The sequence below is a fragment of the Caproiciproducens faecalis genome, assembly GCF_019448085.1.
In the GTDB taxonomy this organism is placed as follows: Bacteria; Bacillota; Clostridia; order Oscillospirales; family Acutalibacteraceae; genus Caproiciproducens; species Caproiciproducens faecalis.
The window spans coordinates 1-115,343 of sequence record NZ_JAGFNZ010000004.1 but is presented as its reverse complement, the minus strand read 5'-3'; the positions used below and the strand labels follow the sequence as shown (position 1 = coordinate 115,343).

Annotated in this window: 108 protein-coding genes and 6 tRNA genes; 31 read left to right on the top strand and 83 right to left on the bottom strand. The window is 49.6% G+C overall.

Annotated features, from left to right (window positions below):
- Nucleotides 1-148: 148 nt before the first annotated feature.
- The 9 genes from J5W02_RS10970 to J5W02_RS10930 form a co-directional block, all read right to left on the bottom strand.
- Nucleotides 149-700 (bottom strand): glycerol-3-phosphate responsive antiterminator, encoded by a 552-nt coding sequence (locus J5W02_RS10970; RefSeq protein ID WP_330659747.1) that lies wholly within the window; start codon nt 698-700, stop codon nt 149-151.
- 119 nt (nt 701-819) lie between these two features.
- Nucleotides 820-2,394 (bottom strand): ABC transporter permease/substrate-binding protein, encoded by a 1,575-nt coding sequence (locus J5W02_RS10965; protein WP_219965733.1) that lies wholly within the window; start codon nt 2,392-2,394, stop codon nt 820-822.
- On the bottom strand, nt 2,391-3,518 hold the full coding sequence (locus tag J5W02_RS10960) for a betaine/proline/choline family ABC transporter ATP-binding protein (protein ID WP_219965732.1): 1,128 nt from the start codon (nt 3,516-3,518) through the stop codon (nt 2,391-2,393). Before J5W02_RS10960 ends, J5W02_RS10965 begins: the two co-directional genes overlap by 4 nt.
- 74 nt (nt 3,519-3,592) lie before the next feature.
- Nucleotides 3,593-4,570 carry an electron transfer flavoprotein subunit alpha/FixB family protein gene (locus J5W02_RS10955; RefSeq protein ID WP_219965731.1) on the bottom strand — a complete coding sequence of 326 codons (978 nt, stop codon included), beginning with the start codon at nt 4,568-4,570 and terminating at the stop codon, nt 3,593-3,595.
- Between the two features lie 4 nt (nt 4,571-4,574).
- Nucleotides 4,575-5,354, bottom strand: coding sequence for an electron transfer flavoprotein subunit beta/FixA family protein (locus J5W02_RS10950; RefSeq protein WP_219965730.1), 780 nt, complete (start codon nt 5,352-5,354; stop codon nt 4,575-4,577).
- A 36-nt stretch (nt 5,355-5,390) separates the two neighbouring features.
- Nucleotides 5,391-6,806: an FAD-binding oxidoreductase gene (locus tag J5W02_RS10945; protein ID WP_219965729.1), complete on the bottom strand. Its 1,416-nt coding sequence runs from the start codon at nt 6,804-6,806 to the stop codon at nt 5,391-5,393.
- Between the two features lie 54 nt (nt 6,807-6,860).
- Nucleotides 6,861-7,820: an electron transfer flavoprotein subunit alpha/FixB family protein gene (locus J5W02_RS10940; protein WP_219965728.1), complete on the bottom strand. Its 960-nt coding sequence runs from the start codon at nt 7,818-7,820 to the stop codon at nt 6,861-6,863.
- On the bottom strand, nt 7,817-8,638 hold the full coding sequence (locus J5W02_RS10935) for an electron transfer flavoprotein subunit beta/FixA family protein (protein ID WP_255575703.1): 822 nt from the start codon (nt 8,636-8,638) through the stop codon (nt 7,817-7,819). The genes J5W02_RS10940 and J5W02_RS10935 overlap by 4 nt, the downstream gene beginning before the upstream one ends.
- Nucleotides 8,635-10,077, bottom strand: coding sequence for an FAD-binding oxidoreductase (locus J5W02_RS10930; protein WP_255575702.1), 1,443 nt, complete (start codon nt 10,075-10,077; stop codon nt 8,635-8,637). The genes J5W02_RS10935 and J5W02_RS10930 overlap by 4 nt, the downstream gene beginning before the upstream one ends.
- Before the next feature lie 403 nt (nt 10,078-10,480).
- Between J5W02_RS10930 and J5W02_RS10925 the strand changes: the two genes are divergently transcribed.
- The gene (locus tag J5W02_RS10925) at nt 10,481-11,737 is read left to right on the top strand and encodes an MFS transporter (protein WP_219965726.1); all 1,257 of its coding nucleotides are present in this window, start codon (nt 10,481-10,483) and stop codon (nt 11,735-11,737) included.
- Between the two features lie 126 nt (nt 11,738-11,863).
- Here the strand turns inward: J5W02_RS10925 and J5W02_RS10920 are convergent, their stop codons facing one another.
- From J5W02_RS10920 to J5W02_RS10830, 19 genes are all read right to left on the bottom strand, one after another.
- Nucleotides 11,864-12,427 (bottom strand): hypothetical protein, encoded by a 564-nt coding sequence (locus J5W02_RS10920; protein WP_219965725.1) that lies wholly within the window; start codon nt 12,425-12,427, stop codon nt 11,864-11,866.
- Nucleotides 12,428-12,598: 171 nt separating this feature from the next.
- Nucleotides 12,599-12,961 carry a VOC family protein gene (locus J5W02_RS10915; protein WP_219965724.1) on the bottom strand — a complete coding sequence of 121 codons (363 nt, stop codon included), beginning with the start codon at nt 12,959-12,961 and terminating at the stop codon, nt 12,599-12,601.
- Between the two features lie 255 nt (nt 12,962-13,216).
- Nucleotides 13,217-13,301, bottom strand: a tRNA-Leu gene (locus J5W02_RS10910).
- Nucleotides 13,302-13,354: 53 nt separating this feature from the next.
- Nucleotides 13,355-13,951 carry a toprim domain-containing protein gene (locus tag J5W02_RS10905; RefSeq protein WP_219965723.1) on the bottom strand — a complete coding sequence of 199 codons (597 nt, stop codon included), beginning with the start codon at nt 13,949-13,951 and terminating at the stop codon, nt 13,355-13,357.
- Nucleotides 13,948-14,997, bottom strand: a complete 1,050-nt coding sequence (gene holA / locus J5W02_RS10900; RefSeq protein ID WP_219965722.1) for a DNA polymerase III subunit delta — start codon at nt 14,995-14,997, stop codon at nt 13,948-13,950. Before holA ends, J5W02_RS10905 begins: the two co-directional genes overlap by 4 nt.
- Nucleotides 14,998-14,999: 2 nt before the next feature.
- Nucleotides 15,000-17,222, bottom strand: coding sequence for a ComEC/Rec2 family competence protein (locus J5W02_RS10895; protein ID WP_219965721.1), 2,223 nt, complete (start codon nt 17,220-17,222; stop codon nt 15,000-15,002).
- 27 nt (nt 17,223-17,249) lie between these two features.
- Complete coding sequence (locus J5W02_RS10890) at nt 17,250-17,789, bottom strand: phosphoribosyltransferase family protein (protein ID WP_219965720.1); 540 nt, start codon at nt 17,787-17,789, stop codon at nt 17,250-17,252.
- Between the two features lie 39 nt (nt 17,790-17,828).
- The gene (locus tag J5W02_RS10885; RefSeq protein WP_219965719.1) at nt 17,829-18,167 is read right to left on the bottom strand and encodes a histidine triad nucleotide-binding protein; all 339 of its coding nucleotides are present in this window, start codon (nt 18,165-18,167) and stop codon (nt 17,829-17,831) included.
- Between the two features lie 46 nt (nt 18,168-18,213).
- A complete protein-coding gene (gene alaS / locus J5W02_RS10880) occupies nt 18,214-20,844 on the bottom strand; it encodes an alanine--tRNA ligase (RefSeq protein WP_219965718.1) in 2,631 nt (876 codons plus the stop codon).
- A gap of 367 nt (nt 20,845-21,211) precedes the next feature.
- The gene (locus J5W02_RS10875) at nt 21,212-22,813 is read right to left on the bottom strand and encodes a peptidoglycan D,D-transpeptidase FtsI family protein (protein WP_219965717.1); all 1,602 of its coding nucleotides are present in this window, start codon (nt 22,811-22,813) and stop codon (nt 21,212-21,214) included.
- A gap of 81 nt (nt 22,814-22,894) precedes the next feature.
- A complete protein-coding gene (locus tag J5W02_RS10870) occupies nt 22,895-24,109 on the bottom strand; it encodes a peptidase U32 family protein (RefSeq protein WP_219965716.1) in 1,215 nt (404 codons plus the stop codon).
- Between the two features lie 29 nt (nt 24,110-24,138).
- Nucleotides 24,139-25,455 carry an endolytic transglycosylase MltG gene (gene mltG, locus J5W02_RS10865; protein WP_219965715.1) on the bottom strand — a complete coding sequence of 439 codons (1,317 nt, stop codon included), beginning with the start codon at nt 25,453-25,455 and terminating at the stop codon, nt 24,139-24,141.
- Nucleotides 25,456-25,492: 37 nt separating this feature from the next.
- Entirely contained in the window at nt 25,493-26,089 is a 597-nt protein-coding gene (locus J5W02_RS10860; protein ID WP_219965714.1) for a 5-formyltetrahydrofolate cyclo-ligase, read from the bottom strand.
- Nucleotides 26,080-26,619, bottom strand: coding sequence for a DJ-1 family glyoxalase III (locus tag J5W02_RS10855; RefSeq protein WP_219965907.1), 540 nt, complete (start codon nt 26,617-26,619; stop codon nt 26,080-26,082). Before J5W02_RS10855 ends, J5W02_RS10860 begins: the two co-directional genes overlap by 10 nt.
- 18 nt (nt 26,620-26,637) lie before the next feature.
- On the bottom strand, nt 26,638-27,522 hold the full coding sequence (locus tag J5W02_RS10850; RefSeq protein WP_219965713.1) for a GNAT family N-acetyltransferase: 885 nt from the start codon (nt 27,520-27,522) through the stop codon (nt 26,638-26,640).
- 40 nt (nt 27,523-27,562) lie between these two features.
- A complete protein-coding gene (locus J5W02_RS10845) occupies nt 27,563-28,228 on the bottom strand; it encodes a dTMP kinase (protein ID WP_219965712.1) in 666 nt (221 codons plus the stop codon).
- Nucleotides 28,228-28,998 (bottom strand): FAD-dependent thymidylate synthase, encoded by a 771-nt coding sequence (thyX, locus tag J5W02_RS10840; protein ID WP_219965711.1) that lies wholly within the window; start codon nt 28,996-28,998, stop codon nt 28,228-28,230. Before thyX ends, J5W02_RS10845 begins: the two co-directional genes overlap by 1 nt.
- 148 nt (nt 28,999-29,146) lie before the next feature.
- Nucleotides 29,147-29,779: a DUF47 domain-containing protein gene (locus J5W02_RS10835; protein WP_219965710.1), complete on the bottom strand. Its 633-nt coding sequence runs from the start codon at nt 29,777-29,779 to the stop codon at nt 29,147-29,149.
- A gap of 67 nt (nt 29,780-29,846) precedes the next feature.
- Nucleotides 29,847-30,848 (bottom strand): inorganic phosphate transporter, encoded by a 1,002-nt coding sequence (locus J5W02_RS10830; protein ID WP_219965709.1) that lies wholly within the window; start codon nt 30,846-30,848, stop codon nt 29,847-29,849.
- 593 nt (nt 30,849-31,441) lie between these two features.
- Between J5W02_RS10830 and J5W02_RS10825 the strand changes: the two genes are divergently transcribed.
- Nucleotides 31,442-31,618 (top strand): hypothetical protein, encoded by a 177-nt coding sequence (locus tag J5W02_RS10825; protein WP_219965708.1) that lies wholly within the window; start codon nt 31,442-31,444, stop codon nt 31,616-31,618.
- A gap of 48 nt (nt 31,619-31,666) precedes the next feature.
- On the opposite strand, the gene J5W02_RS10820 is transcribed toward J5W02_RS10825, so the two are convergent.
- The 3 genes from J5W02_RS10820 to J5W02_RS10815 are packed head-to-tail and all read right to left on the bottom strand — an operon-like array spanning nt 31,667 to nt 32,147.
- A complete protein-coding gene (locus J5W02_RS10820; protein WP_219965707.1) occupies nt 31,667-31,819 on the bottom strand; it encodes a hypothetical protein in 153 nt (50 codons plus the stop codon).
- Nucleotides 31,816-31,950: a hypothetical protein gene (locus tag J5W02_RS14775; protein ID WP_255575701.1), complete on the bottom strand. Its 135-nt coding sequence runs from the start codon at nt 31,948-31,950 to the stop codon at nt 31,816-31,818. The genes J5W02_RS10820 and J5W02_RS14775 overlap by 4 nt, the downstream gene beginning before the upstream one ends.
- Nucleotides 31,951-31,967: 17 nt before the next feature.
- Nucleotides 31,968-32,147 carry a hypothetical protein gene (locus J5W02_RS10815; protein ID WP_219965706.1) on the bottom strand — a complete coding sequence of 60 codons (180 nt, stop codon included), beginning with the start codon at nt 32,145-32,147 and terminating at the stop codon, nt 31,968-31,970.
- A 159-nt stretch (nt 32,148-32,306) separates the two neighbouring features.
- Between J5W02_RS10815 and J5W02_RS10810 the strand changes: the two genes are divergently transcribed.
- The 4 genes from J5W02_RS10810 (at nt 32,307) to J5W02_RS10795 (ending at nt 35,475) form a co-directional block, all read left to right on the top strand.
- The gene (locus J5W02_RS10810; RefSeq protein ID WP_219965705.1) at nt 32,307-33,794 is read left to right on the top strand and encodes a recombinase family protein; all 1,488 of its coding nucleotides are present in this window, start codon (nt 32,307-32,309) and stop codon (nt 33,792-33,794) included.
- Between the two features lie 59 nt (nt 33,795-33,853).
- Complete coding sequence (locus tag J5W02_RS10805; protein ID WP_407928376.1) at nt 33,854-34,135, top strand: GNAT family N-acetyltransferase; 282 nt, start codon at nt 33,854-33,856, stop codon at nt 34,133-34,135.
- Nucleotides 34,136-34,349: 214 nt separating this feature from the next.
- A complete protein-coding gene (locus tag J5W02_RS10800; RefSeq protein WP_219965703.1) occupies nt 34,350-34,622 on the top strand; it encodes a hypothetical protein in 273 nt (90 codons plus the stop codon).
- Between the two features lie 253 nt (nt 34,623-34,875).
- On the top strand, nt 34,876-35,475 hold the full coding sequence (locus tag J5W02_RS10795) for a hypothetical protein (RefSeq protein WP_255575700.1): 600 nt from the start codon (nt 34,876-34,878) through the stop codon (nt 35,473-35,475).
- A gap of 71 nt (nt 35,476-35,546) precedes the next feature.
- Here J5W02_RS10795 and J5W02_RS10790 read toward each other — a convergent pair whose 3' ends face one another.
- From J5W02_RS10790 to J5W02_RS10780, 3 genes are all read right to left on the bottom strand, one after another.
- On the bottom strand, nt 35,547-37,940 hold the full coding sequence (locus J5W02_RS10790; protein WP_219965702.1) for an ATP-dependent helicase: 2,394 nt from the start codon (nt 37,938-37,940) through the stop codon (nt 35,547-35,549).
- Between the two features lie 184 nt (nt 37,941-38,124).
- On the bottom strand, nt 38,125-39,366 hold the full coding sequence (locus J5W02_RS10785) for a sodium ion-translocating decarboxylase subunit beta (RefSeq protein ID WP_219965701.1): 1,242 nt from the start codon (nt 39,364-39,366) through the stop codon (nt 38,125-38,127).
- 30 nt (nt 39,367-39,396) lie between these two features.
- Complete coding sequence (locus J5W02_RS10780; protein WP_219965700.1) at nt 39,397-39,777, bottom strand: OadG family protein; 381 nt, start codon at nt 39,775-39,777, stop codon at nt 39,397-39,399.
- A gap of 192 nt (nt 39,778-39,969) precedes the next feature.
- Here J5W02_RS10780 and J5W02_RS10775 point away from each other — a divergent pair, with 192 nt between their 5' ends.
- The 4 genes from J5W02_RS10775 to J5W02_RS10760 all read left to right on the top strand — a co-directional run bounded on the left by J5W02_RS10775 (nt 39,970) and on the right by J5W02_RS10760 (nt 44,487).
- The gene (locus J5W02_RS10775; RefSeq protein ID WP_219965905.1) at nt 39,970-40,827 is read left to right on the top strand and encodes an AraC family transcriptional regulator; all 858 of its coding nucleotides are present in this window, start codon (nt 39,970-39,972) and stop codon (nt 40,825-40,827) included.
- Nucleotides 40,824-41,402, top strand: a complete 579-nt coding sequence (locus J5W02_RS10770) for a DUF1836 domain-containing protein (RefSeq protein ID WP_219965699.1) — start codon at nt 40,824-40,826, stop codon at nt 41,400-41,402. Before J5W02_RS10775 ends, J5W02_RS10770 begins: the two co-directional genes overlap by 4 nt.
- Before the next feature lie 144 nt (nt 41,403-41,546).
- Entirely contained in the window at nt 41,547-43,400 is a 1,854-nt protein-coding gene (gene asnB / locus J5W02_RS10765) for an asparagine synthase (glutamine-hydrolyzing) (RefSeq protein WP_219965698.1), read from the top strand.
- Between the two features lie 115 nt (nt 43,401-43,515).
- Nucleotides 43,516-44,487, top strand: a complete 972-nt coding sequence (locus tag J5W02_RS10760) for a D-2-hydroxyacid dehydrogenase (protein WP_219965697.1) — start codon at nt 43,516-43,518, stop codon at nt 44,485-44,487.
- A 400-nt stretch (nt 44,488-44,887) separates the two neighbouring features.
- On the opposite strand, the gene J5W02_RS10755 is transcribed toward J5W02_RS10760, so the two are convergent.
- The 4 genes from J5W02_RS10755 to J5W02_RS10740 all read right to left on the bottom strand — a co-directional run bounded on the left by J5W02_RS10755 (nt 44,888) and on the right by J5W02_RS10740 (nt 47,017).
- Nucleotides 44,888-44,974, bottom strand: a tRNA-Leu gene (locus J5W02_RS10755).
- A 40-nt stretch (nt 44,975-45,014) separates the two neighbouring features.
- Nucleotides 45,015-46,034, bottom strand: coding sequence for a M23 family metallopeptidase (locus tag J5W02_RS10750; protein ID WP_219965696.1), 1,020 nt, complete (start codon nt 46,032-46,034; stop codon nt 45,015-45,017).
- 76 nt (nt 46,035-46,110) lie between these two features.
- Nucleotides 46,111-46,287, bottom strand: a complete 177-nt coding sequence (locus J5W02_RS10745; protein ID WP_219965695.1) for a hypothetical protein — start codon at nt 46,285-46,287, stop codon at nt 46,111-46,113.
- Between the two features lie 52 nt (nt 46,288-46,339).
- On the bottom strand, nt 46,340-47,017 hold the full coding sequence (locus J5W02_RS10740; RefSeq protein ID WP_456237060.1) for a sugar transferase: 678 nt from the start codon (nt 47,015-47,017) through the stop codon (nt 46,340-46,342).
- 221 nt (nt 47,018-47,238) lie between these two features.
- Between J5W02_RS10740 and J5W02_RS10735 the strand changes: the two genes are divergently transcribed.
- Together J5W02_RS10735 and J5W02_RS10730 are read left to right on the top strand one after the other, a co-directional pair.
- Complete coding sequence (locus J5W02_RS10735; protein ID WP_219965694.1) at nt 47,239-48,192, top strand: ROK family protein; 954 nt, start codon at nt 47,239-47,241, stop codon at nt 48,190-48,192.
- A 38-nt stretch (nt 48,193-48,230) separates the two neighbouring features.
- Nucleotides 48,231-49,289: an aldose epimerase family protein gene (locus J5W02_RS10730; RefSeq protein WP_219965693.1), complete on the top strand. Its 1,059-nt coding sequence runs from the start codon at nt 48,231-48,233 to the stop codon at nt 49,287-49,289.
- Nucleotides 49,290-49,331: 42 nt separating this feature from the next.
- Here the strand turns inward: J5W02_RS10730 and J5W02_RS10725 are convergent, their stop codons facing one another.
- Both J5W02_RS10725 and J5W02_RS10720 read right to left on the bottom strand, forming a co-directional pair.
- Complete coding sequence (locus J5W02_RS10725) at nt 49,332-51,080, bottom strand: ABC transporter ATP-binding protein (RefSeq protein ID WP_219965692.1); 1,749 nt, start codon at nt 51,078-51,080, stop codon at nt 49,332-49,334.
- Nucleotides 51,077-52,813, bottom strand: coding sequence for an ABC transporter ATP-binding protein (locus J5W02_RS10720; RefSeq protein ID WP_219965691.1), 1,737 nt, complete (start codon nt 52,811-52,813; stop codon nt 51,077-51,079). The genes J5W02_RS10725 and J5W02_RS10720 overlap by 4 nt, the downstream gene beginning before the upstream one ends.
- 129 nt (nt 52,814-52,942) lie before the next feature.
- On the opposite strand from J5W02_RS10720, the gene J5W02_RS10715 reads away from it, so the two are divergent.
- Nucleotides 52,943-53,815, top strand: a complete 873-nt coding sequence (locus J5W02_RS10715; RefSeq protein WP_219965690.1) for a LysR family transcriptional regulator — start codon at nt 52,943-52,945, stop codon at nt 53,813-53,815.
- Between the two features lie 61 nt (nt 53,816-53,876).
- Here the strand turns inward: J5W02_RS10715 and J5W02_RS10710 are convergent, their stop codons facing one another.
- From J5W02_RS10710 to J5W02_RS10695, 4 genes are all read right to left on the bottom strand, one after another.
- On the bottom strand, nt 53,877-54,533 hold the full coding sequence (locus J5W02_RS10710) for a flavin reductase (RefSeq protein WP_219965689.1): 657 nt from the start codon (nt 54,531-54,533) through the stop codon (nt 53,877-53,879).
- Nucleotides 54,534-54,630: 97 nt separating this feature from the next.
- Nucleotides 54,631-55,902: a replication-associated recombination protein A gene (locus tag J5W02_RS10705; protein ID WP_219965688.1), complete on the bottom strand. Its 1,272-nt coding sequence runs from the start codon at nt 55,900-55,902 to the stop codon at nt 54,631-54,633.
- 30 nt (nt 55,903-55,932) lie between these two features.
- Nucleotides 55,933-57,186: a serine hydroxymethyltransferase gene (locus tag J5W02_RS10700; RefSeq protein WP_219965903.1), complete on the bottom strand. Its 1,254-nt coding sequence runs from the start codon at nt 57,184-57,186 to the stop codon at nt 55,933-55,935.
- Between the two features lie 55 nt (nt 57,187-57,241).
- Complete coding sequence (locus J5W02_RS10695) at nt 57,242-57,895, bottom strand: TraX family protein (RefSeq protein WP_219965687.1); 654 nt, start codon at nt 57,893-57,895, stop codon at nt 57,242-57,244.
- A gap of 143 nt (nt 57,896-58,038) precedes the next feature.
- Between J5W02_RS10695 and nth the strand changes: the two genes are divergently transcribed.
- The 8 genes from nth (at nt 58,039) to J5W02_RS10655 (ending at nt 62,843) form a co-directional block, all read left to right on the top strand.
- Nucleotides 58,039-58,692 (top strand): endonuclease III, encoded by a 654-nt coding sequence (nth, locus tag J5W02_RS10690; RefSeq protein ID WP_219965686.1) that lies wholly within the window; start codon nt 58,039-58,041, stop codon nt 58,690-58,692.
- Between the two features lie 86 nt (nt 58,693-58,778).
- Nucleotides 58,779-59,186, top strand: coding sequence for a bacteriohemerythrin (locus tag J5W02_RS10685; RefSeq protein ID WP_219965685.1), 408 nt, complete (start codon nt 58,779-58,781; stop codon nt 59,184-59,186).
- 106 nt (nt 59,187-59,292) lie between these two features.
- Nucleotides 59,293-59,368, top strand: a tRNA-Ala gene (locus J5W02_RS10680).
- Nucleotides 59,369-59,857: 489 nt separating this feature from the next.
- A complete protein-coding gene (locus J5W02_RS10675) occupies nt 59,858-60,184 on the top strand; it encodes an ArsR/SmtB family transcription factor (RefSeq protein WP_219965684.1) in 327 nt (108 codons plus the stop codon).
- A 73-nt stretch (nt 60,185-60,257) separates the two neighbouring features.
- Nucleotides 60,258-61,271 carry a permease gene (locus tag J5W02_RS10670; RefSeq protein ID WP_219965683.1) on the top strand — a complete coding sequence of 338 codons (1,014 nt, stop codon included), beginning with the start codon at nt 60,258-60,260 and terminating at the stop codon, nt 61,269-61,271.
- Between the two features lie 13 nt (nt 61,272-61,284).
- A complete protein-coding gene (locus J5W02_RS10665; protein ID WP_219965682.1) occupies nt 61,285-62,046 on the top strand; it encodes a DUF2703 domain-containing protein in 762 nt (253 codons plus the stop codon).
- A gap of 34 nt (nt 62,047-62,080) precedes the next feature.
- Nucleotides 62,081-62,425, top strand: a complete 345-nt coding sequence (locus J5W02_RS10660) for a thioredoxin family protein (RefSeq protein ID WP_219965681.1) — start codon at nt 62,081-62,083, stop codon at nt 62,423-62,425.
- Between the two features lie 22 nt (nt 62,426-62,447).
- A complete protein-coding gene (locus J5W02_RS10655) occupies nt 62,448-62,843 on the top strand; it encodes an arsenate reductase ArsC (RefSeq protein ID WP_219965680.1) in 396 nt (131 codons plus the stop codon).
- Nucleotides 62,844-63,043: 200 nt separating this feature from the next.
- On the opposite strand, the gene J5W02_RS10650 is transcribed toward J5W02_RS10655, so the two are convergent.
- Nucleotides 63,044-64,657 (bottom strand): CTP synthase, encoded by a 1,614-nt coding sequence (locus J5W02_RS10650; protein WP_219965679.1) that lies wholly within the window; start codon nt 64,655-64,657, stop codon nt 63,044-63,046.
- 223 nt (nt 64,658-64,880) lie between these two features.
- Nucleotides 64,881-65,762: a peptidylprolyl isomerase gene (locus J5W02_RS10645; protein ID WP_219965678.1), complete on the bottom strand. Its 882-nt coding sequence runs from the start codon at nt 65,760-65,762 to the stop codon at nt 64,881-64,883.
- A 172-nt stretch (nt 65,763-65,934) separates the two neighbouring features.
- Here J5W02_RS10645 and J5W02_RS10640 point away from each other — a divergent pair, with 172 nt between their 5' ends.
- Entirely contained in the window at nt 65,935-66,864 is a 930-nt protein-coding gene (locus J5W02_RS10640; RefSeq protein WP_219965677.1) for a S1 RNA-binding domain-containing protein, read from the top strand.
- Between the two features lie 45 nt (nt 66,865-66,909).
- Here J5W02_RS10640 and J5W02_RS10635 read toward each other — a convergent pair whose 3' ends face one another.
- Nucleotides 66,910-67,275, bottom strand: coding sequence for a helix-turn-helix domain-containing protein (locus J5W02_RS10635; protein ID WP_219965676.1), 366 nt, complete (start codon nt 67,273-67,275; stop codon nt 66,910-66,912).
- 330 nt (nt 67,276-67,605) lie between these two features.
- Between J5W02_RS10635 and J5W02_RS10630 the strand changes: the two genes are divergently transcribed.
- Nucleotides 67,606-69,384 (top strand): methyl-accepting chemotaxis protein, encoded by a 1,779-nt coding sequence (locus tag J5W02_RS10630; protein ID WP_219965675.1) that lies wholly within the window; start codon nt 67,606-67,608, stop codon nt 69,382-69,384.
- 116 nt (nt 69,385-69,500) lie between these two features.
- On the opposite strand, the gene J5W02_RS10625 is transcribed toward J5W02_RS10630, so the two are convergent.
- The 3 genes from J5W02_RS10625 to J5W02_RS10615 all read right to left on the bottom strand — a co-directional run bounded on the left by J5W02_RS10625 (nt 69,501) and on the right by J5W02_RS10615 (nt 71,747).
- Nucleotides 69,501-70,163, bottom strand: coding sequence for a hypothetical protein (locus tag J5W02_RS10625; RefSeq protein WP_219965674.1), 663 nt, complete (start codon nt 70,161-70,163; stop codon nt 69,501-69,503).
- Between the two features lie 74 nt (nt 70,164-70,237).
- Complete coding sequence (locus J5W02_RS10620) at nt 70,238-71,260, bottom strand: ATP--guanido phosphotransferase (protein WP_219965673.1); 1,023 nt, start codon at nt 71,258-71,260, stop codon at nt 70,238-70,240.
- Nucleotides 71,253-71,747 (bottom strand): UvrB/UvrC motif-containing protein, encoded by a 495-nt coding sequence (locus J5W02_RS10615; RefSeq protein ID WP_219965672.1) that lies wholly within the window; start codon nt 71,745-71,747, stop codon nt 71,253-71,255. Before J5W02_RS10615 ends, J5W02_RS10620 begins: the two co-directional genes overlap by 8 nt.
- 171 nt (nt 71,748-71,918) lie before the next feature.
- On the opposite strand from J5W02_RS10615, the gene J5W02_RS14770 reads away from it, so the two are divergent.
- On the top strand, nt 71,919-72,050 hold the full coding sequence (locus J5W02_RS14770; RefSeq protein ID WP_255575698.1) for a hypothetical protein: 132 nt from the start codon (nt 71,919-71,921) through the stop codon (nt 72,048-72,050).
- A gap of 43 nt (nt 72,051-72,093) precedes the next feature.
- Here the strand turns inward: J5W02_RS14770 and J5W02_RS10610 are convergent, their stop codons facing one another.
- The 13 genes from J5W02_RS10610 to J5W02_RS10550 all read right to left on the bottom strand — a co-directional run bounded on the left by J5W02_RS10610 (nt 72,094) and on the right by J5W02_RS10550 (nt 83,825).
- On the bottom strand, nt 72,094-72,351 hold the full coding sequence (locus J5W02_RS10610; RefSeq protein WP_219965902.1) for a TIGR03905 family TSCPD domain-containing protein: 258 nt from the start codon (nt 72,349-72,351) through the stop codon (nt 72,094-72,096).
- A 21-nt stretch (nt 72,352-72,372) separates the two neighbouring features.
- Nucleotides 72,373-73,212 carry a PHP domain-containing protein gene (locus tag J5W02_RS10605; RefSeq protein WP_219965671.1) on the bottom strand — a complete coding sequence of 280 codons (840 nt, stop codon included), beginning with the start codon at nt 73,210-73,212 and terminating at the stop codon, nt 72,373-72,375.
- Between the two features lie 82 nt (nt 73,213-73,294).
- Nucleotides 73,295-74,092: an ABC transporter gene (locus J5W02_RS10600; RefSeq protein ID WP_219965670.1), complete on the bottom strand. Its 798-nt coding sequence runs from the start codon at nt 74,090-74,092 to the stop codon at nt 73,295-73,297.
- Nucleotides 74,089-74,997, bottom strand: a complete 909-nt coding sequence (locus tag J5W02_RS10595; RefSeq protein WP_219965669.1) for an ABC transporter ATP-binding protein — start codon at nt 74,995-74,997, stop codon at nt 74,089-74,091. The genes J5W02_RS10600 and J5W02_RS10595 overlap by 4 nt, the downstream gene beginning before the upstream one ends.
- Before the next feature lie 22 nt (nt 74,998-75,019).
- Nucleotides 75,020-76,471, bottom strand: a complete 1,452-nt coding sequence (locus J5W02_RS10590; RefSeq protein ID WP_219965668.1) for a 4Fe-4S dicluster domain-containing protein — start codon at nt 76,469-76,471, stop codon at nt 75,020-75,022.
- 17 nt (nt 76,472-76,488) lie between these two features.
- Nucleotides 76,489-77,667 carry a SpoIIE family protein phosphatase gene (locus J5W02_RS10585; RefSeq protein WP_219965667.1) on the bottom strand — a complete coding sequence of 393 codons (1,179 nt, stop codon included), beginning with the start codon at nt 77,665-77,667 and terminating at the stop codon, nt 76,489-76,491.
- Nucleotides 77,664-79,376 carry a [Fe-Fe] hydrogenase large subunit C-terminal domain-containing protein gene (locus J5W02_RS10580; RefSeq protein WP_219965666.1) on the bottom strand — a complete coding sequence of 571 codons (1,713 nt, stop codon included), beginning with the start codon at nt 79,374-79,376 and terminating at the stop codon, nt 77,664-77,666. Before J5W02_RS10580 ends, J5W02_RS10585 begins: the two co-directional genes overlap by 4 nt.
- A 1-nt stretch (nt 79,377) precedes the next feature.
- Nucleotides 79,378-79,650, bottom strand: coding sequence for a (2Fe-2S) ferredoxin domain-containing protein (locus J5W02_RS10575; protein ID WP_219965665.1), 273 nt, complete (start codon nt 79,648-79,650; stop codon nt 79,378-79,380).
- Nucleotides 79,651-79,890: 240 nt separating this feature from the next.
- Nucleotides 79,891-80,691 carry a hypothetical protein gene (locus J5W02_RS10570; protein WP_219965664.1) on the bottom strand — a complete coding sequence of 267 codons (801 nt, stop codon included), beginning with the start codon at nt 80,689-80,691 and terminating at the stop codon, nt 79,891-79,893.
- Nucleotides 80,685-81,383: an ABC transporter ATP-binding protein gene (locus J5W02_RS10565; RefSeq protein WP_219965663.1), complete on the bottom strand. Its 699-nt coding sequence runs from the start codon at nt 81,381-81,383 to the stop codon at nt 80,685-80,687. Before J5W02_RS10565 ends, J5W02_RS10570 begins: the two co-directional genes overlap by 7 nt.
- Nucleotides 81,383-81,751, bottom strand: coding sequence for a GntR family transcriptional regulator (locus tag J5W02_RS10560; RefSeq protein ID WP_219965662.1), 369 nt, complete (start codon nt 81,749-81,751; stop codon nt 81,383-81,385). The genes J5W02_RS10565 and J5W02_RS10560 overlap by 1 nt, the downstream gene beginning before the upstream one ends.
- Before the next feature lie 160 nt (nt 81,752-81,911).
- Nucleotides 81,912-82,499, bottom strand: coding sequence for a hydrolase (locus J5W02_RS10555; protein ID WP_219965661.1), 588 nt, complete (start codon nt 82,497-82,499; stop codon nt 81,912-81,914).
- Nucleotides 82,500-82,574: 75 nt separating this feature from the next.
- Nucleotides 82,575-83,825 (bottom strand): [Fe-Fe] hydrogenase large subunit C-terminal domain-containing protein, encoded by a 1,251-nt coding sequence (locus tag J5W02_RS10550; protein WP_219965660.1) that lies wholly within the window; start codon nt 83,823-83,825, stop codon nt 82,575-82,577.
- A gap of 509 nt (nt 83,826-84,334) precedes the next feature.
- On the opposite strand from J5W02_RS10550, the gene J5W02_RS10545 reads away from it, so the two are divergent.
- Both J5W02_RS10545 and J5W02_RS10540 read left to right on the top strand, forming a co-directional pair.
- Entirely contained in the window at nt 84,335-86,089 is a 1,755-nt protein-coding gene (locus J5W02_RS10545; protein WP_255575694.1) for a methyl-accepting chemotaxis protein, read from the top strand.
- Nucleotides 86,090-86,576: 487 nt separating this feature from the next.
- The gene (locus J5W02_RS10540) at nt 86,577-88,340 is read left to right on the top strand and encodes a methyl-accepting chemotaxis protein (RefSeq protein WP_219965659.1); all 1,764 of its coding nucleotides are present in this window, start codon (nt 86,577-86,579) and stop codon (nt 88,338-88,340) included.
- A gap of 89 nt (nt 88,341-88,429) precedes the next feature.
- Here J5W02_RS10540 and J5W02_RS10535 read toward each other — a convergent pair.
- Nucleotides 88,430-88,504: transfer RNA gene (locus tag J5W02_RS10535), tRNA-Thr, on the bottom strand.
- Between the two features lie 272 nt (nt 88,505-88,776).
- Here J5W02_RS10535 and J5W02_RS10530 point away from each other — a divergent pair.
- Both J5W02_RS10530 and J5W02_RS10525 read left to right on the top strand, forming a co-directional pair.
- On the top strand, nt 88,777-89,166 hold the full coding sequence (locus J5W02_RS10530; protein WP_219965900.1) for a helix-turn-helix domain-containing protein: 390 nt from the start codon (nt 88,777-88,779) through the stop codon (nt 89,164-89,166).
- A 122-nt stretch (nt 89,167-89,288) separates the two neighbouring features.
- On the top strand, nt 89,289-89,924 hold the full coding sequence (locus J5W02_RS10525; protein ID WP_255575693.1) for a DUF4364 family protein: 636 nt from the start codon (nt 89,289-89,291) through the stop codon (nt 89,922-89,924).
- A gap of 77 nt (nt 89,925-90,001) precedes the next feature.
- On the opposite strand, the gene J5W02_RS10520 is transcribed toward J5W02_RS10525, so the two are convergent.
- The 13 genes from J5W02_RS10520 to J5W02_RS10460 form a co-directional block, all read right to left on the bottom strand.
- Nucleotides 90,002-90,271, bottom strand: coding sequence for a pro-sigmaK processing inhibitor BofA family protein (locus J5W02_RS10520; RefSeq protein WP_330659743.1), 270 nt, complete (start codon nt 90,269-90,271; stop codon nt 90,002-90,004).
- Nucleotides 90,268-90,540, bottom strand: a complete 273-nt coding sequence (locus J5W02_RS10515) for a DUF2508 family protein (RefSeq protein ID WP_219965657.1) — start codon at nt 90,538-90,540, stop codon at nt 90,268-90,270. Before J5W02_RS10515 ends, J5W02_RS10520 begins: the two co-directional genes overlap by 4 nt.
- Before the next feature lie 121 nt (nt 90,541-90,661).
- On the bottom strand, nt 90,662-92,785 hold the full coding sequence (gene rnr, locus J5W02_RS10510) for a ribonuclease R (RefSeq protein ID WP_219965656.1): 2,124 nt from the start codon (nt 92,783-92,785) through the stop codon (nt 90,662-90,664).
- Between the two features lie 121 nt (nt 92,786-92,906).
- The gene (secG, locus tag J5W02_RS10505) at nt 92,907-93,155 is read right to left on the bottom strand and encodes a preprotein translocase subunit SecG (RefSeq protein ID WP_219965655.1); all 249 of its coding nucleotides are present in this window, start codon (nt 93,153-93,155) and stop codon (nt 92,907-92,909) included.
- Between the two features lie 216 nt (nt 93,156-93,371).
- Nucleotides 93,372-95,600 carry a DNA gyrase/topoisomerase IV subunit A gene (locus J5W02_RS10500; protein ID WP_219965654.1) on the bottom strand — a complete coding sequence of 743 codons (2,229 nt, stop codon included), beginning with the start codon at nt 95,598-95,600 and terminating at the stop codon, nt 93,372-93,374.
- A 57-nt stretch (nt 95,601-95,657) separates the two neighbouring features.
- Complete coding sequence (locus J5W02_RS10495; RefSeq protein ID WP_219965653.1) at nt 95,658-97,637, bottom strand: DNA gyrase/topoisomerase IV subunit B; 1,980 nt, start codon at nt 97,635-97,637, stop codon at nt 95,658-95,660.
- Nucleotides 97,638-97,788: 151 nt separating this feature from the next.
- Nucleotides 97,789-99,681: an ATP-dependent zinc metalloprotease FtsH gene (gene ftsH, locus J5W02_RS10490; protein ID WP_219965652.1), complete on the bottom strand. Its 1,893-nt coding sequence runs from the start codon at nt 99,679-99,681 to the stop codon at nt 97,789-97,791.
- Between the two features lie 7 nt (nt 99,682-99,688).
- Nucleotides 99,689-100,264 (bottom strand): hypoxanthine phosphoribosyltransferase, encoded by a 576-nt coding sequence (gene hpt / locus J5W02_RS10485; RefSeq protein ID WP_219965651.1) that lies wholly within the window; start codon nt 100,262-100,264, stop codon nt 99,689-99,691.
- Nucleotides 100,261-101,643 carry a tRNA lysidine(34) synthetase TilS gene (gene tilS, locus J5W02_RS10480; protein ID WP_219965650.1) on the bottom strand — a complete coding sequence of 461 codons (1,383 nt, stop codon included), beginning with the start codon at nt 101,641-101,643 and terminating at the stop codon, nt 100,261-100,263. The genes hpt and tilS overlap by 4 nt, the downstream gene beginning before the upstream one ends.
- On the bottom strand, nt 101,633-103,000 hold the full coding sequence (gene dnaB, locus J5W02_RS10475; protein ID WP_219965649.1) for a replicative DNA helicase: 1,368 nt from the start codon (nt 102,998-103,000) through the stop codon (nt 101,633-101,635). Before dnaB ends, tilS begins: the two co-directional genes overlap by 11 nt.
- A gap of 33 nt (nt 103,001-103,033) precedes the next feature.
- Nucleotides 103,034-103,483: a 50S ribosomal protein L9 gene (rplI, locus tag J5W02_RS10470; RefSeq protein WP_219965648.1), complete on the bottom strand. Its 450-nt coding sequence runs from the start codon at nt 103,481-103,483 to the stop codon at nt 103,034-103,036.
- A 28-nt stretch (nt 103,484-103,511) separates the two neighbouring features.
- Nucleotides 103,512-105,479, bottom strand: a complete 1,968-nt coding sequence (locus J5W02_RS10465; RefSeq protein WP_219965647.1) for a DHH family phosphoesterase — start codon at nt 105,477-105,479, stop codon at nt 103,512-103,514.
- Between the two features lie 73 nt (nt 105,480-105,552).
- Entirely contained in the window at nt 105,553-107,394 is a 1,842-nt protein-coding gene (locus J5W02_RS10460; RefSeq protein WP_219965898.1) for a ribonuclease J, read from the bottom strand.
- A 619-nt stretch (nt 107,395-108,013) separates the two neighbouring features.
- Here J5W02_RS10460 and rnhA point away from each other — a divergent pair.
- From rnhA to nifU, 3 genes are all read left to right on the top strand, one after another.
- Complete coding sequence (gene rnhA, locus J5W02_RS10455; RefSeq protein ID WP_219965646.1) at nt 108,014-108,451, top strand: ribonuclease HI; 438 nt, start codon at nt 108,014-108,016, stop codon at nt 108,449-108,451.
- Between the two features lie 97 nt (nt 108,452-108,548).
- A complete protein-coding gene (nifS, locus tag J5W02_RS10450) occupies nt 108,549-109,751 on the top strand; it encodes a cysteine desulfurase NifS (protein WP_219965645.1) in 1,203 nt (400 codons plus the stop codon).
- Between the two features lie 36 nt (nt 109,752-109,787).
- Nucleotides 109,788-110,222: a Fe-S cluster assembly scaffold protein NifU gene (gene nifU, locus J5W02_RS10445; protein ID WP_219965644.1), complete on the top strand. Its 435-nt coding sequence runs from the start codon at nt 109,788-109,790 to the stop codon at nt 110,220-110,222.
- A gap of 51 nt (nt 110,223-110,273) precedes the next feature.
- Here the strand turns inward: nifU and J5W02_RS10440 are convergent, their stop codons facing one another.
- From J5W02_RS10440 to J5W02_RS10415, 6 genes are all read right to left on the bottom strand, one after another.
- Nucleotides 110,274-111,086: an alpha/beta fold hydrolase gene (locus J5W02_RS10440; protein WP_219965643.1), complete on the bottom strand. Its 813-nt coding sequence runs from the start codon at nt 111,084-111,086 to the stop codon at nt 110,274-110,276.
- Nucleotides 111,087-111,258: 172 nt separating this feature from the next.
- Nucleotides 111,259-113,613 (bottom strand): endopeptidase La, encoded by a 2,355-nt coding sequence (lon, locus tag J5W02_RS10435; RefSeq protein WP_219965642.1) that lies wholly within the window; start codon nt 113,611-113,613, stop codon nt 111,259-111,261.
- A 74-nt stretch (nt 113,614-113,687) separates the two neighbouring features.
- Nucleotides 113,688-114,257 carry a TetR/AcrR family transcriptional regulator gene (locus tag J5W02_RS10430; RefSeq protein WP_219965641.1) on the bottom strand — a complete coding sequence of 190 codons (570 nt, stop codon included), beginning with the start codon at nt 114,255-114,257 and terminating at the stop codon, nt 113,688-113,690.
- 154 nt (nt 114,258-114,411) lie between these two features.
- Nucleotides 114,412-114,570, bottom strand: coding sequence for a hypothetical protein (locus J5W02_RS10425; RefSeq protein WP_219965640.1), 159 nt, complete (start codon nt 114,568-114,570; stop codon nt 114,412-114,414).
- Between the two features lie 409 nt (nt 114,571-114,979).
- Nucleotides 114,980-115,056, bottom strand: a tRNA-Ile gene (locus tag J5W02_RS10420).
- A 210-nt stretch (nt 115,057-115,266) separates the two neighbouring features.
- Nucleotides 115,267-115,342 (bottom strand) — tRNA-Asn (locus tag J5W02_RS10415).
- Between the last annotated feature and the right edge of the window lies 1 nt (nt 115,343).

Sequence of the window (115,343 nt, the reverse complement as noted above, 5' to 3'; positions counted from 1 at the left end):
CAGCATAACGCTGTGTTGAAGCTACTTTCTCTTCATCTCTTTAGTAACTGTGTTTAGTATAAAGAAAATATATCTGTTTGTCAATGCTATTTTGTGCGAATTTTTTTAAAAAATTTTGTACAAATTGCAGAATTGTATGTTTATTTGCTCAGTCCCGCCAGATTTCCTGATTCGTGGTGGATATCGCAATTGCCCCGGCGCTGAGCGCACCGATTACATCGTCCTTATCCAGAATCAGGCCACCCGCAATCACAGGCCGGTCAATTTCGCTGCACAAATACCGGATAACCTTCGATAAACCTGCCGGAAGCAGCTCGACCACGTTCGGGTCCGTTGCGTGAACATGCTTAACCACATTTGCGTAGGTAATAAAGTCAATCATAAAAAAGCGCTGGATCGTGAACAGTCCCAATTCATTGGCACGCTTAATCAGGAACGGCTTTGTGCTGATAATCCCGTCTGCTTCCGTGTACTTCTGAATAAAATCCACGCAGACTTCCTTGCTTGCAAAACCTGTAATCAGATCAACATGCACAAAAACGGTTTTTCCCATTTCCTTTAGCTTTTTGACAATATCTGAAATGGTACAGATATCCCCGAACAGAACGTTGACCATTTTACAGTCCACTTTTCCGCAATTCTCTACGGCTTCCCATTTATTGATCGCCGCTATGACCGGACAGACTTCTGTGTTTTCCAAGAATTCTTCCGTTGTTAACTTCATATTGCACCTCTGTTTGTCGATTTGGCTATCCATTTGGTACCTTATTCTTCAGTTTGACTTTATTATACCACGCCCTTTTTCTTTATACAAACCTTTTACAGCAGGCCCTTGCTTTTTAAAAAGTTCAGCGCTACATCCTCCGGGGACTGACCTTCCTGATCGACAAGATAGTTGAGATTCCGCATGGATTCATCATCCAGCAGTCCCGTCATCAGGTCGATGACATCCTTGAGCTCCGGGTATTCCAGCAGGACCGATTCGTTGATCATTGGGATGGCATAATAGGAAAGCAGAGCGTTTTTGTCATCCTCAAGAACTTTGAGCTGATAGGTTTTCAGCAGTCCGTCCGTGGAGTATGCTGTCAGGACGTCGCATTTCTTGCTGGCAATGGCCGTATAGCCCAGCCCGCCCTCGATGGGGGAAGTTCCCTTGAATTTCAGATTGTAGGCATCGTACAGAGCGGTAATTCCGTCCTTGCGGTTATTGAATTCTATAGTGGGAGAAAAAATCAGCTGACTGCTTGCTTTTTCCAGGTCCGAAATGTTGTTCAGCCTATATTTGTCCGCTGTATCCTGACGAACCGCCAGCACAAAGGAATTGTTGAAACCAATAGGGTCCAGCACCTCTATCCCCTGCTTGGCCATCAGTTCCTTCACGGTGGAGTAGATGTGTTTTTTATCGGTAGAGGAGCCCTGATTAAGCAGGCTGCCGTACGCCGTACCGGTATATTCCACATACATATCGACATGGCGGCTTTTCAGCGCGTTATAGCAGATATCGGTGCTGCCCAGATTTAAATCGCGCACCACTTTGATATCCGTTTTGTCCTCAATCAGATCAGCATAGATATTTCCCAAAATCAGCTGTTCGGTAAAATTTTTGGAACCGACATGAATCACCTTGCCCTCCGCCTTGTTGATGGGGGCAACAGAGCCGATAATGATCGCGGCCATCACGGCCAGCGCACCGGCGGAAACAATCCAGCGTTTTCTTTTGTGACGGCGGACTTTTTCCTTATTCATATCGATTGTCGGGTTAATCAGGTTGACCGGGGTAACGATCTTTTCTAAAAAACCGACAACAAAGTCAACCACCAGAGCCAGAATGCAGGCCGGAATCGCACCGCTTAAAATCAGATAGGTATTGCTGGTCTGGATACCCGAATACACGAGATACCCAAGTCCGCCCGCGCCGATAAAAGCGGCGATGGTCACGAAGCCCACCGCGTTAACCGCGGCGATTCGGATACCGGCCATGATGACGGGAAGCGCAAGCGGCAGCTGTACCCTTCCCATGACCTGTCCCTGCGTCATGCCGATTCCCTTGGCCGCTTCCAGCGTATCAGGATCTATGTTATTTAAACCGATACAGGTGTTTTTTACAATGGGCAGCAGGGAATAGATTACTACACAGAAGATTGCGGGCGCCGTACCGATTCCAAGGTACGGAATTAAAAATCCGAGCATGGCAAGGCTGGGGATTGCCTGCACAATATTTGTCATTCCCAGAACCGGCTGCGCGAGTCTGGGGGAATGGCTGATGAGAATTCCGACGGGAATCCCGATCAAAACCGCGATTCCCACGGAGAGAATCGTCAAGTGAATATGATCCAGCAGCAGGGAAAGGATCTGTTCACGGATGTTCCAGAAGCTTGCAAAAAATTCCGTCATCGTTCACCCTCCGTATCTACAAATTGCTGGCTTAAAACAGTCATCAGGTTTTTGGATGTAATCAGTCCGATTAGACGGTTTTCTTCGTCCACCACCGGCACAAAATCAAGCTGGCGCTCCCGAATGAAACCGAGAATTTCCAGCAGATTTTTTTCTGGAGCCGTTGTCGGGAATTCTGTCTTCATTATTTCACCGACAAGGCCGGTGCGGTCGGACTGTTTCTGAAGATCAGCACCGTATACAATGCCAATCAAGCGGTTTTCCCCGTCGGTAACCGGGAGGGCGTTGATTTCATTGGCTCCCAGAAGCTCCGCGCACTCTGACAGAGTTGTGTTCCGAGTGCAGCTGACGGGATTAATCAGCATGATGTCCCTGACACGGATCAGCTCGGGGATATTCCAGATTCTCTTTCTTCCTACGAAATCAGAAATATACTCATTGGCCGGATTTTTCAGGATGTTCTCAGGTGTGTCATATTGAACAATGCGTCCACCATCAAGAATACAGATGCGGTCGGCTATTTTGATCGCTTCATCCATGTCGTGCGTTACAAAAACAACGGTCTTTTTGAGCCGGGTCTGCAGCCCAACAAGCTCCGACTGGAGCTGAGCGCGGGTAATCGGATCCAATGCGGAAAACGGCTCGTCCATCAGTACGATTTTCGGGTCGGATGCAAACGCTCTGGCAACGCCGATTCTCTGCAGCTGACCGCCGCTCAGCTGGGAAGGATAGCGGTAAAGATACGCTTCCGGGTCCATCCCCACAATTCTCATCATTTCCGAAGTGATATGCTCTCTTTTTGCCGCGTCAATGCCCTCTATCTGCAAAATGATCTCTATGTTATCCTTTACAGTCATATGAGGAAAAAGTCCGGTTTTCTGGATGACATACCCGATTCTTCTTCTCAGTTTGACAGTATCCAGCTTCGCAATATCCTGATCGTCGATCAGGATTCTGCCGGAAGTCGGGCTTGTCAGTTTATTAATCATTTTCAGTGTTGTGGTTTTGCCGCATCCGCTGGGTCCAACCAAAACAACCATTTCCCCGTCCTGAATTTCAAAACTCAAATTCTTAATTACTTCGTTTTGTTTAAATGCCTTCGTAACATTCTCAAATCGGATCAAAGGGGTTACCTCCTCCACAGATTTTAGGATTCGCAAACGTCTAACGCCGCAGTGTCCACCTTTTCAATTCCGGTTCAGTCAAAAGACTCCTTCTTTTCCAGCCGGTCAATCAGTTTAGGAACAATTTCATACAAATCTCCCAGAATCGGGATGTGTGCAAGATCAAATATTTTTGCTTCGGGATCGCTGTTGATGGCAATAATTGCTTTCGCCCGGCGCACCCCCGCCTGAAACTGCACCGACCCGGAAATCCCGCAGGTAAGCAGCAAATCCGGACTGACTGTCGCCCCGGACAGACCGATCTGCTTTTCGTGCGGCAGAAGACCCTTTTCGACCAGCGCCCGCGAGCAGGCAAGTGCGCCTCCCATCAGTTCAGCCAGATGCTCCAGCATTTCGAGGTCCTCTTTCCTTTTCACACCGCGGCCGGCCGCGACCAGTATTTTTTGCTCGGCAATGCCCGCTTTCAGCTTTAACGGCTGCATATCCAGCAAATCGATACGACCGGAAGTTTCGATATTGAAAACACAAAGTTCCGGTACTTGGTTCCCGCCACGCGCGCAGGACTGCATGACGCCGGGTCGTACCGTGGCCATCTGCGGGCGCGTGTGGTCGGTTACGATTCTGGCCATGATATCGCCCCCGAAGGCGGGTCGGATCTGGATCAGGCCGCCTTCCGGCGTGCGCTCCAGCTCTGTACAATCCGCCGTCAAACCGGTGCGGCAGGCCACGGCGACGCGCGGAGCCATTGCCCGCCCAAAGCAGGTTCCGGCAATCAGCAGTACCGACGGGTCAAGCAGACGAACACACTCCACAACGGCTGCGGCACATTCCTGCGCGTCAAAGGTGCGGCAGGCCGGACAGACATATACCTTTCTGAGCGGAAGGCCGCGCAATTCTTCAGACAGCGTTTCCGTATTGCGGGCGAACGCAACGCCGAAGATGTTTCCCCCGCAGGGCTGGGTCAGCTCCAGCGCTTTCCCGATCAGTTCCAGAGACGAAGGATGCAGTCCGTTCTCATTTACTTCCAGACAGATTAAAATGTCCTGATTCATCTCTTCACCCCATTCCCGTTTCCCGCAAAATCAGTTCCGCGCACTCGTCCGGACTTCCCGAAAAAAGTGGTTTGTGCTGCATACGCGGCGGCGGATAAATTTTTCTGACCCTTGTTGCAGAGCCGTTCAGACCGTAATGGGATGCATCCTGATCGGACAAATCCTTTAACGTGACAACGGTAATCTTCTTCTTCCCCGCCGCCATTTTCAAACGAAGAGACGGCATTCGCGGCAAAAATCCTTCCCGCTCCACGGACAGCAGGCAGGGCAGGGGCAGGAGCAGGCGAACCTTTTCCCGTTCAACCGTCTGTTCCACGGTCACGGCTGATTCCGTAATATTTTCAATTGCCGACACCCAGTTGACGTGCGGCAGATTTCTCCACTGCGCTAGTGCCCCGCTGACCTGAGCCGTATCTCCGTCGGTAGTCTGTCTGCCGCACAGGATTACATCATATTGTCCCGCCGTTTCAATCGCTCTATGCAGCGTATACGAAGTGGCAAGGACGTCGGCACCGGAAAACGCCTTGTCCGATATTAAATATCCGGCGTCCGCTCCCATGGAAAAAGCGGTACGCAGCACTTCCTCCGCTTTGGAAGGTCCCATTGTGAAAACATGTATTTCCGCAGGAACACACTCCCGGATGCGAAGGGCCGCTTCCAGCGCGCTCAGATCATAATTGTTCACCACCGGCTGCAGTCCCGCACGGACAATCACACCGGTCTCCTCGTTCATGGAGCCGCGGGATTCCGCCGGAACCTGCTTCATACAAACCGCAATTTTCATATTTTCCCTCCCTTTATCTTCCACGATCTGGATTTATCAAAACATATTGCCGGGGTTCCAGAAGTTCGTCGGGTCGTAAATTTCTTTTAATTTGCGCATCCGAGAAATCAGCGCGTTATCTGACGGAAGCCAGCGCCGCTTCAGTTTGCCGACCCCGTTCTCTGTAACGACACAGCCGCCGAGCCCCGCGGACTCCTGCAGCATCCAGCTCATCCACGCCTCGCACTGCTGCTGTTCCGAAGAATTTTTGGGAAAAAGATTGCAGTGCAAATGGTTTTCCCCGATATGGCCGAAAATGCAGTGAGCAGGCCGGAGGTCTTTCAGACATTCCTCATACCAGTTCATAATCTGCGTGAATGATTTTCCCTCAAAAGAAATATCAGTGGATAATTTGGTAATTTCAGCATTGCTCCGGTGGTTTTCTTCCACAATAAGATTGGCCGTTTCCGGAACCGCATGGCGGAAAGTACGAAGAGACTCGATTTCCTTTTCCCCGGATACCGCCCACGCACGGTCGGGGTCGCTTCCAAACTGGGTCGCCCGCTCCATCAGAATTTCCGCCGCGGATTCGATGCCGGCTTCCTCCCCCGCAATTTCCAGATAGATCATCGCGTCAAAAGTGGGGTCAATGGGAGGGATGCTGCCAAGTTTGGTCAGCAGTTCCTTTTTGCTTTCCACAAGCCGGATGGAATTCCCGTCGATATATTCTGCCGCCGTCACCTGTGCTTCTTCTGACCTGACCGGGTCGGACTGCAGTTCATCCGCAAAACGCCAAGCGTCCTGTCTGTTTTCAAAGAAAAAAGCAATTCCCCACTGTTCCGCAGGGCAGGGAATCAGCCGCAGAGTCAAAGCGGAGAAAACACCGAGCATTCCTTCGCTGCCAAGGAACGCGTCCAGCTCATCAAGCTGTTCACCGTTTACCTTTAGAAAATGATCCCCGCACCGAATATCCCGCACAGTACCGTCAGCCAGAACGACGCGTGCCGCTTCAAAATACTGCCTTGCGCCTCCGTAAGCATAGGAACAGATTCCGGACGCAGCCGCAGCGGCAACGCCGCCGACCGTCGCGGAAGTTTCCGTCGGCTCGGGCGGCCAGAAAAGGTGGACGGGTCCGCCCAGCTTTGCCATCTCCTGCTTCAGTTCCGTCAAGCGCAAACCGGGTTCCACTGTCAGCAGATATTTTCCATCCGTTTCGGAATATTCCAGTACCCGGCTGCAGTCGGCCACATTCATCAGATGCCCGCCCAGCGGCACCCCGCTGCCGGCGATCCCGGTCTTGCCACCCTGCACGGTTACCGGAATCTGCTGTTCACGCATTTCGCTGATTACCGCGCAGATCTCTTCTTCGCTGCGCGGAAACGAAATGCTCTGTGCACTGCCGGAAAATTGAGACTCATCGTGAATATATTCCTCGTACGATTCGTCCATAGGAAAAATTGGACGGCTGTTCATGCAATGATACCTCACTATCAGATTATAATCATTCTTTGTTCTTTCGGGTTGCTTTTAAAGGCTTTTCGGAAATTGATCGCTGAGATGCTTTAAAACCGTATGCCAGTCATCCACGATTGCAATGTCGGATTTCCGGTGAATCGGCGCTCTGGGATCGGAATTGACAGAAACAATAAAGCCGCTTTTTTCAATACCCGCGTAAAAAGCCGGTGCGCCCGAAACGCCTGCCGCAATACAGATCTCCGGCTTTATCATTGCGCCGGAAACACCGATCAGACAGCTCATTGGCGCCCACGCACTCATGGCTACCGGGCGGCTGACCCCGAATTCGGCACCCATTTTTTCGGCGGCCTGAGCCATAGCTTCTATTCCTTCCTTATTTTTGGCTCCTGATCCTGCCGCAAGAAGAAACGGAGCGGTTTCCAGATTTTTCTCCTCGTTTCCGGGAATCAAAGTATAGTCTTCGGAAAAATCGTTTTCCGTATCTTCCCGTGCGGTCCATTCCTCCAGAATTTCTGCGGTCGGACCCTTTTGCATTACCGGCTCGGCGCTGGATCTGGAAACAGAAAGGCAGTACGGCGCTCTCTTGAGGGCGAATTCCGCCTCCATATGCCCGCTGTATACAGATTTCGTGACGGTAATCCCCTCTTTGGTACACTGAACAGTGTCTACACCGGTCAGAAAGGTTCCTCCGCAGCGTTGGCCCATCCGGACAGCCAGCTCCGACCCGAAGCAGTTACCGGCAAACAGATAAACTCGATCCGTTTGCTCGAATCCCAGTTTTTCAAGCTGATTCAGCATGGTTTCCGTCCGTGCCTTTGTCAGACAGATAAGGATTGCTTCTTTTGCCGGTACAGAAGACAAAAGTTCAGCACGGTCCGCTTCTTGTGTGTGGAATACAACGGCAGTATCCGCTTCGACTCCCTTTGTGCGCTGCTGAAGAAATCCGGCCAGAAATTGGGACTGTATCCGGTAATCATTTGCACAGGCGTTCAGTACCAATATTGCTTTCATAAACGCTCCAACCTGCCTTTCAGATAATCCCGGTATAAAATTTCCGCCTTTTCCTCCGGAGTGTCTGCCTCGATCAAAACGCCCTCCCGTTCCCGGTGAATGGGAGTCAGCGAACACAGCTCCGCATTGGGGCTGGAAAGCAAAACTTCTGCTTCCGGAAAATCCTCCAGCTTCATCACAGTAATGGCTTTTTTCCCATACGTCATTTTATCCTTCAGTGTAGGAACACGCAGATAAGTGCATGGCGCGTCACCGACACTCAGCACGCACGGAGCGGAAATGGTCTGTACAGCTGTCCCGCCGTCAACCGCGCTGGTGACACGGAGCCGATGTTCATCCGCCGGCTCAATTTCAATCACCTGCGTAACACACGGCCACCCCAGCAATTCCGCCGTCAGAAGGGGCGTGCACGCATTGTCGCCAACCTGTTTCTGCCGCCCCATCAAGATAAAATCCGGATGGGCGTATGTCTGCGCAAAGGACGCAATAATCCGGGCGATTACTTCCGGCCGGAACCGCAGATCCGCGTCGCCGGGGTTAACCCGGAACAGCTCGTCGAATTTCAGAGCGGCTAGCGTTTTCAAAAACCGGTCGCAGGGCATTTCTCCGACTGTCAGCGCATACCGATAAAAACAAAAAGAGCCTTCAGCTTGATTGGACAGCTTCAGGCTCATTTCCAGCGCACTTTCATCAAAGCTATTCCAGTCTAGCGGCGTAAACGAAGTATCAACTTTTAAATCGGATGTGAAGACCCAATCCTTTTCGGAAAGGGCCTCCAGATCCGGAGTTATGGAAAATGGAAGTAACAGTTTCATCATTTTCTGAGTGGAATCAGCGTTCCCATATTCATGATGCCGTTCGGGTCAAATGCCTTCTTGAGGGTGTCCAGCATATAGAAGGATGAACCGTATTCCTCATGAACGTAGTGCGCTCTGGCTTTGCCGAGGCCATGGTGGTGTGCGATGGATCCGCCGTATTTAACAACCTGTTCACAGATAATCTGATTGATGAGGTTGTGGTATTTGTTGATTTCCTCTTCCGGCGGGCAGTCGACGATGTTGTAATAGTAAACAAAGTACATATTGGTGCCGTTGATATAGCTGTGGGAGGAATGGCCGCCGATCAGCGTGATGTCCGGCACTTCTTCCATGATGCGCTTGCGGGCGGTGTCATAGATTTCATAAATGCAGTCCCAGCAGCCGGAAACCTCGGTGGTGATGCCGATGTTCTTTGTCGCCCTGATTTCCTCGCGCTCCTGTGCAATCTGCTCTGCGCCCCAGTTCAGGTGGCTGAACCATTTTTCAATATATTTCGGATCGACCGGCTCACACTCCGTAAACCGCGAAACAATTTCCTTGATGCCTGCGGCTGTGGCTTCGGCGATTGCTGCGGGGCCTTCTGCTGTAAAGATCAGTACACTCTTACCGGGAGCTGCAAAATGAGAGAAGCTCATGCCGCCGTCGGCAGGGTCATACAGACGGGCGATGGACGGTTTGTAGCCTTCCACCATCACTTCACGAAGAACCTCAAAACCGGTTTTCATGTTATCCAGCGTGTAACCCATAAAGCAGTTGTTTTCCGGACGGTATTTAAAGATTTTGACGGTTACTTCCGTAATGTAGCAGAGGGCGCCTTCGTTGCCGATAATAATGTTTCTGATGTCCGGACCGACGGAACGGCGCGGAACATTCTTAATGCGGCAGATTTTACCGTTGGGGAAAACCGCTTCCAAACCGACAACCATATCTTCGATTCCGCCGTACAGAGTGGAGAACTGGCCGATACTGCGGGTCGCAACCAGGCCGCCCATTTGTGCCAGCGGTTTGGATTGCGGGGAATGGCCGGTGGTGTAGCCCTGCTCCTGGAGCATATCGTCCAGATCCTGTAAGGGAACGCCGCACTGGCAGGTAACCTGCATATTGTATTTATCTACCTTCAGTACTTTGTTCATCTTAGAACCATCCACGACAACCGAATTTTCCAGAGCGGTTTCCAGTCCGCCTTCAATAGCGGAATGGCCGGTACGCGGCACAATATTAATCTGATATTCATTTGCGAATTTCAGTACTTGAGCAACCTCTTCCGTGCTGTGTACATAAACAACTGCAGCGGGGATCGGCTGAGTATATACTTCGCAGACCTGTTCATATTTTCTGTAACGGTCATTGCTGCTCTCTTTAAGAACCTGCTCATCCGTAATGACGTTTTCACTTCCCAGGATTTCAATCAGGCCTTCAACAATTTGTTCTCGTTTCATTAGTGCCATGCTTTATTACTCCTTTTCTTCTTCTGGTTTTGACCAATAAAAAAAGAGAAAGCAACTTTCAAATGGGTATACGCCCATTAAAAAGTTACTTTCTCTTACTCTCTTTGGTAACTGACTTCAGTATAACGGCTGTCTCTTTATTTGTCAATTGTTTATTTTGTCCAGTTATTCTAAATTTTATTTAGCGTTTTTGTTTAATGACAACTTGGGATATTTGCTGTATACTGTCATCAGTTACTATCAGAGAGATTGAGAGATTGGGTAACTTCAACTGATTCGCCGTTTGCGCGGATGAGTTGAAGTTATTCTTTTTTTTTCCAAATTTACTGTGCACAGGTACTTTTGGAAGATTTCTCATTATCCTGCAGCTAATCAAAACGAGGAGGAAAATTTAATGAACAAGGCATTTATCAAAAAATATGGTACTCTTCTCCTGCTTGCCGCAGGTGCCGGCATCATTTTTCAATTACCGTATATCCGTGAAACTTTCTATGTTCAGATCCAGAACGCGATGCAGCTGACCAACGAACAGATGGGTCTTCTTTCATCCGGCTATGCTTCCATGGCACTGTTATCCTATTTTGTCGGCGGTATGATCGCCGACAAATTCTCCGCAAGGAAACTGCTGACTTTTTCATTCATCGTAACCGGTGTTCTGGGACTCTGGTTCTCCATGTTCCCCGGCTATAATGTCTGCCGCATCATCTTTGTCCTGATGGGTATTTCCACCATCATTACATACTGGTCGGCCTGCATCAAGGCAACCCGTATGCTGGGCTCCAGCGAGGAACAGGGCCGTCTGTTCGGCCTGCAGGAAGGTCTTCGAGGCATCATGAACGCACTGCTGGTATTCGGTATGATGGCGGCTTACAATCATTTTGCAGATAAGGTTCTCGGCGCACAGTGGGCCATCCGTGTCTGCGCGATTGTCGTTATCATTATCGGTATCCTCAACTGGTTCTTTATTGAAGATACAAAAAGTGAAGAAAACACCGAAAGCGTCCTCGACATTGCAAAAGGAATGCTGCACGCCATGAAACTGCCCCGTGTATGGGTAATCTGCGCGATCGTCTTTACCGCATACAGCATCTATGGGATGCTGGGCTACCTGAACACCTACTGTGTAAAGGTATACGGTGCTCCGGAATCCGTAGGTACCACACTTGGTGCCTTCCGTTATGTCATTCAGGCTGTCGGCGGCGTTATCGGCGGATTCCTGGCTGATAAGATCGGTTCCCGTATCAAAGTCATCATCGGCTGCGCGGTGCTGTTTATCGCCTCCTTCCTTGGATTCCTGGTGCTGCCTGAATCCGCGGCAGTACTGAATATTGTCATTGTAAACTTCATCTTCGGTCTGTTCATCATTTATGTTGTCCGTTCCATGTACTTCGCCATCATCGACGACGCACATCTGCCGGTGAACGCCACAGGACGTGTTTCCGGTTTTGTATCCTTCCTGGGCTATTCCCCCGACATCTTCATGTACACCATGATCGGCAGCTGGATGGATGCGAATCCCGGCAAAGCGGGCTATAACATGATGTTCGTCTATGCTCTCGCTATGGCGGCGCTGTGCTTTGTCTTTGCTCTTGTCCTGTTCTTCATTGTTAAAAAGGACAGTAAAAAAGCAATGAGCACCGAAACTGCCTGAGAAATAAAAAACTCCGCTGAACTTTCACATAGTTTCAAATAGCCATTCAACAAACCCCCAATAAAAAAGAAGCTGCCGCAAGACGATCAACGTCTTGCGGCAGCTCCTTTTTAAGCATTGGTCTTGTCAGCCGGGAATTCCCATATAGGGGCGAAGTCCCTCCTCCGCTGATATTTTAATGATTCTCCAAAAATCGCCGTCCTTGGCAATGGTCAGATCCGCACGGTAATCTCCGGCGGGGCCGCTGGAAGTCGCGGTGGAGAAAGACAGCCCAATCACGGACTGACCGCTGTCTGTCTGTGTCTGGCTGGTAATTTTATAGCCTGTAATCCAGGGACTCGACACCCCCGTAACCCAATTGGCATTGTACTGACTCAGCTGTTTCAGATACTCCTTTTTAAGAGATGAACCCATTACGGAATATTGCATGGCTCCGTTTCTCTTTTGCAGTCCTTCCGCCCATACTTTGGCTGCAGCCTCCGGCGTACACACACCCAGCTCGTCGACTGCATCCAGCAGAAGCCGGCTTCGGACTTCATATTTGTCCACCTCCACCATCGCTGCAGCGACACTGATGTACTTACACCCAAGAAAGTACCCCGCCGTATTCAGAACCACCGCCAGCAACAGGCAGACAACGAAAACCATACCCATGAACTTTTTTACCTGCTTTGATAAAAGCAATTTCACACTGACTCCCCCTCTCAGGCATTTCTTTAAAATGTATGAGAGAGAATGCAAAAATAGAGAAAACCCTGAAAATCAAAATGACTTTCAGGGTTTGTTTATCACCTAATCACAGAATTTTCTGAGTAAGCAAGGATGAGAAGAAGTTTTCTCCTTTTAAAACAGTCTCCACAATCAGCGGTGATTCTCCACAAACTGAATGGAAACGCCGTTCGGGTCCTTTACGAAGAAGAAAGTAACTCCCGGTACTTTTGTAGGGCCTCCGAAAGCGGCAATATTTTGGGCTTTAACCAAAGCAAGCGTTTCTTCCAGAGAGTTCACTTCAAAGCCCAGAGAGATGCCTTCCCTCTCCGCACCGACGGATCTGCCGTTCTGCAGCAGCTCAATCTCAAAGCCCTTGCCGTCTTTTAAAAAAACGATCTCCATACCCGGAGCGGGAGAAAAACGCCGTTCTACCGATAACCCGACAACCTCTGTATAGAAGGCCACCGATTCGTTCAATTTTTCCGTGGTAATCGTACACCAGCAGCAATTCATAAAACATCTACCTTTCCTGTCTTATCTACAATGTTATATTGAATAATTTTCAGTATAGCATCCCCGAATTGCGTTGTAAAGCGCAAGAAAACCACTTATGCCTGACAGAATAAAAAAACTGCAGGAACAACAGAATGAACAAAATGTTTCCGAAATGAGAGCACTGCCATCGCTCCAAACTTACGCTAACTTTAGGCCTATACATCCCTGTTAAATAGAGAAAAACCCGGTTCTTACGAACCGGGTTTTATAAGTTGGTGCGCGAGATGGGACTTGAACCCATACGTCATACAACACACGCCCCTCAAACGTGCCTGTCTGCCAGTTCCAGCACTCGCGCGACTCAGCGAGAGTTATTATATCATTATATAAAGCAAATTGTCAACCCTTATTCTAAGAATTTTTAAAAAGTTTGTCAATTAAACTGCAAAATTCGTCGTAACTCATAATGCTGTTCAGAACGCCGACCATGGAATTAACCGCCAGATGCTCCGGAAGAGCAAGCTCTTTTAAAAGCGCCGCCCTTTTCTGAGCGCTGTTTGCCCCACCGGACAGGCCGGCAAGGTACAGATCTGTTTTGGCGATCTTCCTGCCCGCAGGCGCCTCATCGGCGTTGCAGGTAACGCCTGCACGCTGAAGCGCGTCGACAATAGCCTGAACCGGAACGCCTTCCACGCCGAGCTTTCCTTCTTTGGAGGGCTTTTCCTTACGGCTCTCTTTTCCGAAAATATCCGGAATATAGGCGTGTTTGATTTTATCGGCACTGACCGCGCCGGAAAGATAGTTGCGGATCAGGAATCCGGCGGAATCACTGTCCGTCAGAACCAAAATCCCGCGTTTGTCCGCAAGACGGCGGATCATTGCCATCTGCTCCTTATCACGGAATATTCGGAATCCGCGCGTTTCAATAATTAACCCGTCAATGATGGAGGAAAGTTTAATCTTGTCGTATTTTCCTTCCACAATGACTGCTTCCTTTACTTTAATCAAGCCGTTTTCTCCTTTTCCGCAATCAGTAAAAGCTGGGCAATCAGCTTTTCCATAATAATGCGCCGGTCACCGCGTGCGCTTTTCAGCGCGGTGTCCGCCCCCAGAAGCACCTGAAGGCTTTGACGCAGCACGGGCGTAGTGAGTTTTTTGGCGTCTCTTTCCGCGTTGGTAAGCCTGAATTCCTTGCGCGCATAGTCAAAATGTTTCGCCGGTTCCATCGCGCTGAATCCGCTTTGTATGGAAACCCTGACGCGGTACATATCGATATAGGCGGAAGAAAGCACCGCCAGAACGGAAACGGGCTCCTCGTTCTGATAAAACAGCAAATCCAGAATCCCATAGGCTTTGTCGTACTGGCCCGCAATAATCGCCTTGGAGAGATCGTAGACCCGGGTTTCCAGATTCTTAACCACCAGAGCGTCAATCGTCTGTGCGCTGATCGCGCCTTCTTTTTGATATGCACATAACTTTTCCAGCTCGTTAAACAGCGTCTGAAGGTCGTTTCCGCAGTAACCGATAATACGTCCGGCATTCTGCCTGGAAAGCTCACAGCCGCGTTTGGAGGCCGCAGAGCACAGTGCCTTTTCAAGATCCGGCCCGGAACGTCTTTTTAAGTGAACCGTTGCGCCTGTGCGGCTGACGGTATCGATAAATTTTTTCCATTTTTTATCTGCCTTATAATCAATTTCAATGGACGGCAGATAAAAGACCAACACGGTCGTATCCGGCACGCTTTTCAGGAGTTCGTCCAGCTTGGACGCTTCCTGCGCGCGCAGGCTTTCCACATCCAGGTCGGATACCACAACGCATTTGCGTTCCGCCATAAACGGCAGTGCTTCCACCGCAGACGCAATCGCGTCTATGGAGGCCGTATCGTCAAAGCGCTGGAAATTAAAATCGGAAAACGCGGTACCCGCGGCCTTAGCGATCAGTTTTTTCGCGTAAAATCCGACGAGGTATTTCTCTTCCCCGTGCAGCAAATAGAGGTTTGAAAAATCCGCTTTTTCAATTTGTTTTTTCAGTTCCGCTTCGGTAATTTCCGGCACTGCTATTCCCTCCTTAATTCCATTGTTCCGTCCTCCCGGAACTGCAGTACAATATTTCCTTCGCCGCCCGTTATGATGGGATTCAGCTTCTTTAATTGTAAAACATCCTGTCCCAGTTCCTCTTTCTCCGCTGAGAGAATAGTTATCATGGGACGCAGCAGTTCCCCATGCTCCGGTACAGCGGCAGCCACCGCAAAATCAGAGGCAAGCCACTCTTGAGATAATCCGGTAAGTTTTGCCCCGCTGGGACAAACCAGCACCGACACATTGCCGGTCGTGACTCTCACCGTACCCGCCGTACCGTCAAATCTCGCCTGTACATCCGTATTTTTCCACAATTTTGTCTCGGCAAAGGAATCATAGACTTCGACATTTTTTGTTTTGGACGCTTCCCTGCGAATAAATGTATCGATCATCCCATCGTTTTGAATCACAAGTTTTTCCGGCGTAAAGGCCGCCATCAGTTCCGCGGTGTTCTTCGCTTCCTCCGCCGTCAGGGAAAGCGGCTGAAGGACGTCCAGTTTTTTGATTCCCTGACTGCGCAGATATTCGGCAACGGTATCGGAGCGAAAGCCCCCGCAGCCAATGACCGCCGCATGCCCGTTGCGGGTAAGGACGACCGACTCTGCTCCGTCCAGCACAGCCAGACGGGTCACGTTGCGCATGGAAAGCTGGTAAGAGAAAATACCGGTCAGAAGCAAAATCAGTGAAAGCAGCGCGGTGACCCGGAACAGCTTTTTGCTTTTCATCAGCAAAACCGTTACGGCAACCAAAAGAATCGTTCCGGCAAGCCAGATTCGGACAAAGCTGTAGGAGGCCGAAACAGAGGCAAACGGAAGCTGTGCCAGCCAGTGCGCACAGGCAAGCATATATTTCGCCAGCAGTCCCGAAACCAGCGCAAACGGCATGGCAAGAAAGGACTGCGGCGCAACCAGATTCACAACGGCGGCAATGGCCGCAAAATTCATCATCAGCGTGGAGGGTACAAGCTCCAGAAGGTTGGCAATCGGTGCGGCAAGCGAAACGCTGCCAAAAGAAAGAATGACGATGGGCAGCGTAAAGAGCACTGCCCATACGGTGGTCCCCAATATTCCGTTCACCCCACGCACAAAGGGACGGATCTTCTTTATTTTATCATATTTTCGGTTTAAATAGCCAGCCGTCTGTCCGGAAAATAAAATCAATCCCAGCGTTGCCGAAAAAGAGAGCAGCAGCCCTACGTCCGCGGCGGCGTACGGATTGGCTAAACCGATCAGCAACACGGAAATACTCAGGGAATTCAGCGAATCCGGATGGCGGGAAAGAAGCATTCCCGAAAGGTAAATCAGGCACATCACCCCGCTGCGCGTGACGGACGGGACAAAGCAGGTAATTGCCATAAAGCAGACGACGCCGGCACCGGCCATAGCAGCAGCGGGTTTCTTTGGAATCCTGAAAAACAGAAGAAGCATCAGCAAAAGCTCGGCCATCGTCGTCATATGCAGCCCGGAAACGGAAAGGATGTGCGAAATTCCGATTGCGCGGAAATCAGAGGTCACCTGCGGAGAAAGGCTGGTCTGATCGCCGAAAAGAACCCCGTTCACCAAATCAGCCTCGTTGGGCGGCAGCATGGAACGAACGGATTTCAGCAGCGCCGACCGCAGCTTCAGCGCATAATAATACGGCGGCTTATGGGTCGGAGGGCTTACCTGCACATTTTCGTATTCATAAAGGTAGGAAAATAAAGTGATTCCCTTGGAAGCGTAGTAAGAGCGGGAGGAAAAACCTTCTCCCCCCTGTGGAAGAAACAGATGCACCTTCCCTTTAATATGCGAATACGGTTCCACCAGGAGCGCATTCTGCGAAGAAATCCGAATTTTCAGCGGCCTGGGGGCGTCTTTCAGAGAGATGTCATTGACTTCCACAATATAATAAAACCGGTTGTACGCCTGATAAGGAAGCTCACAGACAGTAGCGTCAATCACCGCATCCTGCCCGGCAAGCTGCTCCGCCGGCTTTATCAGTGACTGATGATACGCGTAAAAGCTGCCGAATGCCAGTGAGCCTGCGATCAAAGCGGCAGGAAACACGGCGGCTGCGCGCGCCTTTGGCACCAGCATGGTAATCAGAAAGCCTGCAAGCGAAAGGCAGGCGAAAACAAGCGACAAATACGGGCCAAAATAAACGGCGGCCGCCAGTGTCAGCAGATAAGAAAAACCCACCAACACAAGCGGCCGCTTCATCATAACTCCCCCGAATTTTAAATGTCCGAATTATTTAAAGAACAACGGTAAGGGCTCCAGATAAATGATATCTTCCCTGTCCTTGGCATCGCCCTCGGCGAGCACGCAGGCACGGCCGACAATATTGCCGCCGAACTGCCTGACAAGGTCCTCCATTGCCGCAAGGGACTCTCCCGTGCTAATCACGTCGTCTACAATCAGGACACGCTTTCCGTTCAGGCCTCTATAATCGTCTTCCGCCAGATAAAGCTTCTGCACATGATCCGTAGTGATGGACTTGACCTCTACATGGATGGGGTTGCGCATGTACGCCTTCACACTCTTGCGCGCAACAATGTAACGGCGGCAGCCCTGACGGGCCATTTCGTAGCAGAGAGGGATTCCCTTTGTCTCTGCAGTGACGACGACGTCATGCTCCGGGCATTTTGCAAGAAGCGCAGCCGCTGTCTTTTCAGTGATTTCCACGTCACCCAGCATAACAAAGCCCGCAATGTCAAGCGTATCGCTGATCGGACAAATCGGCAGCTCGCGCTCGCAGCCCGCAATTGTCATCTTGTAATATTCTCCCATAATAAATCGACCTTTCCGATTGAAATAAAACGCTGTTTATCAGCCCGGAGGCCACTTCATGGAACGGCCCCCAAGCAGGTGAAAATGCAGATGCGGCACACTCTGGCCGCCATCTTTCCCAACATTGCTTACTACGCGAAATCCGTTTTCCAGATTGTTTTCTTTGGCCAGTTTTGCCGCCACCTCAAAAATATGGCCGACAATCCCGCTGTTCTCTTCCGTAATATCTTCCACCGACTGAATATGATTTTTCGGAATAATCAGGATATGCACGGGCGCCTGAGGGTCAAGGTCGTAAAACGCCAGCACACGGTCATCCTCATACGCTTTTTTACTGGGAATTTCGCCGTTTGCTATTTTGCAAAACACGCAGTCCACACTGAGACCTCCTTTGTTCTAACAATACAACGTTACTATTATAGTATCATTTAAGCATATTCGCAACAATTTTCTCAACTTCCGCAAGAGCGCCGTCCAGCTTGGATAAATCCTTTGCTCCGGCCATGGCGCTGTCCGCTCTGCCGCCGCCGTTGCCGCCCGCCAGCTGCGCGACCGCGCGTACAATCTGACCCGCGTTGACGCCGTTTGCCATTGCTTCTTTCGCAACACACGCGGCAATGTTTGCCTTTCCGTCCCGGGTTCCGGCAAATACGGCAACCATGTTCGGAGCGTGGTCACGGGCCTTGTCGCAGAGGGCGCGAAGAGCGTCCGGCTCTGTTCCGGGAAACACGGCGGTAATGACCTGAACCCCGCCCACCTGTTTAGCTCCGGCAATCAGGCTGTCAATCTGAATGCCCGCCAGCTTGGAGTTGAGCATTTCTATGGTCTTATCCTTTTCCTTCAGTTCGGCGGAGAGTTGCACCGCTTTCTGCACCAGTTCGGAGGAATTGTTCAGCTTCAGCGCGGCCGCCGCCTCTTCAATTTCACCGATGGTACGGTTCAGCAGATCAAGCACACCGGCGCCGGTAACGCCCTCAATGCGGCGAACACCGGCAGCAACGGAACTTTCCGATACAATTTTAAACAGGCCGATTTTCGCGGTGTTGTCAATATGAGTACCGCCGCAGAATTCACGGCTGAAATCACCAACGGTAACAACACGGACAATATTGCCGTATTTTTCGCCGAACAGCGCCATGGCGCCGAGCTTTTTCGCCTCTTCAATCGGCATTTCACGGCATTCCACGGGAGTTCCGCTCAAAATCACCTGATTGACCAGCTGCTCGACTTTTCCCAGTTCCTCCGCTGTCAGGGCGGAGAAGTGCGTAAAGTCGAAACGGACATGCTTTTCATTGACCAGCTGTCCGGCCTGTTCAACGTGGTCGCCCAGTACTTTGCGGAGCGCGGCCTGCAGCAGATGGGCAGACGTATGGTTGCGCATAATGGCAAGACGTCTTTCCTTATCTATGGAAACTTTCACTTCTTCGTCCACACGGATCTGTCCGGCCGTTACAACGGCGTGGTGCAGATAATTCTTCGCATGGTTCTTTGTGGTATTCTTTACTTCTATCATTGCGTCGGCGGATTCAATAGAGCCGGTGTCTCCAACCTGTCCGCCGCTTTCCGCGTAGAAGGCGGTTTTATCGAGCACCAGCGCAATTTCGTCGCCCGCGGTCGCGGATTGTACGCGCTCGCCGCCACGGATGATGGCAAGAACCTTTGCCGAGGCTTCCATCTGTCCGTAGCCGAGGAATTCCGTTTCCGGGACATTTTCAAGCAGGTCGCTTTCCCCTTCCCAGGCGTCCGCTCCTGCGTTCTTTCTGGCGGCTCTTGCGCGCTCGCGCTGCTCCAGCATCAGACGCTTAAACTCTTCTTCGTCAACGGTCATCCCGCGCTCAGCCAGAATTTCCTTCGTCAGGTCGATCGGGAAACCGTAGGTATCGTTCAGACGGAATGCGTCCGCGCCGGAGAAGACTTTGTTGCCGCTGTTGTCAATATAGCTGCTCAGAAGCTGAAGCCCCTGATCGATCGTCTTGGCAAAGCTTTCTTCCTCCACGCCGATGAGTTTTGTAATCATGGCGCGCTTTTCGTCCAGTTCAGGATATGCGTTTTTATTCTCGTCAATGACGGTCTGCGCAACTTCCGCAAGGAATGTACGGTCAATTCCGAGTAAACGCCCGTGGCGCGCGGCGCGGCGCAGCAGACGGCGCAGAACGTAGCCGCGTCCCTCGTTCGACGGCATGACGCCGTCGCCGATCATGAAAGTAGTGCTGCGGATGTGGTCGGTGATAACACGCAGAGAAATATCCTTTTTCGGGTCGTCACCGTATTTTACGCCGGCGATTCGGCAGATATGTTTCATGATGTTCTGAACGGTGTCGACAAGGAACAGGTTGTCCACACCCTGCATAATGCAGGCAAGACGCTCAAGGCCCATGCCGGTGTCAATATTCGGATGCTCCATCGGCGGGTAGTTGCCCTTGCCGTCGCTGTTGAACTGGGAGAACACAACGTTCCAGAATTCAACATAGCGGTCGCAGTCGCAGCCTACGCCGCAGGTCGGAGAACCGCAGCCGTACTGCTCCCCGCGGTCAAAATAAATTTCGGAGCAGGGGCCGCAGGGGCCGGAGCCATGCTCCCAGAAGTTGTCCTCTTTACCCAGACGGACAATGCGGGACGGGTCAATGCCGACTTCCTTCGTCCAGATTTCAAACGCTTCGTCGTCGTCGGTATAAATCGTGACCCAAAGCTTATCCACAGGCATATCCAGCACTTTGGTGCAGAATTCCCATGCCCAGGCGGTTGCTTCGTGTTTAAAATAGTCACCGAAGGAGAAATTGCCCAGCATCTCAAAATAAGTGCCGTGGCGGGCGGTGATGCCGACGCGCTCAATGTCCGGGGTACGGATGCATTTCTGGCAGGTCGTCACTCTTTTGCGCGGTGGAGTCACCTCTCCGGTAAAATATTTTTTCATCGGCGCCATGCCGGAATTAATCAGCAGAAGGCTGTTGTCATCCTTCGGAATCAGTGAAAAGCTCTGCAGACGCAGATGCCCCTTCGACTCAAAAAACGACAGATATTTTTCACGCAGTTCATTTAACCCTGTCCACTCCATTGTAATAACTCCATTCCGCCTGTCAGGCAAAAATAATTGATTACGTTCGCGGCTTACCGCAAAAAAATAGACTCCACCGTCCACAATGGGACGGAGAAATCCGTGGTACCACCCAAATTGCGCCGAAGCGCCGCTTGAATCCCCTTAACGCGGAGAAGACGCCGCGGCTCGTCGCCGCAGGGCTACGGGTTGGCTTGGGTGACGGCGGCCGCGGAAATCTTTCAGCCATGGATTCCCTCTCTTTTGCAGTGCCCTGCACCTTTGTACCCTTTATCGCCTTTAACGATGTGCCGGGGAACCGGCACAATTCATTTTATTTCATCATGATTATAAACTGAATACTTCGGCTTGTCAATCAAATTGTCGGTTATTGGCCGATTTTAGCAGCCAGCGCGTCGGCAATCTCTTTGAAAACCGGGCCGCAGGTCGCGCCGCCGCCGGTGCCGTCCTCCGCAAACACCGTAATGACGTACTTCGGGTTCTCATACGGATAAAAACCGGCGAACCAGGACTCCACCGACTCCACACTGTTTACATACCGGCCCGTTTGAGCGGTCGCGGTCTTGGCACCTGCTCCGCCCGTGGTTGGCTTGCCTTTTTTGCTGGTTCCCGTTTCAATGGATTCCTTCATAAAATCCCGGAGCAGTACCACGGTGTTCTGGGAAATTACCTGCGTGCTTTTCTGTGCGGGTGCCTTTGCCGTATTATTCAGATTTTCATCCACAATGCCCTCATACAGATAGGGCTGTGTATACTCCCCTCCGCTTGCAATCGCGTTCACCATAGCCGCAATCTGCAGGGGTGTGGCGGTGAGATCCCCCTGCCCAAACGAAAAGTTCGCCAAAGCCCTGGGGATATTGAGGCTTTTCAGCGTAGGAAGATTGCCCGAAGCCGATGTAATGCCCGGGGCGATTTCAAAGGAGCGCCCAAAGCCCATGCTCTGAGCCATCAGCAGAAACTGGGCCTGCGGCACCTGCTTCATGAGATTGACAAAATAAGCGTTACAGGACTGAGCAACCGCCGCTTTCATATTTTCACTGCCATGGCTTTCCCCGTTAAAGCAATGAAAAATGCCGCCGTCCACATCAATAGAGCCGGTACAGGTGTACTGGGTGTCCGGTGAGATACCGTATTCCAGTGCCGCGGAAGCGGAGACCAGCTTAAATACGGAGCCCACGTTATACGCGCAAAGACAGCGGTTGACAAGCGGAGAGTCCTCTGCGTTGAGCGCCGCGGCAATGTTGTTTGGGGAAAAGTCGGGCAGACTGACCATTGCGCGGATTTTACACGACGGCACCTCCGTTACGATTACTGCGCCCTTGGTCAGATATTTCCCGGCTGCTTTTTCGGCGATCTCCTGAATATTTTTATCAATTGTCAATACAACCCCGCTGTTTTGTAAATAGGAGGAATCGCTGATCTTTTTGTCTTCCCCCGCCAGAACGCGGTTGACCGCGTCCACTTTATAGGTAATTGAAATCTGGCCCTGATTCTGTGTCAGCTGCTTGTTAAATGCTTTTTCAATGCCCGCCGCGCCCGCGCCGGAGCCGTCCAGATACCCGAGGATGTGTACGGCAGTCTGTTTGTCGGCGTACCTTTTGTCCAGGGTGAATACATCGATGCCGCCGGCGCTGACACTTTGGGGCAGCTTCAGGGCAAACGGTTTCCCCGCTGTCAGGGACGGATAGAGATCTTCCATCTCCTTTTCGGGCAGCACTTTGCTCAGCGCCGCCGCGCCCTCTACGCTGGGCGCAACAGCGGCGGCGTACTCTTTGCCCGCACCGGTCAAAGCAACTTTATTGCAATCGTAAATGGTTCCCCTTGTTTTTGCCACAACAAGCTTATAACTGCTCTGATTGTTGGCGGTCGCGGCAAGCTGTGCGCCGTCCGAAACGGTATAGAGACTTAAAACGCAAAGAAACATACAAAGCATGAATACGCCGAAAAAAGCGGCTGTTCTTTTTTCCATAAAAATTCCCCCATATTGGTTAGGATTACCAATATGGAGGCGTTTTAATCATTTCTCTTTCTGCCAATGCATGGAATCCTTCTATGCCCGCACCTTTCGAAGGATCGCCCCTTTCACAAGGGGGCGGTCGGTTTTGACCAGCACGGTCATCATAGCGTGGGGTGCGGAATCAATGGGATTCCAGTCCCTGTCGTATAACTCGTCAAGCGGCAAAAGGAATGGACGGTTGCCAGCCTCCAGCACGTCGGCGGTGTCTCCCCTGAAAAAGCGGTTGCGCTGGGAAAGGGTGGCCACGCCGTTTTCGTAATTTTCGCAGACGGCGATGACATCGTACTCCCGTACATAGCCGCCGTTCCCGTACACCTGACCCGGTTCCGTTCCTAAATAAAAACCGGTGCTGTATTCGCGGTGACTGATTTTGTTCAGCTCCTCCACAATCCATGGGGAAACCTTTTGTTCCGGATTCGCATAATATTCGTCTATGGCACTTCGGTAGGCGTTGGTCGTCACGGAAACATAGTACGCGGATTTCGCCCTGCCCTCTATTTTCAGGCTTGTGATACCGGTTTTCAAAATTTCCGGTATATGTTCGATCATACACATATCTCTTGAATTTAAAATATAGGTACCGTGCTTGTCTTCAGAAATCGGCATGTACTGTCCGGGACGCTTTGATTCCATCAGCGCGTATTCCCATCGGCACGGCTGCGCACAGTCACCGCGGTTGGCGTCGCGCCCGGTCAGGTAGCTTGACAAAAGACAGCGGCCGGAAAAGGAAACGCACATGGCACCGTGCACAAACGCCTCCAATTCAAGCTCCTGGGGCGTTTTGGCGCGGATCTCCGCAATCTCCCCAAGGTTTAGCTCACGCGCCAGCACAACGCGGGAAGCGCCCATATCATACAGTTCACAGGCACTGACATAGTTCGCGATTCCGGCCTGTGTGGACATATGGATTTCCACCTTCGGTGCGTATTTCTTCGCCATAGCCATGACCCCAAGGTCCGCGATAATCAGCGCGTCGACCCCGGCATCCTGCGCAAACTGCAGAAATTCCGGCAGACGCGCAAGCTCGTTGTTATGCGGTACGGTGTTGCATGTCAGATAGACGCATACCTTCTTTTCGTGCGCATACTGCACTGCTTTTGCCAGTTCTTCGTTTGTAAAATTGGACGGCGCCGTCCGCATCCCGAACTCCTGCCCGGCCAAATAGACCGCGTCGGCGCCAAAGCTGATTGCCGCGCCGAGCCGCTCCAGATCGCCCACAGGCGATAACAGCTCAACGTGTTGATTCATATCTGTCAATTTTTGTCCTCCAAAGACTTCTATTTCAGTCCTGCCTTTTTCAGGTTGGCCTCATGCTGTGCATTCGTCTTCGCATAATATGCTTTTCCGTTCTTGTCATGGCAGAAATAATAATAATTGGTGCTTGCGGGGTTTAGGGCCGCGTCAATCGCATCCGCGCCCGGGTTGCAGATCGGTCCCGCGGGAAGGCCCTTAATAGTATAAGTATCGTATTTGCTCTTATAAGTTTCGCGTATGTCGGACGGAACCGACGCCTTGGTGCGGTACGGGTAATAGGTAGTCGGGTCCGAACGCAGACGGAGCAGGTCGCCCTCTCCGCCGCTGCTCAGGCGGTTGTGGAAAACGGACGATATTTTATACATATCTTCTTTATCCGCCGCCTCCGCCTGTATCATGGAAGCCAGCGTCATCATCTGGTCAATAGTCATATTCTGGGCCGCCGCCTTGTTGCGGATCTGCTTAGTCAGTTTCTTGTTGCAGTTGCTGAGCAGCTTGGCAATTGCCTGATCGGGATCTTCGTCCTTGTAGAATTCATAGGTATCCGGGAACAAATAGCCCTCCAGCTTGTAGTAACGGTCCTTTTCGTTGGTGATAGCCTGAAGCATTTCGTAATTCTTATCAAAAGCATCCGAATTGACTGCGGCAAGAACTTCCTTGGCGGAGCAAACTCCGTTTTTCTCCATCAGATCGGCAATTTCCAGCATGTTGGCACCCTCTTTGAAGGTGATTTTGACGGTATCCACACGGTTCATATTGGACTGAAGGCTGTTGATGATGGCTTCATAGTCCATATTGGTGTCGATTTTATAGCTGCCGTTGCTGTAATGGCCGTCCGCCTTGGTCAGCTTGGAATAGAGCTGAAAGAAATTTACGTCGCGCACGATGCCGGCGGTGTTAAGTGCCCCGGCAACCTGCCCGGTAGTAGCATTCTTCGGTATTTCAACCGTAACGCTTACCCTCTCCTTGCCGATTGCAAGCATGTCGTTAATCCCAGTAATCATAAACTGTGAAAATAAAATAGAGGCAAACAGGACCATGATGATCCAGATAAACCGGAAAAACGCCTTGTTTTTCCTGCCTTTTTCCCTGTTGCGAAGCTGATGGGCCTTTTCGGCTTTGATTTCCGCTTCGTCCTGCATGGACTTTGCCCTCTGTGCCTCGCGCGGGTCACTGTAACTGCTGATTACGGTGTTGGACGCGTTTGCGTCGTCCGTAGTGCGCAGATCGGAAGAAAGGTCCGTATCCGGCGTGTCGCCCCAATCCTCATCGGGAATATTCAGCTTAAAGCTTTCCACCTTTTTCTGGTGGTACTCGTTAAGGTCCCTGTCGTTGCTCATGGATACGTCCTCCTGTTTTGAACATAGAATGGTAATCTTACTTTTGCTGGTTTGCCATTCTTCTAATATACTTTTCCGTAATCAGAATGTCGACCGGCTTGTCGTAATACCCGTGGGGCAGGTTCCACTGGACACAGCCGGAGTAGCAGATGCCGACGGTGTTCCCGCCGAATTCCGCCAGAAAGCGGTCGTAGTATCCCTTACCGTAGCCCAGCCGGTACCCCTGCGCGTCAAAGCTGAGCCCCGGCACAATGCAGAAGCCCTTGGAAAAATCGGTTACTTTACGGCACTGGGAAACAATCGGTTCCAGCACACCGAAGCTGCCTTTTTCCAGATCATCGAGGGAAGTGATATAAAAGAATTCCATATCATAGGAGTCCGGTACACAGCGCGGCGCGGCAACCAGCTTGTGGTTGGCAAGCGCGGCCTTAATCAGGGCGATTGTATCCACCTCGATCGGCTTGCTGACATAAGTAAATACCGTGTCCGCCGCCGCGTATTCACGCAGCGCAAGCAGTCTGCTCTGAATGGTGGAGTCCAGGCTGATTTTCTGATTTTCCGTCATTTTTTCACGGAACTGGCGGTAGCGTGAGCGCAGATTCATTTTGATTTCGCGGATATTTCTTACATACATTGCATCGACTTCCTAAGCATCATTGATTTTTCGGTGCCAAACAGTACTGCCACGATCTGAAGGGCAAATTCCACGGCAACACCCGCGCCTCTGGCCGTAATCACCTTTCCGCTGACGCAGACAGGCTCGGCGGACAGGGCTTTCGCGTGCAGTTCCTGTTCATAGCCCGGAAAGCAGGTCGCGGTATGGTCTTTCAGAAGATTCATATGACCGAGAATGGAGGGAGCCGCGCAGATGGCACAGATGTATTTATCATTTTCCGCACAGTAGCGGATAGCCGCCTTTACAATCGGGGATTTTTCCAGATTGAGCGTCCCCGGCATACCGCCCGGCAGCACTACCATGTCCAGCCCGTCCGTCACCGCTTCCTTTTCTTCTATATCGGCGGTTACTTCAATTTTATGCGCTCCGGTAATTCTTTTGCCGCCGACACCGACGGTAACAAGGTCGCAGCCGGCACGTCTTAAAACATCCACGGCTGCCAGCGCCTCAATTTCTTCAAATCCATCCGCCAGAAAAAGATAAATCATCATTGACACCTCCCAAAATTAGTCAAGCGGCAGCCCAAGGTACGGCGCGGCCGCGTTCTGCCGCAGCGGGTCCCAAACAGCCCCGCCCAGGGGTTTGAGCATACCGAAATCAGCCGGTTCGCCCTGCTGACCCAAAAGTGTCTCCCATACGGGCAGACGGAAGGTGTAGCGCTCCGCAGGCTCGGCGCTGATAATGTTCGCCGCCAGATCCCGGAGAGTATCGCTGTCCGCCATCATTTCCAGAACCGCGCAGGTATCGGTGTCCGTACGGCGGCAAAGGGCATAGGCAAATTTTCCTCCGGTGCGGGAACAGACCATTTTATCACCGTAGATTTTACCCATCCCGGCGGCAAAAGCGAACGCTTCGTCACTCCAAAGCACGGAACCGGTTTTCCCCTCAAGCTGTTCCCCGCGCAGACTGTTCATCTGGCTGTATGTCAAAAGAGTGCGTGAGGAAACACCGGAATCGGCCAATGAACAGAGATCCTCCAGAGAAAGCGAAACGTTTTTCACCTGAAAGAATTTCGTGTATTCGGCCTTTTCATAAAGGCTGTAAAGCTCCGGCTCGGCAGGGAGCACCGCGGAATACTGATCGCCCCGGTTGGCGCCCACCAGCGCCGCGGCAGCCAGCAGCGCCGCCATATAGCCGTGTCCGCGGAACTGCGGCAAAGTAGCCGCCGCATAGATGTAATGCGCCTGTACGGATACGGACCCGACCAGAATCCGGGCGGGCAGCAAATAAACGACGGATGCGGTTTTGTCCCCCATTTTATAAACCAGACAGTTTTCAGGCTTAAAATAATTATTCAGAAAATATTTTGCCGGACGCACAGGCTCATGAAAGCAGCTTGTCCAGATTTCTGCAAGTTCGCCGCGCATTTCCCAGTTCGCAAAACAAATCATATCATCCGTCCTTCTGTTCCCATGACAAAGTCCGTGAAATTCACAGCACGTCTGCTGCAATCTTCATCACTTCGCCGTGAATTTGTTCAACCGTCTTCAGGCCCCTGTCATCCGCACACTGAACGATCTTCCAGTTCAGCTTCTGCGAGGCGTATTCCGCACTTTTGCGGCATGCACGCAGATACTCCGCGTTGCTTTCGTGAATATCCTTTTTATCCTCATTTCCATGGTACCTGCTGCTCAGAAGTTTCTGGGAAACATCCAGCGGCATATTCAGATAGATGGTCAGGTCAGGCCGGGGCAGCCCCAGTTTATTGTATTCATAATCCTGTACCCACTCCACAAAATCCGCCCAGAGTTCGCGCGGCTGCTTGGAAAGCTGAAATACGATATTGGATGTAGTATACCGGTCGGCGATAATCAAAGAACCGGCGAGGTAATCCTGCTGCCAGTATTTTTTATAGCTCGCATAGCGGTCAACCGCATAAAATGAGGAAGCGGCATAAGCGTTAACATCGTCCGGATTGGTACCAAATTCCCCATTCAGGTACATCTGGGCCAAAATAGAGGAAGGTTCGTTATAGTCTGGAAAAGAGACGCGGCGCAGCTTCACGCCCCGCCCGGTCAGCGTCTGACAGAGCAGTTCGGTCTGCGTTGCCTTTCCGCTGCCGTCCAGTCCCTCCATGGTAATTAATTTTCCGCCCATCAGTTTTCCCCTATTCCATTAAAAAACTCGCGCACCTCACTGATTTTGCCGCAGGACATTTTGCCCTCGGGGCAGGCACCGCGCAGGCAAGGCGGCCCGCAGTGCTTGAAGAGGTGCGGCGCCACGCCGCGGACAAGACGCAGCATTTCCACCGCAACGGCGCGGATTTCCCACTGGGCGCGGTTGCAGCAGCGGTGGGAAAAGAAGTTATAGAGCGAACGCGCGTTCATGGTACAGACCATTTTGGTGTCACAGGCGTTGGGCAGAACAAACCGCGCGTCCTCAATCGCCTGTTTCTGCGCAGCGCGCTCGGCGGATTTTTCATCTTTTCCGGCGGCCATCAGTTCTTTTTTATGTTTCTCTTTTAAAAGAAAGGTCAGTTTTTCATAGTGCTTCTGATCTTCTTCCATCGCTTTTAGGAACTCCGCCTTTGCTTCGGGGATGGCTTCAATCTCCGGAGGAACGACATACTCAAAGCAGGCCTCCGTCACATAACGCTGACTCTGCACGCTGTAAGAAGCAATTCGGTGGCGGGTCATCTGCGCCAAAAAAGAACGGGAAACCCCTTGGATGCCAAACGTAAAAGACGCGTGCTCAATCGGGCTTTCATGACCGATTTCTGCCAGCATGTCCACAAAGGACGCAACCTTTTCGTCGGTGAGTCCTTCCGATATATCTTCTATGGAAGCAGGTGAATAGCAGAGCTTTGCCGCCTGCGCTACCGTTTTTTCCGGTTCGGGAGTATATGCAATCAGCGTAACCTTTGCCATGGAAAATCCCCTTTACACTTTTATGTCATTAATAAGAGTATTATAGCAAACTATTGGGCGCGGTTCAATAATAAAATCTTTGCCGCCCTTTTCCCCGCAGCCAAAATAAAAAGCCCACCTAAAAGGTGAGCTTGAAAAAGTGGTTTGCTTAAGTGTTTGAAATAATAATCTGCTCTACAATATCGGCGACGTCTTCACAGTAGTCCAGCGAATTTTCCATGGTATTGTAAAGATTCTGAAGACGGATCACATCGATCATCTCCATCTTGTTTTCCGGATCAAAGAGCTCTCTCATCGCCTCGCTGAAAATCGCGTCGCCCTCTTCTTCCAGATGATTGACATATACCGACATCTGCTTAATGCTCTTCAAATTCTTCTTGAACTGCTTAAAGTCGGACATCAAAGTGCAAAGTCCCTCGCAGCTTTTGACAATCAGATCGACCAGTTTCACAGTTGTCTCATTTGCGCCCGAAATATGCATCATGTAAATCTGGTTTCCAATATCGTCGATACTGTCGGTAATTGATTCAATGGCGCGAACCATATCCATCATATCCGAACGGTCAATCGGTGTAATAAACGCGTCTGCAATGAGGTTGGAGCAATAGTGAACGTGCTTGTCCCCATCGTGCTCAATGTCTTTGAGCAGTTTTATTTCATTTTTATCAATGGCGCCGTCCGAAAACGAATTCTGAAGCACTTTTGCAGCCTGGCAGGAAATACCGATCCCTTTTTCAAACAGTGAGAAATAGTCCGGCCCTTTAGCAAAAAAATTACTCATGATAGTTCCCTTACCCTTCAAAATAACAGATTCATTATTCTTTACATATCCTATACTGTTTTGCGGTTTAGAAAATCAGCACAAACAGTTTGGTCATAACATAGCCCAGAATAAGGCAGGCCGGAAAAGTCAATACCCATGCCACGACCATTTCTTTCGCTATTCCCCAGTTTACATCGGAAAAACGCCTTGCCGCGCCGGCACCCATCATCGCTGTCCCTTTTGTATTGGTGGTGGAAAGGGGAATTCCGGAAGATACGGTCGTAATCAGCATACAGAGTGAAGCCACAATCTCAGCGGAAAATCCCTGATACTTTTCCAATTTTACCATATCGATTCCCATTGTCTTAATGATACGGTAACCGCCGATGGAAGTCCCGATCGCCATAACGATGGAACAGAGGAACATAATCCAGATATCAATATGAACGGTCTGCGGAATCGGCTGATTTTTCGCAAGAAGAATAACCAGTACAAAAACGCCCATAAATTTCTGCCCGTCCTGCGCTCCGTGGCTCGTGGCCATCAGGGCGGCGGAAGCAACTTGTCCCAGAGAGAAAAAGCGGTTTGCTTTCGCGCGCTTAACCCTGCGGAACAGAAAACCGACTAATTTGGTCACAACATAAGCTACGCAGAATCCTACGACTGTCGAGATAACGATGCCCCAAAGCACCTTTTGGAACTCTGCCAGCTTAAAAGCGGAAACGCCGTTATAGGCAATCCCAGAACCCATCAGCCCGGCAATCAGCGCGTGGCTTTCACTGGTTGGAATTCCAAATTTCCAAGCAGACACCGACCATATTACTATGGAAAGCTGAGCTGCGCAAATCGCAATCAGAGGATTGGACCCGGTTCCGACATTGACAAGATTGGCAATCGTACTGGCAACCGCAGTGCCGAAGCACATGATACCGACCAGATTAAAGGCTGTAGCCATTAAAACTGCCGCCCGTGGGGAAAGCACTCGGGTCGAAACAACAGTAGCAATTGCATTCGGCGCGTCTGTCCAGCCGTTGACAAAGATAGAAGCGCAAACAAGGAGAAGTGCGATAATGAGCGCAAGTGACATTAGATAACCTCATTTCGTCCTGTCGAGTGATTATTCTTACCTGATGAATTTCTTACATTTGGTTAACACAATTATAACAGAATCTTAATAAAATATAAATAGTAAAGATTTTATAAAAAGACGAATTAATCGGATTGAAATAATCATATTTTGTATTTATTGCTCATTTAAAATAGATTATTACTATATTTTAATGATTATTAATACTATATATTTTTTATTATATATTAATTTATTAGTTTTTTACTATTTTGAAAAAACTTAGCCGTGATGGGAAAATATTTCTGTAACACAATGAAACAGCCGCCATAAAATGGTATTGAGAAACAAAGGTTTCACTAAATGTGTTAGGAGGATTATTTTATGGATGGAAATTGCTCGGAAACATCTGCAAATGTGCAAAATTCAGGAAATTTTAATGAAGCTGTATGCATAGACGGACTGCGCGTATACGACTCATGCAGTGAAGAACGGTAAACACGCTTGATACAAGCGGCAGCTGAACGTCCGCTGCGCTGGTTCTAAAACAAAATGACAGGAAAATTCTGCATGTTTTTGTAAAATAGTCATACACTATTCCTGAGGTGATTGGTTTGGATTATACCGGATTTTACGAATTCCCATTTCCTTCGAATCTGCCCGAACGGGACAGAAAAGTAAGGGACTATTTCTTCTCTCTGTCGGATGATATGCAGCTGAAGCTATTGAACGGAAGCAGCTCCTATGAAAATTTTCACGAACGCATTACAGAGTATATGAAAAATCAATGAAGAACGACAGCCGCCCCGTGTGGGACGGCTCTGTTTTTTCACACCAGTCTATTTGGAGATTCTGGCAAGACGGCGAAACAGCGTTTCGTCCAGCTGCCGTTCCACATTGCGTTCAAAAGCACGTTTGTAGGCGGAACAAAAATGGCGGCAGACCCTGTTGTCAAACCCACTCTTGCATTTTCTGCATAACGCGCACATCATTTTTTTGGCTCCCCCCTTTTCAGACTTCTCGCGCGGTCACCGCGGTTAAACGCTTTGAGTCCGGCCCACGTCGGTTTCCATCCATAAAAACGGCAAAGCGCCATATAACCCTGAAGCACCTTGTATTGCATAGGGTCTTCCCCCTCTTTCAATCGGACTTTTTTTCGCCGACACCTTCCCAGTCAATCGTTACGCTGGTTTCCGATCCGCTTATTTCGGTGCAGATCTGTTCCGTTACATAACGCAGATTTTCTCTGTTGCACGCAATCTCTTCGTCTGTTCCCGGCAAAATATGTACGGTGACAATCGGCTTCCCTGTGTCGCGCATATGCATCACCTCTATAAAAAATATGAATGCCGATGTTTGTCCTATTCGTGCAGAACGGGGTTCCGGCACAATAAAAAAACCTCCGCATCCTTCTGGATTCGGAGGCTGGAATATTGATCTGTTTCTTCCATAAATATAGGTAAGGAAAGCGGTGATAAAATGATTACAGCAATTTATCTGCGCAAAAGCCGGGCGGAGGAACTGAGTGATACCGTGGACGAAACCTTGAAGCGCCACAGGGAAACCCTGCAGGAGTTCGCCGCTAAAAACAATCTTGACATAACAAAAATTTATGAAGAAGTCGTTTCCGGCGAATCCCTGTATGCACGCCCGCAGATGCTGCAGCTGCTTACCGACGTGGAGCGAGGCGAATACGACGCGGTTCTGTGCATGGATATTGACCGTCTGGGGCGCGGTGCCATGAGCGACCAGGGGGTCATTCTTGAAACGCTGAAAAATGCGGATACAAAAATCATTACGCCGCGCAAGATTTACGACCTGAACAACGAAATGGATGAAACCTACTCCGAATTTGAAACCTTTATGGCCCGGCAGGAGCTCAAAGCGATTAAACGCCGGATGCAGCGGGGGATTAAAAAAACCATTGCGGACGGAGGGTATGTTGCCAACGCGCCTTACGGATATGTGAAAACAACAGTCAACAAGCGGCCTACACTAGCGGTTTGCGAGGAAGAGGCCCGTTTCGTGCGGATGATGTTTGACCTGTACGTCAACAAGGGACTGGGCTGCCAGCATATTGCCGACACGGTTAACGCCATGGGGGCCAAACCCCACCGCTCTGAAAAATTCGGCCGGTCATCCGTCATGAAAATCCTCCACAACCCCGTCTACACAGGCAAAATCGTCTGGAACCGGAAAACACAGATCCGTAAGGGTGCGAAGGGAAACAGCAAGCAGATCACCATTCAGAACTCACCGGACAGATGGACTGTTGTAGCAGGAATCCATCCGCCCATCGTACAGGATGAAATTTTTGAGCAGGCACAGAAAATGGCAGCCTGTCGCTCCCATCCGCCGGCAAATACGGGCAGTGTGGAAAACCCGCTCGCCGGTCTGGTCTACTGCGCGCACTGCGGCGCACCGATGCAGCGCCAGGTGATCCGTAAGGGAGGAGCCTACCTGCTATGTCAGAAACCAGGCTGCATGGTGTCCTCCGCTCTGTCCCTGATCGAAGACGCGGTTGTGCACGAACTGAAAAGCAGAATGAGCGAGTACAGGATTTCACAGAAAAATCCCGCGCTGCGGCCGAAATCGGAAAACAGGGAATTCCTCAATACCGTAGAGTCGGAAATCAAAACCACTGCGGGGCAAATTGGAAAACTGCACGATCTTCTGGAGCAGGGCGTGTATGACCTGGACACCTTTCTGAAGCGTCAGACATATCTGAAGGAAAAAGAAAACAGGCTGCAAAAGATGAAAGACACAACGACTTCTTCCTTACCTATCGACTGTCCTAATGACAGTAAAAAAGCAGTAACCCTGCTGGAGGTTTATGGTGCCGCATCTACACAAAAAAAGAACCTGCTTCTAAAAGCAATGATCGGGAAAATTATTTACAATAAAGAAAAGGGTGCGAAACCGGGAGAGTTTACGCTGGAAGTTTACTTAAAACCAATTCATTCATAATACACATTGACAAAATGAAAGAAAAAATGGCATACTACAAACAGACAGGAGGAATGAAATTGGAACTGATCTATGAAAAAAACCGTATATACGCTGAAAATGAATCTCACCAGGTGATTGCCGAGGTCACCTTTCCGGACATGGATGAACAGACGGTAAACATCGACCATACTTTTGTGGACGATTCTCTTCGGGGACAGGGTGTCGCCGGCAAACTGATGGAAGCTTCCGCCTCTTTGCTCAGAGAGCAAAAGCGCAAGGCAGTACTCACCTGTTCGTATGCCGTCAAATGGTTTGACAGTCACCCTGAATATTGCGATATTCGAACAAACAAGTCATAAGCCATCTCACTTCGACAGAGAACATGTGAATTTTATTTTTCTTTGTGATTATAATGTCCTCATTCCAGCAATTAATCTCCGAATTTTTCATAAAAAAATTTTAGTTATGTCATATATTTTGTTTATTTATCCTATTTTTTCCATTCGTTAAAACTTCTATAATTGCGACTTTTTTCGCTATTGCAATTTTAGAACATTTCCTTTAAAATTACAAATGTTGCGCAACCAATTAAAAAAAAAGGATGTTTTTGAAATGCAAAGTATTAGCGTAAACCTCAAGCTTTTGAAAGAAAAAATAATGGAAATTGAAAAAGACGGAATGGGCTTAATCGAATTGCACATTGTTGCAAGCCAGATTGACGACAAGTTCATGCACCCAGCATTTCTCCACCTTGAAGGAGTCTCTGAAACCGGAGAATACAAAGATTATGAAAGTATCGATGAATGCCCGGTCAAACAGTATATCCTGTTGAATGTGCCAGCATAAATCTGCCCTGTAACGATACATAGCACTGCCGGGTATCTTAGAATTAACGATAAATGATAATAACAAATAAAACTTCAACCCCTGCTTTGCATTCAATCAATTTAAAAGAGTACTATTCTATCACGGTTACTCTTCTGATAAAGATTGCCTTGAAGATTTAAGGGTTTATTTCCCACCGGATAAGCACGACCTGATTGAACATGCAACAAACGTCAGGCTCAGAAACGCCGAAGTCATTACTGTGTTCCTTGATTTGGAGCCGGTACCATTTAACAAAGGCTTTTATTCGGTAGATATGACCTTTTTCTTCGATGTGTGTGTGGACGTATTTTGTCCGTTGGCCACAAGCCCCGCTATTGTAAATGGTGTATCCATATTCAGCAAAAGGGTAATTTTGTATGGCAGTGAGGGCAATGTAAAAATGTTCACTTCCGATTGCACGCAGGACGACATCGACGGCCCAAATTCTGTCTGCGGCGACGTGCTCCCGAAAGCAACCTGTCAGGTTGCGGAGCCGATTTGCCTGTCGGCACGAATCTGCGACTGCCAGTCGCATTGCAATGAGAGCTGCTGCCGTATTCCCGACTCAATCTGCAGACATTTCGGCGGTCAGCTGGACTTTGCATCCAATCGAACTGTTTATGCTACAATTGGTATCTTTACAATTGTTCAAATTGTCAGAAATGTGCAAATGCTGATTCCCGCGTACGACTTCTGTATCCCGGAAAAAGAATGTGTCACTACATCAGACGATCCATGCGATATGTTCCGCCGCATCGAGTTTCCGACCGACGAGTTTTTCCCGCCCAAAGTCAGCGACTGCGGCTGCAACGACCGTTCCCGCAGATCATAAAGTCAAAAAACTATCTTTCACTTACAAATAAAGCCCGCCTGATTTTACAGGCGGGCTTTATGATATCTATTTCAGATTTTCTGTAAACGTGCGAAATTCGCCATCAGCTTTTTCGTACCGGCCTTCTCAAAGGCAATTTCCAAAAGAGTATCGTTCCCCATCGGGGAAACAGAAAGAATCAGTCCCGTTCCAAACGTCTTATGCATAACGCCGTCCCCCACTTGAAACTGAACCTTCGGCGGCTCGCTGTGAATCAGGTTCGACGGGCCGAAACTGCGGGCTGATTCGGTCGTCACCACTCTGGCCTCAAAAGCGGAAGTGGGCAGCGCCATCCCCGGAGCAGGCTTTTTCCACTCTCTGGTACGGCTGCGGGCAACCAGTTCCTCTGGAATTTCCTCAATAAAACGGGATGGTTTGTTGCGGGAAGTGCTCCCGAAAATCATGCGGCTCTCCGCATTAACGATAAACAGTTCTTCCTTCGCTCTGGTAATGGCAACATACGCCAGGCGGCGTTCCTCTTCGATTTCCGCGGGATTGTAAATTGCCTGTATTCCCGGGAAAATCCCGTCTTCAAACCCGGGAAGGAACACAACCGGAAATTCCAGGCCCTTTGCCGAATGGATGGTCATCATCACCACGCTGTCGGAATTGGCATCGAAGTTATCAATATCGGTCAGCAGGGATACTTCCTCAAGAAAACCGGAAAGAGAGGCCTCCTCGCCGTTGTCTTCTTCGTACTTAATTAAGTTGGAAGCAAGTTCGTTAATGTTGTCAATACGGTCCTGAGCGTCGTCGTTTTCGGACGCTTTCAGGCTGCCGATATAATCTGTTTTATCAAGAATCAGATGATACAGTTCATTCAGACTGGTATTTTCATCGTTCGCGGCGTCAATCAGCTCCTGCATGGTAGCGGCAAATTGCAGAAGCTTGGGCGCTGTCCGCTTCAAGGGTTCATACTGGTCGGCGTTTTTGATAATGTCGAATACGCTTTCCCCCAGTGTGGCGGCGATTTCCGTGGCCTGTGCAATCGTCTTATCCCCAATGGAGCGTTTCGGCTGATTGATAATGCGGCGAAGACGGATTTCGTCGTTCGGATTGTTAATCACGCTCAAATACGCAATCATATCCCTGATTTCTTTCCGCTCATAGAAACGCAGACCGCCGATAATACGGTAAGGAATTCCGGATTTGATAAAGATTTTTTCGAGGATATTGGACTGGGAATTCATGCGGTACAAAATGGCGTGATCGGCAAATTTTCGTCCGACTGCTACGCTTTCCAGTATTTTTTTCGCAATGTAATCCGCTTCGTCCTGCTCGCTGAAAGCGGTGTGCACCCCGATTTTTTCTCCGGCAGGGTTGTCCGTCCAAAGTGTCTTCCCTTTGCGCTCTGTGTTGTTTTCAATCACCGCGTTCGCAGCATTCAGGATATTTTTGGTGGAACGGTAATTCTGTTCCAGACGGATTACCTTCGCGTTCGGGAAGGTCCTCTCAAAATTCAGGATATTCTCTATGGTCGCGCCGCGGAATTTGTAGATACTCTGGTCATCGTCGCCGACGACGCAGAGGTTGGTGCTCTTCTGAGCCAGCAGCTTTACAAGCAGGTACTGTGCGTGATTGGTATCCTGGTACTCGTCCACCATAATATAGCGGAATTTATTCTGATAATACTCCAGAACATCGGGATGCTGCTGAAGGAGACAGACCGTGTTGCAGATCAGATCGTCAAAATCCATGGCGTCGGCTTCCTTAAGCTTCGCCTGATAAAGCTTGTAAGCCTGCGCAATCAGCCCCAGCCTGTTGTCGCTGCCGGCCTGCTGCAGGTATTCTTTTGGCTGAATCATGCTGTCCTTCGCACGGGAGATTGCGGACAGTATGGATTTAAAAGAAAGAATTTTGTCGTCAATGCCAAGTGATTTCTGGCATTCCTTCATCATACGGCGGGAATCGTCCGTATCGTAAATCGTAAAATGATTGGAGTAACCAAGTTTATCACCATCGCGCCTCAGCATACGCGCGCAGGTAGAATGAAAGGTGGAAGCCCAGATGTCGTCGCCTTCTTCTCCCAACATGCTGTTCAACCTGTTTTTGAGCTCTCCGGCAGCCTTGTTGGTAAACGTAATGGCAAGGATCTGCCAGGGACGGCAGGGCTCTGCCGCAAAGTGACATTTTACCTGAAAAGGCAAAGGCTCTCCTGCGGACAGATATCGGTTGGCCGCACTGAGGTCTTCTTCCGATAGATCATTTGAAATATTTTCGCTTTTGTAGGCATTTCCGTAGCGAATAATATTTGCGATACGGTTTACCAGAACGGTAGTTTTTCCGCTTCCGGCACCGGCAAGGATCAGCAAGGGACCGTTCACACTGAAAACCGCCTCCTGCTGCCTGTCATTCATTCTGGAAAATTCCTTTTTCAGAACATTTTTCCTGATTCCAATAATTTGATCCGTAGTAGTATTGTTCATGAATTCACCGCCAGAACTTGATAATTTGGGCGGAAGTCCGCTCATTGATTTCTTACTGCATAACTTTTATTATACAATATTCTGCATATAATAGCAAACGAAAAAGAGAACCACACAAAATACCCGCACTGAACCGAGTGCGGGTATCTCTTAATTCTATTGAATTATTTTTTAAAAAATCCTCTTATCCAAGAATACTAATCAGTACACCAGCCGCAACCGCGGAGCCAATCACGCCGGCCACGTTCGGGCCCATTGCATGCATCAGAAGGAAATTTCCGGGATTTTCTTCCTGGCCGACTTTCTGCGCCACACGGGCCGCCATAGGAACGGCGGAAACACCGGCCGAACCGATCAGCGGATTTACTTTTCCGTGGGAAGTCCAGCACATCAATTTGCCGAACAGTACGCCACCGGCAGTGCCGAAGCTGAACGCAAGCAAGCCCAGAATAATAATCTCAATTGTCTGGAGCGACAGGAATACCGAACCGGTCGCCGTTGCGCCGACAGTCACGCCGAGGAAAATGGTAATGATATTCATCAGTTCATTTTGAGCAGTATTGGAAATACGCCCTACCACGCCGCTTTCACGGAACAGATTTCCCAGCATCAGCATTCCTATAAGCGGACAGGCATCCGGCAGCAAAAGGGAAACAACAACCGTAACGATAATCGGGAACAGAATCTTTTCCAGCTTGGAAACCGGACGAAGCTGCTCCATTACAATGCCACGCTCTTTTTTGGTGGTCAGTGCCTTCATAATCGGCGGCTGAATAATGGGCACGAGCGCCATGTAAGAATACGCCGCGACCGCAATCGGGCCTAAAAGTTCCGGTGCCAGCTTAGAGGTAACAAAGATGGCGGTCGGGCCGTCCGCTCCGCCGATAATTCCGATGGAACCGGCCTGTTTTCCCGAAAACCCAAGAAAAACAGCACCGATAAAGGTGGTAAAAATGCCAAGCTGAGCAGCCGCACCCAGCAAAAAGCTCTTCGGATTGGAAATCAACGGCCCAAAGTCCGTCATCGCGCCAATTCCAAGGAAAATAAGCGGAGGATAAATTCCGAGCTTAACGCCCTGATACAGATAATAGAACAATCCGCCGACCTGCGTAACCTGATAATATTGCTGTCCGTTCAAAAGAACAATCGGATAATTTCCGGCTGCGCCGCCGTGCGCAGTCATGTAATCGGATACAAGCTGCATCGTCGTCTGCGGGGGAACCATAATAGCCGGGAACAGATTGACAAGCAGCATCCCAAACGCAATCGGTAAAAGAAGAAGGGGTTCAAACTGCTTTTTAATCGCAAGATACATCAAAACACAGGCAATTCCAATCATGATATAGTTGCGCCAGTCATTCAAAAAGAATCCGGACGTTTGGAAGATGCCTTGGATAGATTGTAGAAATTCATTCAGTATATTCAATACCGGATCAGTCCTCTCTGTTTTTTGAACTTAAAAAGGGCGGGTGCTCTCCAATAATCCTGCCATCCCCCACACGGAGCGGCTGGGCTGAGAAGAGCGGCGGATACTGGCTACCCTCCCGGCAGATGCGCCGTATAAAGTATAAACAGCCGCGGAAATTGCCGCAACCGTCTCTTCGGTAATTCCCGCCTGAACAGACGGACCAGCTGCAGGGACTGACACCGACTGAACTGAGGCGGCAGTTGCCGCAGGCACAGAAGCCTTGCTCTCGTTCGAATCGGACTGAATTGCTCTGAGTGCCGCTCCATATCCCTTTATCAAATATGTGAGGAAGATCAGCACGATGAACACAACGACAAGGCCAGTCAGCAAAATGATGATAGAGAGTTGAATTTTCTGGTCAAGACTCATAATTTATTTCCTCGCTTCTAAAAATTTTCATTCTATAAAAATGAACAAATAATTAATAATTGGTCTTATTATAAACGATAATGGTATTTATTTCAATTATATTTTACTGCTTTTTGATTTTTATTGCATAAATCCGACATGCGAATTATAATAAATTTATTACGAATGTCAGAAAGGAGGCTGAATTTCTTGATGACAAATGACGAATTCAGGCACTCTTTCCGTGTACCTTTTCATAACAGTCTGGGACTTGCGGTATACAGCTGCGGAGTTCAGCGGTGCGGCGCCTGCCACTCGTGGGGGCCCGCTGTGCGTGACCACTACCTGATACACTATATTTTATCCGGCCACGGCGTGTTTACCAACGCTGGAAAAGATTATCACCTAACCGCGGGGGACGGCTTTTTGGTGGAACCGTCCCACGTCGTTCATTATGTTGCCGACCGAGAAGACCCCTGGGAATACTGCTGGGTCGGATTTAACGGCAGTGACGCAAAAAGGCTGATGGGTCAAACCGGCCTGTTGGACCGCACCCCTGTGTTCCACTACGACAAAGACCGGATGTTTGAGGAGCTGTTGATGAAGATCTGCAACACTTCCGGTTCCAGCCCGAGCGACGAGGCAAGAATGGAGTCCGGACTGCTGCAGTTCCTGGCCGCGCTGATGGATGAATTTGGAGTTCCTTCCGCGCAGCACACCAACGGGTATGAATATGTGCAGAAGGCAATCAAATTCATTGAATATAACTATTCGAGCGATATTGGCATTACAGACATTGCTTCCAGCGTTGGAATCAGCCGCAGCCATCTGTACCGGCTGTTTATGCAGCATATATCCCTTTCGCCGAACGAATACCTGATGCGCTACCGGGTTAATAAGGCTTCCGAACTGCTGGAATCCAGAAATCTGTCGGTTGGCGAAGTCGCCTATTCGGCGGGCTTTTCCGATCAGTTGTATTTTTCCCGCGTGTTTAAGAAATGTACGGGTACGCCGCCAAGCCGTTTCCCCAGTTATGAACGCGCGGCAAAACTAAAGGAGGATGTAAGATGAGCGCAGCTGAACAAATTACAAATTGGGCGGAGGAAATTGAAAAATACAGCGCGGTGGACTGGGAAAGACTGCCGGAAATTTATTTATACATGGATCAGGTGCTGACCTACATGAACAAACAGCTTTGCCTGTTTGAACGAAACGACAGCACCAGTCTGCTGACTTCAAGCATGATTAACAATTATGTAAAAGACGGAGTTCTTCCCCGGCCCGAGCAAAAAAAATATTCCCGTGAGCATCTGGCACTGCTGATGGTCATTTGCATGCTCAAGCAAGTTCTATCCATTCAGGACATTTCTTTCCTGCTGAAAGCACTTTTAAATGATGCTTCCAAAGACGAAATGTACGGCCGTTTCAGCGAAGCGCACACCGCCGCTCTGAAAGAAGTCTGTGACCGCGTACGTTCCACTGCGGACGCAGGCGACGCCGAACTGACCCGCCTCGCGATCGAGCTTTCTATTGAAGCCGCCGCGCGCCGTACGGCGGCTGAAAGAATCCTGAGCGAGCTTTCCGAAGCCGATAAGAGCAAAAATGCGAAACAGGAAAAGGGCAAATCCGAAAAGAAGGAAAAATAAATCAACCCAACCCAAAAATTCAGCCGTCCCGCCGCCGTGCGGGACGGCTTTTTCATACCCTGCTCCACATAAACAATGCGGATCTGTTAACCATAATGACAAATGAGCATAATATAAAAAGATAACAGAAAGCGAGGGATTGGTATGTGTGGAATTGCAGGATTCTGTGATTATAATGACAATTTGAGCGAAGAAGCGCTGTTCTGGCGTGCGCTTGCAAAGAGAATGGGCTCTAAATTAAAGCACCGCGGCCCGGATGACAGCGGAGTCCATGTTTCGGCTCATGCGGCGCTGGCCCACACACGGCTTGCGGTTGTGGATATTGAGGGCGGAAAGCAGCCGATGACCGCGGCAGTCGGCGGATTTCAGTACACCATCGTCTACAATGGAGAACTGTATAACACCGAGGAGCTGCGGTCGGAGTTGAAGGCACTTGGCCACACGTTCGAAACCAAAAGCGATACCGAAGTCCTGCTAAAATGCTACATTCAGTTCGGATTTGCCTGCGCGGAAAAGCTGAATGGCATTTTTGCCTTTGCTGTTGACGACGAAAAACGCGGCTGCTGCTATTTATGCCGCGACCGTTTCGGCGTAAAGCCGCTGTTTTATTCCATGGAAAACGGCAGGCTGATTTTTGCCTCTGAAATCAAGGCGTTGTTTGAGTACCCCGGCATCAACCCCGTCATCGACAGGCAGGGGCTGTGTGAAATATTCGGAATCGGGCCGGCCAGAACCGCAGGAATCGGCGTATTTAAAAACATACTGGAAATTAAGCCCGGCTATATTGCCGTGTTTGACAACCAAGGGTTCGAGACATATCCCTACTTTAAACTGAAAAGCTATGAGCATCCGGACAGCTACGAGGACAGCGTCAAAGAAGTACGGTATCTGGTTGAAGACGCCGTGACCAGACAGCTTGTTTCCGATGTGCCGCTGTGCACTTTCCTGTCCGGCGGCCTCGACTCCAGCATTATCACCGCGCTGGCGGCAAGAAATTATCAGGCGCAGGGAAAAACGCTTTCCACCTATTCCTTTGATTTTATCGGCAATGATAAATATTTCAAGCCGACGGCATTCCAACCGGGCGCCGACAAACCGTGGGTCGCCAAAATGGCAGAAGCGTTTCATACCGACCACCACTATCTGGAGTGCAACAACGTGACGCTTGCCGACAAGCTTTATGACGCTGTGGCCGCGAAAGACCTGCCCGGTATGGCGGACGTTGACTCTTCCCTGCTGTATTTCTGCAGTCTAATTAAAAAAAATCATGTGGTGGGTATCAGCGGAGAATGCGCGGACGAAATCTTCGGAGGGTATCCGTGGTTCCACAAAAAAGAAGCGTTCGAGGGACACTGCTTCCCATGGTCGCCGGACCTGTCCATCCGTACGGGGCTGCTGATTCCCGAAATTGCCGACGCACTGCACATAGAGGAATACGTCAATATGCGGTACGAAGAATCCATTGCGGCCGTTCCCACGCTGGAGGGCGAAAGCGCGCAGGAAAAGCGTCGCAGGGAAATATCGTTCCTGAACATCAACTGGTTTATGTCCACCCTGCTGGATCGTAAGGATCGGTCGAGTATGGCGAGCGGACTGGAAGTGCGTGTACCGTACGCCGACCACCGCATTGTGCAGTATGTGTTCAATACTCCGTGGGAATACAAATGTCACGGCGGCGTGGCGAAGGGCCTGCTGCGTGACGCGGCAAAGGATTGGCTGCCGGAAGATGTTTTGATGCGCAAAAAAAGCCCTTACCCCAAAACGCACAACCCGGCCTACGAAATGATTGTAAAGCAGAGACTTGCGGCAATCATGTCGGATGAAGAGGAGCCGATTCACAGGCTCATCAGCAAAACCGCCGCAGCGGAGCTGCTCAGCGAAAAGTCGGATTACGGCAAACCGTGGTTCGGCCAGCTGATGGCGGGCCCGCAGATGATGGCGTATCTGCTTCAGATTAACTACTGGCTGAAAAAATACGAGATTGCAATAGAATTGTAATCCCTTTCTTCGGTAGATAAAGAAGAGCTTCTTATTGCAATTTTACCAGCCGTGTTATACAATGAAACAAATTTTATATCAGGAAATGGTAAAATATTGCAAGGGAGTATCAGTCATGAGTTTCTCTAAGCGAGTTCTTGTTCTTCTTCCCGCAGAGACGCGTCACAAAGCCCTGCTTCAACAATCCGCACCGGAATGCCGGTTTCTTTACAGCACCTACAGAGACGTCACCAGAGAACAGGTGCAGGATGCCCAGATCATTATAGGCAATCCCCCGGCAGACTATGTGAAGAATTCCCCTAATCTGGAGTGGCTGCACTGCCACAGCGCGGGAGTGGATTCCTTTCTAAAGGAGGATGTCCTGCCCAAGGGCACCGCACTGACTAATTCAACGGGCGCATACGGCCTTGCTGTTTCCGAGCACCTGCTCGGCATGCTTCTGGAAATTATAAAGCGCCTTCACACCTACCGTGATGCACAGAAGCTGCACCTCTGGCAGGGGCAGGGCAAGGTAAAATCCATTTATCAATCCACCGTCCTGGTGATTGGACTGGGCGATATTGGCGGCGAATTTGCCCGAAAAGTAAAAGCGCTGGGCGCTTATGTGATCGGTCTGCGCCGCACCTGTGCGGAAAAGCCGGACTATGTGGACGAAATACATTTGGCCGCGGATCTTGACAGCCTTTTGCCCCGTGCGGACATTGTCGCCATCTGCCTGCCCGCAACGAAGGAAACCAACCGTCTTTTTTCACGCGAACGTCTTGCCCTTCTCAAAGAGGGCGCTGTTCTGCTGAACGCTAGCCGCGGTACGCTTATTGACACAGAAGCGCTTTGCGACGCGCTGGAGAGCGGGCATCTTTTTGGAGCCGGTCTCGACGTGACCGATCCTGAGCCTTTACCGAAAGATCATCGGCTCTGGGAAATTCCGAGTGCGGTGGTCACCCCCCACATTTCAGGACTTTACCATCTTCCGGAAACACTGGAGCGCGTGGTGCGGATCGCCGCGGAGAACCTGCGGCTTTACGCAAACGGTGAGCCGCTTAACAACTATGTTGATTTTACCACCGGTTATCGAAAGAAAAAATAGTAGCCCAGATTTCTGTGGTCATCATCGCAAAATCAAGGGGTACCCCTTAACTTGGTGCTGGTGATCGGACTTGGGTGGTCGTATAACGGCTCGCGTTCCGCGAGTCCCTTCGTTTTTCTTCCGCTATGTCAGCCGCTCTTTATCTCCCGACTTGTGCCGGGTTCAAGATTCTTTGGACCACCAAACGCGAAAATAAGGGATGCCCATTCTCGGGCATCCCTTATTTTGGTGCTGGTGATCGGACTTGGGTGGTCGTACAACGGCTCGCGTTCCGCGATTCCCTTTGTTTTTCTTCCGCTATGTCAGCCGCTCTTTATCTCCCGATTTGTGCCGGGTTCAAGATTCTTTGGACCACCAAACGCGAAAATAAGGGATGCCCATTCTCGGGCATCCCTTATTTTGGTGCTGGTGATCGGACTTGAACCGATACGGTGTTGCCACCGAGGGATTTTAAGTCCCTTGCGTCTGCCGATTCCGCCACACCAGCGATTTAACATTTGCTATTATAACATAGCGTACCGGCAAAATCAAATAGAATTTTCCTGTAAATACTGAATTTGAATCTGATTTTTTCTGGAATACTCTTTTGTTTCGTTATTTCGTACCACTTCGGACTGATTTTGCCGTAAAAGCTTGCACAGCTGGTACACATCCACCCAGATTTCATTGACGCTTTCCTTCTGGCTTTCGTCAAAAATCAGCTCCATACCAAAATGCAGATGACTCACTTTTATATTATTGACATTTTCCTTCGTACTATAACCCGTGTGACCTACATATCCGATCACGTCCCCGGCGGTCACTGTCTGCCCCACTGCAAGATCGGCGGCATACGGACGGTTCTGCCGTAAATGAGCATAATAATAATACCGCTGCTTGTCAAAGCTGCGGATGCCGATGCGCCAGCCGCCGTACTGATTCCAGCCAAGCGCCTCCACAATTCCCGATTCGACCGCAATCACAGGCGTACCGGTTGCGGCCATCATATCGTGGCCAAGATGCTGCCGCTTGTATCCGTAAGTTCTGGATGCGCCGAAATCGTCGTAATCCTCATACGGAAAGGTTTTGGCAATCGGTGAATATCCGATGAGCCCGTATTTTGTTTCTCCCGTACTGTCAGTGTAAGTACCGAGAAGACCGCCCAAAACCGCCGAATAGGCTTTATAATAGTAGGTATAAAGCTTCATATTCTTAGTCAGTTCCGCCATAGTCTGCGTTTTCAGCTTTGTCGTCAAAACGTCCATATCATTGCTTTTGTAGTGAGAAAAATTTCCGCCGTACTTTGCGGCAAGATAAGCAAGCAATTCAATCCAGCTTACTTTCTTTTCCTCCTTCTGAGAGGAAATATCCAGATTCATCGCTTTTTTCATTGCAAGATACGGCACGTTAAACTCCACATACTTTATGTAGTCACCGGAAGAAGACGACGCGGAGCTTTCCGTCTGGGTTGCCGCGGGCACACCTTCGCCATAATTCCCAGAAGCGGCGGCAATTCCTGCCGCCGCCGTGAGGACAAGAATAAAAGCAATTAATCTTTTTCTTTTCATAATAATACGATTAAACAAGCGATCACCTACTGTCTATCCATTATTATGAAGCAAGGATTGAAAATATTGCAAAAATTCAAAGGTCATCCGCGTCCTGATCGGGTTTTTCACCGTCTCTTGCCATACCCGTATAGCTGCCCAGAACATCGTTTGGAATTTTGCTTTTACTCATGTTCGGAAGCGTTGAAGCCATGCTGTCCACATCCGTACATTCCTTTTTCCGGCTTTTGCGCCACTCTTCAAATTTGAACATAAAAAATCACCTCTTGCTTAGTATGAACAAGCAGAGGTGAAATATGAATCCGCTATTTCAGCACCGCGCCCACAGTCTGAAACATGATTTTAATATCTTTCAGCACAGAAATGTTTTTCAGATACTCCAGATTATACGCCATCTTTGGCGGCAAAATCTGTTCCACATACACCTTTTCCGGGTCTTCGGCCGCGTCCAGCAAGCTGTCCTCGTCCTTAAAAGCGATGCTCGCGGTAGCGGTGATGCCGGGACGAACCAGCAGAGTTGCCATGTACTCCGGCGTATAGGCGTTTACATACTTGCGAACCTCCGGTCGGGGCCCGACAAAGCTCATGCTTCCGTCAAGAACATTTAGCAGCTGTGAAAACTCATCGAGCCGCAATTTTCGGATGAGCTTTCCAACCCGTGTCACGCGGGGGTCGTCGCCCACCGTCAGCGGGGGGCCGATTTTGTCAGCATCCTGAACCATTGTCCTGAACTTAAAAATCTTAAAATCCTGATTGTAGCGTCCTACACGCACCTGCCGGTAAAAGGCGGGGCCTTTGGAGTCGATTTTCACGGCCAGTGCCAGAAGAAGAAGAAAGGGTGAAAGAACCGCAAGAATCAGCAGCGATACCACCACGTCAAACGCGCGTTTCGCGGCAAGCGAAAATCTGCGCTTGTTCAGCAGACTGAGATATTGCTTTGTATATTTGTTTTTCATACCCTTTGGAAGTGCTTGAAAATTCACGGCATAATCTCCATTCCAAATTCTGTATCTTTCATATTATAGCACAAGTTTTCGCTTCATAACAATTTTTTGTATTGCAGAGCACAATATGTTTACAATTCCTATGGGATGATGCTATACTATTCACATATTGCGACAGATTGACGAATGGCGAACGCCTTAAAAAAGCTTTTTTCTGGGAAATCGCCGTACTCTGAAATAACGGACAAAGGGGATTTAAAATGTATTATCTGGGAATTGATCTTGGCGGAACAAATATTAAGGTTGGCGTTGTTGATGAAAACTGCAAAATCATCGCTACGGCAAAAAGAAAAACCGTAGTGCCCTGCCCGCCCGACGATCTGTGCGAGCAGCTCGCCTCCACCGCTTTGGAAGCGCTGAGCAACGCGAACCTCACTTTGGACGACGTCCCGTGGGTGGGCATCGGCACCCCCGGCACGGTCAACACGGACACCGGGGTGGTGGAATTTTCCAATAACTTGTATCTTCATCATTTCGAGCTCAGAAAATATCTCGAGGAAAAAATGAATAAAAAGGTCATTGTAGAAAATGACGCGAACGCGGCTGCCTACGGCGAATATCAGGCGGGCGCGCTCAAGGGCGCCAAAAACGCGATGGCAATTACACTCGGAACCGGCGTGGGAAGCGGCATCATCATCGACGGCAAAATTTACTCCGGCTCCAACTACGGCGCGGGAGAAATGGGACATACCGTCATCGTTTTCAAAGGGCGTCACTGCACCTGCGGCCGCGACGGCTGCTGGGAAACGTACGCTTCCGCCACCGGCCTAATCCGTACCACCAAAGAAGCCATGGAAAAATCCGCTGACCACAGCAGCCCTATCTGGAAACTGGTGGACGGCGACCTGAACAAAGTCGACGGACAAACCGCCTTTGACGCCATGCGCGCGGGCGACCCGATTGGAAAAGCGGTCGTGGACGAATATATTGAATACCTTGGCTGCGGACTGGTCAACTGCATCAACGCGTTCCAGCCGGACATCCTGTGCATCGGCGGCGGTATCTGCAACGAGGGAGAAACCCTTTTGAAGCCGCTCCGCGAGTATATTGTCAAGGAAGCGTACTCCCTCAGCGCACAGGGACAGACAAAGATCTGCAAGGCATTGCTGGGAAATGATGCGGGAATTATCGGCGCGGCAATGCTGGGCAAATAATTTTTCCTATTCAAATATAATTATAAGAAGGCCGAACGATGAGCATTGAGAAATCTGTATTTGGGAAAATGCCGGATGGCACCGTCATCGACAGCTACACCCTGCGCAACACGAGCGGGATGACTGCGCAGGTGATAACTTATGGATGCCGCATTGTAAAACTGCTTACCACCGATAAAAAGGGGAATTTCGGCGACGTGGTTCTGGGGCATGACACACTGGACGGATACCTTGAAAAAGGGGATGTTTTCGGGTCCACTGTGGGCCGCTACGCCAACCGGATCGGCGGGGCGGAATTTGAGATTGACGGCCAAAAATATATGCTTGCGGCAAACGATGGAAAAAACTCTCTGCACAGCGCCCCGGGAGGATTTCAGAACCGGGTCTGGCGGCTGAAATGCAGCGACAACGACGACGACGCGCCGTCCGCCACCTTTGCTTATCTCAGCAAAGACGGAGAATGCGGATTCCCCGGAAACCTGAATGTAACAGTGAAGTACACCCTCAGCACGGACAACGCGCTGATTATTGATTACGGTGCACAGACTGACCGTGAAACACCGGTGAATCTCACGAACCACTCCTATTTCAATATCAGCGGGGACGTGGGCAACAGTATTCTTTCTCAGGAACTGCAGATCCATGCGGACACGATTACCGCGGTCGGGACAGACCTGATTCCCACAGGAGAACTGACGCAGGTTTCGGGTACACCGTATGATTTTAACAAACCCAAAACCATCGGACAGGATATGAAAGCGGATGACAGGCTTTTAAAGAGCTGCGGAGGCTACGATCATAATTTTGTGATTAAAGGTGCGGACGGCATGAAAAAGGCCGCGGAGCTGTACGACCAGCTGAGCGGCAGAGTGATGTCGGTCTTTACCGATATGCCCGGAATCCAGATTTATACCGCAAACGGCTTTGCCCCCGGTGCCACCGGCAAGGCGGGAAAAAAGCACCTGACGCACCACGCGATTTGTATGGAAACGCAGTATTTTCCCGACTCGGTTCATCACCCGGAATTCCCGTTCCAAAACCTGAAGCCGGGTGAAAATTACAGCCATACAACGATCTATAAATTTACGGTAAGATAGCAGGAACCCCCGGAAAATCCGGGGGTTCTTATTTGTCGATTGCTAATCCGCCACCGCAAATTGGCTGTTGTAAAGATTAGCGTAAAAGCCCTGTTTTTGCAAAAGCTGTTCATGGGTTCCCTGCTCGATGATGCTTCCCTTGTTCATCACCAGAATCAAGTCCGCTTCCTTAATGGTGGAAAGGCGGTGAGCGACAACAAAGCTGGTCCTTCCCTTCATCATTTCGGTAAACGCCTTTTGAATCCGAATTTCCGTTCTGGTGTCGATGGAGCTGGTCGCCTCATCCAGAATCAGAATCGGCGGATCCACCAGCATCACCCGGGCAATACACAGCAGCTGCCGCTGCCCCTGTGAAATGTTGCCGCCATCCTCCGAAATCACGGTGTCGTACCCGTTCGGCAGACGCATGATAAACGAATGAGCGTGTGCGGCTTTTGCCGCGGCAACGATCTGCTCCTCCGTCACATTTTCGCTTCCATACGAAATATTGTCGCGCACCGTTCCGGAAAAAAGCCAGGTTTCCTGCAGCACCATACCAAACATTTTTCTCAGGCTGCTGCGGGTGACGTTTTTAATATCTACCCCGTCTATTTTAATCGTACCGCTGTCCGCGTCGTAAAAACGCATCAAAAGGTTGATAATCGTGGTTTTTCCGCATCCGGTCGGGCCGACAATCGCAATCCGCTCGCCTTTCCTCGCTTTCAGATTCATATCCTGAATCAGCTTCGTTTCCGGACGGTAGGAAAAATAAACATGCTCTGCGTCTACATTTCCCTCGCTGTCCGTCAGGGTCAGCGCGTCGGGAGCGTCCGGTGTTTCCTCTTCCTCATCGAGAATCAGGAAAAGGCGGTCGGCGGATGCAAATGCTGTCTGAATCTGGGTAATAACCGCTGTGACTTCATTAAATGGCTTGGTATATTGATTGGCATAGGCCAGAAAAGACGAAATCTGACCGATTGTCAGCGGGCCGGGACGCCCGGTAATGGCGCAGAGTGATCCGATTGCCGCAACGGCGGTATACACAATGCCGTTGACAAAACGGGTGCTGGGATTGGAAAGAGAAGAATAGAACTGCGCTTTTACCCCACAGTTGTACAGCCGCTGATTGATCTCATCAAACTGCTGCTCCGAGCGGCTTTCATACAGAAAAGTCTTTACGATTTTCTGACCGCTAATCATTTCTTCCACATAGCCGCTGATTTCACCCTGTGTCGCCTGCTGCTCCACAAACTGCCTGTGGGAAAGCCGGGCGATAAAGCCCGCCACAAAAAGGGACAGCGGCGTAACCAGCACCACCACCACCGTAATCACCGGGCTGATGGTCAGCATAAAAACCAGCGTACCCAAAATGGTCACAACACCGGTAAACAACTGGGTCAGTCCCTGCAGCAAACCGTCCGCAACCTGATCGACATCATTGACAACACGGCTGATGATATCGCCGTGCGCGTGACTGTCAATGTACTTGAGCGGCAAACGGTTGATTTTCTGATAAGCCTGTACGCGCAGATCGCGAACCGTATGATAAGTAATTTTATTCGTGCAGTACGCCATAATCCACTGAAACACAGCACTGATAAGAATCGTTCCCGCAAGTGTGGCAAGAATGGGAATCATGTCCCCGTGGCCCACCTTGGAAGGCCCTATGATTTGGTCGACTGCGCGCCCAATGAGAATCGGCCCGTAAAGGGTGAGCGAAATATGAATGAGCGCACTGACCAGCGCGCCGGCTAAGAATACGGAATACGGCTTTGCGTAACGGAACAGGCGCTTTAGTGTGGACAGTTTCATTTCGTGCTCACCTCCTCCTTGCTGAGCTGTGACAGGCAGATTTCCTGATACACCTGACAGCTTTCCAAAAGCTGCTCATGGGTGCCGATACCGGCGACCTCCCCGTCGTCCAGCACGATAATTTTATCCGCGCGCCGAATGGTGCTTGCACGCTGGGAAACCATCAGGACGGTCATGCCGGACGTTTCTTTCTGAATGGATTTTCTTAAAGCCGCGTCCGTCGCAAAGTCCAGCGCGCTGGCACTGTCGTCCAAAATCAGAATTTGCGGGCTGCCGACCAGTGCGCGGGCAATGGTCAGCCTTTGCTTCTGACCGCCGGAAAAATTCTTGCCGCCCTGATTGACCGGGCTTTGAAGCCCCTGCGGCAGAGCGGAAACAAACTCGTAGGCCTGCGCGATTTTGAGTGCCTTTTCTATTTCTTTCTCCGTTGCGTCACGCTTTCCGAAGCGCAGATTGCTTTCAATCGTACCGGAAAACAGGACGGCCTCCTGAGGTACCATTCCGATCTGTCCGCGCAGGGCATCAAATGAATATTCCCGCACGTCGACCCCGTCAATCAGGATTTCCCCCGACGACACGTCGTAAAAACGTGGGATCAGATTGATTAGTGTGCTCTTTCCGGAGCCGGTGCCGCCGATAATACCGACAGTTTCTCCGGGCAATATGGAAAAATCCAGATTCTTAACCGCATACTTGTCCGGGCCGTCGTAGGAAAAACTCACATTTTTAAACTGAATCTTCGGCGCGTTGGGTACGGGAGTAACAGACGCTCCGATGGGTTCCGCAACGGAAGACACGGTTTCAAAGACCTCGTTGACTCTGGTGGCGGAGGCAGCGGCTTTTGTAAAAGTGACTACCAGATTGGCAACAACAATCATTGCCAGTAAAGTCTGAGTCATATAGTTTACAAACGCGATAACCTCGCCCTGCGTCATCCCGCCGGAATCCACCCGCCAGCCGCCGAACCATACGATGGCAATAATCGCAAAATTCATAATCGTATAAGTAAGCGGGTTCAGCAGTGCAGAAAGCTTTCCGACCCGGATAGCGGTGCCAGTTTGGTCGTCCGCCGCCGCGTTGAAGCGCTCCTCCTCGTTTTTCTGCTTTGAAAATGCGCGGATAACTCTGACACCGCTCAGCCCTTCCCGGGTAACAAGGGAAATCGCATCCAGTTTTTTCTGCATAACGCGGAAAAACGGAACGGAACGAGTCATAATGATGTATAAAACAAAAGCAATCAGAGGTGTCGCAATTAAAAATACGACGGACAGCGGAAAGTCCACCAGCATTGCCATTACGATTGCGCCTACGGCAAGAAACGGCGCGCGGATGACAAGACGGATCAGCATGGCCACCGCGTACTGAAGCTGATTGATATCGTTTGTCATGCGGGTAATGAGCGACGGCGTACCGAACCGGTCGATTTCCGCGTGGGAAAACGTGTTGATGTGCTTGTAAAGCTCGCTGCGCACCACGGTTCCAAAGCCCTGTGAGGCAATGGAAGCGAGCTTTTGGCAAATCAGCGCGGAGCAAAGGCCGGTCACGCCCAGCAGCAGCATGATTCCACCCATTCGCCAAACGTAACCTATGTTTCCTGTCCTTACGCCGTTGTCAATCATCTTTGCTGTGATAATCGGCACGATCAGTTCAAAGATTGCCTCAATCAGCTTAAAAATCGGCCCGATAATGACCTGTTTTCGGTATTTTTTTAAGTATTTTGCCAGCTTCAGCATTTTTCAAATCATTCCTCTGTTCTATCTTGTGAATTTCGTGTATTATTATAGCATATTGATACCCATATGAATAATATTGATTTTATCTATTTCCCATACTTATTTCATATAGATCACGGAGGAAGAACCATGGATTTAAAACGTCTGGAGTATTTTGTGGCAATCTGTGAAGAGGGCAGCATCAGCGCGGCCGCAAAAAAGCTGCACATCTCTCAGCCTCCGCTGAGCCATCAGCTGCAGCTTCTGGAAACGGAGCTGGGCGTAAAGCTGGTGGAGCGCGGCGCACGGCATATTACCCTGACGGACGCTGGAGTTATTCTTTACAAGCGGGCGGGCAATATTCTGGAACTGGCCGATGCCGCCGCGCGTGAGCTGGGAGAATATGGGGAAAAAATGAAGGGTACTTTGCGTCTGGGCGCCACCTCTTCTTCCTTCCTTCCCCTGCTTGACCCGCGAATCACAGAATACACCAAGCTGTATCCGGAAGTTAATTTTGAGCTCCACGAGGGCAACACCTTTCAAATGATCGAGCTTCTGGCGGGGGGCGTCATTGAAATTGCGGTCATACGAACCCCTTTCCACGCGGAAAACACCGCGTGGTACAGTCTTAATAAAGAGCCAATGATTGCGGTCGGAGACCAAAAGTACTTTTACAACACGGAAAACAGCTGCATTCGGTTGGAAGATTTGAAAAACAAACCGTTGATTATTTACCGTCGCTATGAAAAACTGATTTTATCAGCCTTTAGAGCGGCCGGTTTTCGGCCGGATGTCTTTTGCCTGAACGACGATTCCCGCACAACCCTGATGTGGGCAAACGCGGGGCTGGGCGTTGCCGTCGTCCCTTATTCGATGGAATCGTTTTACCGCAGCCCCAGCTGTTTGTGCAAAACCATCGACAGCCCTCTGATGGAGACGCAGATTACGGCAATCTGGCGCAGTGACCGTGCGCTTTCTTCTGTGGCCAAAAGCTTTCTGGCCGTGTTTAAAAGGCCGTCGTAGCTCTTTCTCCGTATAAAAAAGAACCTGCCGGAAACCCGGACAGGTTCTGAGAATACTTCTGTTATTTTCTTCGAAACGCCGACTTCGGCGCACCGCAGATGGGACAAACCCAGTCGTCCGGCAGTTCCTCAAAGGAAACATCCGGATCATTATATACATAGCCGCAGACAGTACAAACCCAGCTTTCGCCGTCGTTGTTGTCATCGTCCGGCTGAACCTTCTGATAGGTCGGCGCGTTTTTCGGCGCCTTGCCTTTAATGACTTTGTGGTAATAATCATAAGTCATTGGCACGCCCTTGGATTCATCGCTTCCGGCGACCACTTCCGCCACAAAGATCGTGTGGGTCGGCGTTTCTACACTGCTTACCACATGGCAAAGCAGCCAGCAGCAGATATTTTCCTTGATGACGGGCACGCCTTCCGCCAGAATTTTATGATGAACATTGTTCAGCTTATCCGTATCGCGGCCGGAATTGAAACCCAGCGCCCCGATCACGGCACCCGAAGTGTCCTCCGACAAAACGCACACGGTAAAGAGTCCGCTTTTTGCGATGCACTCATGGCTGTAATTGTCATGATTCATACTGACTGCCAGCATGTTCGGTGTGTTGCAAACCTGAATGACCGTATTGACAATACAGGCGGAGGCCTTTTTTTCGTCCTTTACGCCGATGGCGTACATACCGTATGTTAGATTAAAGAGAACCTCATTTTTCATATTGATACGCCCCCCGTTTTCTTTTTCTCAATCATATCACTCTCGTTTGGCCGATACAAGCAAAAGCTTCTGAATTTGGACAAATTTTACACAACATTCAGGTATTATTCCCCTTTATTCTGCTCCAATACTGCTGGAAAGCCTGCTCTGTTTTATTTTGTCCGTATTCATAATAGTGAACGTCTTTCAGCTCATCCGGCAGGTACTGCTGAGCAACCCATTTGTTCGGATAATCATGAGGATATTTGTAAAACTGCCCTTTGTGCGTGTTGTCCTCTCCATCATAATGTTTATTCTGAAGCTGGCGCGGAATATTCCCGATTCTGCCTTTTTCTATATCGGCAATGGCGGCGTCAAGCGCGCAGTAGGCGGAATTGGACTTTGGCGCGTTGCAGACGAGGATCACCGCGTCCGCAAGCGGAATTCTCGCTTCCGGCAGGCCGACCTGCACCGCGGCGTCCACCGCAGCCTTTACAATCGGGATAATCTGAGGGTACGCCAGCCCGACATCCTCGCAGGCGCAGACCATCAGCCGCCGGCAGATGGACGGCAGATCCCCCGCAACAATCAGGCGCGCCAGATAGTGAACGGCGGCGTCCGGGTCGGAACCGCGCATGGACTTCTGGAACGCGGAAAGGATATCGTAGTGCTCGTCCCCCGCGCGGTCATACCTGAGCGCGCTGCGCTGGGTAAGCTCTCTGGCAAGCTGAAGCGACACATGGCAGACCCCGTCCTTTTCCTCACCGGAAAGCACGCAGAGCTCCGCCGCGTTCATCGCCTTGCGCACATCTCCGCCGCAGGCAGAGGAAATGTACTCCTCCGCTTCCTTCTCTACGGAGACGGGTCTTCCCTGCTCCTGTTCCATAAAGGCAAACGCACGCCGGACAGCCGGGAGCACGTCCTCTTTTTCCACCGGTTTGAACTCAAACACCGTTGAACGGCTGAGGATGGCGTTATACACATAAAAATAAGGGTTTTCCGTTGTGGAGGCAATCAGGGTAATCTGTCCGTTTTCTATGAATTCCAGCAGCGTCTGCTGCTGCTTTTTATTAAAATACTGAATCTCATCAAGGTAAAGCAGAATTCCGTTCGGGGCGGCGAGCGTGTCAAGCTGTTCGACCACCCCGCGGATATCCGCCGTGGACGCAGTCGTACCGTTCAGCTTAAAAAGGGCCCGTTTTGTCTGCTTTGCAATGATGGAGGCGAGCGTGGTTTTCCCGATACCCGACGGCCCGTAGAAGATCATATTGGGGATTTCCCCCGAATCGATTATCCGGCGAAGGGGTTTCCCCTCTCCAAGAAGATGGCGCTGGCCGACAAGGTCGTCCAATTTCTGTGGACGCAGACGGTCCGCCAAAGGCGCTGCCATATAGTAACCACCCCACCTGACTCTGATAAATTATTCGTATAACGGATAGCGGCTGCAGATTTCTGTAACCATCCCGCGGATTTTATCCTCGTTGGATTCAAAATCATGAATTGCAAGGCTGATACATTCGGCAATAATGTCCATATCAGCGGTATTCAGTCCGCGGGTAGTGATCGCCGGCGTACCCAGACGCAGGCCGCTGGTGATGAACGGGCTGCGCTGCTCGTTCGGAACCGTGTTCTTGTTGGCTGTGATATAAACCGAGTCAAGACGGTGCTCCAGTTCCTTGCCGGTCAGCTCCAGACCGCTCAGATCCACCATCATCAGATGGTTGTCGGTACCGTTGCTGACAAGCTTGACTCCGCGCTTCATCAGTCCGTCCGCCAGAGCGGCGGCGTTTTCCACGATTTTGCGGCCGTATTCTTTGAACTCCGGCTTCAGCGCTTCGCCCAGACAGACCGCCTTACCGGCGATGACATGCATCAGCGGGCCGCCCTGTGTGCCGGGGAAAATTGCCTTATCAATCGCTTTCGCGTACTCTTCACGGCAAAGAATCAGTCCTCCGCGGGGACCGCGCAGGGTTTTGTGCGTTGTAGTGGTAACAATATCCGCCCACTCCACCGGATTGGGATGCACACCGGCAGCAACAAGGCCCGCAATGTGCGCCATGTCAACCATCAGGTACGCGCCGCAGGCGTCGCAGATCTCACGGAAACGCTTGAAATCGATGGTACGCGGATACGCGCTCGCGCCGGCAACAATCATTTTCGGTTTTTCTTTGACCGCTGTTTCATAAAGCTTGTCGTAATCGATATGTCCGGTTTCCGGGTCGACTCCGTAGGGAATGAAGTTGAAATATTTGCCGGAAATGTTAACCGGGGAACCATGGGTCAGATGGCCGCCTTCGGCAAGGCTCATGCCCATGATGGTGTCTCCCGGGTTCAGCAGCGCAAAGTAGACGGCAATGTTTGCCTGAGCACCGGAGTGCGGCTGTACATTGGCGTATTCCGCATGGAAAAGTTCACAGGCACGGTCGCGCGCAAGGTTTTCCACTACGTCCACATACTGGCATCCGCCGTAATACCTTTTTGCGGGGTAGCCTTCGGCGTATTTATTTGTTAAAATACTGCCCATCGCAGCCATCACCGCAGGCGAAACAAGGTTTTCAGAAGCAATCATTTCCAGATTGCGCTGTTGGCGCTTCAGTTCCTCTTTCATTGCGGCGCCGACCGCGGGGTCCGCCTGAGAGACATAGCCGATGGTGTCCATCATATCACTGTACATTTTCTTCATTCCCTTTCCCTAAGGTATTTTATTGTTCATTATACACTTTAATGTGCTAAAACGCAACCTTATACACTAAATACAGAATCAGCAGATGCACGGGGTAAAAAGCGTAAAAGAAATATTTCCAATTCAGCTTTCCCTTTTTCCCATTGTAAACAAGAATTGGAAAACCCGCCAGCGCCGCATAAAGCTTAATTGGGCCGGTAAGCAGGCTGTAACCGGTATTGAGAACCGTAAAAACCAGAACGCCCCTTGTTCTGAAGTTCTTAAAGCAATAGAAGATAATAATCAGAACCACGCCGAACCATCCGTAATCCGTATGTAACACTTCGGCAAGCAGTGCACAGGAAACGGCAAGCAGCACCGCCGGAACGGGGCGGGAAACGAGGTAAGTGTGGAGGATGGCAATGGCCGCCAATCCAAGAAAAAGCGTAAAAAACACATTTTGACTCTGCGGGTAATAAACGGTTTTGTGAAACGCAAGATCGTACGGAACTTCGGAAATCAGCGCAAATAAGAACAGACGCTCCAAGTACCCCTTGATATTGGTGGTGTAAAGAAGCCCTTCTGAAATAAAAAAGCAGAAAAGCGGAAACGAAAGCCGGCCGATGATGCGGAAAAGCGGAACAGCCGGAAAAAAGACAGCGCCGACGTGATCGATCAGCATGGTAATAACTGCCAGCATTTTTAACTGCGATCTGTTCATATTCTCTCCGCCCTTCTGTATGATGATTCATTTATAACATGATATTTGATAATCCTGTCCTTGTCAACTTGTACTTTCCCTTAATTTCATATAATATTAAATGGAATACTATGTTCAGAACATTTTAAAGCGGAGGTTTCCTTATGACGAAAAAGCAGCGTGCCGCTCTGGCGGTGGAAGCGCTAAAAAAAGAATATCCGGGTGCAGTCTGCTCCCTGACCTATACCAACCCCCTGCAGCTTTTAATCGCCACCCGGCTGTCCGCGCAGTGTACCGACGCGCGCGTCAACCTTGTGACACCCGCGCTGTTCGAGCGTTTTCCGACTCTGGAAGCTTTTACAGAAGGCTCTGTGGCGGAAATTGAGGAGCTGGTTCATTCCTGCGGGCTTTATAAAACAAAGGCGCGTGACATCTTTGCCATGTGCCGCATGCTGAAGGAAGAGTACGACGGCGTGGTACCCGACAGCATAGAGGAGCTCACCCGCCTGCCGGGAGTAGGGCGGAAAACTGCCAACCTGGTCGTGGGGGATATTTACCACAAGCCCGCTGTGGTAACCGATACGCACTGCATCCGTATCTGCGGCAGAATCGGCATCAGCGAGGGCAAAGAGCCGTTTAAGGTGGAAAAGCAGCTGAGGGCTGTTCTCCCTATGGATAAATCAAACGATTTCTGCCACCGGCTAGTTCTGCACGGCCGCGCGGTGTGCACCGCACGCAGCCCGAAATGCGAACAGTGCTGCATGAAGGAATTCTGTAAATATGCTCAGTCCGTCAGCAAAGCACCTGTCAAAAAATAGATTTAACAACTGTCTTGAAGGTATTCTGCAAAAAAGATATAATAATGGTAGAATATAGCAAATTTTGCAGAAGGGTGGTATATACCATGGCAATGGGATGGACGGAGGATTTATCCGTAGGAGTAGACGTAATCGATCAGCAGCACAAAATTTGGTTTGAAAAGGCAGACCAGCTCTTTGACGCCGGTAAAAACGGCAAGGCAAAGGAATTTATTGCACAAATGCTGGATTTCCTTGACGATTACACGAAAATGCATTTCCGTGACGAAGAAAAATACATGCTGAGCATTCATTATCCGGAATATGAAACGCAAAAGAAGCTCCATACAAACTTTATAGGGGAGCTGGCAAAGCTGAAAGCGGAATACGCCAAGTCCGGCGGAAATATCGCCGTGATTATCAACGCGAATCAAATGGTTATCAACTGGCTGATTCAGCATATCTCCACACAGGACAAAAAAATAGGCCAATTTGTCAGAAACCATAAAAACTGACAAAGAGCCTCAGCCGTTTTTTGAAAGCAAGATTCGAAATAACAGCAAATAACTGAAAATAACAGTTGAAATCGTCCCGTCAACATGATATAATATCTTTCGTTGTGGGGGCGTAGCTCAGCTGGGAGAGCGTACGGTTCGCATCCGTAAGGTCGAGAGTTCGATCCTCTTCGTCTCCACCAAGAAACAGGAACATCCTTTATGGGATGTTCCTGTTTCTTTATGGAAACGTTGCTGGGAAGGACTCCGGCGCAAGGAAGGGAAACCATAAAAGCGAAAGATACCGTTCAGATAAAGTGAATGACTCGCGGAACGCGGGCTGGTAATGCACTACCCAATCCTCCTCATCTCCACCACCAGACTGAGTCTGGACACAATTCGCGTTCGGACTCTTTTCTTTTGGGTAGCTTAGTGCTCGCGCTTATGACTTACATCTTTTATAACCTAACTCTTTAATCTCCGCATCTTCCGGCTTCACGCTTACTGTAAATTTCACGTGTCCATCGCATTCCCCAGAATGTCGAACTTTGTAGTGGGCACAGAAGATATTTCCCACCAGAATCCGCAACTCGTCGATATACTGTGATGATATTGCGTATTTTATATTGACAAAACTTGATTTGACGCATATACTAATAACATATCAAATAATTTTGATATGAGGTGATAACTTGGCAGCCACTTATGAAGAACAGGCAAAAGTGTTCAAGGCATTTTGCGACGAAAAACGCCTTAGAATACTTGAACTTCTGCGCGACGGGGAAAAATGCGCCTGTGTTTTGTTGGAACAGTTGGACTTGGGGCAGTCTGGACTTTCCTATCACATGAAAATTCTGGTTGAATCGGGAATTGTGGAGAGTCGGCAGGAAGGCAAATGGACGCATTACAAAATCAGTGAAAAAGGCAGCGTTTATGCCAGTACTCTATTGCAAGAACTGACAACGCCGAGCACGGTTACAGAAGAGAAAATTTGTTGTAGACCTAAAAAGCCATCCTGACGATGGCTTTTTAAGAGCAGAATACATCAAAATAATTTGATGCGATTGCTACTGAAAGTGAGGTTTATATCCTGTGCAAATACTTAAAGCGATTTGGGACTTTTTTCAATACCAGATTCTCGGCATGAAATGGCTGGATGGGGCGATTGGAAGCGGTCTGTCCGCTATGGGGCTTGATACGTCCAGCCGCCTGATCGGAAGCATTGAATTTTTTCTCTATGATGTAATTAAGATTACTGTGCTGCTTTGCTTCCTGATCTTTCTTATTAGTTACATTCAAAGCTACTTTCCACCGGAACGCAGCAAGAAAATTCTCGGACGTTTTCACGGCATCTGGGCCAACTGCATCTCGGCGCTCCTAGGTACGGTAACGCCGTTTTGTTCCTGCTCCTCCATTCCACTGTTCATCGGCTTCACGTCAGCCGGGCTTCCGGTCGGCGTGACATTCTCGTTCCTGATTTCCTCCCCAATGGTGGATCTCGGATCGCTTCTTTTGCTGATGGGCATCTTTGGAGCAAAGGTGGCAATCATCTATGTGGCCGTTGGTCTGGTTATCGCGGTTGTCGGCGGTACGATTATCGAGAAGCTGCATATGGAGAGATATGTTGAAAGCTTTATTCTGTCAGCGGGCAGTGTGGATATTGAATCCCCGAATCTGACAAAGAAAGACCGGCTGATATATGCGAAAGAGCAGATGCTCACCACCTTCAAAAAGGTGTTTCCCTATATCCTAATCGGCGTAGGAATCGGCGCAATTATCCACAATTGGATTCCAGAGGAATGGGTTTCACTTGTACTGGGAAGCAATAACCCCTTTGGCGTCGTCCTGGCAACGCTGATCGGTGTCCCGATGTACGCCGACATTTTTGGCACCATTCCGATTGCGGAGGCACTGTTATACAAAGGGGCACAGCTCGGCACCATCCTTTCCTTTATGATGGCCGTCACCACGCTGTCACTGCCGTCCATAATCATGCTCCGCAAAGCAGTCAAGCCGAAGCTGCTGGCGCTGTTCATTGGTATCTGTACCATAGGCATTATCATCGTAGGCTATTTTTTCAACGCGATTCAGGGATTTATCATATAGGGAGGGAAATATTATGGCAAAGATATGGTATCCTGTTATTGACTATCTTACCTGCGCGGAGTGCGGCACCTGTGTTGCAACGTGTCCTCACGGTGTCTATGATTCCGCAAAGGCTCCTGCACCCGTCGTAAAAAGTCCGGAAGCCTGCGTTGACCATTGTCACGGCTGCGGGAACCGCTGTCCGGTTGGTGCGATTACCTATGTTGGCGACGATACCGGTTGGACACCGCCGAACGGCACACAGGAATCCAAAGAAGCCTGCTGTTCCTGCGGATGCGAAACATCTTCTGAAAAGAAGATTGTCGTTGAGTATCTCTATCTTGATTTGCAGACCTGTAACCGCTGCATTGGAACGGACACTGTGCTTGATGAAGTAATGGCGACGCTTACCCCCGCGCTGCGTCTTGCCGGGTTTGATATCGAGTATAACAAGATCGAGATGAAGACGGCGGAGCTTGCCGAGCGGTTCAGGTTTCTTTCCTCTCCGACGATCCGTGTAAACAGTCGGGATATTTGCGGGTTCGTAAAAGAGAACAGCTGTGGATGCTGCAGTGAAATCAGCGGAACTGATGTTGACTGCCGGGTATTTGAATACAATGGGGAAAGTTATGAAGTGCCTCCCAAAGAGATGCTTGCCGAGGCAATTCTGAAAACCGTATTCGGAGCGAAAGGCGATTGTTCCTGCGGCGACTATAGACTGCCGGATAATCTGAAAACTTTTTACGAGGGAAAAGCAAGTAAATCAGCATGCTCCTGCGGGGGCAATTGCTGCTAACCAATAACATTAACTGATAAGGAGCGTAATGAATATGTCACTGTTCGGAAAGAAAAAGGAAGAAACGTCCTCCTGCTGCTGTGGAGGAAACTGCGATGCGGAAAGCATGGCAAAGGCTGAAAGCGCTAAGACCGATGGCGCGAGTGTGAAGGTACTCGGAAGCGGCTGCGCAAAATGCAACCAGCTTGAAGCGGCTGCCAAAGCCGCGCTGGAGCAGCTCGGTATGGATACAGCGATTGACCATGTGACCGATTTCTCACAAATCGCGGCCTATGGCGTCATGTCAACGCCCGCCCTTGTCATAGACGGGAAAGTGGTTTCCTATGGCAAGGTCTTGAAAGCCGAGGAAGTTGTAAAGATTCTGCAAAAAGTCAGATAAATTTTATAAGGACGGTTTTATTATGAGTAAACCAAAGGTAGCTTTTATCTGCGTCCATAACTCCTGTCGAAGCCAGATCGCCGAGGCGCTGGGAAAGCATCTTGCCGCCGACATTTTTGAAAGTTATTCCGCTGGCACGGAACTGAAAGACCGCATCAACCCCGATGCGGTTCGCCTTATGAAGCAGCTCTATGGAATCAACATGGAACAAAGTCAGCGTCCGAAGCTGCTCGAGACACTCCCTCCCGTGGAGGTGGTTGTTACGATGGGCTGCAATGTGGAATGTCCTTATCTGCCATGCAAGCGTCGTGAAGACTGGGGCTTGCCCGATCCGACGGGCAAAAGTGATGAAGAATTTCTTTCGGTAATCCGGACAATAGAGGGTAAGATTAAGGAATTAGCAAAATCATTAAGATAGGGACTTAACATTGACCGGCAGTTTTTCATTCAACTGCCGGTCTTTTGATACATAAAAGAAGCTTTTTATGATACTCAACACTAAAGCTTTTTCGAAACTCCCGGCTGTGCCGGGAGTTTTCGTGTGACAAAAAATACGATCCTCCCGTTCAAAGCGGGAAGATCGTATTGAAAACACAGCAGATGGATGGTAACTGCAAATTAATGCTTGTGAGCGGATTTGTATTCTTTCGCCGCGCCGACCAAGCCCTTGAAGAGCGGGTGCGGGCGGTTGGGGCGGGACTTGAATTCCGGATGGAACTGAGCGCCCATAAACCACGGATGCTCCGGAATTTCCATCATTTCCACAATATGATCGTCCGGTGACTTCCCACAGAAAACCACGCCGGCTTTTTCAAAGCGCTCGCGATAATCGTTGTTAACCTCAAAACGGTGACGGTGGCGCTCAGAGATCAGCGGCTCATTGTTGTAAAGCGCCGCCGCTTTTGTACCCGCGGTCAGCTTGCAGGGATACTGGCCAAGGCGCATGGTGCCGCCAAGCTGCACAACATCCTTCTGTTCGGGCATCAGGTCAATGACATGGTTGCTGCTCTGCGGATCAAACTCCGCGGAGTTCGCGTCCGCAAGGCCGAGAACATTGCGGGCATACTCCACAATGGCAAGCTGCATACCAAGGCAGATTCCCAGACACGGAAGCTGGTTGACTCTGGCATAGTGAATTGCCGTAATCATTCCTTCAATGCCTCTCTGGCCGAATCCGCCGGGTACGATCACGCCGTCCATACCGGCGAGAATTTCGGCTACATTGTCCTTTGTTATGGTTTCGGAATCAATCCATTTGATATTTACCTTGACATTATTGCCGATGCCGCCGTGGGTCAGTGCTTCGGCAACGCTCAGATACGCGTCATGAAGCTCCACATATTTTCCTACAAGGCCAATGGTAACGCTTTCTGTCAGGGACACGGCCGTATTGACCATCGTGATCCAGTCGCTGAGATCGGCGCCGGGCGTGTCCAGCCCAAAGTGACGGCAGACAATGTCATCCAGGCGCTCTTCCTTCAGTGCAAGAGGCACCTGATACAGAAGCGGAAGGTCAAGGTTCTGTATCACACAGTTTTGATTGACATTGCAGAAAAGCGCAATTTTGTTCTTGATATCGTCGCCGACCGGTCTTTCGGAACGAAGAATAATAATGTCCGGCTGAATTCCAATGGAAAGCAGCTCTTTGACACTGTGCTGTGTGGGTTTCGATTTATGTTCGTGAGAACAAATCAGATAGGGAACAAGGGTAACATGAATAAACAAGCAGTTGTTTCTGCCGACCTCTGTCGCAAACTGACGGATGGCCTCCAGAAAAGGCTGGCTCTCAATGTCACCGACCGTACCGCCTACTTCAATGATGGCTACGTCAATATTATCCTTCCCGTCGTATATACGGGACTTAATCTCATTGGTGATGTGAGGGATCACCTGAACCGTTCCCCCGTCGTAATCACCGTTGCGCTCGTTCTGCAGCACATTCCAGTAAATTCTGCCCGAAGTGATATTGCTGTTCTGAGTCAGATTTTCATCAATGAAGCGTTCATAATGACCAAGGTCCAGATCTGTTTCCGCTCCGTCGTTGGTTACGAAAACCTCTCCGTGCTGAAACGGGTTCATTGTGCCCGGATCAACATTCAAATAGGGGTCAAATTTCTGTATGGTAATTCTCAATCCCCTGGCTTTCAGTAAGCGTCCCAAAGAAGCCGCCGTGATTCCTTTACCTAATCCGGAAACGACCCCGCCTGTTACAAAAATATATTTTGCTGACATAGTTACCCTCCATAAGCACTGAATTTACTGCCGCTGCAAAAACCAAATTAGATTAATTATATCGTCTATTGTATTGGCTTGTCAATGCAATAGACGATATTAAATTCCGTTCTGTTAAAATTTGAAATAATCTTCTAATAATCGACTGGGGTCCTCCATAGTCCTGTGCACCCTGCCTAATGACTGGCAGACGATTACCCGGAAACCTCCGAGGATATCAGGCTTAAGGTTGATATTTTTCTATCTCCGCTTTTTTTATAAGGACAGGGGTGGTCGGTTTGCTCTTTTCCCCCTGGTCGTTTGCAGAAACCGGAACCGCAGCTATTTTATCCACAACGTCCATTCCCTCAATGACCTGCGCAAAAACGGTATGTCCCCGTTCCACAATATTATACGCGCCGTCCAGATTGGGATTGCCGCCGTTTTCGTTGTACAGCTTTTTGTACGCGTCGGTAATCTTGTCCATATTAAGGAAATAGGTTCCGTACTGCTGAACAAAAGGCTGCGGATACTGCTTATAGACATCGTAGGCCTGTTGGTAATAGTCCCAGCTGATTGCTTCGGAAGTCCCTTTCTGATTGATAAAGAACTGGCTTCCGTTGGTGTTTTCCCCTGCGTTCGCCATGGAAACAGAGCCGCGGATATTTACCAGATTGGCGTTGAACTCGTCCTCAAATTCTTTATTCCAGATGCTTTCTCCGCCGGTGCCGTCACCCTTGGGGTCGCCCGACTGAATCATGAAATCGTTGATGACGCGGTGAAAGGTCAGCCCGTTGTAATAGCCCTTTTGAATCAGGCCCTTGAAATTCTCAACGGCTTTCGGGGCAGCATCCGCAAAAAGGCGGAGTTTCACAACCCCCAAGCTGGTGGTCAAAACGGCAATCTCCTCACCGGCAGTCGGCTTTTCAAGCTGATACCCCAGCTTTTTTCCGTCGTCGGGCTTAATCCTGCTGTCCGCTGCCGCCGCGGAACTTGCGGGTGCAGAAGAAGCTGCGGAGCTTGCGGGCGCGGAAGAAGCTGCGGAACTTGCCGTACTGCCGCCGGAGCAAGCGGTCAAACTCAGGGTCAGGGCGAAAACAGAAACAAATCCTATTATTTTTCTCATATACTGCATTATCAAATAACTTCCTCTCGTCATACATAAATTATATTTTATTATAGATAGCAATAATATTCAAGCCGGGTGCGGAGAAATTAACAATTTAATAATAATGGGGATAGTATTACCGATTCATTTTAAGCATATAGATAAGCGAAGACAAAAAGGAGGTAGGAAAATGTTTGATTACTATCCTGAGGGTTGGATCATTGATACACCCGAAAACCGCGCGGCAACTTTGAATATTTCCGCGCTGAACGACGCCTGCCGGGATGGAAAAATTTTGGAAGGACGCGCGCTGATTTGTGACAGCTCGCATAATTTACTGGTCGATTTAGGGTGCATGAAGGGTGTGATTCCGCACGACGAGGGTGCTTTAGGAATTCGCGAAGGTACGGTACGCGACATCGCCATCATTTCCAGAGTCAACCGGCCGGTATGTTTTACCGTGACGGGTTTTCAAAAGGATGCGGACGGACATATGACCGCTCAGCTGTCACGGCGTGCGGCACAGGATAAATGCATGACCGAGTATGTCAGAAAATTCACTCCGGGCGACGTAATTAACGCGCGTGTGACCCATCTGGAAAGCTTCGGCGCTTTTGCCGATATTGGCTGCGGCATCATTGCGCTGCTGCCGATTGACGCCATTTCCGTCTCAAGAATTGACCATCCCCGCGAAAGGTTTACGGTCGGCATGGATATCCGTGTTGTCATAAAGTCTGTGGAAAACGGACGCATTACTCTGAGCCACAAGGAACTGCTGGGAACCTGGGCGGAAAACGTAGCCATGTTCAAAGCCGGAGAGACAGTGGCCGGAATCGTGCGTTCCGTTGAGTCCTACGGTATTTTCGTGGAGCTTTCCCCCAACCTTGCCGGGCTGGCGGAAGCGAAGGAAGATGTGGTTCCCGGGCAGCAGGCCAGCATTTACATAAAAAGTATTATTCCTTCCAGAATGAAAGTCAAGCTTGTCATTATCGACACATTTGATTATTCCTACCGTCCATCCGCGCCGAAATACTTCTTCACCGGCAACAGGATCGACCGGTTTGTGTATTCTCCACCCGACAGTGAAAAAGAAATAGCGACAAATTTTATTTCTGAATAGTTAGATCAGGCCGCGGACCGAATGATGGTGTCCGCGGCCTGATTTTTATGAACTGGAATCCCTTTTTTTAAATGCCACAATTGCAATTACCACGCTGGCCAGTTGCTCTGTTTCCTGTGGGGTAAGACTTTCCAGAGCCATCATGATTTTTTTGACGGCAGCTTCTTTTCTTTCACATTTTTTCGGAATTTCGAAATTGAGCAGCTCGGAAAGAGAGATATTCAATGCCACGGCGATTTTATTGACCGTATCAATGGTCGGACATTTCAGGCAACGTTCAATATGTCCTAAAAATGCCGGATCCAATCCTGCTGAATCCGCCAGTGACTTCTGGCTGAATCCCGCGTTTTTGCGCAGATATTTGATTTGCTCCGCAGTTCTCTGCATTATTTCCATTTTTGCCTTATCCATGTTTACCACGTCCCCTAATTCTTCAGTCACATTTTTAAAAACACTTAATATATATCTAAAGGTATTCGACAAATAGTGACTATAAGTATTGAAAAACTGTTTTTTTTCGCGTATACTGAAAAAGGCATTTTTAATTGATATTGCTGCTATGAAATTTTAATACGATAGAAACGGATGCAAACCAAGGGGTGATAAATGAAGTCATGCATGACCTGCAAAAGCATAGGGCTTGAATGGAACATATGCAGACGGCACTTTCCTGATTCAAAACGCATTACGAATAATAGAATACCCCCATCGTACGAAAAATGACGCAAAAAAGTTAAAGGAATGAGAAAAATGTTCAAGAATATGAAGATTGGCAAAAGACTGATGATAACTTTCCTGGCCGTCGCCATCATTTCCAGTATCAGCGGGATAGTTGGCATCATCGTGATGGCGCGCCAGAACACCACTTACGGAAAAGCGCTGACGGACTACGGCTTTGCTCAGGGAGATATTGGGCTTTTCAATACGGAATTCAACCAAGGCCGTGCAATCATCCGAGATGTTATTTACATGTCGGACTCAAAAAAAATACAGGATAGCATACTCGAGCTTGACCGGTCAAATCAGAAGCTTGAAACGTATCTGAAAAACATGCAAAAAGGAATGGTAACGGCAAAAGAACTGGACTATTACAATTATATACAGGAAAATATGACGAAATTTTCTCAAACAAGAGCCAAAATTGTCCAGTTGGCCAAGGAGAACCGGGACACGGAGGCAGCCGAACTGATGGATCGGGAAGCCACACCGCTTTCCAACGGTATCCGGTCCTCTACGGAAGCACTGATTACCGTCAAAACTACTACAGGAAAGCAAATGGCGGCCGACCTCTCTAAACAGTCTCAAATCGCAGACATCGCGATGGCGGGAGTTGTTTTCCTCAGTTTTCTGGTTTCCATTGTCATCGCCATCTGGATTTCCCGCAGCATCAGCAAGCCTGTGGCAGAAATGGCTCAAGCCGCCCAGAGAATAGCACAGGGAGACTTGAATGCTGAAATAAAAGTTACCTCCAGAAATGAGATTGGGATTCTGGGAGAAGCCTTTTCTCAGTCCATTGCGTCCATCCGCTCCTACATCTCCGACATCAGCAACATTGTAAGCGAAATGGAACGCGGCAATCTGACCGTAGGAACGGATCTGGAATATATTGGTGATTATTCTCAGCTCAAGAGCTCCATTTTTGGAATTCTCGCTTCTCTCAACCATACCTTCCGTCAGATCGATCAGGCAGCGGAGCAGGTAGCCAGCGGCTCCCAGCAGGTTTCAAGCAGTGCTGAGGAACTGGCACAGGGCGCTACGGAGCAGGCCAGCTCGGTGGAAGAACTTTCGGCCAGCATTTCCGAAATCTCCTCCCATGTAAAAGATAACGCAGAGCACACCGCCAGCGCAAGCCAGTCGGTGGCCGAGGTCAGTCACGAAATTGAAACAAGCAATCAGCACATGGACGACATGGTCAAAGCCATGTCCCTGATTCATGAATCCTCGGGTGAAATCGGAAAAATTATTAAAACCATTGAAGATATTGCGTTTCAGACGAACATCCTGGCGCTGAATGCCGCCGTTGAAGCGGCAAGAGCGGGAGCAGCCGGAAAGGGATTTTCTGTAGTCGCGGACGAAGTCAGAAATCTGGCCAGTAAGAGCGCCGAAGCAGCTAAAAATACAACCACGCTGATTGAAAACTCCATCCGTCAGGTAGAAAACGGAACAAAAATCGCGGACGCGACTGCTCAGTCACTGCATCGCGTCGTTGCAAGAGCGGAGGAAGTCACCGCAACCGTTGAAAAAATCTCACTGGCAACCAACCGTCAATCCGACGCGATTTCCCAAATCACCTTTGGTGTAGAGCAGATTTCCAGCGTTGTTCAGACAAACTCCGCAACCGCGGAGGAAAGCGCCGCAGCCAGCGAAGAGCTTTCCGGACAGGCACAGCTTCTGCGGGATCTAACCGAAAAGTTCCGGCTGAATGACCAGGTGGCCATGCCGGAAGGAACCGAACAAACAGCATGTCCGGAAAAATATGACCAACCGGAGCTGCCGATTGCCGCCGGAGACAAATACTAAGATTCCAAAATAGGATTTGAGCATGAAAGTCAAAGAATACAACTGTATTCTTTGACTTTTTTATTACCCAAAGCGGAGCCGCATTCGCTGCTCTGCCTTAATCTCCGGCCGTCTGTTTATGACCCGGACGGCTTATTTTCCTGAAGTTTCAAAATATGAGCATCCAGCAGTTGTTTGAACACATCGTTTTTATGAATGTGACCAAGGGAATCCTGATATTTGACAGGTTCGTAATACTGGCTTTGCCTTTGCTGTTTTAAAAACTGCAGAGCCTCTTCCCTGCCGTGCTGTTTCACAATCACGTCGGCCGCTTTAATGGCGTTCATGGCGCTGTAAGGCTGCAAACGGTACGCCTCGATAAAGTTGAACAGCGCGGCTTCGAGGTGCCCCAGGCCCTCCTGCGCCTTCGCAAGGTCTATCAGCACAGAGGCTCTCTGAACGGCGGCGTAATTGATGGTAATACCGTCTTCCACACGAATGTGGTTGGGCAGCTCCTCCCAGCTGGAAGTGTGCAGATACTCGCCCGCATAGTAAATAGTCTCCTGATAATATTTTTTTCCAAGCCAGCTGTAGGCTTTTTCAATCAGATAGTACTGTTTGGGGGAATGCGGCTCGCCGCACAGCTCAATGACCTTCAGCAGTGTTTTTTCCCGGTCATTCATTTCATCCCTCAGGGCAACGGCTTCCTCTTCCAGCGCCCGGCGGTGCGGCACAGTTTCTCCAAGCACAAAAAAGAGTGCTGCCGCCAGATCCACATTGTCATTTTTTAATTCCGCCATAGATACTCCCACCTTTTAATTATTAAAGAAAATCTTTTCCGAAGTAGCTGATTGCCTGAATTAGTCATCGGCCTTTAAGCATTCAATTTCTGTAAAAAATCCCTGATCTTTTCAGCCCGCAGGCTCCGCCGTTCCGTGGGTGTCAGTTTTCTGCCGCCGGCAACCGTTAGGGTGGCAGGCTGAACCATTATCATAAGGCGATTGAGCTCGCCGTAATCAATGGGATCAATCAGTCCCGCGGCAACTCCGAACCGAACATTGGAAATCAGCTGCATAAACTCATCGTCAGCCATCATCCTCGCACTCTGCAGAATGGCAAGGGAGCGGCTGACGGTGTCCTGTATTTCAAGGCTTTCCGCCAGTTCCGTTCTGGCGGCGCGCTCCTGTTCAATCAGCTGCATGGCAATGCTCTGCAGATTGGCTATGGCCTCCTGCTCCGACAGGCCGAACGTCACATGGTTGGAAAGCTGGTACACCGCCCCTTTGGGTTCCGCACCGGATCCCAAAGCGCCGCGCAGCGCAAGGCCAAGCTTGCTTAAGTTCGTAGAAATCCGGGAGACACCCCCGCCTTCCCGCAGCGCCGGAAGATGCAGTGTCAGCGAAGCGCGCATCCCAGTGCCGAGGTTAACGGGATTTTGCGTCAGATAACCCAGATTCTCATCAAAGGCGAAATGGAGGGACTTATCCAGAATATCATCCAGCCCGTCCGCTTTTTCAAAGGCTTTCTGCAGATTGAGACCCGCCTGCTCACACTGAAGATGGATATGATCCTCCTCATTGACCATGACGCTGACGGTTTCGTCTTCATTGACGAAAAGGCCCCGGCCGCGGCAGTCCGAAAGAAAATCCGCACTGATTAGAAAGCGCTCCACCAGAGAAACCGCCTCTGTCTTTGACAGGCTTTCCATATCGATAAAGCGAAAAACCCGGGACAGCCCCTCATTTTCGCTGACGGCGGAGGCCACCCGCTGTTCCAGCTTCTGCCGCTCGGAACGGCTCATTTTGGAAACGAAGGGAACATCCCGCAAATTGCGGATCAGATGGATATGCGTACAGATCACAACATCTTCTTCGCATACGGGATTCTGATTACTCATTTGCCCTTCCCCCTTCCAGTTCCTTAATCCGGTCGCGCAGATCGGCAGCGTGCTCATAGTTTTCTGAATCGATTGCTTCCCGCAGTTCCCGGCGCATCAGGCTGAGCTGTTCCTGTGGCCTTTGCTGAAGAGCATTTCCGCCTGGAACCTTGCCGCGGTGTTTGGTGTTGCCGTGAATACGCTGAATCAGAGGAATTAATCGGTCGTAAAAGGTATGGTAACATTCCGCACAGCCGATCTGCCCGCTGCGCATAATGTCATCAAATGTGGAGCCGCAGCATTTGCAGCGAACCGGATCTTCTAGTTCGGTCCCGCCGAAAAAGCCCCCCAGCAAGCTGCCGTAATCGCGGCCAAGTCCCGTCAGAAAATCTCCGTATCCCAGCTTCTGTGCGCACTCCGCGCAAAGGGAATACTCGGTCAGCTCACCGTTGATAATCGTTTTAATATGTGTGGTAACCGGATTTTTTCCACACGAATCACACAGCATAGAATCACCCCGAAAGATTATTAATCATAATATAATATTACTATTAATTTCTCATGAATAGAAGATAGAAAAAGCCTAATTTTGGTGGGTCAGCCCCTAAAAGAAAAATTTGTAACACGTTTTGTTCCTATGCAATATTATATACTGTAAACCGAAAGGAGGCAAACAATTATGTGTAACAACAATTTCTTTGGCGGCGGTGGCAGTTGCTGTTGGATTATCATCCTTGTCATTATCCTCTTAGTCTGCTGCGGAGACAACGACGGCTGTGGATGTGGAAACAACGGATGTGGCGGCTGCTAAACGCACAAAAAGGGCTGCGAGTAAAATCGCAGCCCTTCATTCTTTATTTATGTGCCTGCTGCTCTTTGGCCTGTAACAATGCAATTGCCAGCTGGTCCGGACAGGAGGTAGACTTAAATCCACACTTAATTCCTTTCAGGCGCCGAATCGCCTCATCGGCCTTCATTCCTTCTACAAGCGCGCAGATTCCTTTTCCGTTCCCGTTGCAGCCGCCGATAATCCTGACGGATTTGACGGTGTCGCCTTCCAGATCAACATCGATTTCAGAGGAACAGGTTCCCTTTGTTTTGTATTGATACACCAAGCTATTTCCCCCACTGCCTTATTTTTTCGAATGCGCTTTGGCTTTTTTCAACGCTTCCAGCTGGTCGTCCGGCGTGACACAGGTCCCGATGTGCATGGGCACGGTAGTATACATGCCGTGAAAATCAGTGCCTCCCGTCATAACAAGGCCATATTCCTGCGCTACAGCCGACAAACGTTCTTCATCGCCGGGTTTGTTGCGCGGATGCCAAACCTCTACGCCCTCAATTTCATGATCTTTCGCCAGCTGCTCTAAAAGATCGTAGCTGTCATATTCGCCGGGATGCGCCAGAACCGCCACGCCGCCGGCTTCATGAATCTGTTCAATCACATCATGAACGTCGGGATAGCGAACAGGAAAATAAGCAAGCCCTGTTTTGGCATTAAACAGCTTATGATACGTTTCGCCGAAAAAGTCGTGGGAATACCCCGCGTCAATCAAAGCATGCATAATATGCTGCTTGTAAATATTTGTACTTCCCTGCGCCCGACGCAGCACCATTTCCGCAGTAATCGGATACAGCCGCATTACTTTCTGAACCATAATACAGGAAGCGCGGCGCCGGCTGTCCCCTGTACGCTTGCACAGGCCCTCCAATCGGTCAGTCTTGTCACACAGGTAACACAAAATATGAGCTTTTCTTCCGGTAGAGGGATCCGTCGTTGAAAATTCAACTCCGGATATTACTTCAACCCCATGCCTGTCCCCAAAAATTTTCGCTCTGGTCGATCCTGCAAAAGTGTCATGATCAGTGACGGCAATCGTGGGGATACCATGCGTTTTGGCAAGTAGAACAACCTCGTCAATACCAACCGAACCGTCGGACATTTTGGTATGACAATGCAAATCTGCGGCCACTTAATCACCTTCCAATCTTCATCATTTCAATTCATTACAGTACTATTATAATACATTTTGATGATGAAGGCAAATAAATGCCCTATTTGAGGAGCTTTTCAGGGGTAAAGGAACGCGCCGAAACAAACCAGAGAAGGAAGTCAACCACCAGCAAAACAGCTGCGATGACCAGCAGGATGAGTGCGTTGAGCTGAAACAGCCCGGTAAACTGCCCGACAAAAAGAAGGACAAGCGGCAAAACAATATATCCCGAAGTCTGAATGGATTCCATATAGCTTTTACTTTTGCCCGAAACCAGCACCATGAAGATCACCCCGAAAACAGTGATCCCAGGTGCCAGAAGAAGCACGAGTACGAGCCAGTTCCAGTTCAGAAAAAACGGCATACCCAGAAGAAGATCTCCCACAGAAATGACGCAGGCGAAAACCAGGAAGGAAATACCTGTGGCGACGGCGGACAGGAACACGCAGCTGAGCACCTTGGCTTTAAAAATCGATTTGATGCTCAGCGGGGTCAGGAGGAGCGTTTGAATGGTGCCGCGCTCTTTTTCCCCCACAAAGCTGCTGGCCGCCGAAACACTGGACACCATCAGCGGAATCATCAAAAAGAACATGGGACAGACCACATTCGTCATAATGTAGAACATGCCCTGTTTCACCGAAAAATACGCCGCTTCCCGCGGCAGCATCTGCATCATCTGATCCACGCCGTTCATTTGGTTTGCGGGAATAAAGAAAATCATCAAAAGGTACATAACAGGCAGGAACAAAACCATAATCAGCGGCACAATGATAATCGTGTTGCGCGCCATTCTGGTGTTCCAGATTTCCCCGAAATCTTTATTTACAACCGCCTGTTCGGCCGACGACAGCAGTTTCATTTCGTTTCCTCCTGATGCTTCAGATACTCAAAATAAACGTCCTCCAGCGTAGGCTTTACCAGGCGCGCTTCATAAACATCGTGGCCGGACTCCACAATATTTTTCAGAAGCTTAGGCATTTGGCCTTCCTGCTCAAGCTCTGTCTGCCACCACCCGCTGTCATAGTCAAACCCGTCCAGGGAATCCCCCTCCTGCAGCCGAAAAGCGGCTTTGGCCCGGCTGCCGATATTGCTGCACAGGTTTTCCAAACTTCCGCCCGCAATCAGTTTTCCCTTGTCAATGATTCCGTAGCTGTCGCAGAGATCCTGCGCGTAGCGCAGCTGATGCGTGCAGAGAAACACCGTGGTACCGGTGCTGTTTGCCAGATCCGTAATCATGGAATTGACCGACTGGGCGGATTCCGGGTCAAGCCCGCTGGTGGGCTCGTCCAAAAAGAGAATTTGCGGGCGGTTAATCAGTGCACGGGCTAGAGAAAGCCGCTGTGCCATACCGGTGGAGTACTCCCTCAGCTTTTTATCCCGCGCGTCCCAAAGATCCAGCTTTTTCAGCAGCTCGGATGCGCGCTCATTGCCTTCTTCCCGGCTCAGTCCCGCTGTCTGCGCAAAAAAGAGAAGGTTCTGCGTACCGGTCAGCTGACCGTACATTCTGGCGGTTTCCGTCATCACACCGCAAAGGCGGTGTACTTCCGACGGGTCTTTTACCGGGTTCAGATCGAGCACCGTGCACTCACCCTGTGTCGGCTTCAGAAGACCCGTAAACAGTTTAACCGACGTGGTCTTCCCCGCCCCGTTCGGCCCTAAAAAGCCATACACGCTGCCCTGTGGAATTTCCAGACTCAGGTCATTGAGCGCATTGGTTTTTCCGTCATAGGATTTCGTAAGGCTCTTTGCACTGACTGCATACACAGACAATTCCTCCCTTTATCCCTTATTCTTGGGGGTCTGTATCCATTTTAATCTTTGAAAAGTCATGCTGAACCTGAATGTTTTCAAGGATGCTGCGGCTGTCTGCGGCTGCCATCAGCCTGCTGCGGTTCTTCAGAAGCTTCTGCATTTCTTCTACGCCGCCGGGCCCGGCAATACAACCGCCTTCGCAGGCCATGCCTTCCACAAAATCTTCTTCCAAACGTCCGGCGTTCAGAACCATCAAGGTCTTTTTGCACTCGGCCGCGCCGTTGCATTTTACACAGGTGAACGGCAGATCGAAATTCTGCTCCTCCAGCACCTGTACAACCGCACCGGAAACGCCGCCGCTCTGTGCAAAGCCTTTCCCCGCACGGCTTCCGTCCTGCTCGTTTTCCGCTTCCTCAAGGACGTTGATGTCCCTTGCGTTAAACATAGCCTGCAGTTCTTCAAAGGTCATGACGTAATCCGCGGTATCCTGAATTTTCTGAATTTCTATCTTCTTGGCAATACAGGGACCAATAAAGACAACTTTGCTGTCGGGGTGCTCCGCTTTTATATAGCGGACAGTCAGCGTCATGGGAGAAGCGGTATGTGAAATGAGCGGAGTCAGCTTCGGAAAATGCTTTTCGATCATTTCCACAAACGCGGGGCAGCAGGAGGTCGTCATTTTCTGCTTGTTTTCCAGCGCTTCCCTGAGCTCCTGAGCCTCATGGTAGGTCGTTGCGTCCGCGCCGAGAGAAACCTCCATCACACCGGTAAAGCCCAGCTTCTTAATGGCGGATTTCAGCATACCGACATTGGCGGCGCCGAAATGCCCTTCGATAGCCGGCGCGAAAACCGCGTAAACCGGTTGATCGGACTTGATGTCTTCAATCACGCTGACAATGCTGGAGCGGTCGGTAATTGCGCCGAAGGGGCAGTTCTTTGTGCAGGCGCCGCAGTTAATGCACCGGGAATAATCAATGGCGGCACGCTTGTACTCATCTTTGGTGATCGCTTTGACGGGACATGCCCGGATGCAGGGGCGCATGGTATCGGAAATCGCGTTGTACGGGCAGGCCGCCGCGCAGCGCCCGCATTCCTTGCATTTGGCGGGATCGATGTAAGCCCCTTTTGGAGTAATGGAAATGGCGCCGAACGGACAGGCAGCGTAACATTTCTTCGCAAGGCAGTGCTGGCAGTTGTCCGTAACATTAAAACGGTTGATCGGGCAGCCTTCACAAGCCGCAGTAAGCACCGCAACAATATTGTCGTCATCCTGTCCCGGCAGGTTTTCTCCGCGGGCGGAAATCAGACGTTCCCGGATGATTTCACGTTCGCGATAGACGCAGCACCGGAATTCCGGCAGCGGCCCCGGAATGATTTCATAGGGAATGGTGTCAAGGTGCTGCTTCAGCGTGCCTTCATAGGTGTACTTGGCAGCCTTCGTCAGCACTTCGTATTTTAATTGTTTGGCATCATTATCATATTGCATGAATTATCCTCATTTATCTAATAGTAATATTTTTCAACTTTTTTTCCGAGCTGCTGCACAAGGGCGCACAGCTCCTCAATCAGTTTTATTTTTATGCTCAGGTCGGCCGGAAGGCCGGGGTTCTGGTGAGCAGGGTTGATTGCCCTGCCGATATAAACTTTCAGGTCGGTGCAGTCCTCCAAGAGAAGTTTGGCGAGCATTGCCGCACCGTTCGGCTGATCCAGAACGTGAAAATAATAGGAGTCGGTCTGATGGGACAAATAGTTCTTCAGAATTTCCACCGTCCGGCTGAGAGTCAGGACGCCCTCGGTCACAAGGTCGATCCCCTCTATTTTCCCGGTAGGCGGAACATCCGGATCAGCGTAATGAATTGTGGTTTCGATTTTACGGTTTAACACTCTGGAAACAATATTGGCACTGGTTCCTCCGCAGACAACCCTTTTCCCCGGAGAAGTCATAAAATTATGGACAATCCTGGCGTCGTCTTCCTTATGAACCGGCGGCCCGGAAAGAAGACTGACCACGCAGCGCGGGGTTACTTTGAGAATCAGGTCCGTGGAATCGTCCCCAGGTTTTCCCAGATAAAGCTCGTTAACAGCCTGAGACAGCGAAACCGCCAGCCGCGGCGCGGACGTTTCCTTGAGGGTCGTTTTGGCAAGCCACTCGGAGACATTCTCCCAGTTCCAGCCGAAGTTAAGCGCCTGCCCGACACCGGCGTAGACGATTCCGTCGCTGACCAGCGAAATTACGTCGCCGGGACAGACGGTGAAATGGGTCTCCGTTACAATTTTTCCGGCGCAGTCTTTGATTTCCGAGCAGCCCTCCAGATCAATCACCCTGCCGTTTCTTACAAAGATACAGGGGGGATTGTCAAACTCTACCAAAGAGACTTCTCCGCTGTCGGAGATTCTGATGACGCTGAAGGTAGAGTAGGCCAGTTTGCGGATATTGCATACCGGAAGGGTTTTGGCAATGGTCTCTACCGCCTCCACCAAGGTTGCGCCCTCTTCCAGCATGGTGGAGATAATGCTGCTGGTCAGGGTGGAAAGAATATTGGCCTTTACGCCGCTGCCCAAGCCGTCGGCCAGCACAGCAATGGTAGCGTCCTTTGTGCGCGAAATCACGACTTTGTCGCCGCAAAGTTCTTCGCCGAATTTGTTCAGACTTCGGTAAGCGGTGTCAACATGCATTTTCATTGTTCATCACCGTCAAATACAATCATATTTTTCAGTTTTGTAAGCGTAACCTTTGTTTCCGCCGTTGTTTCCCCCAGAAGGCTCGCAATCTGCTGCGCGGCAATCATCTGTTTGTCAATGACCTTCTGTGCCATTTCCATGGTTTCGCTGCGGAGCTTATACTTGCTTTCCAGTTCCGCTTCTTCACGGGTGATATCTTTGTAAATACCCATGGCAATATTTTGCTTTGCAATATACACAATCGTCTGCATGGTGGTCATTTCGTAATCCCTGAAATGCACCTTTTTGTCCGGAATGGACTGTTTTACATCAAATGCATACTCAAAATCGGAGGAATCCATAATCTCGTAAATGCATTTCTGCAGTGCCTCGTGACGGGAAATTCCAAACGCTTTCTCCGCCGCGGTATTGAATTCGATGATATTCAGGTCTTTATCAACGATGATGGTAATATTCGGTGTTTCTGTCAGCACACAGTTGGAGAGAGATTCTGCGCGTTCCTTCATATACGGCATACACATGGTAAGCTCTGCTTTGTTCTGGTAAACCGCCACCGCCTTGTCACGGCAGGTTGGATACCCGCAGGAACCGCAGTTGAGCTCATCCTCCGGCGACTCTTTACCGATTTTTGCGAGGATCATGCGAATGGTTGCTTCGTCCGGAATGTCTTCCCTTACGGAACAATCAACAAACCGCATCTCCATCGGAATCTGTTCCGGAAGATTGGGATATTCCCCCGCATCTTCCGCGGCGTAGTTTCTCACCTTCATGGAGGAGGAGAAGCGGGAAGCCGCGTCCCGGTTGGAGATCGGCCCGTTAATGCAGCCGTCCTTGCACATGTTGATCTCAATGAAGCAGTGCCGCAGATCTCCGCGCTCCAGCGCTTTGCAAAGGTCAATGCATTCCGCGGAGCCGCTCACGCTGAGCATCTTCCAGTCGCCCGTATCGCCCATGGAGCGAAGGGAGGCGATAATTCCGTCCGTTACCGGATACATCCGCAGGATTCTTGAGCTTGGATTGAGAAAGGACGCCGGCTGTGTGTCGTTGATAACCACATGTTCTTCTTCCAGCCATCCGGCCAGATCATCAAAGGTGATGACGGCATCCACATCATTGTTGTGGCGGATGTCGGCGGCCTCATCGATTTTCGCGATACACGGGCCGACAAAAATCACACGGGTGCCGTAACCGAAGATTTTCTTGAGTAGCCGGGCGTGCGCAATCATTGGAGAAACCACGGGGGCCATCTGGTCAACCAGAGACGGATAATAATGCTCGATCAGCCGGTTTGCCGAAGGGCAGCAGGTCGTGATGATGTTTTCCATCCGGTTTTCCTTTATCAGCCGGTGATACTCGGCGGTCACATAGGCCGCTCCCATGCTTGTCTCCGCCACACCGAAAAAGCCCAGAGCTTTCACAGCGCCCGCAAATTTCCGCACATCATCAAAGTCAAACGACCCAACATAGGACGGGGCCACGGAAAGAATCACTCTGGCTCCCTTTCCAATCATTTCCTTGACAGCCGCGACATCGCTGTTGAGCGTCTTGGCATTTTGCGGACACTGTTCCAGACAGGTTCCGCAGAGAATACAGTTGCGTTCAATAATCTGCGCCTGTGCGTGTTCCACTTTAATGGATTTGACCGGACAAACCTTTACGCATTTATAACAGTTTTTACAGTTTGCCGCCTTTAAACCGATAATCCCCATTTTATGTACCCACTTCCGCTTTACTAAGTAACTTGATTCTTTGTAAAATTTCATAGTTGAAAAATGATTCTGCTTCGGACGGAGTCACATTAAACCGTTCATTGTCCAAACAGATACATACGCCGTTTTTAGAGCATTCTTCCATACAGAACGAACCTTTGAGCGTAATTTTGTCTTCCAGACGATGAAACGCTATCAGCCTTTCAAAAATTTTGATGACGTCGCGCGAACCCTTTAGATGACAGGAACTTCCTATACAAATTGTAATTTCCAAGTCGCCATCCCTCTCAATCATCATTTGTTAATTTTTTAACGCATTATTATTATAACATGCTTTGGCTGTTTTCACAAGCAGTTGATCGATAAAATACCGTGCACAGAAGGATTCTATGGGCTGTTTTTATTATAATTTTTTTTACGGATGATTTCAATAGAGTTAAAGCATTTACAGTCCTTCCCAATTAAAAAGAAGCACGCCTTGCGGCGCGCTTCACAAGCTGTATTTGCGTTAAGCTTATTCGAGGTTTAATTTCTTCTTCAGAAGCCAGTTAGTCAGGAAATAGTACGCCGCTCCGAAAACAAACATATAAATCACCAGCGCAAGCAGAACATACTGAGCCGCCAAAACCTGGTCGGAAACGGCTGCCAGTCTGAGCGACTCAAAGTAACGGGAAATGGTTCCTTCAAAAGAGCTTGCCAGAACGGACGTAATGATCTGTTCGATGACGCCGAATCCCAGATACGCACCGATGCCGAGCAGAATCTTGTGTTTGGAGCTCAGGTTCCCGATGGTGATGGCGGCATAGATCGAAAGAACCTGGCTTAGGACGCCAATAACCATCAGCACCAGACTTTCCAGAAGGATCATATAGCCCCCTGGTCCCACTTTGTTAAGCAGATTGATACAATCTATAAATACCTGCTGGATAGTTACCATGGTTTTGTCGTTTGCCGCCAGTACCAAAATGGATACTAACGACGTAAGAACACTGAGCACCGCCCACATCAGGGACACAATCATTTTGCAGTCAATATGGGTGTGCGTTTTGACCGGCAGTGTAAAGGAAAGATACCCCTCATCCGACAGCAGGTTTTTGTTGTAGCGCTGAATGGTGACGACGAGCGTCATCACACAGATGCCGACGATAATCGCTACGAAAAGCGTAGCGGAAATTACCTGCGGAATTTTCAGATAGTCGGCGTTTACCGCAATAAAAAATTTATTAATCAGCGCAAAGACAATCAGCAGTGCGTACATCGGCAGAAAAATTCTGGCGGTCGCTTCTATTTCATATTTCAAGAGTTTTTTCAGCATTTGAATACCTCCCTGAACAGCGCATCCACGCTCTTATTTTCCTTTTCGCGGATATCGTCGACCGTGGAGGTCAGTACGATGTTGCCCTGATTGATGAAAATAACCTCATCCAGTACCTTCTCTACGTCCGCAATCAGATGAGTGGAGATAATAATGGTGGCATCCTCGCTGTAATTGCTGATGATCGTATCAAGAATGTAGTCCCTTGCCGCAGGGTCCACACCGCCGATCGGTTCATCCAGCAGGTAAAGCTTTGCTTCGCGGCTCATGACCAGAATCAGCTGCACCTTTTCTTTGGTACCCTTGCTCATGGTTTTTAACCTGTGGGAAGGGTCAACTCCAAGCCGGCGGAGCATATCATACGCCTTCTGCTTATTGAAATCCTGATAGAAATCTGCGAAAAATTCAATCATATTGTTGACGTTCATCCAGTCGTTCAGATAAGTACGCTCCGGCAAATAAGAGATCATTTTTTTTGTCTCTATCCCCGGCTCCATCCCGTCGATCAGGATTTTCCCGCTGGTCGGTGTAATCAGGCCGTTTGCCAGCTTAATCATGGTGCTTTTGCCGCTGCCGTTCGGGCCGAGCAGACCGACAATTCTGCCCTTCGGCACGGTCAGGTTGACCGAGTTCAATGCCAGACATCCGGGGAAAAACTTCACCAGATTTTGGCATTCCAAAATATTCTCCATTATTTCTCCTCCTCCGATGTCCTCTCAAGCAATGAAATCGTTTGCTGCCTGTCGTAGCCCAAATTGCCCATATTCTCTATGAATTCTTTAATCAGTCCCTGAGCCAGACTGTTTTTTGTCTGCATAATCCGCTCCACATCCTCCGTTACAAATCTGCCGCTTGTACGCTGTGAATATAGTAAACCGTCACTTTCAAGCTGAGCCAGTGCGCGCTGCATCGTATTGGGGTTGACAGAAGCCTCCCCAGCCATGTCGCGAACCGACGGCAGCTTTGAACCGGCAGGATAAACTCCCGACACAATCATTAGTTCTATCTGTTCAATCAGCTGTGCGTAAATCGGTCTGTCGGATTTCAAATTCCAGGCCATGGACCTACCTCCATTCTGTATTATTGTACTAGTAACTTAATACAATAATACATCATATTTTTATTTTGTCAAGGGTTTACGAAAAAAATAAAAAATAAAAGCGCCGGGAGAAATCTCCCGGCGCAGATCAAACAGGAATAGGCAACCCTGTTTTCAGTTCTTATTTCCCGTGGATCATCGAAGTCCCTTTTTCACAAAGATAGGTGCTCTCCAGATCCGCCAGATGCAGCTTTACGGCAATGGGATATTTCTGCCACGCCAGACCGATGGAAAAGCTGCCGCCGCGAACCGACTCGTCAAAGCCGCCCATGTGCCATCGGATGGCAATCGCTTCGCTGGTTTTCAGCCGCATAAACCGTTCGATCAGAAAAACCGACTTTTCTCCGTGACCATACGGATAACTGTCCTCTATGGAATAGTACGGGCGCTTTTCCCATGCGCCGGTCTCTTCGTTTTTCACGTTGCGGGTACTTTCCTTATAAAACTGAGCCTTGCACACATCATGCAGAAGTCCGCAGATTGCAAAGCTTTCTTCACTGTCCGTCTCCGCGCTGAAGTGCTTGTTCATCATTACCTGATAAACGCTGACACTGTGCTGCACAAGCCCGCCCAGACAGGCGCAGTGAAATTTGGTGCTTGCGGGCGCGGTGAAAAAGTCGGTGGATTTCAGCCATTCCAGCAGCTCTGAGCTGCCCGCCCGTGTGATCTTGGACGTGTATATTTTTTCAAAGTCTTCTTTGTATCCCATAATAATGCCCCCATCTATGATATGTTCTTATTATATCATAGAAGAGGGGGCATTCCTAGTCACAAATCTAACTTCTCAGAATTTACGGGTAAAGATGTCGCTGTTTTCAATCAGACTTTCCACGGTGTCAAAGCCCAGCCGATGCAGCAGTTCAATCACATAGGGATTGTCTATCGGGGTCTGGTAAGCGGCTTCTTCCCCGTACTGATTCACATTTTCGCGGCCTTCCTCACGGGGAATCAGCGCCTTCGGCCCGCCGACGCAGCCGCCAACGCAGCCCATGCCCTCCAGGAAATTCGCGTTGATTTTTCCGGCAAGCAGGTCGTTAATCATTGCCTTGCAGGCGGGTACCCCGTCCGCCTGATAAGCGTGGACGGTGATTTTTCGGTCAGGGCTCAGCCGTTTGGAAGCGCTCTGAACCGCTTCGCTGACACCGCCGCTTCTGGCGTAAATTCTTCCCGCGCGGGAGGAGTGGTCCCGCTCATCCTCCGGCAGTTCGGCAAGATTCAAATTTGCAAATTCAAAAACATCCTGTATTTCCTGGAAGGTCAGCACAAAATCCGTGGATTCTGAAACATCAGGCTCACGAGCTTCCGCCTTTTTGGCAATACACGGCCCAATAAACACGGTAAGAGCGTCCGGGTGCAGAACTTTAATCGCACGGCCACAAGCGGCCATGGGAGAAACCGCGCCCGGCACATGGGGCATCAATTCGTGGTATACCTTGCGGATCATGGCGATCCACATGGGGCAGCAGCAGCTGGTAAGCTGAAAATCAGTCTCCTTAACAATATTTTTATTGAATTCAAGCGCTTCCTTCAGAGTCAGGATGTCCGCAAACAGCGCAACCTCAACCATGCCGGCAAACCCGAGCATCTTAAAGGCTGTACGAAGCTTGCCCGGAGTAACATCCTTGCTGAACTGGCTGATAAAAGCGGGCGCAATCATCGCGTAAACCGGAGCCTTGGCTTCGTGCACAGCGGCAAGCGCAGGTAAGATATCACGGCTGGCCGTCAGCTTTTTCGCCTGACAGCTTTCAATGCACTCTGAACAGCCGACACACAGGTCTTTATTAATCTGCACATTTCCCTTTTCGTCCCTGTAAAGTGCGTCAAACAGGCATTTCCCTTCGCAGGCCGCTTTTTCACTGTCCGAACAGGCACACTCGCCAATGCGGAGTACCGGCGCATATTTTTCCGGATTCAGCAGGCAGTCGAGATGATGGGGATCAAATTCCTGTTCCCGTATTTTTTCAAGTTCCTGCGGTTCTCTGTTCTCTACCGAAGCTTTTACCAGTCTTTCGTACAACTCGTTAAATGTAGTCATATTGTTTCCTCCCGTCCTGATTTAGTGTATCCGCAAGATACATTTTCAATCATTTTGCACTTCTTGGGTTTCTTATGGCAAGATCATACCATATGCCCGATATTTTTAAAAGGGATATTTATAATTTTCGGATTATTTTCTCCCATAATCTGCTAATATTTTTGATTGAATTTCCGATATAAGAATTGTAGATGTTTCCGCAGCGGGAAATATCTGCTTATTAATGATACCCGAAATTTGTCATAGCCGACATCCATTCGTGTGTATATCAGGAATATTCCACAGCTCTTTGCTGTTGCTGCGGCGGGCACTGCAAAAAAGCACGGAAATTTAGGGAGGATATGAAAAATGAAGTTCAGAAAAAACAGTGACAAATAGTAGTCTGATTTTTTTGAATGGCCTATCCATTCGAGTGTATAGCATTTGCAGATTCGTGGGAGGGGGTTTCCCATAAATTCTGCGGGTAACGCCGGTAGCGGGAAAATGATTGAATTGAAAGGAAACAAGAAATGATTAAAAACATGAAACTCGGTAAAATCCTGATGCTTGCTTTTTTAACGGTAACACTGATCTCCAGCTTAACCGGAATCTTTGGCCTGTTTCTCATGGTAAATATGAGTGTTCACTACAATACAGCTTTGCAGGATTACGGTTTTGCACAGGGCGACGTGGGGCGGCTGAACGCGGAATTCAACAACAGCAGCTCGCTGATGAGAGATATTATTTTATACACCAAAGAGGAAGACATCAAAAATTCAAAAGAGCAACTGGATAAATCGATTGCCAATATGGACACCGATTTAAAGGCTGTTGAAAAAACCATTTCCACAGATAAGGAAAAAGGATATTATAAAACCATTGCCGACAGTATGTCCGCCTACAAAGCGTTAAGAAACCGGGTTGTCACACTGGCCGAACGAGACAACGACGAAGACGCCCAGTCCATGCTGGTTTCCGAAGGTACCGGCGTTGTACAAAAAATGGGAACCGCGATCGACCAGCTTCTGAAATCCAAAACATCCTCCGGCGGCGAGATTTCCTCTTCCCTGAGCCGGCAGACAACCTTCGCCGCTATTGCCATTGCGGCGGTAATCGTCGCCGCGCTGCTGCTTTCCGTTGGGATTGCCGTCAAGATTTCAAGGGACATCAGCAAACCCGTGAAGGAAATGTCCGACGCTGCAAAAAGGATGGCGGAAGGCGACCTGAATGTAGAAATCGGATTCCAATCAAAAAATGAAATCGGGGAACTCGGAGAAGCCTTTGCAACATCAGCCGCGACAATCCGGGGATACATTTCCGATATCGGCAAAATTCTGGGTGAGATGGAACGCGGTAATCTGGATGTACAAACTGATCTGGAATATATCGGCGATTATGCAGAGCTGAAAAATTCGCTGACGGGAATTATTGAATTTCTGAACGACACCATGACTCAGATTAATCAGGCCGCCGAACAGGTGGCAAGCGGCTCGGAACAGGTCTCCGGCGGCGCACAGTCACTCGCACAAGGGGCTACGGAGCAGGCAAGCTCTATTCAGCAGCTGTCTGCATCCATTACGGAAATCTCTTCTCAGGTAACCACAAACGCCGCCAACGCTATGAACGCAAATGAAAATGTCGGAATTGTCCGTACGGAAATCAACACCAGCAACGGACATATGAAAGAAATGCTGGAAGCAATGACTCAGATCAATGACTCTTCCAGCGAAATCGGAAAAATCATCAAGGTAATAGAAGACATCGCATTCCAGACCAATATACTGGCTCTAAACGCGGCTGTGGAAGCGGCCCGTGCCGGAGCGGCCGGAAAAGGCTTTGCCGTTGTTGCGGATGAAGTCCGAAATTTGGCAAGCAAAAGCGCCCAAGCCGCGCAAAACACCACCGCTCTCATTGAAAATTCCCTGCGACAGGTTGAAAGCGGGACTAAAATTGCCGATGAAACGGCAAAGGCTTTGCTGCGGGTAGTGGAAAGCACGGACAATGTGTCTGAAACGGTGAATCTGATTGCTACTGCCTCCGCCGCACAGTCGGACGCTATTGCACAGGTTACGCTGGGGGTTGACCAGATATCCAATGTAGTCCAGACAAACTCCGCTACGGCCGAAGAGAGCGCCGCCGCCAGTGAAGAGCTTTCCGGCCAAGCACAGACGCTCAAGGAGCTTGTCGCGAAATTCAGCCTAAGGGGACAGAACTCTCCTCTTGATCCAGAAAGCACAGGCTCGGCAGAGACGGAATCGGACACCTCTATCACCGATTTTGAGTAAATATTTTTCCCCCGACTGTGTGGACCGAACCAGAGGAAATAGGCAGTGGAAAAGAAGTCCTTTCATAGGATATCGTAGAATTACACCGGCTGGCACCGTTTTTCGAATGGTGTCAGCCGGTATTTTCGTTGCAGGCGGTTCCAAGCTCTTTCCGCGTCTTTCCTGCCTCTCGCATGGCTTGAATCTGATCTTCCACCGTAGCTATTATTTTGCACTTCTTGGGTTTGTTATGGAAAGATCATATCACACAGCAAATTAAAGTAAATAGAAATTTTTAACATTATTTACCAGTTAATTTGATTAATTATTTTCCTCTACTTTCCGATATAAGATTTACTAATATTTCCGCAGTAATGAGAAACCAGATCAGAAAAAAATTACTCGTGTATGGTGTGCTTGCATGGAGTGGACGCAGTCCAGTTTGTCTGATCCGGGAACTCAGGTCTGGCTGCAGAGAAATAGGAAAACGATCAAGGAGGACAAAACAATGATGAAAAACATGAAAATCGGTAAAATGTTAATGCTTTCTTTTTTAATGGTCGCACTGATCTCCAGTTTAGCGGGGATTGTCGGATTATTTGTCATGCTGAACATCAGCACGAACTACAGTGCTGCCCTGTCAAACTACGGATTTGCACAGGGGGATGTGGGACGGTTAAGCGCAGAATTCAATAACAGCCGCGCGATTATCCGTGACATTATCATTTACACGGATGAAGCCAACATCAAAAAAACTGCCGAAAGCCTGGACGCATCCCTGGCAAAAGTTGATAAGGATTTGGCAAGCGTACAGAAAACAATACAAAATGGTACGGAAAAAAATTATTTCGATGCTATTTCGGAGAATATGGCCGCTTATAAAGCCTTAAAAGACCGCGTTGTCACTCTCGCGAAGGAAAATAAAAACGCGGAAGCCCAGACACTGCTGATATCAGAAGGAACCTCCGTTCTGGAAAAAATAAGCTCTTCCATCGACGCATTGCTGAATTCTAAAACGGCAGCAGGCAGTGAAATATCCGCTAATCTTTCCAGACAGAAAAGCTTTGCCTTGCTCGCCATCATCGCCGTCATCGCCATTTCATTCTTTATTTCTCTCTTCATCGCCATAAAAATTTCGAGAGACATCAGCAATCCGGTGAAGGAAATGTCGGAGGCCGCCAAAAAAATGGCCAAGGGTGACCTGAACGTGGAAATCGGCTTCCGCTCTAAAAATGAAATTGGCGAGCTGGGAGAAGCTTTTTCAAAATCAACCTCATCCATCAGAGCGTACATAGCGGATATCACCAAAAATCTGGGAGAAGTGGAGCGCGGCAATCTAAACGTAACTACCGAGCTGGATTATATAGGCGACTATGTGGATTTGAAGGACTCATTTTTTGGAATCCTTGCTTTTCTAAACGATACCATGACCCAGATCAATCAGGCTGCTGAACAGGTTGCAAGCGGTTCAGAACAAGTCTCCGGCGGCGCGCAGTCGCTCGCACAGGGCGCAACCGAGCAGGCCAGCTCCATTGAAGAACTTTCCGCTTCGATCACTGAAATTTCAGCGCAGGTTAAGGACAACGCATCCAATGCCGTCAATGCGAGCAAGAATGTCCTTCTGGTCAGTTCCGAAATAGATACCAGCAACAAATATATGGACGAAATGCTCCTCGCAATGACGCAGATCAATGATTCTTCCAGCCAGATTGGAAAAATCATTAAAACAATCGAAGATATTGCTTTCCAGACAAATATTCTTGCCCTGAACGCGGCCGTGGAAGCGGCGCGGGCGGGAGCCGCGGGAAAAGGCTTTTCCGTGGTGGCAGACGAAGTCAGGAATCTGGCAAGCAAAAGCGCGGAAGCGGCAAAGAACACCACCACTTTAATTGAGAATTCAATGAAGCAGGTAGAAAACGGAGCAAAAATTGCCGATGAAACCGCTAAATCGCTTCTCCGTGTAATTGAAAGCGCGAATGTTGTTACGAAAAACGTGGAACATATTTCAAAAGCCTCCGCCGCACAGTCAGATGCTATCGAGCAGGTCACATTAGGGGTTGACCAGATTTCAAGCGTTATCCAAACCAACTCCGCTACGGCCGAAGAAAGCGCCGCCGCCAGCGAAGAGCTTTCCGGTCAGGCGCAGACGCTCAAAGAGCTTGTCGCAAAATTCAAACTGAAGGGGCAGAGTTCCCCTTTCAGTCCGGAAAACACAGAAAGAAGTGAATCCAGACAAGACACCTATCTGGCCGATTATAAACAGCACTGTTAGCACTGTCGAAAATCCCGCTGCCGTGTGTTTCCACACGGGCAGCGGGATGATACCCATAAAAAAATATCCGCCGAAATCAGCGGATATTCTGGAGCTACTGGTCAGAATCGAACTGACAACCTGCTCATTACGAATGAGCTGCTCTACCATTGAGCCACAGTAGCATATTTAGAAAGGACAGTATGACCTTTCACCTTTTAACATATCATCTGTCTTTCTGTACATACTATGAACGGAAAAACAGGGCTGAGCAGCCAACTAAAACATTATACAAAATCAAATTGCACACGTCAAGAGCTAAACAAATAAAATTTCGCTTTATAGATTATTTTTTCTGTGAATTAATGTCACGTTATTGCCGTGATATCATTATATAATTATATAATTTTGATTATTACGAGCATTTTGACATTTCTGTATAAAGGTGGTGTGACCTATTATTGAAAAGATCCATATAAATGAAAGGTTACGCGAATTACGAATAAAAAGCGGATACACTCAAGTTCAGATTGCAAAAATATTAAACATTGACCGTTCAACCTATTCCTATTATGAAATTGGAAAAACAACACCCGATATTACCGTGCTGATGACCCTTGCAAAGGTTTTCAACATTGCAATAAATGATTTACTTGCCGATGAAGGTACCCCTGAAACAGTGGCGGACAGCGGAACAAAATCCAATTTTATTTACAGTAAAAAGAATACAAGCCATATCTATGAACTTTCCAGCAATGAAAAAATTCTGGTCGGTGTGTTCCGTTCCTGTACCCCGGAACAGCAGCAAGAAATTCTGAGCTATCTAAAGGGTACTGTAAAAAATTAGCGGGAGTCCCCGCAATCCGGATTGAAAGAAAGTCGGTTGTGTGTTAAAATAATATTAGTACATGTCACGAGTCAAAGTCAAGCCTGCTCCGGCGATTGAGGAGTGCGTTTGCTTTGGCTTTTTTGTGTAGAGTAAAATATCCGCTGGAGGTGCTGATTATGGGTTTTGACGCTTTTACCGGAGGGGTTGAACCGGGCGGGCTTCGAAGTAAAAACGAAATACGTATTTTAATCTGCTATTTGCTGTCAAGTCTGGATGCACCGCTCTCAAAAAATGATATTTTGAATATCATTCAGGACAACGGCCTTGCCAATTATTTTGAGGTCACCGACGCGCTTGCGGAACTGACTGAAAAAGGGAATGTGATCGTAAGCGGAGAAAACGGCGAACTTTGTTCCGCGAGCAGTACTGCCCGCATGATTGCCAAACAGCTGGACAAGGCTCTCCCCCATGTTGTTCGTGACAAAGCGGTCGCAGCTGCGATTAACCTGCTGGCCAGAACAAAGCGTGAACGGGAAAACAAAGTGGAAATTACGAAAACAGAGCGCGGATACAATGTTGTCTGCCATATTTCCGGCGGCGACATGGATCTGATGAATTTCACCCTGCATGTACCGGACATGTACCAGGCGAACATGGTGAAAAACAATTTCCACCAGTCTCCGGAAAATGTCTACCGGATGCTGCTGGCGCTTGTTACCGGAAACAGTGAAATGGCGGCCGACATACTGAAAGACCATATGGCGGCGCTGAAATAAAAAAAGGCGGCAAAACATCCCTTAGCCTGACAAAGAAAGAGAGTTTTCACACGCGTGAAAACTCTCTTTCTTTTGTCTCATTTTATAATCAGGTTTAAAAGCAGAAGCATAGTCACCCCCGGTATACCGGCTGCACCGGATACCCCGATGGTGAGCGGACTGAGCGGCAGGCTGACCCCTGTAAAAAATCCGGTCAGGTTTACCGCAGCCAGCGCGCAAAGGCCCATGATGACACCGCCCAATGCACGCTGCACGGGTTTTTTCGCTCTGACAATGATCTGAATCACTACCAGAAGCGCAAACACTCCGCACAGGGAGAGCAACAGAATCAAATTGGGCAAAATCACACCCCCATTTCCTTACATTTGAAAGGGGCACAGCTGATTCCCCGCTGTTTTGCCAGGTTCAGCAAATATTTGTAACGGGAATGAAGTTCTTCGCGCTGAAAAATACAGGCGTCAATCAAATTTTCGTCACATTCCAGTTCAAACCAACAGTCGTTGCAAGCAATTAAACGGCAAACTTCCTTGATTTCTTCCACAATTTTCTTTTTATCTTCATTTTCCTGAACGGCTGCGCAATCTGTGCGCTGCACCAGTTTTAAAACAGATTCCATACTAACAGCTCCGCCTTTCGGTTTAAGTTTATGTTAGTATGATGGTCAAATATACCAAAATTTATACCAATATTTCGAGATTTTGCCAACTCAAAAGGGGTTTTTATGGAAATAATGACAATTATGGTTCCTCGCCCACGGAAGTATCCGGAATAAAGTCGATTCTGCCGCTGGCCACATCCGCGGCAACCACCTGAATCGCAAGCTCCTGTCCGATGGTCAGCTTGCGGCCGGTATTCTCGTCAACCTGTGTAATGATTCCGTCAAAGCGGAAACGCGCTCCTTCAAAACTGTCCACAGGCACAAAGCCCTCCACGGAGCTCGGCAGCTCCACAAACACGCCGCGCTGTGTCACGCCGCTGATAATCCCGGTGTAGCGCTCGCCGATGTGCTGCGTCATATATTCGGCCATATAGCAGTCTTCCGCGCTGCGCTCCGCCTGCATGGCGCGAACCTCCGCAGTCGAAGAGGAAGACGCGGCGGCGTTGGCAAACGTCAAATATCTTTTATTCAGTTCTTCCCTGTTCTTAGTTTCCAGCATTGCAGATAGGATACGGTGAATAGCCGTGTCTGGGTAACGCCTGATAGGCGAAGTAAAATGACAGTAATCCGCCAGAGCAAGACCAAAATGCCCGATCGGGTTTGTATCGTAGCGCGCTTTGGCCATCGTGCGCAGAAGCTGATGGGAAATAACCTTCTGCGCCGGCGTGCCCTCCGCCTGATGCATGATATCCGCGAAGTCGGCAGTCGTAACCTCATCAGAGTGCTTCAGGCGCCGGGGGTTCAGCCCAAGCGCACCCACAAGCTGTACCAGATTGTCCACGCGCTCCGGATTGGGCTGTTCATGCACACGGTAGACAAACGGAATGGCATTCGCTTTGGCAAGCTTAGCGGCGGCCTGATTGGCCGTAATCATCAGCTGCTCTATCATCTGCTCTGAAATCCCCGTATGGCGGGGTTCCACATTGACGCAGATTCCTTCTTCATTTAATGTGAACTTGGACTCCGTACTGTCCAGATCCACGGTTCCGTTGCTGACGGAGCGTGCCTTCAAAATGTCGGCAAGCTCCTTCGCCGCGTTGAGCGAACGGGTCACCGGAGCGTATTTTTTCCGTAAATCGGCGTCGGCTGTCTTTTCAAAAAGCTGATTAACTTCCGAATACACGCCACGCACCTTGGAACGGATCACGCTCTTTTTAAACTGATAGGAAAGGATTTCCCCCTCCTTATCCAGCTCAATTATAGCGGAAAAAGTAAGCTTATCCTCCCCCGCATTCAACGAACAGACACCGTTGGAAAGCTCCTTGGGGAGCATAGGAATCACGCGGTCGGCGAAATAGACGGAGGTTCCCCGCTCCAGCGCCTCCGCGTCGATCGCGCTGCCCTCTTTGACATAATGGCTGACATCCGCAATATGAACGCCGAGCTTATAGCCCGCTTTTGTCCTGCTGACAGAAATAGCGTCGTCAAGATCCTTTGCGTCCGCACCGTCAATGGTACAGATACTGGTGTCGCGCAGATCAAGCCTTCCTTTCAAATCTTCTTCCGTAACCGTTCCCGCCGCAATTTTTCTCGCTTCGGTCAGGACTTCGTCCGGAAATCTTGTCCGGATTCCGTTCTGGTCGATGATGGCGTCCGCGCATATTTTCGCGCTGCTGGATTTGCCGTAAACCTTAACGATCCTTGCGGAAAGAAGAGAGGTACGGGGCGCACGGAATATTTCAGCCTGAATCTTGTCGCCGTCCCTTACATTTTTTGCGGAGCTTTTCTCCACCGGGATATGGTAACGGATAGCATCGTCCGGAACTATTTCGCACAGTCCCCGGCCGCGGCTGAGCGTACCCGTAATCGTACGGCTGCTTTTTTCGGAAATCTCGTCCACATATGCGCTCGGTCCTTTGGGGCTCTGTTTCACATGCTTGAGCAGAACCGTATCGCCGATAAAGGCCTTTTTCAGATTGTCGGCGTGGATGAACATATCCTCTCCGCCGTCCGACGGGCGCGCAAAAGCAAACCCTTTTGAAAGGGACACGATTTTCGCCTTAACTGTTTTCTTTTCCTCCGGCAGACGGATACTGTGCTTTTTATTGACTTCAACCGCACCCTCGTCCCGCAGCTGATTCAAAGCACGGTAAAAGCTTTTGGTATCTCTGATTCCGATTTTTTTAATCAGCCCGCGGGAGGTAATACTCTGCGGGTAGGCCTGCATATATTTTATGATTTTTCTTTTGATTTCTTCTAACATTGTTCCTCCATATAATCCTCATTTTCAACAATTCCACTCAAATCACTCTACGCCGCGAAAAACGGTACTTCAAAGATAAAAAAAGCCCCGCTTGTGTAAAGCGGGGCTTTTATCATTCAAGTTACTTGCCAAAGTACATATACGCGTTGATACCGATGACCAGTACAAAGAATCCGATTGCAATTACTTTTGTCCACCTTGCAAGAAACGAATCTACGGAACGGGCCTTATTCTTGGAAAGAAACGTGTCGGCACCGCCTGTGATTGCCCCGAGCTCCTGCTGGTGACCTTCCTGAAGAAGAACAACAATCGTTATAGCAACTGAAAATATTAATAACACAATACCGAATATAACTTCAACAGCTGACATAGCGCACCTCCGAATATACTTGCATAAACAACTTAAATTATACTAACATAAAACGTGCGCTTTTGCAAGTATATTTTATGTGCCTTATGAACTTTTATGCATATCAAAAAGGCAAAAGGGCAATCTAAGTACGGACTTATCAAAGCGTTTGCGTTTGCCGCTTTGACTTGACCCGCCGCTGATCTGCTATTGGCTTATCAGCGGCGTTTTTTATTTTCACAGCTTTAGTTGTTCCCCCGCGGTCTCTTCCGCGGCGGGCATGGAACCGGCAGCCGGAATGTTTTTACGGTATCGGTTCGGGTTTGAAAGAAGTCCTTCCGTGTACGGTTCCGCATTTAAAAGCCTGCTGCCTTTGCGCAGCGTCATGACGGCCACACCCTGGGTATTGCGCGTGGATTTGCTGGGAATGGCGCCAGTATGAACCAGAAGGATTCGGCCCTGCAGGGAAGTCAGCATAAAGTCGCAGTCCTCTTTCACATGCGCAATTCGCACAGCCGGGGATTTATCGCAGTAAGCGTTCACCAGTTTCCGACGATTGGTTTTTGTGGCGTAGGCGGAAAGATCGACTTTCGCGGCTTTGCCGTTTTCAAAAAAGAAAAGCATATAACCGTCATAGTCATGGGTCACCACCATGGAAACCACGTTTTCCCCTTCGTCCATGCCCAGTTTTGCGGGAATGTAATCTCCCAGCACACTGGCCTTGGTATCGCTGAAATCATTGGCTTTCGCCTTATAGACCTGACAGCGGTCGGTAAAGAACAGCAGGTCGGCGGAATTGGTATCCTCAAGATGCTGTATGACTTCGTCATCCTCTTTCAGCTTCTGCTCCCCACTCATACGCAGGGAAATCGGGGTTATTTTCTTAAAGTAGCCTTCCCTGGTGAAGAAAAGGTTGACAGGATAATCCGCCACTTCCTCTTCCGCGGAATACTCTTCGATTTCATTCTGGTAAATCATCATGGTTTTGCGGGGCTGACCGTATTTTTTCGCGACGGCATTCAGTTCCGAGATAATGATGCTCTTGACCTTTGATTTGCTGTCCAGTATGGACTGCAGCTCCGCGATTTCATTTTCCAGCTGCCCGACTTCCTCCGTGCGTTTCAAAATATACTCACGGTTCAGGTGGCGCAGCTTGATTTCCGCTACATATTCCGCCTGCGTCTCATCAATGCCAAAACCGATCATCAGGTTCGGCACAACCTCGGATTCTTCTTCCGTACGGCGGACAATAGCGACCGCTTTATCAATATCGAGCAGGATAGCCTGCAGTCCTTTGAGCAGATGCAGTTTTTCCTTCTTTTTCGCCAGGTCGTAAAAGGTGCGGCGGCGGACACACTCGATGCGGAACGCTGTCCATTCGTCCAGTAGCTCCCGCACGCCCATCACGCGCGGAATGCCCCCGACCAGAACATTGAAATTGCAGGAGAAGCTGTCTTCCAGCGGAGTCATCTTAAACAAGCGCTGCATCAGCTTGTCCGGTTCCACGCCGCGCTTCAGATCGACGGTGATTTTCAGGCCGTCCAGTCCCGTTTCGTCGCGGATATCGGAAATATCCTTGAGCTTGCCCTGTTTAACCAGATCGACGACCTTCTCCACAATCGCTTCGACTGTGGTCGTAGGGGGAATCTGCGTAATGTCAATGCAGTTCGCACTTTTGTCATAGGAATAGCGTGAGCGGATACGCACGCTACCGCGCCCGGTGCGGTAGATATCCTCTATTACAGCACGGTCGTAGATCAGCTGACCGCCACCCGGAAAGTCGGGTGCCTGCAAAGTAGAGGCAATGTCATGATCGGGATCGCGCATCAATGCGGCGGCGGTCTGACACACCTCACTCAGGTTAAAGGGGCAAATGGAGCTTGCCATGCCCACGGCGATGCCTGTGTTCGCATTGACCAGCACGGAAGGGAACGTGGCCGGCAGCAGAGTCGGCTCTTTCAGAGTATTATCGTAGTTGTCCACAAAATCGACGGTATCTTTATCGATGTCCCGGAAAAGCTCCTGACAAATATCGTCTAAACGCGCTTCCGTATAACGGGAAGCCGCCCAGGCCATATCACGCGAATAAAACTTACCGAAATTCCCCTTGGAATCCACATAGGGGTGCAGAAGCGCTTCGTAGCCGCGGCTGAGGCGCACCATCGTATCGTAAATGGCGGCGTCGCCGTGGGGGTTCAGTTTCATGGTCTGTCCGACGATATTGGCGCTTTTGGTACGCGCGGAGCCGAGCAGCCCCATTTTGTACATGGTATATAACAGCTTACGGTGGGACGGTTTAAAGCCGTCGATTTCAGGAATCGCCCGCGACATAATGACGCTCATGGCGTAAGGCATGTAATTTTTTTCAAGCGTGTCGGTAATTTGCTGCTCCACGACCGCGCCCGCGCCCTCTATGACGCCGTGCGCACGCGGTACCGCCGACTGCTCCGTTCTTTTTTTAGGCATTCTGGTTTACACCCACATTCATTAATATTAGATCTGTATTCATTTTTCAGTCAGAGCCTAACTCACATCCGCTGAATCAATATAGCTATATCCGTTTTCCGCAATAAAATCCTTTCGGCCGCTCAGATTGTCGCCGAGCAGAAGGTCAAACACTTCTCCGGTTCTGGCCGCTTCCGCCGGCATCACCTTAATTAACCGGCGTGTTTCCGGGTTCATAGTGGTAAGGTTCATCATATCCGGCTCATTTTCACCCAGTCCTTTGGAGCGCTGGATCGTAAACTTTTTCCCGCTCAGCTTTTTCACCACTTCGTCCTTTTCACGCTCTGTGTAAGCAAAATAAGTATCGTCCTTTGTCGCGACCTCGAACAGCGGGGATTCCGCGATAAAGACCTTTCCCTCTTCGATCAGCGTGGGGGTGAGTCGGTACAGCATCGTCAGAAGCAGAGTGCGGATCTGGAAGCCGTCCACGTCGGCATCGGTGCAGAGAATGATTTTATTCCAGCGAAGAAGGGAAAGATCAAACGAGGACAAATCCTTGTTCGCTTTGGACTTTACCTCCACGCCGCAGCCCAGTACCTTAATCAGATCGGTGATAATATCGTTCTTAAAAATCTTGTCATAGTCGGCCTTCAGGCAGTTCAGAATTTTACCGCGGATCGGCATGATGGCCTGAAAGTTCGGGTCGCGCGCCTGTTTGCACGCGCCGAGAGCGGAATCTCCCTCCACAATGAAAATCTCCCGCTCGTTCACGTCGCGGGTTCGGCAGTCAACAAACTTGGCGACGCGGTTGGTGATATCCATATTGCTGGTGAGCTTTTTCTTAATATTCAGGCGGGTTTTTTCAGCGTCCTCACGGCTGCGCTTGTTGATGAGCACCTGCGTGGAAATTTTGTCCGCGTCGGCGGGATTTTCAATAAAATAGACCTCAAGCTGGTGGCGGAGTATCTCCGTCATCGCTTCCTGTATGCCTTTGTTGGTAATGGCTTTTTTCGTCTGGTTTTCATAGGATGTCCGGTTGGAGAAAGAGGAAATAATTAAAATCAGACAGTCCTCAACATCGGCAAAGGTAATTTTGCTTTCGTTTTTGTTGTATTTCCCGGTCTGTTTCAGATACGCGTCAATCTGATACACAAACGCGTTGCGCACTGCCTTGTCCGGCGCGCCGCCATGCTCCAGCCAGCTGGAGTTATGGTAATATTCAATCAGCTTGCTACGGTTGGAAAACGCCACCGCCACATTGATTTTCGTCTTATACTGGGGTTTGTCCGCTCGGTCACGAACCTTGCGCTCCGCCTGCCAGAACTGAACGGGGGTAAGGGAATCCTCTCCCGCTATCTCTTTAACATGGTCGACAATCCCCTGCTGATACAGCATCTCCGTCTCTTCAAACCCGGAAGCTGTCTGGCTGCGGAACAAAAAGCTGATGCCGTCGTTGACGATCGCCTGACGGCGAAGTACGTCCAGATAATACTCCACGGGCACATTGATGTCGGTAAAAACCTGCAGATCCGGTTTCCACCGGATGATGGAACCAGTATCCTTTTTATTGTACGGCTCTTTTTTCAGGCCGCCGATGTTCTCCCCATGCTCAAAATGCAGGGTATAACGGAAGCCGTCGCGCCGGACTTCCACATCCATGTACTCCGAAGCGTACTGAGTGGAACAAAGGCCAAGTCCGTTCAGCCCGAGGGAATACTCGTAGCTTTCGTCGGAATCATTGTTGTATTTGCCGCCGGCGTAAAGCTCGCAAAACGCAAGCTCCCAGTTAAAGCGCTGTTCCTTTGGGTTATAGTCGACCGGGCAGCCGCGGCCGTGGTCCTCTACCTGAACCGAATTGTCACTGAAACGCGTGATGGTGATCTGCTTGCCGTAACCTTCGCGCGCTTCATCAATGGAATTGGACAGTATTTCAAAGATAGAATGCTCGCAGCCCTCTATACCGTCCGACCCGAAGATGACGGCAGGACGCCGGCGCACACGGTCCGCGCCTTTCAGAGAAGAAATACTCTCATTTCCATATTCCGTTTTTTTAGTCATACTAACATATCGCTCCTAAATCTATTCACTGATTAAAATTCCTTCCCCGGAATAATGCATTTTGCGCTTTCGGCACAATACATTCTTTTTTATTATACACAATTCTTCTAAACAGCAAAAGGGGAAATGTGGTAACATTCCCCCTAAATTTTTATTCTGCTGTAACATCGGAAGGCTCAGCGGGCAATTCTTCCGGAGAATCCGGCGCTTTCGCTTCCATCATCTCTTTGAACTGTTCACCGGACATTTTTTCGTTTTGATAAAGGAATTTGGCCACTTCGTGCAGCTTATCCATGTGTTCCTTTAAAATGCTTTCCGTCCTGTTGTAAGCAGTGGTCATCATGTTTTTGATTTCCTTGTCGATCACAGAGGCCGTTTCTTCCGAATAATTCCGGATATGACCCATGTCACGGCCGAGGAACGGCTCACCCTGATCCTGTCCGTAAGTGATGGGGCCCAGAGCGTCGGTCATGCCGTACTTTGTGACCATGCTGCGCGCGAGCTTGGTAGCGCGCTCAATGTCGTTGGAAGCACCGGTGGAGATATCGTCCAGCGTAAGCGCTTCGGCGACGCGTCCGCCCAGCAGCACCACCAGATCTTCCTGCATTTCTTTACGGGACTTGTAGGAACGGTCTTCGGTCGGGATCTGCATGGTATAACCGCCCGCCATCCCGCGGGGGATAATGGAAATCTGGTGAACGGGGTCCTGTGTGGGGCAAAAATAAGTGGAAACCGCATGTCCGCCTTCGTGGTACGCGGTCAGGGTTTTTTCCTTTTCCGTCATTACATGGCTCTTTTTCTCGGTACCAACCACCACTTTGATGGTGGCCTCCTCGATTTCTTCCATCGTAATGGCTTTCAGGCTCTTTCTGGCGGCCAGAAGCGCCGCTTCGTTCAGAAGGTTTTCGAGATCCGCGCCGGTAAAGCCCGCGGTGGATTTCGCAATCGTTTTCAGGTTGACGTCCGGCGCAATCGGCTTACCGCGCGCGTGGACTTTCAGAATTTCCTCACGGCCCTTGATATCCGGATAACCGACCATGACCTGGCGGTCAAAACGGCCCGGGCGCATCAGCGCGGGGTCAAGAATGTCGGGACGGTTGGTGGCGGCAATCATGATGACGCCTTCGTTTGCGCCGAAGCCGTCCATTTCCACCAGCAACTGGTTCAGGGTCTGCTCACGCTCGTCGTGCCCGCCGCCGAGTCCGGCGCCGCGCTGACGGCCGACCGCATCAATTTCATCGATGAAAATGATGCAGGGAGAATTCTTTTTCGCCTGTTCAAACAGGTCGCGCACACGGGAAGCGCCGACACCGACAAACATTTCAACAAAGTCGGAACCGGAAATGGAGAAGAACGGCACACCGGCTTCTCCGGCCACGGCGCGCGCCAGTAAAGTTTTACCGGTGCCCGGAGGGCCTACGAGTAATACGCCTTTCGGAATGCGGGCGCCAAGCTCGTTATATTTTTTCGGATTTTTTAAGAATTCGACAATTTCGCGAAGCTCTTCCTTTTCCTCGTCTGCACCCGCAACGTCGGCAAAGGTAGTCTTGCGCTTTTCATCGGCCATCTGCTTGATTTTGGCCTTGCCGAAATTCATCTGCTTGCCCGCGTCGCCCATGCTGGTGTTCAGGCGTTTCATCATAAACCACCAGAACAGGACCATGATGCCGAGGGTGACAAGCATCGGGAGCATACTGGCAAGCCAAGAGGTCTCTGCCGGATGCTTCAGGTTATAGGTCATCAGGGCGTTCGGATGATCCTTATCATACTGATCGACGTAATCACGGATATCTTTATAAAGCAGCTCCGAATTCGGGGCAACATAAGATATCTGCGTTTTGTCCTTTAGTTTGATAATCATCTCACCGCTGCCCATATCCATGGAGTATTCCGTAACCTGCTGATCCTTGAAGTAGTGCAGGATATCGGAATAATTGTAGGTCTTCTGCGGCCTGTTGCCGTAAATCATGGCAATCAGGATAAACAGCAGAATAGGCACTCCAATAAACAGGCCGATATTTTTTAGCGTTTTTTTATTATCCAAATGAAGTTCACTCCTTACTTGAGTCGCTGGACACCTTTCGGTCAGCTTCCTCGTAAACCTCCGGTTTCAAGATTCCTACAAACGGGAGGTTCCTGTATTTTTCATCATAGTCCAAGCCGTAGCCGACAATGAATTCATCCGGAACAATCGTTCCGGCGTAATCAGCTTTTATGTGGGCAGTACGCCTGTCCGGTTTATCAAACAGAGTGCATACCTTAATGCTTTTCGGGGAGCGGGACTGCAGCAGCTCAAGTATGTAGCTTAAGGTCAACCCGCTGTCAAGAATATCTTCAACGACCAAAAGATCGTAGCCTTTCAAATTAATATCCAGATCTTTAATAATTTTTACCACGCCGGAAGTCTTTGTCCCGGAGCCATAGCTGGAAACGGACATAAAATCAATACTGCAGGGAATGGTGATCGCGCGCATCAGATCGGCCATAAAAACCACGGAGCCTTTCAGAACACTGACCATCAAAAGGTTTTTGTCCTTATAGTCCTCGCTGATCTGTTTGCCAATTGTCTGTACGATGCCAGCAAGCTGCTCCTCGCTGAATAATACGGACTGAATATCATTTCTCATGTTTCGAACTCCTTAATTAATATTTCCGCTATATTTTGAGTATCTTTGGTCACACAGGCCTTCTGCGAAACACCAAAGCCCTCTATCCAGATAATTTCCCCGCCGCTTTCGAGCATTGCTATTTTACCGCGCAAAGGCGAAGCAACCGCCGCTTCATTGAAAAGTTTTTTAAGGCTTTTTGTGACGCCGCGCCCGGCGGGACGAAACGTATCGCCGTTACGCCTGTTCCTAACAGAGGTAATACTAGATATTGTATCATAGTTAATTAGATTATTAAATAACAATTTATTAAATTTGCGGCATTTTTCTAATTCTTTTTCGGTAAGTTTTACGACCGTCAGCGTTCTGCCGTCCGGCAGAACGGTTTCGGGAATTTGGAACGATACGCACCACTCCTGTTCGGGAAGCGGGCCGCATTGTACTGCAATAGAAAGAGTATTGCCCTGTGCGGTGCATTGTATTCTTCCCGCAACGGTAACGGAACCTGCCCCTTTACGGATCATTCCCACAACCGCTTCGATATGGCGGCTCTCCAGTCTGACTCTGTGCACCCTTTCCACACCGATGGCAACGGCGCGTGTGAGAATGGGATTGGGCAGCTTTTTCAGCAGCTCCAAGTCGTATCCGCCGGGGCACGCAGCCGCATCCAGCTGTTGGCGCGCAAGCGTGTTCAAATACTCTTCATCCTCACCCAGGCGGCCGGTCATTCCAAAAACAGCCGACTCAAAAGCCGGATTGATCTCCCGCAGAACGGGGATCACGCCGAGTCTGATTTTATTTCGCTCGTACTCCGTTTCCAAATTCGTACTGTCCGTTACATAATGCAGGCCGTAATATGCACAGTAAGTTTCCACCTCTGCGCGGGTAATCCCGATCAGAGGGCGGACGATATTCTCCCGCACAGGGGGAATCCCACGCAGGCCGCGAATGCCGGCCCCTTTGGTAAGGTTCATCAAAACGGTTTCGGTGCTGTCGGACAGCGTGTGGGCGGTGGCGATTTTTCCGTTTTCACCGGAAAGACTCCTGAAAAAGGAGTAGCGCACATTACGGCCGCACTCTTCAAGGCCTTCGGACTTCTCCGCGGCCAGAGCGCGCACATCGGCATGCAGAATTTTCAGTTCCACTCCATTTTCTTCGCACCACTTAGAAACAAAGCGCTCGTCGGTATCCGCTTCTTCCCCGCGCAGTCCATGGTTAATATGCGCCGCTGTCAGGCGAATATGACGGGTTTTTCCATATTTTAAAATAAAATGAGCAAGCGTCAGGGAATCCGCACCGCCGGAAAGGCCGACTACTACGGTACAGCCCGGGGGCAGCATGTTCCACCTGACGATTACTCTTTCAATCTTTTTTTCAATATTTAAAATGTCACTGTTCACTGCGGACAACCTCCTGCGCCGTAAAGCGCATGAACTCACCCTGCCAGTGCAGAGGAACGGTTTTGGTTTCGCCGTGACGGTTTTTGGCTATAATGCACTCCCCGCTGTTGCGGTCGGCGTTCTCATTCGGCACCTCGGCGTCCTGATAATAATCCTCACGGTACAGAAATAGAACAATGTCCGCATCCTGCTCAATAGAACCGGAATCCCTCAGGTCGGACAGAACCGGCCGGTGATTGGTACGTTTTTCGCTGTCACGGGCCAGCTGGGAAAGCATCAGCACCGGTACGTTCAGTTCTTTCGCCATGATTTTCATATTACGGGTAATCTTTGAAATTTCCTGAACGCGGTTGTCGTTCTTGCTGGCGGCGGTCATCAGCTGTAAATAGTCGACCACTACCAGATCAACGTCTCTCAGCCGTCTGATTTTGGCTTTCATTTCGCCCACCGTAATGGATGGATTGTCGTCGATATAAAACTGGGTTTTAGAAAGGATGTCGCCCGCTTCGATCAGATGAATCCACTCATCTTCACTCAATTTTCCGGTACGCAGCTTCGTTCCGCCGACCAGAGCCTCCGTGGACAGCAACCGGGACGCCAGCTGTTCCTTGCTCATTTCCAGCGAAAAAAAGGCAACTTTCTTATTTGCCTTTACCGCCGCGTGCCGTGCGATATTCAGCGCGAAGCTCGTCTTGCCCATACCGGGGCGCGCACCGAGCAGAATAAAGTCGGTGCGGTTCAGTCCGGTGATGGTATCGTCCAGCTCTTTAATTCCGGTGGGAACCCCTTTATAAAGATCCGCATCAGGGGAATTTAGCAAATCAAGCCGGTCAAAGGTCTGCACAATGATTTCATCCAGACGCTGAAGTCCCTGCATATTTTTTCCGCGCCGGATATCAAAGATGCGCTGTTCCGCAGAATCAAGCAGAGTGGCCGCGTCAGCCGCTCCGGAGGACGCTTCCTCAATGATATCGCGCGAAGTGGTGATGAGGGTACGCACATCATATTTGTCGCGAACAATTCGGGCATAGGATTCCACATTGGAAATGGAGGGAACCAGCTGAGCGAGCTGCAGCAGATAAGTCTTGCCGCTTGCCTCATCAAAGCCCGGTGTCCCCTTGAGCCTTTCCAGAATGGTAACAAAGTCCACCGGCTGCGAAATAGTGAACATTTCCAGCATAGTGGAATAAATCAGACTGTTGTTCGTCTGGTAAAAATACTCCGGCCGGGGAAGAATTTCCGCTACGCGGTCAAGGCAGGAAGAATCCAGAAGGATGGCTCCCAGCACGGACTGCTCCGCTTCGGGACTGAAAGGCAGGTTGAGCGCGCTGTAGCCGCTGGTTACCATCTCATCCATATGATTTCCTCCTTTCCGCAATCAACCGTTTTCTTATTCCTTTTCCCCGACTACGGCAAAAACCTTTGCGGTAATTCCGTTGTAGAGCTTAATTTCACATTCATAGGTACCGAATGCTTTTATATCGGCGTCCAGAACGATCTTGCGCTTGTCAATATCAACTTTATAGACCTTTTTCAGTTCTTCTGCAATTTCTTTTGCAGTGACGGAGCCGAAGATCTTGCCGCCCTGACCCGCTTTTGCGTAAAGTTTCACACTTTTTTCGTTGATTTTTTCCGCGGTCTGTTTTGCGGCGTCAATTTCCGACTGAATTTTAAAGGCCTTCGCTTCGGCGGCATTTTTCAATTCGTTCATCGCCTGTGCATTTGCCTCTTTGGCAAGCTTGCGGGGAAACAGATAGTTGCGGGCATAGCCGTCGCTCACGTTGATGAGCTCCCCTTTTTTGCCGCTCCCTTTAATATCTTCAAGCAAAACTACTTTCATTGATGATTACCTCCATTATCTGAATTAATTATTGAACTGCTTTTGCCATAGTGTCCTGTAAAACAGCAATCAGCCTTTCACGCGCCTGCTGAACCGTAACCCCGGAAAGCTGCGCGCCCGCCATCGTCAGGTGGCCGCCGCCGCCCAGAGCCTCCATAATCAGCTGCACGTTGATTTCGCCCAGGGAACGGGCGGAAACATTCACAACATTGCTCCCCGTTGGAAACAGCACGAAGGAAGCGTTCACGCCCTGAATGGACAAAAGCTCATCCGCCGCCTGTGCGGAAGTGATGCGGATATCCGGAAATTCCTGATCGGCGGATGCAATGGCGCAGTCGCCGAAAATTTCAGCTCCGGAAACGATCTGATACTTTGCCTTATAGGTATCGATGGTGTCGGAAAACATGCGCTTGACTTCCACCGTATCGGCACCGCGCCGGCGCAGGTAGGCAGCCGCCTCAAAGGTGCGCACGCCGGTTTTGAGCACAAAATTCTTAGTGTCGAGCATAATACCCGACAGCAGAGCCTCGGCCTCCGTCTGAGTCAGCACGTTATCACCGATATACTGCACGAGCTCGGCCACCATTTCAGAGGTGGAACTCGCGTATGGCTCATGATAGAATACAATCGCGTTTTCAATATGCTTAACCATCATACGGTGGTGGTCAATAATCACAACGCGCGTGACCGCGTTTAACAGCTCGGAGCTTTCCGCAAATTCCGGAGAATGGGTGTCCACAACGATCAGCAGGGATTTCGGTGTTGCCATGGACAGAGCTTCCATAGACGAGATAAAGATCTTAACGTTGCCGCCGCCCGCGGCTTCCATAGAGGAAATCACCGGAGAAGCCAGACTCTGCGAACGGTTAATCACGATATAGGCCGGCTTTTTCAGCGCTTTCGTCACGGCGCTCCACATGCCTACTGCAGCGCCCACACTGTCCAGATCAGAAAATTTGTGACCCATAATCAGAACCGTATCACTGTTTTTAATATGGTCGGAAAGCGTTGCGGCAATGACCCGGGTACGCACCTTATCGCGTTTTTCCACCCCTTTGGACAGGCCGCCGAAGAACTCGTATGTATCGTCCTTTTGTTTGACGGCAACCTGATCTCCGCCGCGGCCCAGTGCCATGTCGAGCGCTTTTCGCGCCCATTCCTCACATTCCGCCAGAGACTCCGCGCCCCGCCCGACGCCGATGGAAACCGTGGCGCTGCGCCTTTCCCCCGCTTTGATGGAGCGGATGGCGTCAAGGACCTGAAAGCGCTTCTCCATGGCGTCCCGGGTGTGGGCTTCGTCTGTCAGGATCAGGTAACGACCGCCGCTGAGCCGCTTCAAAAAGCCGCCCATGCTCTGCGCCCAGTTTATCAGTGCACCCTCCACCTCTGAAGCGATACGGGAATCCTCGCTGCCGCTGGAATCCCGCGCGAGCTCCTCCCGGTTGTCAAAGCTGGCCAGCACGACAACCGGACGTCGGTCAATATACTCACGGTTGATTTCCTTATAATAGGTGTCATCAACAAAGTAGACTACACTGCCGTATCCCGTTTTCGCGGCATAGACCGTGTAATGCCTGTCCTCCACCGTAATATCCGTTCCGTTTTCGGCGATGATCTGGTGAATCGTCTTGGGGTAAATAAATTTTAGAATATTTTCCCCCCGGCACTCGCGCTTTACGCTGACCTGCTGGATAAAGGCGCCGTTGACCCAGATGATGTCCCCCTCTTCGCCTATCACAGCAACCGGCATGGTAAATTCCTGCAGCGCGCGGTACTCTTCGCCGGACAAGATTTTCTGCGCGCTTTTTACCGCGGTGGATACATGCGCTTTGAAACGTTCCGTGGAAAGAATAACGGCAATGACGGAGCCGATGGAAAATGTCATTTCAACGGCAAATAAAAGATGGCTGTAAAAATAACTGACGCTGGCCATGATGAGCATAACCGCCGTGATGACAAAGAATACCGGTGAAGACACCCATACTTTTCTCTTCAAAATGATTACCCCTTCGGCACTCAGGCCCTGTATGAAAATAAACAGATAAAATTCTTGATTTTACGGGCAAGGCCTAGACTTCCATAATAATCGGGAGGATCATCGGACTGCGCTTGGTACGGTCGTAAAGCATCCGGGAAAGCTCATCCTTGACCTTCGTCTTCAAAGTGCCCCAGTCATGAATATTGTTTTCAAGACAGTTTTCAAGTACGGAATTGACCAGTACCTTTGCCTCGTCAATCAGCGGCTCGGACTCCCGAACATAGACAAATCCGCGGGAAACCACGTCCGGCCCGGAAACAATATGACCGTCGCCCTGGGAGATGGTGCAGACCACCACAATCAGGCCGTCTTCAGCCAGATGTTTGCGGTCGCGCAGCACAATGCTGCCAACATCGCCGACGCCAAGGCCGTCCACCAGTATTCTGCCGGCAGGAACGGAGGCAAGCTTTTTCATGTAATCCTGATTCAGTTCCAGAACGTCGCCAATATCGCCGATAAACACGTCGGCGGCACTCTTGCCCATGGCATACGCCAGACCCGCGTGTTTGCGCAGGTGTTTCTGCTCGCCGTGAACAGGAATAAAATATTTAGGCTTCGTAATGCCCTGCATGAGCTTCAGTTCTTCCTGACAGGCGTGTCCGGAGACGTGAACCTCGTACATAGATTCATAGACCACCTGACATCCGCGCTTCATCAGCTCGTCAATCACGGTGCCGACCGTTTTCTCGTTGCCGGGAATCGGACGGGCGGAAATAATGATAAAGTCGCCGGGGCCCACTTCCACCTTACGGTGGTCGGCAAAAGCCATGCGCGTCAGGGCGCTCATCGGTTCTCCCTGGCTGCCGGTCGTAACCAGAACCACCTTTTCTTTCGGATACCGGTTGATAAGGTCAAGGTCGATCAAAACCCCGTCCGGAACCTCCAGATAACCCATTTCCACGCCGATGCCCATCACATTGAGCATGCTGCGTCCGGAAAGGGCAACCTTGCGACCGTATTTGACCGCGCAGTTGATGATCTGCTGAACACGGCTGATATTGGAAGCAAAAGTGGCAATGATGATTCTGCTGTTTTCCGCCTGTTTGAACAGGCGTTCAAAGGAATCGTTCACCTTGCTCTCCGTCATGGTGTAGCCGGGTCTTTCAGCGTTGGTGGAGTCCGCGAACAGTGCAAGTACGCCTTCCTGACCGAGCTGGGCAAAACGTCCGAGGTCAATCATGGCGCCCTGCGCGGGCGTACAGTCGATTTTAAAGTCACCGGTGTGGACAATGGTTCCCGCCGGGGAATGAATCGCCAACGCAACCGCGTCCGGAATGGAGTGGTTGACATGGATAAATTCAACAGTCATGCACCCAAGCTTGATCTGTCCGCCCGGATGGACGACATTCAGCTTCGCCTTATTGGACAGTCCGTGCTCCTTGAGCTTGCCTTCCACAAGGCCAAGGGTCAGCGGAGTACCGTAAACAGGCAGATTTACTTTTTTCAAAAGATAAGGAATCGCACCGATATGGTCTTCATGACCGTGGGTCAGAACAATCCCGCGTATTTTATCGGTGTTGCGTTCCACAAAAGTGAAATCAGGCAGAACCAGATCGACACCAAGCATATCCCCGTCCGGGAAAGCCATGCCGCAGTCGACGATAATCATATCGTCGCCACACTCAAACAGTGTAAAATTCTTTCCGATCTCGTTTAATCCGCCGAGGAAATAAGCCTTAATGGACGGCTTTTTCTGGCCCTGTCTGCCCCTCTTGCTCTGCTGGCGCTGGCCTGTCTTTTTCTGCTGGTCCGGTTTCTGCTTTGTCAGCTGCGCCAGTACCTGCGGAGCCTTTGACTGGCTCTGCTGCGCCTGCTTCTGCGGCTGGCGTCTCCGTCTGGGCTTTGCGGGCTGGGCGGATTGTGCAGATTGCACGGGTTGCGCGGGTTGTGCGGCAGATTCCTTAATCTGCACGGCATCTCCGCCGATTACCTGATCCGCAGGCTTCTGCGTCTTCTTCTTTGCTGCCGCTTCCGGCCTGTGTACCGGTTTATGCGGCGGAACCACCTTTTGATAAAGAGAAGAGCGGCCTTCGCTCGAAGTGGTGGGACGCAAACCTGCGCCCTCTTTTAGCTCCGCGGAATTTGTTTGATTTTTTTCTGACACGAAATAACCTCCATTGTTAATTAGGGTGCAACCAATAGAGTCCGCCGGCAAACGGTGCCTGAGCGGGCATGGGTTTCCCTGTTTGATTTTTTTGCATCTTTTACACTGCGCGGGCAGCTGTAGAAGACAGCAGAGACAACCGCAGAAAATGCGGTTTCAAATATATTTAATGTCTAAATATAATGCAAATATTAAAATATAAATCCGGACACAAATATCGTTATCATTGTACCTTGATTCGCTATGGCTGTCAAGCGATTGCACCTTTGGCCGGTAAATTATATTATGGCCAGAAAAGAACATCCTAAACCAAAGATAACATTGTTTGTAGAAAGCCGGTATGTTATAATGGAAATAAATATTCGGTCAATACTAAAGGATGATTGAAATGAAACAAATTGAAATATATACCGACGGTGCCTGCAGCGGAAATCCCGGCCCGGGCGGCTGGGGAGCCGTGCTTCGCTACAACGGCGTGGAAAAGGAAATCAGCGGCGGCGCGGCCGACACAACCAACAACCGGATGGAGCTGTCCGGCGTCATTGAGGCGCTCCGCATGTTAAAGGAGCCCTGTGAAGTGATTCTGTCCAGCGATTCCAAGTATGTCTGCGACGCGATCACAAAAGGATGGGCAAAGAGCTGGAAGAGAAACAACTGGCGCAAAGCCGACAAAAAACCGGCCCTGAATTCCGATCTGTGGGAGGTGCTGCTTTCTCTGCTGGAACAGCACAGAGTAACTGTCAAGTGGATTAAAGGGCACGCCGGTCACCCGGAAAACGAGCGCTGCGACCGGCTTGCCGTCGCCGCAATAGAAAAATTTAAATAATCTTTGTCAGGCTATTGAAATATATACCAAATTGGTGTATATTATCAACAGGACATATTCCTACAAATTTAATAATATATTAAGTAAAGGTGATAACATGGCACGTTTTATTTACGCGGACAACGCCGCGACCACTCCTGTCTCTAAAACTGTTCTGGAAGCAATGGAACCTTTCTATACCCAATATTACGGCAATCCTTCCAGTCTGTACTCGGTGGGACGGGCAGCCAAAAAGCCGCTTGAGCAGGCACGGGAAACTGTTGCCGAGTGCCTGGGCGCTCTGCCGAATGAAATCTTTTTCACCTCCGGCGGCAGCGAAAGTGACAACTGGGCGCTGAAGGGTGTCGCCCATGAGCTGGCGAAAAAGGGCAAAAAACATATCATCACTTCCAAGTTCGAGCACCATGCCATTCTTCATTCCTGCGAGGCGCTTGAAAAAGAGGGTTTTGAAGTTACCTATCTGGACGTTCACAGCGACGGCCTTGTCAGGGTTGAAGAACTGGAAGCGGCCATCCGTGAGGATACGGCGATTGTTTCCATTATGTACGCCAACAATGAAATCGGCACGATTCAGCCGATTGCCGAAATCGGCGCCGTCTGCAAAAAGCACGGCGTGATTTTCCACACCGACGCAGTGCAGGCCGTGGGCAATGTCCACATTCATGTAAAGGAACAGAATATTGACCTTCTGTCCCTTTCCGGCCACAAGTTCCACGCGCCGAAGGGCGTGGGCGCGCTGTATATCCGCAACGGCATCAAGATGCCCAACCTGATTGACGGCGGGGCGCAGGAACGTGGCCGCAGAGCCAGCACGGAAAACGTTGCCGGAATTGTAGGGCTGAGCGTTGCGCTGAAGGAAGCCTGCGCAAACATTGACGAGCGCGCCGAGCGTCTGATAAAGATGCGGGACAGGCTGATTGATGAGCTGCTGAAAATAGAACGTTCCCATATTAACGGCGACCGTGTAAAACGCCTGCCGGGCAATATCAATATGTGCTTTGAGGGCATTGAGGGCGAATCCCTGCTTCTGAGCCTTGACCTGAAAGGTATCTGCGCTTCTTCCGGTTCGGCCTGCACCTCCGGTTCCCTTGATCCAAGCCACGTTTTGCTTGCAATCGGTCTTCCCCACGAAATTGCGCACGGTTCTCTGAGAATTACTTTCAGTGAACAGAACACAGAGGAAGACGTTGATTATATTTTGGAGGTACTCCCGAACATTATCACGTATCTTCGTTCCATGTCCCCGCTTTGGGAAGAAATCAAGTCCGGGGAAAAACAGTATTCTCAGAAAATTTTTTAAGTAACAATATCAAATTACTAAGAGAGGTAATGAATCATGGCATACAGTGAAAAAGTGATGGACCACTTTGCAAATCCGCGCAACGTCGGTGAAATTCCGGACGCAAGCGGTGTTGGTGAAGTCGGCAACCCGAAGTGCGGGGATATTATGAGAATGTACATTAAGGTTGACGGCGACGTCATTACAGACGTAAAGTTCAAAACCTTCGGATGCGGCGCCGCGATTGCGACCAGCTCCATGGCAACGGAACTGATTAAAGGAAAAAAGATTGAGGATGCTTTAAAGCTGACAAACAAAGCGGTAATGGAAGCACTGGACGGACTTCCGCCGGTAAAAGTGCACTGTTCCGTTTTGGCTGAGCAGGCAATCAAAGCCGCTGTCTCCGACTATTACAAGAAGATGGGTATTGATCCTTCCCCGCTGGTCGGCGAAATTCCGGAATGCGAATCCTGCGCCTGCGACCTGCACTAATCTGATTTTCATAAGAAAGCTCATACCGGTTCCGGCCGGTATGAGCTTTCTTTAATTCCTGGTAAAATCTATCAGCTCTTTGTTGAACTGCTCCATCTGGTCGTAGAAAAGGAAGTGGCCGCACTGCTGGAAGGGAACCAGTACGGAGTTCCGGATTCCCTTGTTCTGCGCAACTGCCAGCGGATACAGGCAGACACGGTCGTTCAGGCCGTGTAGAATCAGAGTAGGAACCTTGATTTTTGCCATGTCGTCAAACAAAACCTCGTTGATCCAGGTCTTTGCAATTGCCGCGGTCGACCAGCTTGCCGCCTGCAATCCCAACTGGAAAATCCAGTCCTGCAGCGCCGGGCCTACATGGTGGTAGAAGATCATATCCCCGAACCCGCGCAGCATTTTGGGACGGTCTGAATAAGTACCCGAAATAATGTCCAGCACAGCCTGTTCCTTTAATCCACTTGGAAAATTGGGCCGCTGAATCAGGCTGGGTGCGGCCGCAGCAAAAAGCGCGAGTTTTTTCACCCCGTGACCGCCGTGCCTTGCCATATAGCGGATGCAAATCGCACCGCCCGTCGAATGCCCGGCCAGAGTGATGTCCCTGAGCTGAAAAGCATCAATCACGGCGCGTACGTCATCGGCCAGCCGGTCATAGTCATATCCGTCCCACGGCTTGTCGGAAAGGCCGAAGCCGCGGCAGTCAATGGCAATACACCGGTACCCCAGTCTGGGGAGCTGGTTCAGCTGATACTCAAACAAATTATGGTTTCCGGGCCAGCCGTGAACAAACAAAATTGTTTTATTTCCGGTTGGGTTTAAATCTTCCACATAAAGATTGACAGTTGGCTCCACCGTTACATAATATCCCATACAATCACCTTCAGCTAAATATTAATATCATATTCCGCCGAATTATTTTTTGTTCCAGTATGAAAAATAAGCCCCCGGTAATCCGGGGGCTTATCTGTATTGCCCATAGAGTTAAAAGTGCATCTGTCGATTAACCTGGCAACCTATATCATGTATATCGCAGCAAATCATCTTATTGACGCTGCTCCTGCAGTCTTGTAAAGAAGCGGGGGTCCGGCATCACATATTGCGGCTTCGGCAGCGCGATCCCCAGTGCCTCCCTTAATACATCCTCTATGGTTTCCACCGCAACGACCTGAATTTTTTCCATCACTTCCCCCGGAATATCTTTCAGATCCGCCACGTTGTCTTTTGGGATCAGTGCTTTCCTGATTCCGGCACGATCCGCGGCCAAAAGCTTTTCTTTCAGTCCGCCAATCGGAAGCACGGTGCCCCTCAGGGTAATTTCACCAGTCATTGCAAGCTTGGAATCCACCTTAATTCCGGTAATCAGCGAGGCAAGAGCGGTAAAGAGCGTAATGCCTGCCGAGGGTCCATCCTTGGGAACAGCACCGGACGGCACATGGATATGGATATCCTTTTCCTTAAATTGAATCGCATTGACCGGAAGACGGGATTTGAGCAGGCTCAGCGAAATCCTCGCAGATTCCTTCATCACATCTCCAAGCTGGCCGGTCAGAATGATCTGATCGTTTCCGGGCATTTCGGTCGCTTCAATAAACAGGATTTCCCCGCCCACAGGCGTCCACGCAAGACCGGTGACTACCCCGGGAGGATTCATTTCCTGTGCAACGTCATGCCTTGACATTTTGCTGCCCAGAATCTCCTCCAGATCATCCGCTGAAACAGAGTAGGGCTTTTCAACATCCCCTAAAACAATTTTTTCAGCCGCCTTTCTGGCAATGGAATCCAGCTTTTTCTTCAGCCCTCTGACGCCGGCCTCCATGGTATAGTCGGATATGATCTTTTGCAGGGCTTCCTCGCTGATATGTACGTCGTCTTCGCTCAGCCCATGCTCTTCCAGAGCCTCACGGATCAGGTGGTTTTTCCCGATATGAAATTTTTCGCTGATAGTGTAGCTTGAAAGCTGAATGACCTCCATACGGTCCAGCAGCGGCCCGGGAATCGTCTCCAGTGAGTTGGCGGTAGCAATAAAGAATACGTCCGACAGGTTATACGGAAGATCAAGATAGTGATCCGTAAACGTATCGTTCTGCTCCGGGTCCAGCACTTCCAGCAAGGCGCTGGCCGGGTCCCCGTTATAGCCCGTCATGAGCTTGTCGACCTCGTCCAGTACCATCACCGGATTTGTCGTGCCGACTTTTTTCATACTCTGGATAATCCGCCCCGGCATTGCGCCGATATAGGTTCTGCGATGCCCGCGGATTTCCGCTTCGTCACGGATTCCGCCAAGGCTGAGACGGACATATTTTCTGCCCAGCGCCTCTGCTATGCTCCTGCCGAGACTGGTCTTTCCGGTACCCGGAGGCCCGACCAGCAGCAGGATGGAACCCTGCTTATCTTTTTTCAGATGCATAACCGCAAGCTGCTGAATAATGCGGTCTTTCACTTTTTCAAGTCCGTAATGCTGTTCATCCAGAACACGGCGTGCTTCCCTGAGATTGACGGGCTTTTCTTCATTCGGTTCCCACGGCAGTTCGACGAGCAGATCCAGATAGTTTTGGATGACGCTGTACTCCGCGCCAGCAGGGTTCTGGCTTTCCAGTTTGTTCAGTTCCTCCAGCGCTGCCGCCTGAATTTCTTCCGGCATATGTGCATTTTCAATACGGGTTCTGTAATCTTTCCCTTTTTTCACAGTTTCCGGTTTGCCTTCATTCAATTCTTCCTGAATAGCCTGAAGCTGTTCCCGAAGGACGGCTTCACGATAGTTTTTATTTGCTTTTTCAGAGAAGCGCTCCGTCATTTCAATCTGAAGCTGTATTTCCTCTTTATAGTGCAGGAAATAATCGATAAATGCCAACCCGCGGTCTTTCAATGAAGACGTTTCCATCAGAGTGTACTTTTCCTGTTTGGAAAAGGGCAGGAACTGGCAAATATACCCGATCAGCACATTCAGATCCTTCATCTCATCAATAGCTTTCATAACACCGCCGGAGTTTTTGAAGTTCGAACCGATTTGATGAGAGATATTCTGAATATAGCTCGCCATTTCTCTCTGACTGTTTTCATTCAGATCGATCACCTCCGGAATATCAACGGTATTTCCGGTAATGATGTTTTCCTGAATGACAAGCTCGGAGACTTCCACGCGCGACAGTGCCGTTACTTTAACCAGATGACCTTTGTCACTGGACAGAACATCCTGAATCTGTAAGGCAACCCCTATTTTGTAAAAATCATCCGCCTGCAGTTCCTTTCTGTCACGACGGCGCTTCAAGGGCAAAGCCGCAATTTTCTGTTCTCTGTTTTGCAGTGCGGCCAGTTCTTCTTCGCTTAACCTGCTAAAGGCCAGCGGATAGGTCATACCGGGCAGCAATACGAGATCTTCAATCGGTAATATCATCATAATAATAATCCTTTCTTTTATAAATGAACATTCGTTTATAAGTAATGTAAATAAAAATCAAATGAGGATAATCCTTAATATCCCCTGATTAAAGCTTTCTGAATAATCGTAATCAGTTCGTCCAAACGGTCCATCGCGGCTTCTTCCGAATCACACTTTTTTACGGCAATGGTTTTTACGGGAGAAAACAGAATGGCGTATAAATTATCGTTGCTGTAATTATTGAGGATCTGTCTTCTTTTCAGTTCCGTCAGCAGCTGGTTCAAGTTACCCGGTCCTTTCATAAAACCACAGTTTGATTGAAGGGCGGGGCAGGTGCTGAATTGCTCAACAAAATGAAAGATCTCCTCATTCTCGACAATATAAGAATAATAGCTGCGGATCAGTTCTTCAATAATCTGTTCACCCGCCATATTGGGATGCAGGGATTCCAGTAAATACTGAAACGTATCTTCGGCATATTCCTGGTAAATATCACGCAGCATAGCGTCCTTGTTTTCGTAGTAAATATACACTGTTGCGGGGGAAACGCCGGCCGCACGGGCGATTTTTGAAATGGACGCGCCCTGAAATCCTTCTTTTAAAATCAATTCAACCACTGCAGTTTTAATACATCTCTGTTTTTCATCATCTTTTTTTCTCATACGCACCACCCAAATTTTGATAAAGTGGAAGGATTACTATTATAATAAACGATCATTCATTTATTGTCAAGTCTTTCGCAGTTTTATAACTGTTAATTATTTATGAAGAAAACAAAAAGAGCAGACAGTTTCATTCTATCTGCTCTCACCCTGCTTAGCTTCGGTTCTGCTCCGGATTTTTAGCAACCGCCTGTACTTTCGGACTTGCCGGTTCAGTCCCGCCGGCAAAAAACTCCGAATGATTAATTGCCTCATCGGACCATCCCAGTTCTCTCAGCATGTTTCTGATCTTCTCTGATATGTCTTTGTCCATCACAATCTTTCTCCAATCAAATGAATGTACTATCATTATGGTGATTTCAGGTGAAAATCTTCTGTGCTTTGAGTGAAGACTGGATGATTGCAAAACATTACCATAGTTGCATGTCAATTCATGGTTACTAATGTTTCGTCAAGAAAATTATAAAATACTGAAGATCGAAACAGCTTCCCTAAGCAAATTCGCTGTGTATCGGACTGATGATCCCAAAGGCAGACTATCTAAATCCTCCCTGTCACAAACGATTCCAACTAATTTTATTCTCAAGTACGCTTCTTCTAATTGAATATTGAGTAATTCCTGCGTAATTTCTTAGATTTATCATTTACCATTCAGTTTTCTGACAATCTAAAAAAGCCGCGCCAGACAGCCATTTACAAGCTGCTTTGGTGCGGTTTTTTTGTGGTGGGCCATCAAGGACTCGAACCTTGGACCGACCGGTTATGAGCCGGTTGCTCTAACCAACTGAGCTAATGGCCCGAATAATTACAGGGCTATACACATTTTTCTAACGAAGTGCTTGAATATAATACCACAAATCTGCAATAAATGCAATCTCAAGATAGAATTTTTTACACCATTCACCATTCTAAAAGCAAACAAATCAAACTGTCGTAAACGATTGACTCAGCAATTATATATCAATACATAAAACAAAAAATCACCAATCGAAAGAATGGTGATCTCTTTTGGCTCCCCAAGTTGGACTCGAACCAACGACCCTGCGGTTAACAGCCGCATGCTCTACCGGCTGAGCTATTGAGGAA

Excerpts from the sequence above, each read along its gene's own strand:
- alaS (WP_219965718.1), bottom strand. The coding sequence starts at position 20,844 with ATGGAGTGGACAGGGTTAAATGAACTGCGTGAAAAATATCTGTCGTTT.
- nth (WP_219965686.1), top strand. The coding sequence starts at position 58,039 with ATGACGAAAAAGCAGCGTGCCGCTCTGGCGGTGGAAGCGCTAAAAAAA.
- J5W02_RS10860 (WP_219965714.1), bottom strand. The coding sequence starts at position 26,089 with ATGTATGTAAGAAATATCCGCGAAATCAAAATGAATCTGCGCTCACGC.
- J5W02_RS10695 (WP_219965687.1), bottom strand. The coding sequence starts at position 57,895 with ATGAACAGATCGCAGTTAAAAATGCTGGCAGTTATTACCATGCTGATC.
- J5W02_RS10615 (WP_219965672.1), bottom strand. The coding sequence starts at position 71,747 with ATGCTGTGTGATTCGTGTGGAAAAAATCCGGTTACCACACATATTAAA.
- J5W02_RS10925 (WP_219965726.1), top strand. The coding sequence starts at position 10,481 with ATGAACAAGGCATTTATCAAAAAATATGGTACTCTTCTCCTGCTTGCC.
- J5W02_RS10965 (WP_219965733.1), bottom strand. The coding sequence starts at position 2,394 with ATGACGGAATTTTTTGCAAGCTTCTGGAACATCCGTGAACAGATCCTT.
- J5W02_RS10745 (WP_219965695.1), bottom strand. The coding sequence starts at position 46,287 with ATGTTCAAATTTGAAGAGTGGCGCAAAAGCCGGAAAAAGGAATGTACG.
- J5W02_RS10800 (WP_219965703.1), top strand. The coding sequence starts at position 34,350 with ATGTTGCGCAACCAATTAAAAAAAAAGGATGTTTTTGAAATGCAAAGT.
- J5W02_RS10750 (WP_219965696.1), bottom strand. The coding sequence starts at position 46,034 with ATGAAAAGAAAAAGATTAATTGCTTTTATTCTTGTCCTCACGGCGGCG.
- J5W02_RS10955 (WP_219965731.1), bottom strand. The coding sequence starts at position 4,570 with ATGAATCAGGACATTTTAATCTGTCTGGAAGTAAATGAGAACGGACTG.
- J5W02_RS10590 (WP_219965668.1), bottom strand. The coding sequence starts at position 76,471 with ATGCAATATGATAATGATGCCAAACAATTAAAATACGAAGTGCTGACG.
- J5W02_RS10760 (WP_219965697.1), top strand. The coding sequence starts at position 43,516 with ATGAGTTTCTCTAAGCGAGTTCTTGTTCTTCTTCCCGCAGAGACGCGT.
- dnaB (WP_219965649.1), bottom strand. The coding sequence starts at position 103,000 with ATGGATGAGATGGTAACCAGCGGCTACAGCGCGCTCAACCTGCCTTTC.
- J5W02_RS10545 (WP_255575694.1), top strand. The coding sequence starts at position 84,335 with ATGATTAAAAACATGAAACTCGGTAAAATCCTGATGCTTGCTTTTTTA.
- J5W02_RS10725 (WP_219965692.1), bottom strand. The coding sequence starts at position 51,080 with ATGAAACTGTCCACACTAAAGCGCCTGTTCCGTTACGCAAAGCCGTAT.
- J5W02_RS10705 (WP_219965688.1), bottom strand. The coding sequence starts at position 55,902 with ATGGCAGCGCCTTTGGCGGACCGTCTGCGTCCACAGAAATTGGACGAC.
- J5W02_RS10640 (WP_219965677.1), top strand. The coding sequence starts at position 65,935 with ATGTTTGATTACTATCCTGAGGGTTGGATCATTGATACACCCGAAAAC.
- J5W02_RS10630 (WP_219965675.1), top strand. The coding sequence starts at position 67,606 with ATGAGAAAAATGTTCAAGAATATGAAGATTGGCAAAAGACTGATGATA.
- J5W02_RS10770 (WP_219965699.1), top strand. The coding sequence starts at position 40,824 with ATGAGCGCAGCTGAACAAATTACAAATTGGGCGGAGGAAATTGAAAAA.
- J5W02_RS10930 (WP_255575702.1), bottom strand. The coding sequence starts at position 10,077 with ATGAAACGAGAACAAATTGTTGAAGGCCTGATTGAAATCCTGGGAAGT.
- J5W02_RS10500 (WP_219965654.1), bottom strand. The coding sequence starts at position 95,600 with ATGCCTAAAAAAAGAACGGAGCAGTCGGCGGTACCGCGTGCGCACGGC.
- J5W02_RS10560 (WP_219965662.1), bottom strand. The coding sequence starts at position 81,751 with ATGGCCTGGAATTTGAAATCCGACAGACCGATTTACGCACAGCTGATT.
- J5W02_RS10655 (WP_219965680.1), top strand. The coding sequence starts at position 62,448 with ATGAGTAAACCAAAGGTAGCTTTTATCTGCGTCCATAACTCCTGTCGA.
- J5W02_RS10730 (WP_219965693.1), top strand. The coding sequence starts at position 48,231 with ATGAGCATTGAGAAATCTGTATTTGGGAAAATGCCGGATGGCACCGTC.
- J5W02_RS10950 (WP_219965730.1), bottom strand. The coding sequence starts at position 5,354 with ATGAAAATTGCGGTTTGTATGAAGCAGGTTCCGGCGGAATCCCGCGGC.
- J5W02_RS10495 (WP_219965653.1), bottom strand. The coding sequence starts at position 97,637 with ATGACTAAAAAAACGGAATATGGAAATGAGAGTATTTCTTCTCTGAAA.
- J5W02_RS10875 (WP_219965717.1), bottom strand. The coding sequence starts at position 22,813 with ATGGAAAAAAGAACAGCCGCTTTTTTCGGCGTATTCATGCTTTGTATG.
- asnB (WP_219965698.1), top strand. The coding sequence starts at position 41,547 with ATGTGTGGAATTGCAGGATTCTGTGATTATAATGACAATTTGAGCGAA.
- J5W02_RS10940 (WP_219965728.1), bottom strand. The coding sequence starts at position 7,820 with ATGAAAGCAATATTGGTACTGAACGCCTGTGCAAATGATTACCGGATA.
- J5W02_RS14770 (WP_255575698.1), top strand. The coding sequence starts at position 71,919 with ATGTGTAACAACAATTTCTTTGGCGGCGGTGGCAGTTGCTGTTGGATT.
- J5W02_RS10570 (WP_219965664.1), bottom strand. The coding sequence starts at position 80,691 with ATGCTGAAAAAACTCTTGAAATATGAAATAGAAGCGACCGCCAGAATT.
- nifU (WP_219965644.1), top strand. The coding sequence starts at position 109,788 with ATGGCATACAGTGAAAAAGTGATGGACCACTTTGCAAATCCGCGCAAC.
- J5W02_RS10555 (WP_219965661.1), bottom strand. The coding sequence starts at position 82,499 with ATGGGATACAAAGAAGACTTTGAAAAAATATACACGTCCAAGATCACA.
- J5W02_RS10830 (WP_219965709.1), bottom strand. The coding sequence starts at position 30,848 with ATGTCACTTGCGCTCATTATCGCACTTCTCCTTGTTTGCGCTTCTATC.
- J5W02_RS10890 (WP_219965720.1), bottom strand. The coding sequence starts at position 17,789 with ATGGGAGAATATTACAAGATGACAATTGCGGGCTGCGAGCGCGAGCTG.
- J5W02_RS10870 (WP_219965716.1), bottom strand. The coding sequence starts at position 24,109 with ATGAATCAACACGTTGAGCTGTTATCGCCTGTGGGCGATCTGGAGCGG.
- J5W02_RS10425 (WP_219965640.1), bottom strand. The coding sequence starts at position 114,570 with ATGGACAAAGACATATCAGAGAAGATCAGAAACATGCTGAGAGAACTG.
- J5W02_RS10430 (WP_219965641.1), bottom strand. The coding sequence starts at position 114,257 with ATGAGAAAAAAAGATGATGAAAAACAGAGATGTATTAAAACTGCAGTG.
- J5W02_RS10780 (WP_219965700.1), bottom strand. The coding sequence starts at position 39,777 with ATGAGTCTTGACCAGAAAATTCAACTCTCTATCATCATTTTGCTGACT.
- rnr (WP_219965656.1), bottom strand. The coding sequence starts at position 92,785 with ATGTTAGAAGAAATCAAAAGAAAAATCATAAAATATATGCAGGCCTAC.
- J5W02_RS10835 (WP_219965710.1), bottom strand. The coding sequence starts at position 29,779 with ATGAGTAATTTTTTTGCTAAAGGGCCGGACTATTTCTCACTGTTTGAA.
- J5W02_RS10855 (WP_219965907.1), bottom strand. The coding sequence starts at position 26,619 with ATGATTTATCTTTTTCTGGCGGATGGATTTGAAGAAATTGAGGCGCTG.
- J5W02_RS10895 (WP_219965721.1), bottom strand. The coding sequence starts at position 17,222 with ATGATGAAGCGGCCGCTTGTGTTGGTGGGTTTTTCTTATCTGCTGACA.
- J5W02_RS14775 (WP_255575701.1), bottom strand. The coding sequence starts at position 31,950 with ATGCAATACAAGGTGCTTCAGGGTTATATGGCGCTTTGCCGTTTTTAT.
- J5W02_RS10685 (WP_219965685.1), top strand. The coding sequence starts at position 58,779 with ATGGCAATGGGATGGACGGAGGATTTATCCGTAGGAGTAGACGTAATC.
- J5W02_RS10850 (WP_219965713.1), bottom strand. The coding sequence starts at position 27,522 with ATGATTTGTTTTGCGAACTGGGAAATGCGCGGCGAACTTGCAGAAATC.
- J5W02_RS10735 (WP_219965694.1), top strand. The coding sequence starts at position 47,239 with ATGTATTATCTGGGAATTGATCTTGGCGGAACAAATATTAAGGTTGGC.
- J5W02_RS10720 (WP_219965691.1), bottom strand. The coding sequence starts at position 52,813 with ATGCTGAAGCTGGCAAAATACTTAAAAAAATACCGAAAACAGGTCATT.
- J5W02_RS10650 (WP_219965679.1), bottom strand. The coding sequence starts at position 64,657 with ATGTCAGCAAAATATATTTTTGTAACAGGCGGGGTCGTTTCCGGATTA.
- J5W02_RS10665 (WP_219965682.1), top strand. The coding sequence starts at position 61,285 with ATGGCAAAGATATGGTATCCTGTTATTGACTATCTTACCTGCGCGGAG.
- lon (WP_219965642.1), bottom strand. The coding sequence starts at position 113,613 with ATGATGATATTACCGATTGAAGATCTCGTATTGCTGCCCGGTATGACC.
- J5W02_RS10585 (WP_219965667.1), bottom strand. The coding sequence starts at position 77,667 with ATGAAAATGCATGTTGACACCGCTTACCGAAGTCTGAACAAATTCGGC.
- J5W02_RS10820 (WP_219965707.1), bottom strand. The coding sequence starts at position 31,819 with ATGATGTGCGCGTTATGCAGAAAATGCAAGAGTGGGTTTGACAACAGG.
- J5W02_RS10710 (WP_219965689.1), bottom strand. The coding sequence starts at position 54,533 with ATGAAAAATGAGGTTCTCTTTAATCTAACATACGGTATGTACGCCATC.
- rplI (WP_219965648.1), bottom strand. The coding sequence starts at position 103,483 with ATGAAAGTAGTTTTGCTTGAAGATATTAAAGGGAGCGGCAAAAAAGGG.
- J5W02_RS10700 (WP_219965903.1), bottom strand. The coding sequence starts at position 57,186 with ATGTACAGTGATATGATGGACACCATCGGCTATGTCTCTCAGGCGGAC.
- J5W02_RS10565 (WP_219965663.1), bottom strand. The coding sequence starts at position 81,383 with ATGGAGAATATTTTGGAATGCCAAAATCTGGTGAAGTTTTTCCCCGGA.
- J5W02_RS10625 (WP_219965674.1), bottom strand. The coding sequence starts at position 70,163 with ATGGCGGAATTAAAAAATGACAATGTGGATCTGGCGGCAGCACTCTTT.
- mltG (WP_219965715.1), bottom strand. The coding sequence starts at position 25,455 with ATGAGCAACGACAGGGACCTTAACGAGTACCACCAGAAAAAGGTGGAA.
- J5W02_RS10790 (WP_219965702.1), bottom strand. The coding sequence starts at position 37,940 with ATGAACAATACTACTACGGATCAAATTATTGGAATCAGGAAAAATGTT.
- J5W02_RS10660 (WP_219965681.1), top strand. The coding sequence starts at position 62,081 with ATGTCACTGTTCGGAAAGAAAAAGGAAGAAACGTCCTCCTGCTGCTGT.
- J5W02_RS10635 (WP_219965676.1), bottom strand. The coding sequence starts at position 67,275 with ATGGATAAGGCAAAAATGGAAATAATGCAGAGAACTGCGGAGCAAATC.
- J5W02_RS10600 (WP_219965670.1), bottom strand. The coding sequence starts at position 74,092 with ATGAAACTGCTGTCGTCGGCCGAACAGGCGGTTGTAAATAAAGATTTC.
- thyX (WP_219965711.1), bottom strand. The coding sequence starts at position 28,998 with ATGGCAAAGGTTACGCTGATTGCATATACTCCCGAACCGGAAAAAACG.
- nifS (WP_219965645.1), top strand. The coding sequence starts at position 108,549 with ATGGCACGTTTTATTTACGCGGACAACGCCGCGACCACTCCTGTCTCT.
- J5W02_RS10945 (WP_219965729.1), bottom strand. The coding sequence starts at position 6,806 with ATGAACAGCCGTCCAATTTTTCCTATGGACGAATCGTACGAGGAATAT.
- rnhA (WP_219965646.1), top strand. The coding sequence starts at position 108,014 with ATGAAACAAATTGAAATATATACCGACGGTGCCTGCAGCGGAAATCCC.
- secG (WP_219965655.1), bottom strand. The coding sequence starts at position 93,155 with ATGTCAGCTGTTGAAGTTATATTCGGTATTGTGTTATTAATATTTTCA.
- J5W02_RS10775 (WP_219965905.1), top strand. The coding sequence starts at position 39,970 with ATGACAAATGACGAATTCAGGCACTCTTTCCGTGTACCTTTTCATAAC.
- J5W02_RS10550 (WP_219965660.1), bottom strand. The coding sequence starts at position 83,825 with ATGACTACATTTAACGAGTTGTACGAAAGACTGGTAAAAGCTTCGGTA.
- J5W02_RS10440 (WP_219965643.1), bottom strand. The coding sequence starts at position 111,086 with ATGGGATATTATGTAACGGTGGAGCCAACTGTCAATCTTTATGTGGAA.
- J5W02_RS10645 (WP_219965678.1), bottom strand. The coding sequence starts at position 65,762 with ATGAGAAAAATAATAGGATTTGTTTCTGTTTTCGCCCTGACCCTGAGT.
- J5W02_RS10715 (WP_219965690.1), top strand. The coding sequence starts at position 52,943 with ATGGATTTAAAACGTCTGGAGTATTTTGTGGCAATCTGTGAAGAGGGC.
- hpt (WP_219965651.1), bottom strand. The coding sequence starts at position 100,264 with ATGAGAAATGATATTCAGTCCGTATTATTCAGCGAGGAGCAGCTTGCT.
- J5W02_RS10620 (WP_219965673.1), bottom strand. The coding sequence starts at position 71,260 with ATGAGTAATCAGAATCCCGTATGCGAAGAAGATGTTGTGATCTGTACG.
- J5W02_RS10540 (WP_219965659.1), top strand. The coding sequence starts at position 86,577 with ATGATGAAAAACATGAAAATCGGTAAAATGTTAATGCTTTCTTTTTTA.
- J5W02_RS10845 (WP_219965712.1), bottom strand. The coding sequence starts at position 28,228 with ATGGGCGGAAAATTAATTACCATGGAGGGACTGGACGGCAGCGGAAAG.
- J5W02_RS10915 (WP_219965724.1), bottom strand. The coding sequence starts at position 12,961 with ATGAATTGCTGCTGGTGTACGATTACCACGGAAAAATTGAACGAATCG.
- J5W02_RS10810 (WP_219965705.1), top strand. The coding sequence starts at position 32,307 with ATGATTACAGCAATTTATCTGCGCAAAAGCCGGGCGGAGGAACTGAGT.
- J5W02_RS10515 (WP_219965657.1), bottom strand. The coding sequence starts at position 90,540 with ATGGAATCTGTTTTAAAACTGGTGCAGCGCACAGATTGCGCAGCCGTT.
- J5W02_RS10580 (WP_219965666.1), bottom strand. The coding sequence starts at position 79,376 with ATGGGGATTATCGGTTTAAAGGCGGCAAACTGTAAAAACTGTTATAAA.
- J5W02_RS10815 (WP_219965706.1), bottom strand. The coding sequence starts at position 32,147 with ATGCGCGACACAGGGAAGCCGATTGTCACCGTACATATTTTGCCGGGA.
- J5W02_RS10935 (WP_255575703.1), bottom strand. The coding sequence starts at position 8,638 with ATGATGAAACTGTTACTTCCATTTTCCATAACTCCGGATCTGGAGGCC.